General features: G+C 64.3%; 88 protein-coding genes and 3 tRNA genes (2 of these 91 running past the window's edge). 47 read left to right on the top strand and 44 right to left on the bottom strand.

Annotated features, from left to right (window positions below; all coding sequences use genetic code 11):
* The 3 genes in view from BN3560_RS07875 to BN3560_RS07865 are tightly spaced (each overlapping or abutting the next) and all read left to right on the top strand, a layout consistent with a single transcriptional unit that may run on beyond the window.
* Positions 1–672: the 3' portion of an acyl-CoA dehydratase activase-related protein gene (locus tag BN3560_RS07875; RefSeq protein WP_096227625.1), read on the top strand. 318 nt of this gene lie to the left of the window's left edge; the window shows 672 of its 990 coding nt (coding positions 319–990); the start codon falls outside the window, past its left edge; it ends in the stop codon at positions 670–672.
* Positions 665–2,014, top strand: coding sequence for a hypothetical protein (locus BN3560_RS07870; RefSeq protein ID WP_231897366.1), 1,350 nt, complete (start codon positions 665–667; stop codon positions 2,012–2,014). Before BN3560_RS07875 ends, BN3560_RS07870 begins: the two co-directional genes overlap by 8 nt.
* Positions 2,011–3,198, top strand: a complete 1,188-nt coding sequence (locus BN3560_RS07865) for an acyl-CoA dehydratase activase (protein ID WP_096227624.1) — start codon at positions 2,011–2,013, stop codon at positions 3,196–3,198. Before BN3560_RS07870 ends, BN3560_RS07865 begins: the two co-directional genes overlap by 4 nt.
* A gap of 126 nt (positions 3,199–3,324) precedes the next feature.
* Here the strand turns inward: BN3560_RS07865 and BN3560_RS07860 are convergent, their stop codons facing one another.
* From BN3560_RS07860 to BN3560_RS07850, 3 genes are all read right to left on the bottom strand, one after another.
* On the bottom strand, positions 3,325–3,831 hold the full coding sequence (locus BN3560_RS07860; protein ID WP_096227623.1) for a nitroreductase family protein: 507 nt from the start codon (positions 3,829–3,831) through the stop codon (positions 3,325–3,327).
* Between the two features lie 593 nt (positions 3,832–4,424).
* On the bottom strand, positions 4,425–6,350 hold the full coding sequence (gene htpG, locus BN3560_RS07855; RefSeq protein ID WP_096227622.1) for a molecular chaperone HtpG: 1,926 nt from the start codon (positions 6,348–6,350) through the stop codon (positions 4,425–4,427).
* 220 nt (positions 6,351–6,570) lie between these two features.
* Complete coding sequence (locus BN3560_RS07850) at positions 6,571–7,527, bottom strand: SGNH/GDSL hydrolase family protein (RefSeq protein ID WP_227115322.1); 957 nt, start codon at positions 7,525–7,527, stop codon at positions 6,571–6,573.
* Positions 7,528–7,777: 250 nt separating this feature from the next.
* On the opposite strand from BN3560_RS07850, the gene BN3560_RS07845 reads away from it, so the two are divergent.
* Positions 7,778–8,185 (top strand): DUF302 domain-containing protein, encoded by a 408-nt coding sequence (locus BN3560_RS07845; protein ID WP_197702179.1) that lies wholly within the window; start codon positions 7,778–7,780, stop codon positions 8,183–8,185.
* 252 nt (positions 8,186–8,437) lie between these two features.
* On the opposite strand, the gene BN3560_RS07840 is transcribed toward BN3560_RS07845, so the two are convergent.
* Complete coding sequence (locus BN3560_RS07840; protein ID WP_096227620.1) at positions 8,438–9,928, bottom strand: sodium-dependent transporter; 1,491 nt, start codon at positions 9,926–9,928, stop codon at positions 8,438–8,440.
* A gap of 175 nt (positions 9,929–10,103) precedes the next feature.
* Here BN3560_RS07840 and BN3560_RS07835 point away from each other — a divergent pair, with 175 nt between their 5' ends.
* Complete coding sequence (locus BN3560_RS07835) at positions 10,104–10,301, top strand: DUF4177 domain-containing protein (RefSeq protein WP_087191774.1); 198 nt, start codon at positions 10,104–10,106, stop codon at positions 10,299–10,301.
* 26 nt (positions 10,302–10,327) lie between these two features.
* Here BN3560_RS07835 and rarD read toward each other — a convergent pair whose 3' ends face one another.
* The gene (rarD, locus tag BN3560_RS07830; protein ID WP_096227619.1) at positions 10,328–11,395 is read right to left on the bottom strand and encodes an EamA family transporter RarD; all 1,068 of its coding nucleotides are present in this window, start codon (positions 11,393–11,395) and stop codon (positions 10,328–10,330) included.
* A gap of 322 nt (positions 11,396–11,717) precedes the next feature.
* Between rarD and BN3560_RS07825 the strand changes: the two genes are divergently transcribed.
* Entirely contained in the window at positions 11,718–12,557 is an 840-nt protein-coding gene (locus BN3560_RS07825) for a DNA-methyltransferase (RefSeq protein WP_227115323.1), read from the top strand.
* A 24-nt stretch (positions 12,558–12,581) separates the two neighbouring features.
* Entirely contained in the window at positions 12,582–15,326 is a 2,745-nt protein-coding gene (locus tag BN3560_RS07820; protein ID WP_096227617.1) for an Eco57I restriction-modification methylase domain-containing protein, read from the top strand.
* Positions 15,327–15,375: 49 nt separating this feature from the next.
* On the opposite strand, the gene BN3560_RS07815 is transcribed toward BN3560_RS07820, so the two are convergent.
* Entirely contained in the window at positions 15,376–16,470 is a 1,095-nt protein-coding gene (locus tag BN3560_RS07815; protein ID WP_096227616.1) for a mandelate racemase/muconate lactonizing enzyme family protein, read from the bottom strand.
* A gap of 171 nt (positions 16,471–16,641) precedes the next feature.
* Here BN3560_RS07815 and BN3560_RS07810 point away from each other — a divergent pair, with 171 nt between their 5' ends.
* Positions 16,642–19,509, top strand: a complete 2,868-nt coding sequence (locus tag BN3560_RS07810) for an AAA domain-containing protein (protein WP_096227615.1) — start codon at positions 16,642–16,644, stop codon at positions 19,507–19,509.
* 40 nt (positions 19,510–19,549) lie between these two features.
* On the opposite strand, the gene BN3560_RS07805 is transcribed toward BN3560_RS07810, so the two are convergent.
* A tRNA-Met gene (locus tag BN3560_RS07805) sits at positions 19,550–19,626 on the bottom strand.
* 562 nt (positions 19,627–20,188) lie between these two features.
* Between BN3560_RS07805 and BN3560_RS07800 the strand changes: the two genes are divergently transcribed.
* Positions 20,189–20,977 carry an amidohydrolase family protein gene (locus tag BN3560_RS07800; protein ID WP_096227614.1) on the top strand — a complete coding sequence of 263 codons (789 nt, stop codon included), beginning with the start codon at positions 20,189–20,191 and terminating at the stop codon, positions 20,975–20,977.
* Here the strand turns inward: BN3560_RS07800 and BN3560_RS07795 are convergent.
* The 6 genes from BN3560_RS07795 to menB form a co-directional block, all read right to left on the bottom strand.
* On the bottom strand, positions 20,974–22,305 hold the full coding sequence (locus BN3560_RS07795; protein ID WP_087192213.1) for a hemolysin family protein: 1,332 nt from the start codon (positions 22,303–22,305) through the stop codon (positions 20,974–20,976). The genes BN3560_RS07800 and BN3560_RS07795 overlap by 4 nt on opposite strands.
* A gap of 449 nt (positions 22,306–22,754) precedes the next feature.
* The gene (locus tag BN3560_RS07790) at positions 22,755–24,260 is read right to left on the bottom strand and encodes a uracil-xanthine permease family protein (protein WP_096227613.1); all 1,506 of its coding nucleotides are present in this window, start codon (positions 24,258–24,260) and stop codon (positions 22,755–22,757) included.
* Positions 24,257–24,835, bottom strand: coding sequence for a xanthine phosphoribosyltransferase (locus BN3560_RS07785; RefSeq protein ID WP_096227612.1), 579 nt, complete (start codon positions 24,833–24,835; stop codon positions 24,257–24,259). Before BN3560_RS07785 ends, BN3560_RS07790 begins: the two co-directional genes overlap by 4 nt.
* A 246-nt stretch (positions 24,836–25,081) precedes the next feature.
* Positions 25,082–26,602, bottom strand: coding sequence for a basic amino acid/polyamine antiporter (locus tag BN3560_RS07780; RefSeq protein ID WP_096227611.1), 1,521 nt, complete (start codon positions 26,600–26,602; stop codon positions 25,082–25,084).
* An 89-nt stretch (positions 26,603–26,691) separates the two neighbouring features.
* Complete coding sequence (menC, locus tag BN3560_RS07775) at positions 26,692–29,520, bottom strand: o-succinylbenzoate synthase (protein WP_096227610.1); 2,829 nt, start codon at positions 29,518–29,520, stop codon at positions 26,692–26,694.
* A gap of 98 nt (positions 29,521–29,618) precedes the next feature.
* Positions 29,619–30,458 (bottom strand): 1,4-dihydroxy-2-naphthoyl-CoA synthase, encoded by an 840-nt coding sequence (gene menB / locus BN3560_RS07770; protein WP_096227609.1) that lies wholly within the window; start codon positions 30,456–30,458, stop codon positions 29,619–29,621.
* Positions 30,459–30,777: 319 nt separating this feature from the next.
* On the opposite strand from menB, the gene BN3560_RS07765 reads away from it, so the two are divergent.
* A complete protein-coding gene (locus BN3560_RS07765) occupies positions 30,778–31,335 on the top strand; it encodes a TetR/AcrR family transcriptional regulator (RefSeq protein ID WP_096227608.1) in 558 nt (185 codons plus the stop codon).
* A 121-nt stretch (positions 31,336–31,456) separates the two neighbouring features.
* Here BN3560_RS07765 and BN3560_RS07760 read toward each other — a convergent pair whose 3' ends face one another.
* From BN3560_RS07760 to BN3560_RS07750, 3 genes are all read right to left on the bottom strand, one after another.
* Entirely contained in the window at positions 31,457–32,377 is a 921-nt protein-coding gene (locus BN3560_RS07760) for an alpha/beta fold hydrolase (RefSeq protein WP_096227607.1), read from the bottom strand.
* A gap of 258 nt (positions 32,378–32,635) precedes the next feature.
* Entirely contained in the window at positions 32,636–34,510 is a 1,875-nt protein-coding gene (gene menD, locus BN3560_RS07755; RefSeq protein ID WP_096227606.1) for a 2-succinyl-5-enolpyruvyl-6-hydroxy-3-cyclohexene-1-carboxylic-acid synthase, read from the bottom strand.
* Positions 34,507–35,766 carry an isochorismate synthase gene (locus BN3560_RS07750; protein ID WP_096227605.1) on the bottom strand — a complete coding sequence of 420 codons (1,260 nt, stop codon included), beginning with the start codon at positions 35,764–35,766 and terminating at the stop codon, positions 34,507–34,509. The genes menD and BN3560_RS07750 overlap by 4 nt, the downstream gene beginning before the upstream one ends.
* 280 nt (positions 35,767–36,046) lie before the next feature.
* Between BN3560_RS07750 and mscL the strand changes: the two genes are divergently transcribed.
* The gene (gene mscL, locus BN3560_RS07745) at positions 36,047–36,496 is read left to right on the top strand and encodes a large conductance mechanosensitive channel protein MscL (RefSeq protein WP_096227604.1); all 450 of its coding nucleotides are present in this window, start codon (positions 36,047–36,049) and stop codon (positions 36,494–36,496) included.
* A 34-nt stretch (positions 36,497–36,530) separates the two neighbouring features.
* Here mscL and BN3560_RS07740 read toward each other — a convergent pair whose 3' ends face one another.
* The gene (locus tag BN3560_RS07740; RefSeq protein WP_096227603.1) at positions 36,531–38,018 is read right to left on the bottom strand and encodes a helix-turn-helix transcriptional regulator; all 1,488 of its coding nucleotides are present in this window, start codon (positions 38,016–38,018) and stop codon (positions 36,531–36,533) included.
* Positions 38,019–38,412: 394 nt separating this feature from the next.
* Between BN3560_RS07740 and BN3560_RS07735 the strand changes: the two genes are divergently transcribed.
* A complete protein-coding gene (locus BN3560_RS07735) occupies positions 38,413–38,793 on the top strand; it encodes a response regulator transcription factor (protein WP_227115342.1) in 381 nt (126 codons plus the stop codon).
* 287 nt (positions 38,794–39,080) lie between these two features.
* Here BN3560_RS07735 and BN3560_RS07730 read toward each other — a convergent pair whose 3' ends face one another.
* Positions 39,081–40,319, bottom strand: a complete 1,239-nt coding sequence (locus BN3560_RS07730; RefSeq protein WP_041239612.1) for a hypothetical protein — start codon at positions 40,317–40,319, stop codon at positions 39,081–39,083.
* A gap of 354 nt (positions 40,320–40,673) precedes the next feature.
* Between BN3560_RS07730 and BN3560_RS07725 the strand changes: the two genes are divergently transcribed.
* Entirely contained in the window at positions 40,674–42,344 is a 1,671-nt protein-coding gene (locus BN3560_RS07725; protein ID WP_157780558.1) for an amidohydrolase, read from the top strand.
* Positions 42,345–42,501: 157 nt separating this feature from the next.
* Here BN3560_RS07725 and BN3560_RS07720 read toward each other — a convergent pair whose 3' ends face one another.
* From BN3560_RS07720 to BN3560_RS07700, 5 genes are all read right to left on the bottom strand, one after another.
* Positions 42,502–43,788, bottom strand: a complete 1,287-nt coding sequence (locus BN3560_RS07720; RefSeq protein WP_096227600.1) for an MFS transporter — start codon at positions 43,786–43,788, stop codon at positions 42,502–42,504.
* A gap of 89 nt (positions 43,789–43,877) precedes the next feature.
* Entirely contained in the window at positions 43,878–45,164 is a 1,287-nt protein-coding gene (locus BN3560_RS07715) for an MFS transporter (protein WP_096227599.1), read from the bottom strand.
* Positions 45,161–46,546 (bottom strand): MmgE/PrpD family protein, encoded by a 1,386-nt coding sequence (locus BN3560_RS07710; RefSeq protein ID WP_157780557.1) that lies wholly within the window; start codon positions 46,544–46,546, stop codon positions 45,161–45,163. The genes BN3560_RS07715 and BN3560_RS07710 overlap by 4 nt, the downstream gene beginning before the upstream one ends.
* 79 nt (positions 46,547–46,625) lie before the next feature.
* Positions 46,626–46,976 (bottom strand): 4Fe-4S dicluster domain-containing protein, encoded by a 351-nt coding sequence (locus BN3560_RS07705; RefSeq protein ID WP_041239613.1) that lies wholly within the window; start codon positions 46,974–46,976, stop codon positions 46,626–46,628.
* A 36-nt stretch (positions 46,977–47,012) separates the two neighbouring features.
* Entirely contained in the window at positions 47,013–49,544 is a 2,532-nt protein-coding gene (locus tag BN3560_RS07700; protein ID WP_096227597.1) for a molybdopterin-dependent oxidoreductase, read from the bottom strand.
* Positions 49,545–50,239: 695 nt separating this feature from the next.
* On the opposite strand from BN3560_RS07700, the gene BN3560_RS07695 reads away from it, so the two are divergent.
* The 4 genes from BN3560_RS07695 (at position 50,240) to BN3560_RS07680 (ending at position 53,828) form a co-directional block, all read left to right on the top strand.
* Positions 50,240–50,482, top strand: coding sequence for a hypothetical protein (locus tag BN3560_RS07695; protein WP_083809137.1), 243 nt, complete (start codon positions 50,240–50,242; stop codon positions 50,480–50,482).
* Positions 50,483–50,593: 111 nt separating this feature from the next.
* The gene (locus tag BN3560_RS07690; protein WP_096227596.1) at positions 50,594–52,921 is read left to right on the top strand and encodes a molybdopterin-dependent oxidoreductase; all 2,328 of its coding nucleotides are present in this window, start codon (positions 50,594–50,596) and stop codon (positions 52,919–52,921) included.
* Position 52,922: 1 nt separating this feature from the next.
* Positions 52,923–53,255 (top strand): hypothetical protein, encoded by a 333-nt coding sequence (locus tag BN3560_RS07685; RefSeq protein WP_041239615.1) that lies wholly within the window; start codon positions 52,923–52,925, stop codon positions 53,253–53,255.
* A gap of 153 nt (positions 53,256–53,408) precedes the next feature.
* On the top strand, positions 53,409–53,828 hold the full coding sequence (locus BN3560_RS07680) for a response regulator transcription factor (protein ID WP_015540115.1): 420 nt from the start codon (positions 53,409–53,411) through the stop codon (positions 53,826–53,828).
* A 51-nt stretch (positions 53,829–53,879) separates the two neighbouring features.
* On the opposite strand, the gene nhaA is transcribed toward BN3560_RS07680, so the two are convergent.
* Entirely contained in the window at positions 53,880–55,301 is a 1,422-nt protein-coding gene (nhaA, locus tag BN3560_RS07675; protein ID WP_096227595.1) for a Na+/H+ antiporter NhaA, read from the bottom strand.
* A gap of 426 nt (positions 55,302–55,727) precedes the next feature.
* Here nhaA and BN3560_RS07670 point away from each other — a divergent pair, with 426 nt between their 5' ends.
* The 4 genes from BN3560_RS07670 to BN3560_RS07655 all read left to right on the top strand — a co-directional run bounded on the left by BN3560_RS07670 (position 55,728) and on the right by BN3560_RS07655 (position 61,193).
* The gene (locus BN3560_RS07670; protein ID WP_096227594.1) at positions 55,728–58,358 is read left to right on the top strand and encodes a molybdopterin-dependent oxidoreductase; all 2,631 of its coding nucleotides are present in this window, start codon (positions 55,728–55,730) and stop codon (positions 58,356–58,358) included.
* Between the two features lie 8 nt (positions 58,359–58,366).
* Complete coding sequence (locus tag BN3560_RS07665) at positions 58,367–59,062, top strand: 4Fe-4S dicluster domain-containing protein (protein WP_227115324.1); 696 nt, start codon at positions 58,367–58,369, stop codon at positions 59,060–59,062.
* 4 nt (positions 59,063–59,066) lie between these two features.
* Positions 59,067–60,329 (top strand): NrfD/PsrC family molybdoenzyme membrane anchor subunit, encoded by a 1,263-nt coding sequence (gene nrfD, locus BN3560_RS07660; RefSeq protein ID WP_096227592.1) that lies wholly within the window; start codon positions 59,067–59,069, stop codon positions 60,327–60,329.
* 177 nt (positions 60,330–60,506) lie between these two features.
* On the top strand, positions 60,507–61,193 hold the full coding sequence (locus BN3560_RS07655; protein WP_096227591.1) for a Crp/Fnr family transcriptional regulator: 687 nt from the start codon (positions 60,507–60,509) through the stop codon (positions 61,191–61,193).
* Positions 61,194–61,304: 111 nt separating this feature from the next.
* On the opposite strand, the gene BN3560_RS07650 is transcribed toward BN3560_RS07655, so the two are convergent.
* The gene (locus BN3560_RS07650; RefSeq protein WP_096227590.1) at positions 61,305–61,529 is read right to left on the bottom strand and encodes a helix-turn-helix domain-containing protein; all 225 of its coding nucleotides are present in this window, start codon (positions 61,527–61,529) and stop codon (positions 61,305–61,307) included.
* A gap of 142 nt (positions 61,530–61,671) precedes the next feature.
* Here BN3560_RS07650 and BN3560_RS07645 point away from each other — a divergent pair, with 142 nt between their 5' ends.
* Entirely contained in the window at positions 61,672–61,884 is a 213-nt protein-coding gene (locus BN3560_RS07645) for a helix-turn-helix domain-containing protein (RefSeq protein ID WP_096227589.1), read from the top strand.
* An 87-nt stretch (positions 61,885–61,971) separates the two neighbouring features.
* Here BN3560_RS07645 and BN3560_RS07640 read toward each other — a convergent pair whose 3' ends face one another.
* The 4 genes from BN3560_RS07640 to BN3560_RS07625 all read right to left on the bottom strand — a co-directional run bounded on the left by BN3560_RS07640 (position 61,972) and on the right by BN3560_RS07625 (position 65,639).
* Entirely contained in the window at positions 61,972–62,241 is a 270-nt protein-coding gene (locus BN3560_RS07640; RefSeq protein WP_087192184.1) for an ACT domain-containing protein, read from the bottom strand.
* 127 nt (positions 62,242–62,368) lie between these two features.
* Positions 62,369–62,938 (bottom strand): GTP cyclohydrolase I FolE, encoded by a 570-nt coding sequence (folE, locus tag BN3560_RS07635; RefSeq protein ID WP_087192185.1) that lies wholly within the window; start codon positions 62,936–62,938, stop codon positions 62,369–62,371.
* A gap of 261 nt (positions 62,939–63,199) precedes the next feature.
* Complete coding sequence (locus BN3560_RS07630; RefSeq protein WP_167380493.1) at positions 63,200–63,862, bottom strand: cytochrome c3 family protein; 663 nt, start codon at positions 63,860–63,862, stop codon at positions 63,200–63,202.
* Between the two features lie 124 nt (positions 63,863–63,986).
* Positions 63,987–65,639: an FAD-dependent oxidoreductase gene (locus tag BN3560_RS07625; RefSeq protein ID WP_096227587.1), complete on the bottom strand. Its 1,653-nt coding sequence runs from the start codon at positions 65,637–65,639 to the stop codon at positions 63,987–63,989.
* Positions 65,640–66,022: 383 nt separating this feature from the next.
* On the opposite strand from BN3560_RS07625, the gene BN3560_RS07620 reads away from it, so the two are divergent.
* Positions 66,023–67,594 (top strand): helix-turn-helix transcriptional regulator, encoded by a 1,572-nt coding sequence (locus BN3560_RS07620; protein ID WP_157780556.1) that lies wholly within the window; start codon positions 66,023–66,025, stop codon positions 67,592–67,594.
* Positions 67,595–67,674: 80 nt separating this feature from the next.
* Here BN3560_RS07620 and BN3560_RS07615 read toward each other — a convergent pair whose 3' ends face one another.
* The 7 genes from BN3560_RS07615 to BN3560_RS07585 form a co-directional block, all read right to left on the bottom strand.
* On the bottom strand, positions 67,675–68,358 hold the full coding sequence (locus BN3560_RS07615; protein ID WP_096227585.1) for a peptidylprolyl isomerase: 684 nt from the start codon (positions 68,356–68,358) through the stop codon (positions 67,675–67,677).
* Positions 68,359–68,589: 231 nt separating this feature from the next.
* Complete coding sequence (locus BN3560_RS14490; RefSeq protein WP_147611931.1) at positions 68,590–68,769, bottom strand: hypothetical protein; 180 nt, start codon at positions 68,767–68,769, stop codon at positions 68,590–68,592.
* A 238-nt stretch (positions 68,770–69,007) separates the two neighbouring features.
* Positions 69,008–69,865 carry an exodeoxyribonuclease III gene (locus tag BN3560_RS07605; protein WP_096227583.1) on the bottom strand — a complete coding sequence of 286 codons (858 nt, stop codon included), beginning with the start codon at positions 69,863–69,865 and terminating at the stop codon, positions 69,008–69,010.
* Between the two features lie 171 nt (positions 69,866–70,036).
* The gene (rlmH, locus tag BN3560_RS07600) at positions 70,037–70,507 is read right to left on the bottom strand and encodes a 23S rRNA (pseudouridine(1915)-N(3))-methyltransferase RlmH (protein WP_096227582.1); all 471 of its coding nucleotides are present in this window, start codon (positions 70,505–70,507) and stop codon (positions 70,037–70,039) included.
* 251 nt (positions 70,508–70,758) lie between these two features.
* Positions 70,759–71,589 (bottom strand): arylamine N-acetyltransferase family protein, encoded by an 831-nt coding sequence (locus tag BN3560_RS07595; protein ID WP_096227581.1) that lies wholly within the window; start codon positions 71,587–71,589, stop codon positions 70,759–70,761.
* 158 nt (positions 71,590–71,747) lie between these two features.
* Positions 71,748–73,319, bottom strand: coding sequence for an LCP family protein (locus tag BN3560_RS07590; protein ID WP_154269967.1), 1,572 nt, complete (start codon positions 73,317–73,319; stop codon positions 71,748–71,750).
* Positions 73,320–73,452: 133 nt separating this feature from the next.
* Positions 73,453–75,735, bottom strand: coding sequence for a MurT ligase domain-containing protein (locus tag BN3560_RS07585; RefSeq protein ID WP_096227580.1), 2,283 nt, complete (start codon positions 75,733–75,735; stop codon positions 73,453–73,455).
* Positions 75,736–76,432: 697 nt separating this feature from the next.
* On the opposite strand from BN3560_RS07585, the gene BN3560_RS07580 reads away from it, so the two are divergent.
* The gene (locus tag BN3560_RS07580; protein ID WP_096227579.1) at positions 76,433–77,602 is read left to right on the top strand and encodes a polysaccharide deacetylase family protein; all 1,170 of its coding nucleotides are present in this window, start codon (positions 76,433–76,435) and stop codon (positions 77,600–77,602) included.
* 202 nt (positions 77,603–77,804) lie between these two features.
* On the top strand, positions 77,805–79,079 hold the full coding sequence (locus BN3560_RS07575) for an ArsB/NhaD family transporter (RefSeq protein WP_096227578.1): 1,275 nt from the start codon (positions 77,805–77,807) through the stop codon (positions 79,077–79,079).
* Between the two features lie 20 nt (positions 79,080–79,099).
* Here BN3560_RS07575 and BN3560_RS07570 read toward each other — a convergent pair whose 3' ends face one another.
* On the bottom strand, positions 79,100–79,789 hold the full coding sequence (locus tag BN3560_RS07570) for a metallophosphoesterase (protein ID WP_096227577.1): 690 nt from the start codon (positions 79,787–79,789) through the stop codon (positions 79,100–79,102).
* A complete protein-coding gene (locus BN3560_RS07565) occupies positions 79,786–80,805 on the bottom strand; it encodes an NADPH:quinone reductase (RefSeq protein WP_231897364.1) in 1,020 nt (339 codons plus the stop codon). The genes BN3560_RS07570 and BN3560_RS07565 overlap by 4 nt, the downstream gene beginning before the upstream one ends.
* Before the next feature lie 298 nt (positions 80,806–81,103).
* Between BN3560_RS07565 and BN3560_RS07560 the strand changes: the two genes are divergently transcribed.
* From BN3560_RS07560 to BN3560_RS07550, 3 genes are all read left to right on the top strand, one after another.
* Positions 81,104–81,179 (top strand) — tRNA-Thr (locus BN3560_RS07560).
* Positions 81,180–81,409: 230 nt separating this feature from the next.
* Positions 81,410–81,655 (top strand): helix-turn-helix domain-containing protein, encoded by a 246-nt coding sequence (locus BN3560_RS07555; RefSeq protein WP_096227576.1) that lies wholly within the window; start codon positions 81,410–81,412, stop codon positions 81,653–81,655.
* 8 nt (positions 81,656–81,663) lie between these two features.
* Positions 81,664–82,053, top strand: coding sequence for a CdiA C-terminal domain-containing protein (locus tag BN3560_RS07550; protein ID WP_123649849.1), 390 nt, complete (start codon positions 81,664–81,666; stop codon positions 82,051–82,053).
* A 1,186-nt stretch (positions 82,054–83,239) separates the two neighbouring features.
* Here the strand turns inward: BN3560_RS07550 and BN3560_RS07545 are convergent.
* Together BN3560_RS07545 and BN3560_RS07540 are read right to left on the bottom strand one after the other, a co-directional pair.
* A complete protein-coding gene (locus BN3560_RS07545) occupies positions 83,240–84,001 on the bottom strand; it encodes a class I SAM-dependent methyltransferase (RefSeq protein WP_096227574.1) in 762 nt (253 codons plus the stop codon).
* 189 nt (positions 84,002–84,190) lie between these two features.
* Positions 84,191–84,688: an HsmA family protein gene (locus BN3560_RS07540; RefSeq protein ID WP_096227573.1), complete on the bottom strand. Its 498-nt coding sequence runs from the start codon at positions 84,686–84,688 to the stop codon at positions 84,191–84,193.
* Between the two features lie 364 nt (positions 84,689–85,052).
* Here BN3560_RS07540 and BN3560_RS07535 point away from each other — a divergent pair, with 364 nt between their 5' ends.
* From BN3560_RS07535 to BN3560_RS07495, 9 genes are all read left to right on the top strand, one after another.
* Positions 85,053–85,889, top strand: coding sequence for a tocopherol cyclase family protein (locus BN3560_RS07535; protein WP_096227572.1), 837 nt, complete (start codon positions 85,053–85,055; stop codon positions 85,887–85,889).
* Between the two features lie 345 nt (positions 85,890–86,234).
* The gene (locus tag BN3560_RS07530; protein ID WP_096227571.1) at positions 86,235–87,203 is read left to right on the top strand and encodes a DUF368 domain-containing protein; all 969 of its coding nucleotides are present in this window, start codon (positions 86,235–86,237) and stop codon (positions 87,201–87,203) included.
* A gap of 55 nt (positions 87,204–87,258) precedes the next feature.
* On the top strand, positions 87,259–90,753 hold the full coding sequence (locus BN3560_RS07525; RefSeq protein WP_161959443.1) for a 5'-nucleotidase C-terminal domain-containing protein: 3,495 nt from the start codon (positions 87,259–87,261) through the stop codon (positions 90,751–90,753).
* Between the two features lie 65 nt (positions 90,754–90,818).
* Positions 90,819–91,304, top strand: a complete 486-nt coding sequence (locus BN3560_RS07520) for a universal stress protein (protein WP_096227569.1) — start codon at positions 90,819–90,821, stop codon at positions 91,302–91,304.
* 145 nt (positions 91,305–91,449) lie between these two features.
* Positions 91,450–92,142, top strand: coding sequence for a response regulator transcription factor (locus BN3560_RS07515; protein WP_087190748.1), 693 nt, complete (start codon positions 91,450–91,452; stop codon positions 92,140–92,142).
* Positions 92,139–93,932 (top strand): sensor histidine kinase, encoded by a 1,794-nt coding sequence (locus BN3560_RS07510; protein WP_227115328.1) that lies wholly within the window; start codon positions 92,139–92,141, stop codon positions 93,930–93,932. Before BN3560_RS07515 ends, BN3560_RS07510 begins: the two co-directional genes overlap by 4 nt.
* Before the next feature lie 57 nt (positions 93,933–93,989).
* A complete protein-coding gene (locus tag BN3560_RS07505; RefSeq protein ID WP_227115329.1) occupies positions 93,990–94,916 on the top strand; it encodes a TVP38/TMEM64 family protein in 927 nt (308 codons plus the stop codon).
* Positions 94,917–95,143: 227 nt separating this feature from the next.
* On the top strand, positions 95,144–95,518 hold the full coding sequence (locus BN3560_RS07500; RefSeq protein WP_087190747.1) for a demethoxyubiquinone hydroxylase family protein: 375 nt from the start codon (positions 95,144–95,146) through the stop codon (positions 95,516–95,518).
* A gap of 238 nt (positions 95,519–95,756) precedes the next feature.
* A complete protein-coding gene (locus BN3560_RS07495; protein WP_096227568.1) occupies positions 95,757–96,569 on the top strand; it encodes a family 1 encapsulin nanocompartment shell protein in 813 nt (270 codons plus the stop codon).
* A gap of 176 nt (positions 96,570–96,745) precedes the next feature.
* On the opposite strand, the gene BN3560_RS07490 is transcribed toward BN3560_RS07495, so the two are convergent.
* On the bottom strand, positions 96,746–98,479 hold the full coding sequence (locus BN3560_RS07490) for an ABC1 kinase family protein (protein ID WP_087190743.1): 1,734 nt from the start codon (positions 98,477–98,479) through the stop codon (positions 96,746–96,748).
* Between the two features lie 136 nt (positions 98,480–98,615).
* On the opposite strand from BN3560_RS07490, the gene BN3560_RS07485 reads away from it, so the two are divergent.
* Entirely contained in the window at positions 98,616–99,647 is a 1,032-nt protein-coding gene (locus tag BN3560_RS07485; protein WP_096227567.1) for a DMT family transporter, read from the top strand.
* 82 nt (positions 99,648–99,729) lie between these two features.
* Here the strand turns inward: BN3560_RS07485 and BN3560_RS07480 are convergent, their stop codons facing one another.
* Together BN3560_RS07480 and BN3560_RS07475 are read right to left on the bottom strand one after the other, a co-directional pair.
* Complete coding sequence (locus tag BN3560_RS07480) at positions 99,730–102,024, bottom strand: MFS transporter (RefSeq protein WP_096227566.1); 2,295 nt, start codon at positions 102,022–102,024, stop codon at positions 99,730–99,732.
* 57 nt (positions 102,025–102,081) lie between these two features.
* Positions 102,082–102,729, bottom strand: coding sequence for a hypothetical protein (locus BN3560_RS07475; protein WP_087190741.1), 648 nt, complete (start codon positions 102,727–102,729; stop codon positions 102,082–102,084).
* A gap of 168 nt (positions 102,730–102,897) precedes the next feature.
* Here BN3560_RS07475 and BN3560_RS07470 point away from each other — a divergent pair, with 168 nt between their 5' ends.
* The 9 genes from BN3560_RS07470 to BN3560_RS07430 all read left to right on the top strand — a co-directional run bounded on the left by BN3560_RS07470 (position 102,898) and on the right by BN3560_RS07430 (position 114,438).
* On the top strand, positions 102,898–103,500 hold the full coding sequence (locus BN3560_RS07470) for a TetR/AcrR family transcriptional regulator (RefSeq protein ID WP_087190740.1): 603 nt from the start codon (positions 102,898–102,900) through the stop codon (positions 103,498–103,500).
* Positions 103,501–104,038: 538 nt separating this feature from the next.
* Positions 104,039–105,415: an FhaA domain-containing protein gene (locus BN3560_RS07465; RefSeq protein WP_096227565.1), complete on the top strand. Its 1,377-nt coding sequence runs from the start codon at positions 104,039–104,041 to the stop codon at positions 105,413–105,415.
* A gap of 54 nt (positions 105,416–105,469) precedes the next feature.
* Positions 105,470–105,883, top strand: coding sequence for an FHA domain-containing protein (locus BN3560_RS07460; RefSeq protein ID WP_041239204.1), 414 nt, complete (start codon positions 105,470–105,472; stop codon positions 105,881–105,883).
* Positions 105,883–107,103 carry a Stp1/IreP family PP2C-type Ser/Thr phosphatase gene (locus BN3560_RS07455; protein ID WP_096227564.1) on the top strand — a complete coding sequence of 407 codons (1,221 nt, stop codon included), beginning with the start codon at positions 105,883–105,885 and terminating at the stop codon, positions 107,101–107,103. Before BN3560_RS07460 ends, BN3560_RS07455 begins: the two co-directional genes overlap by 1 nt.
* A complete protein-coding gene (locus BN3560_RS07450; protein WP_096227563.1) occupies positions 107,100–109,862 on the top strand; it encodes an FtsW/RodA/SpoVE family cell cycle protein in 2,763 nt (920 codons plus the stop codon). Before BN3560_RS07455 ends, BN3560_RS07450 begins: the two co-directional genes overlap by 4 nt.
* Positions 109,863–109,953: 91 nt before the next feature.
* Positions 109,954–111,942, top strand: coding sequence for a Stk1 family PASTA domain-containing Ser/Thr kinase (gene pknB, locus BN3560_RS07445; protein WP_087190770.1), 1,989 nt, complete (start codon positions 109,954–109,956; stop codon positions 111,940–111,942).
* 234 nt (positions 111,943–112,176) lie between these two features.
* Positions 112,177–112,875 carry a LemA family protein gene (locus BN3560_RS07440; protein ID WP_096227562.1) on the top strand — a complete coding sequence of 233 codons (699 nt, stop codon included), beginning with the start codon at positions 112,177–112,179 and terminating at the stop codon, positions 112,873–112,875.
* A 261-nt stretch (positions 112,876–113,136) separates the two neighbouring features.
* Positions 113,137–114,270 (top strand): C40 family peptidase, encoded by a 1,134-nt coding sequence (locus BN3560_RS07435; RefSeq protein WP_096227561.1) that lies wholly within the window; start codon positions 113,137–113,139, stop codon positions 114,268–114,270.
* A 92-nt stretch (positions 114,271–114,362) separates the two neighbouring features.
* Positions 114,363–114,438 (top strand) — tRNA-Arg (locus BN3560_RS07430).
* An 87-nt stretch (positions 114,439–114,525) separates the two neighbouring features.
* Here the strand turns inward: BN3560_RS07430 and BN3560_RS07425 are convergent.
* Positions 114,526–115,343: the 3' portion of a sensor histidine kinase gene (locus tag BN3560_RS07425; RefSeq protein WP_231897362.1), read on the bottom strand. It continues 589 nt past the right edge of the window; 818 of the gene's 1,407 nt are visible here — the last part of the coding sequence; its start codon lies off the right edge, out of view — the gene reads right to left on this strand; the stop codon is at positions 114,526–114,528.

Below are 115,343 nucleotides of genomic sequence, written 5' to 3'. Positions count from 1 at the left end.
GACCTGGTGGCGAACACCTTCCGCGACCGCGGCGTGCGCGTGGCTTCATGCCTGGCAGACGCACTGGAGGGGCGCTCGTCGCTGCGCGACGCGTTCCTCGAGCTGGGCGGGCGCTTCGGCGCCAGCCCGCGCGAAGCGAAGCGGGCCTGGAGGGCGGCATCGCACGCCCAGGAGCGCGCCGATCGCACGGCGGCGGGCGCGCAGGAGCGGCTGCTGGCCTCGCTGGAGGCCACGCAGGGCGCGGGGCGGCCGTTGGCCATCCTGCTGGTGGCACACCCCTACCTGGCGCACGACCCCTACCTGGGCGGCAGCGTGACGGATGCGCTCGAACGCCTGGGCGCCACGGTGCTCTACGCCGACGAGGCCGACCACGGGCGCGCGCTCAAGGCCAGCTTCGACTTCTCGGACACCATGCCCTGGGTGGTGAACCGCGAGCTTGTCGGCGCTATCCTGCTGCTGCACGAGCGCATCGACGGCATCGTGCTGGTGAGCGCATTCCCCTGCGGGCCCGACTCCATGACCGACGACGCCATCATGCGCTGCATCCAGGGCAAGCCCATCCTGAATCTCACCATCGACGCTCAGAGCGGCACCGCCGGCCTCGAGACCCGCATCGAGAGCTTCATGGACATCCTGCGCTACCAGAAGAAGGGGGGCTACGTGCATGGCTAACCTCGAGGGAAGCGCCCGGGACCGCGGCAGGTCGAACAGCGGCACGACAGGGGCCGGGGAAATCGCAGGGACCGAGGACGACGCGAGGTTTCGCGACGGCACGGCAGGCATTGCGGGAATCCCGGATGCGGAGGCCGGAAGCGCCCTGGAGATCGGCCGGGCGGACGGCTCGGACGACACGCTGCGCGCCCGCACCGCCGTGTTCTTCGAGCGCAAGCGCCCGCCGCGACTTGTGCTGCCTCATCCGCGCCGCCGCCCGAAGCGCGACCGCCACGCCCGAACGCGCGCGGCCTTCCTACGCTACAGCTACTACGACATCGTGTTCAAGTTCTTCGTGGAGCACGTGCTTGACGCCGACTACCTGCCCCTGCCCGAGCCCACCAAGCGCACGGTGGAGCTGGGCAGCCGCAACTCCGGCGATTCGGTATGCGCCCCCTTCAAGCACATCCTGGGCGACTACATCGAGGCCTTGGAGCTGGGCGCGGACGTGCTCGTGCAGTTCGCCGGCCCCTGCCGGCTGGGCTACTACGGCGAGCTGCAGGAGTCCATCCTACGCGACATGGGCTACGAGTTCGAGATGCTGAACTTCGCCACCGTCACGGGCAAGCCGCTCACGGACTACATCGAAGCGTGCAAGAAGAAGGTGAACCCGAACCTGTCGGTGCCGCACGGCGTTCGCGGGATGCTGGCCGCGTTCAAGATGATCGAGTTCCTGGACGAGGCGCAGGACTTCTACCTGGCGCATGCCGGGTTCGAGGTCGAGCACGGGTCGTTCGACCGGGCGCTGGCCGCCTACCACGCCGAGATGCGCGCCACGGCAAACGAGCGCGATATCGCCGAGGCGCAGCGCCGCGGGCTGGAGTCGCTGCGCGGGCTGCCGGTGTGCCGCCCGGCGCGCCCCGTGCGCGTGGGCGTGGTGGGCGAGTACTTCACCGCGGCCGACCCGCATTCCAACCTGGGACTGGAGCGCAAGCTGCTCGACCTGGGCGTGGAGGTGCACCGGCAGCTGAACATGACGAACCGCAACCTGCGCTACAACGAGAGGAACCTGCGCACGGGCATTTCCGACTACGTGCGCTACGACATGGGACCCACGTCCAGCATGACCATCGCCGCCGCGCTGAGGTACGCGCAGGAGGGCTTCGACGGCGTGGTGCACTTGAAGTCGTCGGGTTGCACGCCGGAGGTGGACTGCATCCCCGTGCTGCAGCAGGTCAGCCGCGACACGGGCCTGCCCATCCTGTACCTGAGCTACGACTCGCAGACCAGCGACACCGGGCTGGACACCCGGCTCGAGGCGTTCTACGACATGCTGGCCATGAAGAAGGAGAAGACGATATGACGGAGCAGGAAGAAACTGGCCTGACCACCGACGTCGGCGAGGTGCCCTCCGGCGCCGAAGATTGCCGTGAAAAGCAGACGAAGCGTGTTTCTGCACGTGAGGAGGGCTTGGAGCGGCAAGGTTCGGCGCCGGAGGGCACCGCAGCGTCGGGCATTCCGCTCGTCTCGCCAGGGCGAGCGGAATGCTTCCTGGGAATAGACATCGGGTCCATCTCCACGAAGGGCGTCATCGTGGACGCCGACCGCGCCATCGTGGCGCGGTCGTACCTGTGGACGGAGGGCAACCCGACGGATGCGGCGCGGCGGGTGGTGGCCGACCTGGGCGCGCAGATCGACCATGCGACCATGCGCGTGCGCGCCGTGGGCACCACCGGAAGCGCACGGCGCCTCGTGGGGGCCATGCTGGGCGCGGCCGTGGTGAAGAACGAGATCACCGCGCACGCCGTGGGCACGACGTACCTGCATCCGGACGTGCGCACCATCCTGGAGATAGGCGGGCAGGACTCGAAGATCATCTGCGTGGAGAACGGCATAGCCGTGGACTACGCCATGAACACGCTGTGCGCGGCCGGCACGGGCGCGTTCCTGTCGAGCCAGGCGGCGCGGCTTGGCGTGGAGGTGGAGGAGTTCGGGGAGATCGCGCTGGCATCGAAGCGGCCGGCCAACATCGCGGCGCGCTGCACCGTGTTCGCCGAGAGCGACCTGGTGCACAAGATACAGGTGGGCTACGCGCGCGAGGACATTATCGCGGGGCTCTGCCGCGCGGTAGCGTCGAACTACCTGAACAACGTGGGCAAGGGCAAGAAGATCGTCGCACCCGTGGTGTTCCAGGGCGGCGTGAGCAAGAACGTGGGCGTGGTGCGCGCGTTCGAGGACATGTTGGGGATGAGCGTGCTCGTGGACCCCGACGGCCACCTGATGGGCGCGTTCGGCGTGGCACTGCTGGCCGCCGAGGCGAGTGCGGCGGAGGCCGGCACGGGGTCGACGGGCGCGGGCGCATCCTCGCGCACCGCCGACTGCGAGGCGTTCGACTTCCAGGCCGTAGGAGACTTCGCGTTCAAGACGCGCGAGATCGAGTGCGCCAAGTGCGCGAACCACTGCGAGATCATCTGCGTCTACCGCGACGAGCAGCTCATCGACTCCTGGGGCAACCGCTGCGACCAAGGAGCCGTGCGGGCGGGATAGTGGATTTCGCAAATTCTGAAAGAAAATTTTCGAAATTTGCAAAGTTTCATCATCGATGCCGCCTCCGCAGGACATGGCATCCACGGCACGCACGGCACATGCCTTCGCCTGCCTACGCCGCCTCGTTTAGCTCAACCAGTGCACACGGTCCTCGGCATAGCGGTCCTTGCCCTTGGCGCGTGGCTCGGACTCCGGATAGCCCAACGCGATGACGGCAAACGGCTCCAGCCCCGCCGGCGCACCCACGATCTCGGACACGGCGGCCATGCGCTCCGGCTCAGGCGCGATGCCCATCCACACGGCGCCGAAGCCAAGGTCGACGGCCTCCAGCAGGATGTTCTCCACGCAGGCGCTCATGTCCTGCACGGCGATCTCGGGAAAGCGCAGGCCCTCCGTGCGCATGCACGGCACGATGGCGCAAGCAGCGCCGGCCGCCGGTTTCGCATAGGGGCTGGCCTCGGACAACAGCTGCAACGTGGCCCGGTCGCGGGCCACGTAGAACTCCCACGGCTGCTGGTTGCCACCCGAAGGTGCTGCCATGCCCGCACGCAGCAGGGCGCGCACCTCGTCATCGGTCATCGGATCGTCCGTGAACCTTCGCACGCTCGCCCGTTTGAAAATCACATCTGCCATGGGTCCTCCTAGCGCTCGGCTTCGTCATGCGCCGATGATAGCGCTTTCCGCACAGTAGCGCGCGGCACGTGCGAGAACGGGAAACAAGTCGATAACAAAGGAGGGCGAGGCGCGCCTTCCCTCGGATGTTTCACGTGAAACATCCGTTCGCGCGGAGCGCGAATACGGGTGCGCTCCGCAGGAGCCGCGCCCCTCGCGCGCCAGCGCGAGAACAACCGTGCAGGTGGCATGGGCGGGAAGCGCAGCTGCCCGCCCATGCGCCCGGAGGGCGCATAACTGCCGCGCAGGTTGCCCGTGCGGGCGCGCAGCGGCCACACGCTCATGCGCCAGCGCGAGAAGGAGCTCGCAGGTAGGAGCCGGAGCGTCCGCAGCCGGGGCGCCCGCAGGGCGCCCCTTCGCGCCGGAGGCGCGAAAATGGCCGTGCAGGTTGGCGTAGTAAGTCAGCGAGAAGCCCCCTGGTGCCCGAGATTGGCGGGATCGCGGAGGTGAAGCGTACTTCGGTACGCGAACCTCCGGGATCGCGGCAAGATCGGGTGCCAGGGGGCTTCGCAGCGTCGAGTCGTTCCGGCGGCCGGCAGGCCGTCGGAACCTGATTACATCAGCTTCGCGACGTTCTGGGCGAAAGCGACCGGATCGTCGATGGGCATGCCCTCAACCAGCAGCGCCTGGTTGTACAGCAGGTCGGCGTAGAGGCGCACCTTGTCGGCGTCACCGGCCTCGTGGGCGGCCTTCAGCGTGTCGAACACCGGGTGCTTGGCATTCAGCTCCAGCACGCGCTGCGACTTCACGCCGTCGGGGCCCTCGGGGCCCTTCGACAGCACGCGCTCCATCTCCAGCGACACGGGGCCCTCGGTGGTCACGCACGCAGGCGCGTCGGTGAGGCGCGCGGACACGGCCACCTTCGTCACCTCGTTGCCGAGCGCGTCCTTCAGCGCCTTGAACAGGTCCTCGTTCTCCTTCGTGGCCTCTTCGGCTTCCTTCTTCTCATCCTCGGTGGCGAAGTCGAGGTCGCCGGACGCCACGTTCTTGAGCTCCTTCGCGCCCTCGCCGTCCTCGTTCGCACCGTAGTCACGCATGGCGGTGAAGCAGAACTCGTCCACGTCCTGCGTGCACAGCAGCACGTCGTACCCCTTGCCCAGCACCGTCTTCACGATGGGCATCTTGTTCAGGCGCTCTACCGAATCGCCGGCGGCGTAGTAGATGGCCGGCTGGTCCTCGGGCATGGCCTCGAAGTACTCGGCCAGCGTGACCAGCTTGTCCTGCTTCGCGGAGTAGTACAGCAGCAAGTCGGCCAGCGTGTCCTTCTGCGAGCCGTAGCTGGCGTAGATGCCGTACTTCAGACCGCGGCCGAAGTTCTCGAAGAACGCCTCGTAGCCTTCGCGGTCGTTGTCGCGCATGTCCTCGAGGTCCGACGTGATCTTCTTCTCGATCTTCTTGGCGATGGCGCGCAGCTGGCTGTTGTGCTGCAGCGTCTCGCGGCTGATGTTCAGCTGCAGGTCCTGGCTGTCCACCACGCCGTGCACGAAGTTGTAGTAGTCGGGCAGCAGCTCCTCGCACTTCTCCATGATAAGCACGTTGGAGCTGTAGAGCGCGAGGCCCTTCTGGTAGTCGCGGCTGTACAGGTCGAACGGCGCGCGGCTCGGCACGAACAGCAGCGCGTCGTAGGACAGCGCGCCCTCCGCGTGCACGGAGATGGTGCGGGCCGGGTCGGCGAAGTCGTGGAAGTCGGCCTTGTAGAACTCGTTGTACTCCTCCTGGTCGACCTCGGACTTGCGGCGCTTCCAGATGGGGATCATGGAGTTCACCGTGTCGAGCTCCTGGTAGTTCTCGAACTGCGGCACGTAGTCGTCGCCGGCATCTTCGGGCTTGGGCAGCTCGCGCGACTTCGTCACCTCCATGCGGATGGGGTAGCGCACGTAGTTGCTGTAGCGCTTGACCAGGTCTTTTAGGCCGTACTCGGACAGGTAGCCGTCGTAGGAGTCCTCGTCGGTGTTGTCCTTGAGCGTGATGATGACGTCGGTGCCGTGCTCGGCGCGCTCGGCCGGCTCGATGGTGTAGCCCTCCACGCCGTCGCTCTCCCAGGCCCAGGCCTCGTCGCTGCCGTAGGCCTTCGACACCACGCGCACGCTCTTGCCCACCATGAACGAGGAGTAGAAGCCCACGCCGAACTGGCCGATGATGTCCACGTCGTCGCCCTGCACCTCGTCGTTCTCCATCTTGAACGCCATGGAGTCCGAGTGCGCGATGGTGCCCAGGTTGCGGTCGAGCTCGTCCTTCGTCATGCCGATGCCGCTGTCGCTCACGGTGACGGTGCGGGCGTCCTTGTCGAAGCTCACCTGGATGGCAAGCTCGTCCTTGGAGAGCTCGATGGACTTGTCGGTGAGGCTCTTGAAGTAGAGCTTGTCCACCGCGTCCGACGCGTTCGAGACGAGCTCGCGCAGGAATATCTCGCGGTTCGTGTAGATGGAGTTGATCATGAGGTCGAGCAGCTTCTTGCTCTCTGTTTTGAACTTGCGCATGGCGGCGTCGCTTCCTTTCGGGTACGTTCCTTCGTCAAGCGGTCGGACTGCCCTGTGTGCTAGCAGTCCAAGCCTTCGAGTGCTAAAACGAGATTTTAGTACGACGCGGGGCGATGTCAAGGAGGGTGGGCGGCAATTCCAAACAACGCCTAAGCGGCAGAGGAATACCGCCGAGAGACTGCTGATCCGCCCTGTGAAGCGCTCCGCAGGGCAAGCGCCCTCATATCCCCCGTTCGCAGACAAGCAGCCACTTGCCGCCGGTGGAGGCGGCATGGGGGCAGCCTATGCAGGAAGGCTCCGAGCAGCGCTCGGCCGAGGGCGGGGCGTCGTGGGCGGCGGCGCGCAGCGCGGCGACGCCGGGGAGCGCGACGACGCCCAACGCCGAGCTGCCGCCCAGCGCCGAGCCCGCGGCGTTGTCCGCAGCCTCCATCGCGCGCAACATCAACCCTGCGAATTGGCGCATGCCCCGTGCCGTGGGATGCGTGCCGTCCAAGGCCTCGTAGTCGCGACCGAGTGCGCGCACATCGGCCACGCGGCAGCCGTGTGCGCGGGCCGCGGCGCGGATGGCGTCGTTGTATGCGTCGAAGGGCACGCCGCGCAGGCGGTAGGCGAACGTGGAGCCGTCGCGGCCGACCACGCGACCGGGGCAGAGCGTGCAGCACCACACCTCGGCCTGCGGGTAGGCCGTGCGCAGGCGCGCGAGCATCGACCCGTACGCAGCTCCGAACCGCTCGACCGCATCGGAGGCGGCCAGACCGGGCTCGCGCTGCTCGCCGAGCGCGTCGACGTCCAGGCAGGCCGGCAGCGCGTTGCCCCGTCCGGCCGCCTGCGCGTCGGCGCCGCCCCAGCCGTAGTCGTTGATGCCCATGAACACGAGGACCGCATCGGGGGCCTGCCCGTCGCGCGCGAGGGCCGCGACGCGCTCCGCGCTGTCGCCGGCCGGGAAGCCCGCGCCCTCCACCATGCTGCCCGAGAACGACCCGTTCGCCAGAAGCTCGCCGCCCAGCGCGTCGACCACCTGCGCCCACCACGTGTCGCGCGCCTCGCGCACGCCCGTGGCAGCGCAGCGCTCGCCCTCGTAGAACACGCGGAAGCCCGTCGGGTTGCATCCCTCGAACGTGCTGATGGAATCGCCCAGAATGGAGAACCGTCGCTTTCCCGCCATCGCCTCGGCCATGATCTCGAACTCCCTCGTCCTCGGGCGCTGAGCGCCCGTCCAACAACCATCACGCATTATAAGGCTCTCGAGCCCGGCGCCCACGGTGCCCAGGCAACCGTTTCCGGACAAACTGCGCTAACCGGGCGCAAGCGCGCAGGAGCGCGCTATGGTGGAGCTGCACCGCCGCGCGATCGCCGAGGCAGCTGCGACCGACGCAACTGCCGCCGCCGCAACCGCGCCTCCAACCGCAGCCATCGAAGGAGTTTCCATGGGCCAACCGGAATCTCGCAACCTGCACCTGACCGTAGGGAGCCTGCCCGTAGACGAGACGGTCCGCCGCCTCACAGACGAGCTGGCGGCGCGGTCCATCCCCGTGTTCGCCACGTTCGACCACGCGCAGAACGCCGAAGGAGCGGGCCTCGACCTGCGACCCACCACGGTCGTGGTGTTCGGCTCGCCCCAAGTTGGCACCGCGCTCATGCAAGCCGACCAGCGCATAGCGATCGAGCTTCCCCTGCGCATCTCCATCTGGGAAGACGAGGCGGGCCGCACGCAGATCGCGTTCCCCCAGATGAAGGAGCTTGCCGCCCGCTATGGCCTGGGCGACCTGCCCGTCATCGCGAAGATGCAGCAGCTCCTGGAAACCTTGGCCGGCCAAGCCGCGAGCAACCGATAGGCCCGGTTGCGCCGACCGTGCCCACCGAGATTGCGGCGACGATGCTGCCTTGAGCCCGACGCGCACGCCAATCTGCACGCTTTTCACCGATTATTGCATCTTCGACACTGGCAATTCGCTCTTCGCATCCCGCCCGTGAAGACTTGCGAACATTTCCCCATGTCGCTGTTGCTCTGCTTCCGAAAAAAGAGCGCTCCGAAAGGCCCCGATGCAATAATCCGGTGATTACTGTGCAAAAACCGTCGTCTCGACCTACGCCATCCCCAGCCACACGGTGATCTTCGGCACGTAGCCCATCACGAAGATCACCAAGATGAGCGCGGGTATGCCGAACTTCAGCCACAGCTTCAACCAGCGCGGGAAGCGGATGCCCTTGCCGGTGTCGGCCTCGGCCAGGAAGTTATCCCAGCCCCAGCCGCCCTTCGTCACGCAGAACAGCACGTAGAACAGACTGCCCAGCGGCAGCAGGTTGTTCGACACGATGAAGTCCTCGATGGACTGGATGTCGCCGATAGCCGGAATCTGCACGCCAGCCAGCACGTTGAACCCGAGGGCGCACGGCAGGCTGAGCACCGTCACGATGATGGCCGTGCGCGCGACGGCGGTCTTGCGCGTCCAACCCCACTTGTCCATCGACCAGCTGATGAGATTCTCGAACACCGCGATGATGGTGGACAGCGCGGCAAAGCTCATGAACACGAAGAACAGCGCGCCCCACAGCTGCCCCATCGGCATCTGGTTGAACACACTGGGCAGCGTGACGAACACGAGCCCCGGGCCGCTGTCGGGCTGCACGGCGAACGCGAAGCACGCGGGGAAGATGATGAGGCCCGCCACGAGTGCCACGGCAGTGTCGAGGCCGCAGATGCGCAGCGCCTCGCCGGTGAGCGAGCGCTCCTTGCCGATGTAGCTGCCGAAGATCTCCATGGCCGAGATGCCCAGCGACAGCGTGAAGAACGCTTGGCCCATAGCCGCGTACACCGCGTCGCCGAACGTTGCCCATTGTTCGGCGGTCGTGGTGCCGGCGAACAGCTTGCCGAAGTCGGGGATAAGGTAGAACTTGAGGCCCTCGAGACCGCCCGGCAGCGTGACCGCACGCACCACGAGCACCGCCATGATGCCCAAGAGGCAGATCATCATCACCTTCGTGATGCGCTCGACGCCCTTCTGCAAGCCCAGGCTGCACACGAGGAAGCCCAGCACGATGACCACGAGCATCCAGCCGACCAGCTCGGTGGGGTTCGCCAGCATGTCGTTGAACACGGCGCCGACGCCCGCGCTGTCCAGGCCGTTGAACGCGCCCGTGCCCATCTTCACCACGAACGACAGCATCCAGCCGCCCACCGTGGTGTAGAACATCATGAGCACCATGCACCCGATGTAGCCCCACCATGAGAACCAGTGCCACTTCCGCGAAGGCTGCAGCGTGTCGAACGCCACCGCCGAGCTCTTCTGGCTGGCACGGCCCACGGCGAACTCCATGACCATGACGGGAAGGCCCAGGATGACGAGGAACACGAGGTACATGAGCACGAACGCCGCGCCGCCGTACTCGCCCGTGATATAGGGAAAGCGCCATACGTTGCCCAGGCCGATGGCGCATCCCGCGGATATCAGGATGAAGCCCAGACGCGAGCCGAACCGCTCGCGCTTGGCGACGTCTGATCCGAGCTCGGCCGCTCTACTCCCCCGCACGGCCCCGCTCGTCGCTCCGCCTCTGTTTGGTTGGTTGGCCTCGGCCATGCCACACCCCTCCGAAAAAGTCTTGTACGATATTGCCCCCACGGCAAAACGTTGCAATTGTACAGCAAACAGGTCGGCGGAGCGCGCACGTTGCCTGTCTTTTGCGCGTCCTTGCGGCTTAGCGCAGCAGGCTCTAAGATATGCCCCGAGGCGAGTCGACCGAAAGGGGTGCGCCGTGAGGGAGTACGAGTACGTGAGCGTCGACTACAAGAAGCGTGAAGTAATCATGGTTGGATTCGGCATCTCGGAACACCGCGAGATCATCGATGATTACGCGGCGCGCGGCTACCGCTACGTCGGCTCCATCATCACCGAAGTCGACAGCAACGCCCGTATACGCAAAATCGACCTGGTCTTCGAGAAAGACGCGTAGGGGAGGCGCGACCCCCGACAAGCCGGCTAGCGCTCGGCAGGGGGCGCGTCGGTGAACATGGCTGCGGACGACGGGTTCGGCGAGGACACGGCGGCGGGTACGGGCGGCGCGGCCTCTGCCGCTCGCTTCCGCCTGCCCGCCCATGCGGCTTCAACGCCAATAGCAGCGATACCCGCCCAGATGAGCGCGAAGCAGATGCCGTGCGCCATGGTGAACTGCTCGCCGAAGAAGGCCACCGCCAGCACAAGCGCGATGGTGGGGCTGACGTACTGGATGAAGCCGATCACCGTGAGCGAGATGCGGTTGGCCGCCGCCGAGAACAGCAGCAGCGGGATGGCCGTGAGCACGCCGCAACCGGCGAGCAGCGCCATGTCGGCCACCGGGCCGGTGACGGCCATCGGGTCGGGCGTGGCGGGCACGAGCTGCCAGATCCACGGAGCGGCCGCGCCCACGATCAGGGCCACCGCGCCGATAAGCCCCGTGAGCAGCGACTCGAACGCCATGCCGGGCAGCGCCGGGTAGCCGCCCTTCTTCTTCACCGCGCCGTACACGCTGAACGTGAGCGCCAGCGCGAAGGCAATCCAGATGTCGCCGCCGTTCGCCACGATGAAGTACCCCACGCCGAGCGCCGCCAGCACCGTGGCCACCGTCTGCATGGGCGTCAGCCGCTCCTTGAAGAACACCATCCCCAGCACGATAGTGAACAGCGGGCACAGGTAGTACCCAATGCTCGTCTGCAGCAGATGCCCGCTGTTGGCGGCCCAGATGTATACGCCCCAGTTGCACGAGACGATGAGCCCCGAAGCCAGAAACGTGCGCACCGCGCGCGGGTCGCGGAACAGGTAGAGAAAGCGCGTCCGCTTGACCAGCACGCACAGCGCCACCACCGCCGCGCACGACCACACCATGCGCCACGCCAGCACCTCGAACGCGGGAACCGCCGACAGCAGCTTCCAGTACACGGGCATGACGCCCCACAGAAGGTAGCATCCGAGACCCTGGAGGAACCCCGTGCGGTCGGTCCGCCGACCGTCCCCGTTCGCGCCTTCTCCTACGCCTTCGTCCAAACCTGCCGTAGCCACCTGCTCGCTCAAAACACGCTCCTTGCCCTCGATCGATCCGCAGCATTATACCCCCGCTCCTTCGCACCCGCCCACGCTTTTCAACCAGCGAGGACATTGGCAGGGCAGGATGCCCCTTGGTTGCGGAGGCGCGAGGATGCCGCTGCACTGCGAGGCCGCCGCGGAGCGGCTGCCGAGCTGCGGGGACGCTGCGGGGTGCTACAGCGTTGCGAGGCGCTGTGAAGCCGCAGCACCCCGCACTGGCAGGAGCTTGCACCTCTGATGTTTCCCTCCGATTAGGAGCACAACATCAGCCACGGGAGATATAATCGTGAGTCTACGAATGGAGGACTGCATGCGGATCGTTCAAGCAGAAGACACCCGCTCAATTGAGCCGCTTCTCAACACCATCATCGAAGGCGACTGCCTTGAGAAGATCAAGGCCATCCCCGACGAATCGATAGACATGGTGCTCTGCGATCTGCCCTACGGGACCACCCAGAACAAATGGGACTCCATCATCAACCTCGATGTCCTCTTCACCGAATACCGCAGGGTGATAAAGCCGCGCGGCGTGATAGCCCTGACGAGCAGCGGCCTTTTCACCGCCAAGCTCATGCTCCATGCAGCCGACCTGTACAAGTACAAGTTGGTCTGGATCAAGTCGAAGGCGACCAATTTCCTCAACGCGAAGAAGCAGCCTCTAAGGAAGTACGAGGATATCTGCATCTTCTACCAATCGCAGCCGACCTACCATCCCCAGATGTCCCAAGGCGAATCGTACGACAAAGGGGTCCGCAAGAACCAGCTGACCGGAAGCTACGGCGACTTCGATCCCAAGCATGTGCAGAGCGACGGCAGCCGCTACCCAACGGACATCGTCTACTTCAAGACCGCCGAATCGGAAGGCCCCGTGTACCACCCCACGCAGAAGCCGGTTGAGCTGGGGAGGTACCTGATACGCACCTATACCGACCCGGGGGACGTCGTGCTGGACAACGCCTGCGGAAGCGGCTCTTTCTGCGTTGCCGCCTGCCTTGAGGGGCGCCGCTATATCGGCATAGAGAAGAACGAGGGCGTCGCCCGCTTCAAAAACGAGCCCATCGACTATATCGAAGTCTGCCGTCGGCGCCTCGAAGAAGCACGGTCCCGCATGGACGAGGAAAACGCGATCGCCTGCCCGGCCTCGTCATAAGCAACGAGGGACGAGGTTGAGCCTATGAGCGCCCAGAGCGTCCATGACAACGAACGGTCATACGCCATCGAGCTTATCAGCGCCATCAACGACCACCTCCACGGCAAGGACATGCACATCAAGCGGGCCGGCGGGGAGTCGACCATCAACGAGCACGGCCGCGTCAAGTTCCCCGACGTCCTGCTCTTCTCAGATCGGCAACGCTCGACCATCCTCCAGGGCTGGGAGATAAAGTGCCCCGACGTCAAGATAGACGACGAGGAGTTCGTCGCCGACGCCCACCGCAAGGCGGACCTGCTGGGATGCAATTCATGCATCCTGTGGAACTTCCAGCACGCCGAGCTTCATGCGAAGACGAAAGGGGGCTCCTTCGAGATTCTCGAATCGTGGACCATCTCGGAGCACATTACCGACAGGGCGTCGATCAACGCGTTCCAAGGCGAATGGATGGCGTTCCTCCACTCCCTCGTCGACAAGATAGAGCTCTTCATAGCGTCGGGAAAAATCAAGCAGCGGGAACTGGGCGAGGTCATCACCGACTCCATCATGCCCAAGATCATCAACGAAAACAAAGATGCCGTGGCCAGCGCACTCAAGAGAAGGGCCGCAGTCGATGCCTTGGTAGACATCGATATCGGATCTTGGTGGCGCACCGTGGCGAAGGAGTACACCCTCGACGAGGTGGACGCCTATCGCGCCTATGCGAAAATGCTCCTGATCGGCTGGCTGAACAAACTCCTCTTCGCGAACCTCATCAAGATCTACTACCAGGACGCACGCGAGGTCGAAAGCATTACGGAGGGATGCACGGTTGAAGATGCCGCGCGATGCTTCGCCCTCATTGCAAGCCGCTGCGGGTTCTACCACATCTTCAGCAGTCCCCCGTACTGCGACTCGCTGCCCGACGCCACCCTGTCCGACCTCGTGCAGTTCAACGGCCTGCTTCAGATGTGCGACCTTGAGCAGCTTGACAGCCGTTATCGGCACCGGCTGCTTGAAGAGAGCATCTCCTCGGCCAAGCGGCAGATCTCCGGCCAGTACCCCACCCCCGAGCCCCTCGCCAAGCTCATGGCCGAGCTTGGCGTGAGAAACGCCACCGGCCACGCATGGGACTGCTGCTGCGGAACGGGAACGATTGGCAAGGCCCTCTGGGAAAGGAAGATGAAGCTGACCGAGCCGGTGATGGACGATGCAGCCGACCGGGCTTACCGCACAACCTGGTTGTCGGACATCCACGATTTTCCCCTTCAGGTGGCCACGCTCGCCCTTTCCCCGCGCGAGCATGTCGATTCCCCTCTTCTGGTCTTCCAGAAAAACGCGTTCGAAATCGAACCGGGGTCCATGGTCGAGTTCATCGACCCTTCCACGGGAGAAGAAGTCGGCAAAGCCGTGCCCCGCTTCGACACCATTGCGAGCAACCTCCCCTACGTCGACTTCAACACCAAGGAGATCGGACGGTATTCCCAGATCAGGGACGAGCTCAAACAGGAGGCGCAGGCTGCGGGCATCAAGCTTCATGACCGCAACGACCTGTACTGCTATTTCTGCCTCTACCTTGAGCGCTTGCTCAACGACGGAGGCGCGGCATGCCTGCTTACCTCGAACACGTGGCTCTTCTCGCAAGCGGGGGTCAGCTTCTTCGAGATGCTTGCACTGAAGTACCAGATCGAAGGGATATTCGTTAACGGGCAGGCGCGCTGGTTCCACAAGACGAAAGTCATGAACGCGCTGTTGGTGCTCAGGAAGAAGAAGCCGGGCGACGTCACCGGAAACGTGCGTATGGGGGTTGTCCACGCGAGCATTGGCGACCTCGACGACCCGGCGAAACGATCCGCGATCGTGGCGAGCATCCTTTCAGGCGGCGACCGCAGCGCCTTCGTAGCGCAGCATCGCTACTCCCTGGAGGACATCCGGCGCTTCCACGCATGGGGGATAACGCTGTACGCGCTCTGCTTCGGGATATCGTCCCTGTCCCCGCTCACCGGGAAGCTTGTCCCCATCGGCTCTTTGTTCGAGGTTTTCCGCGGCGTCAAATCGGGGTACGACGGCGCCCTCTATTCGGACGACCCCTGCTTCGTCGACCCTCCCTTCTGCTTTCCGCTGGTCAAGAACCTGCGCGGCACGCATTCGTACACCCTCGAACCGAACCAGTACGTGCTCATCTGCGACAAGTCGAAAGACGAGCTTGCGAGGGAGGGCTATCTCAAGACCCTCGAACATATAAGAAGGCACGAAGCGGGCGTGACGAAATCGGCGAAGTCGAATGCCCCCTATTGGTACTCTCTGCCGGCGGGCAAGAGCTTCCATTTCGCAACCATGATGAACCCGGGCGACCGCCTGTTCTTCGCGCAGGCGGGGGGAGACACCTGCTTCGCGAACCAGCGGCTCATCTGCCTTCGGGCCCTCTCCGACCATGTCGACCTTCCGCTCGCCCACGCCCTGCTCAACTCATGTACAGGCCTGCTGATGCTGGAGTCTTCCGGAGGGCCTATGGGGGACGGAGCCCTGGACAACCGGAAGGAGAGCCTGGCCGGCCTCTCGATGCTCGACCCCTCCCTAGTAGCTGCCGAATCGAGGCAGGCGATCCTCGACGCTTTCGAGCCCCTGAAGAGAAGGGCCGTGAAGCCCCTTCAAGAAGAGCTTTACGAAGCCGACCGGGAGGCGTTCGACAAGGCAGTTCTCCAGGCATTCGAGCTGGAGGACCTGCACGACCAGATCAGGGACGCCCTGTCGACGATGGTCAAGGTGAGAACCGAGGGGTTATCCTGACGATACGGCCACAACGAGGGCGCGAAGGCGTGAGGGCGCGCGGCCGCCCTCACCCCCGCACCGTGTAGCGCTCCACCGCGTCCTCGTCGAGCGTGAGGCCCAGGCCGGGGCCCTCGGGCGGGTAGACGCGGCCGTTCTCCATGCGGATGCGCTCGTTGACCAGGCTCGGAGCGGCGGGGTCGTCGAAGTCCATGAATTCGCAGGGGTAGCTGATGGTTTTCAGCGCACAGCCTATGTGGACGAGGGTGGCCATCCCCAGGCTGCTCTCGGATTGGCTGCCGATCATCATGGGCCGGTGGTACGCCTCGCACAGCGCCGCGATCTTGCGGCCGTAGGTGAAGCCGCTGCGGGGGATCTTGATCATCATGATGGACAGCGCGTCGATGTCTATCTGGTGAGCTATGTCGTGCAGCGTGAAGTTGCTCTCGTCGCCGGCGATGGGGATGTCGATGGCGTGGGCCAGGCGCACGCGGTCCTTCTCGTTCGTGGCGGCGATGGGCTCCTCGAAGTAGTCCAGCTCGCCGCGCAACGCATCGTGCACCTTCTTCGCGCCGAAGTACGTGTAGCTCTGGTTGCCGTCGATGTAGAGCCTCGTGTCGGACGTGACCGCGCGGCGCAACGCATGCACGCGGCGGATGTCGGCATCGGGGTCCAGCCCGCCCTTCACCTTGAAAGCCCGGTAGCCCTTCGCGTTCAGCTCGCGCGCCTGGTCCACCATGACCTCGTCGCTCGTGAGCCAGAGTATCCGGCTCGGCTCGATGCTATCGCGGTAGCCTCCCAGCAGCTTGTGGCAGGGCAGGCCGCACGACTTGCCCATGATGTCCCAGAGCGCCACGTCGATGCCGCCCTTTGCGGCCAGGTTCCCCTTAATGAAGGCCATGGCCTCGTGCACCTTCTCCACATCGAACGGGTCGAGGCCCGCAACCAGCGGCGCCAGCAGGTCGTTGATCACGTGCACCATGCCCACCTGCGTCTCGCCGTAGATGTTCTCGCGCGGGATGGCCTCAGCGATGCCTTCGACGCCCTCGTCCGTCATGATGCGCATCAGCACATGCGCCTGGCTGGTCATGCGACCGGTGGCCCACTCCATCGGATGGGGCAGGGGCAGGTCGACGGGGATAGCGCGCACGTTCGCAATCTTCATGGTCGGTCATCGCCTTTCGCTTCGTTCTCGCAGAGCAACGCAATACGGTATCAGATTGTAGCACCGGCCATAGGGGAGCCATTCTGGCGATCCCCCCGCAGCAGTCTGGCGTTACCGGTATATAATCTTCGCAATCGTCAATAGCAGAAGAGCCGTCCGAAAGGATCCGGTATGGCCGATCGGTTGTTCATCCGCAATAAGGGCAAGGATTTCAGGGATCGAACAAACGACGCGCATATCGGGGGATGCGACCATCGCGGCAAATATATCATTTCGTTTGGCCCATACAGCGAACCCCTCTATTACAATCCGGAAAACGTCGCAATCGTATCGAGCGAGAACGTTCCCTTCGAGGGTACTGCCCTCTTCGCAAAAGGGGTGCGCCAATACTACGCAATCAAGCTCAATCGACTTAGCTCGCAAAACCCGGCATTCGGCACCCGCTTCGAAATCATCTCGAAGGCTAGCAGCGGGAGAATCTACGCCAAACTGTACTGTCCCTCGGAAATCGAACAAAAAGAACTGGCATCGTCTAGCAGCTTGTTCCGCTACCTCCAGTCGGTGGCCGAGGCCATAAAGCCCGATGTTGAGGACGTTGACAAGCGCGAATACCTTCCTCGGCAGTTCAAGCGGCTCCAAATACTCGAAGGAACGCCCGCAGACCGCATGGCACACCCGGAAAAGGCTGCCCCCCTCCGCGTTCCACCCGAAACAATCATCTATCCGTTTGGATCCAACCTTAGTCAGATGGAGGCCGTCGAGAACGCCTTGTCTAATCAACTAAGCCTTATCGAAGGCCCACCGGGAACCGGAAAGACCCAGACCATCCTCAATATTATCGCTAACCTGCTTATGCAGGACAAAACCGTTCTCGTAACCTCCCCTAACAACGAGGCGACGAAGAACGTAGTTGATAAACTGGACGAAGAAGGTTTCGGGTTCATCGCTGCTTTTCTCGGCCGCCGAGACAACGTCACGGCATTCGTCGACAACCAGAAGTCAGCGTACCCACCTGCGCTCGAAACATGGTCGCTCTCAAAAAAGAAGCAGGAAGCACTCTCTGGCTCGATTCGCAAGAACATCGTTATCGCCCGAGACATCTACCTTCGAAAACAAGACATGGCCAAGCAAGAAGCGCGACTCCAGGACCTGGAACTGGAATACGAACGGTTCAGAGAGGGAAACGCTACCGAAGAGCTCAAGGTAAGGAGGAGACCAAATTCCGCGCGCCTCCGAGCCGTCCGCGACCTCGTAGGGTACTTATCCTCTAAAGAAGGGAAGATGACGTTCGCCCAGAGGGCGAGAATTGTCTGGATGTGGGGAATTGGGAGCTGGCATGATTTCGACCATATCACGGTCGATAGGGAAATCAGTCTCAATCGCATGGTATTCGAAGCTCAGATCCAGGAGTGCAAGAACGCCATCAAAAGCCACGAAGTATATCTCAAAATGCACCGAGGCGAAGGTTGCCTCGAAGACATCGAGAAGAAGTCAAGGCGTCTTCTCGAAGCAAAACTTCACGAACACTACGCTGACAAGCTTCGGAAGGGTAGGCGCCTATTCGACGATCCCTGGAGCGAGCCTTCCGGGTTTCGCGCGGAATATCCCGTCATCACCAGCACCACGAATGCTGCAAGAAACCAAAGAGGGAAGCAGGGAAAGCTTTTCGATTACATCATCATCGACGAAAGTTCTCAGGCGAGTCTCGTCACGGGCTTCCTCGCTCTCGCCACAGCGGAGAACGCCGTGGTCGTCGGAGACACGAAGCAGCTGCCTTGCGTCCTAGACACTGCCGACAAGCGCAAAGCGCGGCCCCTTTTCGCTCCGACCGGCTTGCCTCAACGATATAACTTCGTCGACAACAACCTTCTTGATTGCCTCAACGCATGTATAGACCAAGCGGAGCTTCATGCTCCCCGCACGCTCCTCCGGGAGCACTACCGTTGTCACCCAGACATTATCGGTTTCTGCAACCAACAGTTCTACAACGGCGAGCTCATCATCATGTCAGACAGCAGAGGACGAGGAGTCGCAAGCGCACTTTCATGCAACATCAGCAAAGACTTGAACTACGACCGCCGGGCCGACTTCAATCGCGTGCAGGCAGGAGCGTTCGAGCAGGAAGTGCTCCCCGTTTTGAAGAAGCAGTTCGAAACGCATGAGATAGGGGTTGTGAGCCCTTACCGCAACCAAGTCGAAGGGATGAAACAGGGACAGAAAGAGAGGCCCGATGGCGTCACCGTTGCCACCGCCCATAAGTTCCAAGGACGCGAAAAACCCGCTATCGTTTTCGTCACTCGATCCAATGCGCCTAATCGATTCATGGACAACCCGAATTTGGTCAATGTGGCCGTATCGCGCGCGAAAGACTTCTTCTGCCTCATAGCAGCACCCAAAGTTGTCGAAGCTGTCGGCAATATTGCTGATCTCAAGCGCTACATCGAATATCGCGGTGGAGAAATTCGGCAGTCCGCCATATGCTCTGCGTTCGATTTGGTGTACCCCTGCATGGAAGAAGAGCGCAGAGCCTACTTGCTCGAGCACGGATCCGACGAACACGACGAGTATTCGGAAGTGCGAACCAGCGAGTTTATCGACGACGCGCTCGAGAGCATGGACGCCACATCGCAGATAGGCTACCTCCGCAACTACCCGCTCAAACAGATATTCACGAACCTCGAGCCTTTCAATGTCGAGGAACTTCGCTTTATGAGCACCGTCGCCCATGCCGACTTTATCTTCTATCGCACCATAGACAAGAGTTTCGTATTGGAAATCGAAGTCAACGGTTCACACCACGATAGGGAAGAACAGATCCGTCGGGACAAAACAAAAAGCCGCATCCTTCAAAAAGCGAGTATTCCCCAAGTAGTCATTCGGACGAACGAAGAACTGGAGAGGGCAAAGTCCATGATTCGCGAAGCTCTCGAAAACGCGTTGAAGGCAGACCAGGACTCGAAACGATGCCTCGCAGACCGAGAAGCGCTGTCAGTCGCAATCAAGACTCGAGAAGAACCATGGAGTCTGTCCCCTGAATAGAGAAAAGGCCGGAAGCGTTGCTTCCGGCCTGCTAGTTTCATGGTCGCGGGGGCAGGATTTGAACCTACGACCTCCGGGTTATGAGCCCGGCGAGCTACCAGACTGCTCCACCCCGCAACGTTGGCGCCTGCCCCTCCTGTCCGGTATACTGCAAACAGGAAAAGCGGCAAGATTGAATATTACTCATGTTTCATACAGAGGGCAAGCCTTATCTTTACCTCCACAGAATACACGCAAATCAAGGAGTGAACTCAGCTAAGGAAACGCTGATTAATTGCGCTTCCCAAGCGTCCGGCAGAAGAGACAGCAGAAGGGGCAGGACGAAATCGGAGGCTGTGGCATGATTTCAACGGCGAACTCCGGGGGCGGCTTTTCGCCACCAGGGGTTTCTCGGTTTCGTGCCGGCAAAAACTCGTTCGAGCATGCCATAGCCTCTGATTTCGTCCATGACTTAATCAGTCATGTTAAAAGGGTCGTGTGCGGACGCTGTAAGCCTAGCGCAATCAAGAAGAGTATCGTTGCGTTAATCAGTGCTTCCCTAAGCGGATTTCATTGCGAAGCCCAGCGGTTCGGCCAGACTGATTGGCGCGGGCGCTGCGGGGATGCAGTACAATCGACAGCGAAACCATACGCGCGGTTCGTGACGAGCCGCCTACCCAAGCGAGCAAGGAGCCCAGCCATGACCGCCATCGACGTGCACGCCCATATCTATCCCGAGAAGATCGCCGAGCGGGCGGTCGGCGCCGTGGGCGAGTTCTATCTCGTGGACATGTACGGGCAGGGCACGGCATCGCACCTGCTGGCCGCAAAGGATCGGGCGCCCCTCACGCACTTCGTCGTGCACTCGGTGGCCACCAAGCCCAGCGCCGTGGCCAGCATCAACGACTTCATCGCCGAGCAGTGCCGCCTCCACCCCGAGCTCATCGGCTTCATGGCCATGCACCAGGACCTCGAGGACCCCGAGGTGGAGATAGAGCGCGCCGTCGGCCTGGGCCTGCGCGGCATGAAGCTGCATCCCGACACCCAGAAGGTGAACATGGACGACCCGCGCCTCATGAGCATCTACGAGATGATCGCAGGACGCCTGCCGCTCATCGTGCACACGGGCGACTACCGCACGGACTTCTCGCATCCGCGCCGGCTCAAGAACATCCTGCACACGTTCCCCGACCTCGTGGTGGACGCCGCCCACTTCGGCGGCTGGTCCGTCCCCGAGATCGGCTACGACGTGCTGCACGACGAGAACGTGTTCATCGACGTGTCCAGCTCTATGGCCTTCCTCGGCAACCGGCGCACCCGCGAGCTCGTGAACCTGTGGGGCGCCGACCGCGTGATGTTCGGCTCGGACTTCCCCATGTGGGACCCGGCGCACGAGTACGACACGTTCACGTCGCTCGGCTTCTCCGACGGAGACTTGGAGAAAATGCTCTGGAAGAACGCCGAGCGATTCACGGGCGTGAGGGTTTAGCGGTCCTTTTCCGAACCTTCGACCTCGGGCTTTTGCTCCAACACTACGCGCACCTTGTCGATGCGGTGACGGTCCATGTCCACCACGGTGAACGTGGCCTTGAGGCCGTCATGCTCGATGGTCACGGAATCGCCCTCTTCGGGGATGCGGTCGAACAGCGACAGCAGCAGGCCCCCTGTCGTCTCGCATTCGGAGGCCTCCTCGGGCTCGAAGCCAATGAGCTCCTCCACCTCGTCGATGGCCATGGCGCCGTCCACGAGGTAGCTGCCGTCGTCGAGGCGCACCGCGGCGTCCGAGCCGCCGTGCGCGTACTCGTCGTCGATGCGGCCGACGATCTGCTCCATGATGTCGCTCATGGTGACGATGCCCGACGTGCCGCCGTGCTCGTCGATGACCACGGCTATCTTCGTGTGCTTCGCCTGCAGTATCTGCAGCAGCTTCGCGATGGGAATACCCTCGGGAACGGCCTGGATCGTGCGGATGCGCAGGTCTTCCATCGTGCTGTCGGGCGGCAGCGTGTAGAGGTCCTTCACGTGCACGAAGCCGACGATGCGGTCCTTGTTGCCGCGGCACACGGGATAGCGCGTGTACTTGTACTGCATGATGAGCGCCAGGTTCTCCTCGAGCGAATCCTCGAGGTCGAGGCAGATGACGTTGGTACGCGGCGTCATGATAGCCTCGGCGTCCTTGTCGCCCAGGTCGAAGATGTTGTCCACGTACTCGTTCTGCTCGGGGTCGATGAGGCCGCTCTCGGTGCTCTCGTCGATGAGCAGTTTGATCTCCTCGTCGGTGTACACCTCGTGCTCGTTGGCAATGTCATGGCCGAGCAGCTTCATGACGCCGTTCGTGATGCTGTTGAACAGCCACATGATAGGGTACGTGATGCGGTAGAACCACACGAGCGGCGTGGCCGTGAACAGGGCGTAGCGTTCGGTGGAGAAGATGGCCAAAGACTTCGGTATCAGCTCGCCCACTACGATGTGCAACGCGGTGATGACGATGAAGCCGACGGCGATGGCGATGCCGTGGATGGCCGCCTCGGGCAGGCCGATCGCCAGCAGCGGGCCCTCGATAAGCTGGGAGACGGCAGGCTCGCCCAGCCAGCCAAGGGCGAGCGAGGCCAGCGTGATTCCTAGCTGGCAAGCGGAAAGGTACGCGTTTACGTTGTCGGCCACGAGCTTGGTGTACTTGGCGCCGGAGCGGCCCTCGTCGACGAGGATTTCCACTTGGGATTTGCGCACGCGCACGAGCGAGAACTCGGCGGCGACGAAGAAAGCGTTCATGAGCAGGAAGAAAAGGACAAGAAAAAGGCTTAACGCAACAGGCATTAAAGCAGGTCTCCTTAGTTCGGTTTTCAATGTCTGCTGGGTGCGGCTTGCCTAACCGCATGCTCGAACAGCAGATTTTTGACTGTCCTCGTAATTTGTACCATCCCCCACGCCCGTCGCAGGGAAAAACTACACTCTATACAGAAGTTGACACTGTCCTGCAACGTTCTCACGGACGGCCCGTCCGCCAACATGACGAGAACGTAAGCGAAAGCACAGGCATGTGCAAGGTTGCCGCAAGGTGGGGCCGGTATCGTGGGAGGCGAAGATGGCCCTTACGAGAAGGAGCATGGCATGAAGAGAGTCCTCGTCACTTTGGCAACGCTGGCCGCTATGGGAGGCCTGTTCGTCTACGTGGCGCTGCAGACGCCCCGGCTGGAGAAGATCCGCTAGGCGGGCGGCCATGGGTTAGCGGACGACTCGGCGCAGGCAGCCGCCCTGAACGCAGGTTACGCGGGCGCCAAGTCGCCCTCCTCTGTATCAGGCGCGGAAGAAGGGGTTGGAACCCGGTCGGGAGCCGTTGCCGGTGCGGCCGAGGGCGTGAGCGCACCTGTCGGCCCGCCCGCTGGAGCAGCCGCCACAACTGGAGAGCCCTCCGCCGCATCACCGCGCTCGCCCGCCGCGACATCCATCGCATCCGCCTCATCCGCCGCCTGCGCGTCCCGCGGCAGCACGAGGTTCGCCACCACGGCCACCAGAAACACCACGGCCACGCAGTTCTGCGCGAACACGCTCTGCACGATCTCGGGGAACACCGCGAACAGCGCCGACGCTTGCGTGAAGCCGATCCCCACGGCCAGCGACAACGCGGCGATGGTGATGTTGCGCTGCGTGAAGCCGGCACGCGCGATCATCTGGAAGCCGCTCACGATGATGTTGCCGAACATCATGATGGTGCAGCCGCCCAGCACCGCCTCGGGCAGAGACGAGAACACCACGCTGATCACCGGCAGGAACGCGGCCAGCACCATGATGACGGCGCCGGTGGCGATGGCGCGCCGGTTCACCACCTTCGTCATGGCCACCAGGCCCACGTTCTGCGAGAATGACGTGATGGGCAGGCAGCCGAAACACGCCGACAGCGAGCTCACGAAGCCGTCGCACGCGATGGAGCCGGTAAGCTCCTTCTCCTTCACCTCGCGGTTCAGGCCCACCATCGTCAAGGCCGATGTGTCGCCGATGGTCTCGGTGGCCGACACGAGGAAGATGAGCGTGACCGACACGATGGCGCCCAGGTTGAACTCCGGGGTGAACGGCATGAGCTGGGGCAGCGCGAACAACTGCATGCCCGCGAACCCGCTGAAGTCCACCGCCCCCATGAACAGCGCCACCACATACCCTATCACCAGGCCGAACAGCACGGATAGCTGCTTGGCCTTCCCCTTCGCCAGCACTTGGAACACCAGGCACGACACGAGGGAGACGGTGCCCAACGCCAGGTTCTGCGGCGACCCGAAGTCCGGCACGCCGCTGCCACCGCCGAACGACGTGGCACCCACGCCCAGCAGCGAGAACCCGATGGACGTTACCACCACGGCCGCCACGATGGGCGAGATGATGCGCCGCCAATACTTCGCAAACAGGCCCAGCACGCCCTCGATGATACCGCCCACCATGATGGCACCGATGGCCGTGCTGTAACCGTACGTGGCCACGATGCCGCAGAGCACGGTAACGAACGTGAAGCTGATGCCCATGACGATGGGCAGCCCCGAGCCGATGCGCCCCAGAGGGAACAGCTGGATGAGCGTGCCGATGCCGGCGATGAGCATGGCGCTCTGGATGAGCGAACCCGTCTGGTCGGTGCCGAGGCCTGCTGCGCCCGCCACGATGACGATGGGCGCGAGGTTGGCCACGAACATGGCCAGGATGTGCTGCACGCCGTAGGGCACGGCGCGCAAAAGCGGGATGTCGCCGTCGAGCTTGAACAGCTCCTCGGTTGCGAACGGCTTCATCGGCGGAACTCGATCTCACCGGTCGCCGGGTCCATGGCGTCCACGATGGCGAGCGACTCCAAGCGGTAGCCGCGCTCGCGCAGGCCGTCGCCGCCGGGCTGGAAGCCCTTCTCGATGGCGATGCCGATGCCCTCCACCGTGGCGCCCGCCTCGTCCACCAGCTCGATGAGCCCGTTGAGCGCGCAGCCGTTCGCCAGGAAGTCGTCGATGATGAGCACGTGGTCGTCCGGCCCCAGGAACTTCTTCGACACGATGACGTCGTAGACGCGCCCGTGCGTGAACGACTGGATGCGCGTGGTGTGCATGTCGCCGTCCAGGTTGATGGACTGCGCCTTCTTCGCGAACACCACGGGCACGCCGAAGTGCCGCGCTGCCACGCAGGCAATGCCGATGCCCGACGCCTCTATCGTGAGGATCTTCGTGACGGGCGCATCGGCGAACAGGCGCTTGAACTCGGCCCCCATGGCGTCGAACAGCTCGATGTCCAACTGGTGGTTCAGGAAGCTGTCCACCTTCAGGACGCCCTCCGACTTCACCACCCCGTCGCGCCTGATGCGCTCCTCCAACTGCTCCACGTGCCGCCTCCGTCGTCCGCTTTCTCCGTCTCCCGAGCCGCCGTGCGCACCCCCGCGCGCACGGGCGAAACCTCTGCTGGACAGTGTAAAGGACACGCCCGCAGTTGGGAACGGGTCATTTGCCCGAGCAGCCGGAAAGCGATACGGAAGCGGACGGAGTGCGGGCGCGGCAAGCAGCTGGTACGATGCGAACGGCAAAGTTTCAACCGGTAGGCTGCAAAGCCGCGCACCGCGCTCGTTCCGGCCCTACAGCACGACTTGGCCGGTGACTACCAGGACGATGGATGCCACAGCGGCGGCCAGGATGATGAACACCACCACCTTGTCCAGCGTGCTGCGCAGGTACGGCTCGCCCCGCTCCTTCTTCCCCTTGATGTACATGAGGATGCCCGGCGCGTACAGAAGCGACATGATGGTGAGCCCTACCGCGCCGCTCGCGAACGCCAGGAAGAAGCTGTAGATAACGCCCACGATGCCGAAGATGCGCCAGAACACCAGGCTGCCGCCCACCTTGCCCTTGAATGCCTGCGGCTCCGTGAACGTGAGCTTGGCGAAGTACGCTGCCGACAGCAGGTACGGCAGCAGGATCATGCCGGCGGATATGGTGTAGAAGAACTGGTACGTGCTGTCCGAGAACAGCATGATCACGAGGAACGCCTCGATGATGATGTTCGTGACCACGAGCGTGACGATAGGGGCGCCCTTCTTGTTCGTCTTGGCGAACGCCTTGATGAACACGCCCTGCTCGGCCGCCTCGTAGGGCGATTCGCTCGAGAGCACGGTGTAACCCAGCATGGCGCCCACGAGCGACAGCACCACGCCGCAGTTGATGAGGACGGCGCCCCACTGCCCCACGGCCACCTCCATGACGCCCGCGAGCGCCGGGTTCTCCAGCAACGCCAGGTCGGACAACGGCATGACCCCCATGCTCAAAACGCTTACCAGCAGGTAGATGGTCAGCACGCACACGAACGCGATGATGGTGGCCTTGCCCACGTCGCGCTCCTTCTTCGCGCGCCCGGAGATGGCCACCGCACCCTCGATGCCCACGAACACCCAGATGGTCACCATCATGGTGCCGCTCACCTGCTCCCAGAACGGCAGGCTGGGATCGGCTCCCGTCGCAAGGTTCGCCATGAAGATGCCCAGGTCGAACTTCTGCAGGAAGATGATGGCCGTGATGGCCACGAAGATGGGCACGACCTTGGAAATGGTGATGACGGCGTTCACGCCGGTGACTTCCTTGATGCCGCGCGACACGAGGAACACGTAGAACCAGATGAGGCAACTCGCGCCGACGATGGACGCCAGGTTGTTGCCCTCCCCGAAAATGGGGAAGAAGTACGACAGCGCGCCGAACAAGAGCGCCGAGAAGCTCACCGTGCAGAGAAGCGCGCTGATCCAATAGCCCCACGCGCTGTTGAAACCGAGGAAATCGCCGAAACCGGCGCTTGCGTAGCTGTAAATGCCGCCCTTGAGCTGCGGCTTGATGCGCGAGAGCGCGAAGAACGTCAGCACGAGGCACAGTACGCCCACCGCCGAGATGCCCCACGCCGTGAGGATTGCCGCGCCGCTGGCGCCGTTAGCCGCCTGGTCGCCCGCCAGCGAGAACACACCGCCGCCCAAGATGAGCGTGATGACGGTGGTGACGAGCCGGAAGATGCCGAGGCCTCCCTGCGGGCGGGGGATGTCGGCAGATGCAGCTGGCACGACCGCCGAGGCGGCCTCGATCGTCGATGCGGATTGGTGCGATGCGGAAGCGCTCATGGGACCACCGTTCCTCGTCGGGTTGACCGCATCATGATACTCCACCGCCCTGCATTACGTCAGAGCGTTATGCATTATTTTGAATGCCGTTAACGAAGGGGACGGCGCTGCCGCTCGATGACCGTGCGGTCCACGAGAACGTCGGCCAAGGAGGAGCGGTTGAGGTCGCAGCCCAGGCCGTTCGGATGGCCGGTGCGGTTGAGCGTCACCCGGCCGCGCTCGGCCGTGTACGGCGGATCGGTGACATCCACGGCAAAGTAGCGTGCAGTGGCGCCGACGTCACCGGGCGCGTCGATGCCGGGCAGCGTTTCGAACGCGGCGTGCAAGCGCTTGGACACGCCGGTGTCGTACATGCCGCCCATCCACACGCCAAGGCCGCGCACCTGCGCCAGCCGCAGGAAGTCGAGCGCGGGCTGCACGCCGCCCATCTTGGCAATCTTGAGCGCATAGCATCCCAGTTCAGGATGCTGCAACGCCCGCGCCAGATCGGCCGGGCGGGCGATGGACTCGTCCAGGCAGATGGGCGTATGCAGGCTGCGCTGCAGGCGCGCCAGCCGGTCGAACAGGTCGGTCGGCCCGACGCCGGGAAGGCGGTGCGGGTCGAGCGGCTCCTCGATCCAGGCAGGGCCGCACGCGTCGAGGGCGCGCAGCTCCTCCAGGTCGTGCTCCGCGAAGCTCTGGTTCGCATCCAGCGTGATCATGAGCCGGGGATACGCTTCGCGCACCGCCTGCACGGACGACAGCGAGCCCCCGGGGGCAACCTTCAGCTTCACCCGGCGATAGCCCGCCTCGACGCAACGGCGCACCGCAGCCACCGTGTCGGCAGCCGCCCCCATGCCCACCACGGCGCCCGCCGGCACAGACGCCTGGCCCGCCGCAGCTCCCCCGTGGGGCACTGCGCCGCCGATCAGCTGCCACAGCGGCTTGCCGACGATCTTGCCGTACAGATCCCACAGCGCCGGCTCGAGCGCACCTTGCGCCAGCGGGAACGCGGCCGCCTCCGCGCAGGCGGCGAACGACGCGCTGGCCTCGGAGGGATGCAGGTACGCCTCGTTCAGCACCAGGGGGGCCAGCACCTCCTTGAGCACGCGCACGTCCTGGTCGAGCGTCTCGGGCAGGTACCAGTCCGTGGGGAACGCCACGCATTCTCCCAGGCCCGTGCGCCCGGCATGATCCTCCACCTCCACTATGACGGACTCGCGGTCGCGCAGAACGCCCTTCGCCGTCTTAAACGGCTGCAGGAACGGCAGGCGAATGCGGTGCAGCGTCACGCGCACCACCTCGATGCGCTGCTCGTAGCGTGCCTGGAGCGCCGCACGGTCGATCTTGCCGATGCCGGTGCGGGGGAACTCGTCGAGCACGAAGAGGCAGCGCGGCTGGTAGAGCTTCGACAGACGCGTGCTCAGGCTGGCCCGCACGGTGGCGGCGAACTGCTGCGGCGCAACCGGCTCCGTGCGCTGCGGGGCGGCGGGACGCTCGCGCTCCACGAACGCGATGGGACGGCGGCCCCAGACGGCGTCGGGCGCGCCGAACACGTAGGCTTCGGCGACGCCGGGCACGCGCACGAGCTTGTCGCGGATCTCGGCCGGGTAGACGTTCTCGCCGCCCGACACGAACATATCGGTGGTGCGCTCCTTCACGTACAGCCGTCCGGCCGCCAGCGCCGCCGTGTCACCCGTGAGGAAGAACCCGTCCACCGTGTGCGCCGCCCGCGCGTTGAGGTAGCCCTCGAACACGCCGGGGCCCTTGACCGCCAGGCGGCCGAAGCCCTGCGCGTCGGGGTCGACGATGCGCGCCTCGTAGCCCGGCAGCAGCCGCAACCCCCCGTCGAACGAAGGCGTGACCTGCGCATGGGCAATCTGGCTGGACGTTTCCGTCATGCCATAGCTCGCGTATACGCGAGCACCGGCCGCGGTGGCGCGACCAAGCGTATGCGGGTTCGACGCAGCGCCGCCCAGCAGAATGCACCGGTAGCCCTTCAGCGTGTCCGCCTCGTCCTCGTTCAGCAGGTCCTGCAGCATCTTGTCCACCACCGACACGTGGGTGACGTGGGAGCGCGCCGCATCGGCCAGCAGACGCTTGGCGTCGAAGCGGCGGTAGAGGATGAAGGGCACCTGCCCCAGCAGGCTGCGCACGACCACTTGGAAGCCGCCGATGTGGTACAGCGGCAGCGCCGCCTGCCACATGCCCACGCCGGGGCTGTTGAGGGCGGCGTTCGAAGCCTCGGCGGCGCGGCACACCTGGCACCAGGCCAGCGGCACGGCCTTCGGCTTGCCGGTCGTGCCCGAGGTGAACATGATGAGCGCCCGCGCCTTCGCGTCGAACACGTGGGCAGAGCGCTCGGCGAAGTGGATGATCTCCTCGAGCGCGTCCTGCCGCTGCGTCTCGTCGCGCCGCCGGCGCGCCGCACGGTTGGAAGTCGCCCGGCCCAGGCCGCGCGTGGAGCGCGGCGCCGCCGTGGCGGCCGAGGTCCGCGCCGTGAAGCTCGGACGCGCAGGGCGGACGGCGGCTGGATCGGAGCGCTCCTCGCCCGCGAGCAGGGCGGCTGCGTGGTCGAACAGGCCCGCCGCGTTCTCTTCGTCCACACGGAACGCCACGCGTTCACCCAGGCAGCGCTCCAGCTCCAACAGGCGGGCCAGCTTCTCGCCCGGGGCCAGCCGGTTGTTCACGGTCACGATGGTGAAGCTGCCGTAGGCGGCTGCCAGGACCAGCATCACGTACAGGGGGCAGTTCGGCAGGTCGACCGCGATGCAACCGCCGCGCTGCACGCCCTTCGACTGCAGGTAGCGGGCGAGGGCAGCCGCGAGCATGCGCACCTCGCGGTACGAATACGGCGCCTCCTGACCCGCCTCGTCGACGTACGTGAAGCACGTCCGCTGCGGGTATCGGCGAACCATGCTCTCGAATGCGCTGATCATCGCCTACCCGTTCCTGATTCCTGCCTCGCATCCTGTCTTGCTCCCGGGAAGCCGCCCCGCCGAGCTGCACGACGCTTCCCTGACGACTCTGCCCGACCCTACGGAAATTTCGGGAACTGCGTGAAGTCGGGCGCGCGCTTCTCCTTGAACGCGTCGCGACCCTCCTTCGCCTCGTCGGTGGTGTAGTACAGAAGCGTCGCGTCGCCGGCGAGCTGCTGGATACCGGCCAGGCCGTCGGTGGCCGCGTTGAACGACGCCTTCATGAAGCGCAGCGCCGTGGGCGACAGGGCCAGCATCTCGCGCGCCCAGCTCACGCACTCCGCCTCCAGCTGGTCGAACGGCACCACCTTGTTCACCAGGCCCATCTCCAGCGCCTCCGCGGCCGTGTACTGGCGGCAGAGGTACCAGATCTCGCGCGCCTTCTTCTGGCCCACGATGTTGGCCAGATAGCCCGCGCCGTAGCCCGCGTCGAAGCTGCCCACTTTGGGGCCGGTCTGGCCGAACTTGGCCGTGTCGGCCGCGAGCGACAAGTCGCACAGGATGTGCAGCACATGGCCGCCGCCGATGGCGTAGCCGTTCACCATGGCGATGACGGGCTTGGGCACCACGCGGATGAGGCGCTGGAGGTCCAGCACGTTGAGGCGCGGGATGTTGTCCTCGCCCACATAGCCGCCGTTGCCGCGGATCTTCTGGTCGCCGCCGGAGCAGAACGCCTGGTCCTCGGAGCGCCCCTCGTGGTTGGCGCCGGTGAGGATGATCACGCCGATGGCCGCGTCGTCGCGCGCCACGGTAAACGCGTCGTAGAGCTCGTTCACCGTGAGCGGCGTGAAGGCGTTGCGGCGCTCGGGCCGGTTGATGGTGATCTTGGCGATGCCATCGCAGGTTTCGTAGATGATCTCGCGGTATGCCTTGCCCGCCTGCCACGCGGTATCGCCCATGGCCGTCCTTTCGTTGCGCGCCCCGATCGTCCGAGCACGTCTGTTAGGGAAAAATGTTCGGTAAGATGAGCATATACTAACGCGCCCCGAAGCCTGAAACAGCCGAACGCAGAATAATTCCGAAAAAGAACGGTGGCCGTCAACGAAAACCTGAAGACGGAGCAGGCGCTCCTTCCCCCGGCACGTCTTTGCAGGACCGCACCAGCCAACGTACGGGAGGACGGCGAATCTCGCAGCGGCAGGCGGAGGCGAAAAAAGCCCGGTCCGGTCGTACTATAATGGTGCCCGCACCCGCCGAAAGCCCGAGCGAGGAGGTCCGATGTACGTCGAACCGAAGGATTCCCGACAACGCTGTACCAAAGAGCGCCTGTTCGCGTCGTTCGAGCGGGCGCTGCAGAGCAAGGCCGTGTCGGACATCACGGTAAGCGAGGTCTGCGGCGACGCGGGCATTTCGCGCAAGACGTTCTACAAGTACTACTCGGATCCGTTCGCGTTGTTGCTGGCCATGCAGGACGATCTGTTCGCCGGCTTGGGGCAGCGCTTGGCTAAGCTACCGCCCGACGTGTACGCCATCTCTTCGGATATTATCGACTTCGTGGCCGAGCATCGCGTGGTGGCGAAGGCGGTGTTCGAGAACCGTGGCGAGGGAAACCTCATCGATCGCGTGCTCGCCCACCTGCATGCCACCTATCACGAAAGCTGGGAGCAGGCGAACCCCGACATGTCCGAGCAGGCGGTGGAATTCCTGTTCCACTACGTTACCTCGGGCTGGGTGGGCATCGTCAGGCTCTGGCTCTTCCAGCACCCCGATCTAGAAGTAGGAGAGGTCAAGGCGCAGGCCGAGAGCCTGTTGAAGCTGACGACGCCCCGCGCTTGAGGAACACCGTGGGTCCCGGGAGCGGAATGGCACGGTGCGCAGAGGCCCTTGCGCCATCCCACTCCCGCCGCCGTTCGTACCCGCGCCCCTTCGCCGGGCGCGCGGGCTAAGGGGCGCGGCGCTATCCGGGGAATCCCTCGAGGGCACGCAGGTAGGCCGCAGGCGCCTCGAGGTGGACGTTGTGGCCCGCTCCGGCCACGATGCGCACCTCGCACAGCCCTTCATCCTCCAAGCCCTCGGCAAGCGTGCGGTACTTCACGTCGAGCGCTCCAGCGATATACCGCACCGGCGCGCCGCTGGCGCGCAGCGAGGCGAGCGCAGCAAGGACGTCCACGCGCGCGGGCATGGCGTGCTGGCCAGCATGCTCGAACGTGCGGGCGAGGGCTTCGGCATCGTTCGCCAGACGACTGGCACGCATGCGTTCGCGGGCCGAGGCAGGCAGGTCGCGCTGGGTGGCGAACAGGTCCAGGCGCTCCCAGGCATCCATGAACGCCGAGAGCCCGTCGCGGCGCAGGGCTGCGGCGTTGCGCGCATCGCGCTCGGCAGCGTCTTCGCGCTCGCGCTCGTCAACCGGGCCCAGCCCGGCGCTTTCCAGCACGAGGCCCCCAGCAAAACGGGCGAACGTTTCCGGCTGACTGCTGGCGGCGGCAAGCGCGACACGCCCTCCCATCGAGTAGCCCACCACCAAGGGTTTCCGAGAGCCCTGCGCAGCCGATGCGGAACCTCCGTTTGACCTTCCTGGCGCGGCGAGGGCAGCAACGCCAACCGGAGATGCGAGGTACGCCAGCAGCATCTCGCCCTGCGCCCCGAGCGCATAGGCATCAGCACCCTCTGGCCGGTCGCTGCCGCCGTGGCCAACGAGATCGAGCGCCACGACGGAGCGCGTGCGGCCCAAGAGCTCGGCTATGCCATCCCAGCTTGCGGCGCTCTGGGCAAAGCCATGCAGCAGCACGACAGGCGCGGCTTCGGCAGCCTCGCTTTCCCAGACGGCGAAGCGGTAGCGCGCGCCATCATGCTGGAAGAACCCCTCTCGTTTCGCCATGGTGCGGCCTCTTTCCCTGCGGTGCCGATACGGACAGAAGATAGTGGACAGAATTCAAGGCTATGGTCGAAAATCGGGCCGCACAAGCGAGACCTCGACGTTGGAGACTTGGCAGCCAAGCAATACGCAAGGTCAGATGCTTGCTTTCTTCGGCCTCGCTCGCGCTGTCCAAACGACCCTTGCCATAGCCTTGCATTTTGTCCATGACTCTTTTGGTTATTTATAGCGCCACTCACTTGGAAAGCGTCGCCGTGCCTTCTACCAGTACGGGGCATAGCGATCCTTCAACCCCGAAAGCGGCACGCGAACCTCGACGAGCGAGATGCCGGGGGTGCCGAGCAGCGCGCGGTAGGCTTCGTCGAACGCCGGCACGGTGTCGGCGCGGCGGTACGGCACGCCGAACGCCTGCGCAGCCGCCCGGAAATCCACGTCCTGCGGGGTGAGGAACAGCCGCTCGAAATACGGGTCCTCCGATTTCTGGGGCAGCATATCGAAGATGCCGCCGCCGTTGTTGTTCAGCAGCACGATGACGATGCTCGGAACCGCGCCGGGCGCGACGTTGTCGAATGCCGCATCGGTCGCATGGCCGGGCGTTACGGCGCTGGCCGCCTCGCTGGACGCCGCGTCGAGCGAGGCGGAGACGCACGCCGCTGCCTCCCGCTGCAAGCGCAGCTCGCGCTGCAGCGCAAGGGCGTTCAGGTCGTGCAGCAGGGTGAGATCGCCCGTGACCAGCGTGGTCTGGGCGAAGTGCTGCGCCGCGCCCAGCGCCGTGGACACCGTGCCGTCAATGCCGTTGAGGCCCCGGTTGCACAGGATGGCGAGGCGCTTGGCACTTTTCAGGTAGAACGTGTCGAGCGCCCGCACGCTCATGGAGTTGGCTGCGAACAGGCACGATCCCTCCGGCGCAAGCTCCACGACCCGCCGGACGAACGCGCCCTCGAAGCCGGCCTCCGCATCGTCCACCGAAGCGATGCGCTTGCGCGCGGCGTCGTTCGCGTCGATCCACGCGCGCGCGAAGGCCCGCTGCGCGTCGTCGGGATCGCAATCGATCGTCTGCACGTCGTACGCGAACCCGAGCGACCCCGCCAGCTCCGATGGCCTGCAGCGCACGAACACGTCGGTGGCCGCGTTGCAGTCGCGCGTCTCCAGCGGGTCGACCACGATCTGCACCGGACGCGCCGCGGCAACCAGCTGCGTCGCCTTCTTCGACACCGGATAGCGCCCGAACCGCACGACCACCTCGGGCGCAAGGCCATCGGGAACCGTACCGCCCGGGCCGAGCACGGAGTCGTAGTTGTCGATGACTAGGGGGTCGTCCGAAGACCGCAGACCGGACAACGGATCCGCGAGCAATGGCAAGCGGAAAGCTCGCGCCCAGCTGAGCACCTTGCCGGCTTCGAGCTCGCCTGTGCAGGTACCCTCGCCCGCGTACACGAGCGCACGTTTTCCCGCGAACAGCGCGGCCAGATGCTCGGCGTCGCCGAGCGCGAGCTGTCTCGCAACAGGAACAGATGTTTCACGTGAAACATTCGCGCGCTGCGCCGATTCGAACAGCCCCTCCACGCCGAAATCGGGCTTGAGCGGCTCGTCGAACGGGAAGTTCAAGTGCACGGGCCCGCCGAAGCACCCCTCGCCCGCCGCGATGACCGCCTCGCGCGCGGCCTGGCGGGCGAACGCGAGCGCCGCATCGTCGCCCGAGGGAAGCGGCATCTGCCGGAACGCCCGCACGTGGTTGCCATAGGCGTTCAGCTGGTCGCATGTCTGCGGCGCGCCGAGGCCCTGCAGCCTCGGCGGCCGGTCGCCCGTGAGCACCACGAGCGGCACGCGCGACGACTCCGCCTCCATGACCGCCGGATAGTAGTTCGCCACCGCCGAGCCCGACGTGCACACGAGCGCCGCCGGACGCCCGCTCGCCTTCGCCAGCCCGAGCGCGAAGAAGGCCGCGCCGCGCTCGTCCACGTCCACGAACAGGCGCATCCGCTCCGGCGCGCGCCGCGACAACTCGAACGCCGTCATGGACAGCGGCGTGGAGCGCGACCCGGGGCTCACCACCACGTCACGCACGCCCCAGCGCGCCAGCTCGTCGAAGAACGCGCCCAGGAACAGCGCCGTCGCCTGCGGGTCGGCCGTCATCGCGCCTCGCCCCCGTCGAATGCCGAGAGCACCGTCTTCAGCTTCATGCCTATCTCGTCGTACTCGTCGTCGGCCACGCTGCCCTCCACGATGCCGCAACCGGCGTACACCCAGCCGATCTCGCCGTCGAACACGCCAGTGCGCAGCGCCACCGAGAACTCGCCGTCGCCGGCGCCGTCCACGTAGCCGCACGCGCCCGCGAAGAAGCCGCGGTTGTACGCCTCCACCTCGCGCAGCAGCATCTTCGCCTCGCCCACCGGCGTGCCGGCCACGGCCGGCGTGGGATGCAGGTCCTCCATCATCGACCACAGGTCCACGCCCTCCAAAAGGCGCGCCCGCGCCGGCGTGCACAGGTGCTGTACGTGCGTGAGCGGCAGGATGCCCGGCTCGGCAGGCACGTCAACGCCGTAGCACGTGCGCCGGAACACCTCGCGGATGAACCGCACCACGTAGTCGTGCTCGGCGCGGTTCTTCGGGTCGTCCATGAGCTCGGCGGCCAGCCGTGCGCGCTCATCCTCGGAGCCGCCGGCCGGGCAGGTGCCCGCCAAGCACATGCTCTCCAGCTCGGCGCCGCGCTTGCGCACCAGCAGCTCGGGCGTGCACCCGCAGAAGAACACGTCAGCGTAGCGGTACAGGAGCACCGTGCCGCGCGCCGGCCCGTCTATCAGGTTCACCAGCAGGTCCTTCGATGAGAACGGCCGCTCGGCCACCAGGCGCTGCCGCCTCGACAGCACCACCTTGTCCACGCGTCCCGTCTCGATGGCCGCCAAACCGGCGCCCACGGCCGCGCGCCATGCCTCGCGTGAGTCGGGCTCCAGCCGGTACGGCACCGTCATGCGACGGCGCGGCGGCGCGGCCAGCGCCTGGCGCGCGAACCGCTCGATGCGCCCCGCGTACACCGGTCCTAACGAGTTCACCTGCAGAAGCGTGCCCCGCTCGTTCTCAATAAGCACGATCTCCGGCAGCATGAACTTCAGCCGCGGGAACGCCTCGAACAGCTCGTCGGCAGGGGCCGGGTTCTCCGCATCGAAGCGGTTGAACGAGAAGTACACGGGCGGCTGTTCCACCGGCCCCTCCAGCTCGCTCTCGGCCTCGTCGAGCGTCGGCAGCGCAATGCAGCGCCCGAGCCCCATATAACGGCACGCCCGCTGCTTGTCGTAGTACACGAACTGGTCGGTGAACCCTTTCTGCATCAGGCAGAACGCATCGACGATATCAGCCTCGATCGGCAGGGTATGCGAGTGGATCTTGGTCATGACGCTCCTTACCGCGCCGGCTCGCAGCCGAGCGCCGTCTTCACCATGGTCTTCACTTTGTTCACGAGGTCCTCCGATCGTCCGGGAGCAGCAACGCGCGAGATTGCACAGCCCCATAGTATACCCGTCCGAGCGCCGGGTTCCCGATCGCGGCCGCGAGGGGTTGCCGGCGTGCGCCGGTCAACGATTCCATGAACTTCTCGTTTGCACACGGGTCGCATTCTATACTGAAATGAATTTCCGAGGACGAAGCGTCACGATCTACAACGAAAGGGCCTCCATGAAGAAGTTTCTCCAAGAATTCAAGGATTTCATCAATCAGGGCAACGTGATGGACCTGGCCGTGGCCGTGGTCATCGGCGCGGCGTTCACCGCCATCGTCAACTCGGCCGTGAGCGACCTCATCATGCCGATCGTGGGCGCGTTCACCGGCGGCGTGAACTTCTCGAACTTGAAGCTGTATCTGCCGCTGGGAGCGGGCGATTCCGCCATCGCCTACGGAAGCTTCATCAACGCCGTCATTCAGTTCGTCATCATCGCGTTCGTGGTGTTCCTCATGGTGAAGGCCCTGAACAAGGCCCGCTCGCTGGCGAAGCACGGCAAGCAAGCCGAGGAGGAGAGGGCCCCGCACTGCCCGTACTGTCTCGAAGAGGTAACCAAGGGCGCCACGCGCTGCCCCCACTGCACGGCCGAGCTGCCCGAGCCCGCCGGCCTCACTGCCAAGGCGTAGGACGTCCACCTGTCGAGCGTTGCCGCACCCGCCCTCATACCTGCTCGGGCGGCAGGGGCACGGCATCCTCTTCGGTGGAGAACATCCGCTCGCGTTTCGCCACAAACGCCTTCAAGTCGCTCTCGGAGTGGATGTCGAGCTTGCCGTACAGGTTGTGCAGGTGCGTCTTGATGGTGTTCGAGGTGATGTACAGATCCTCGGCTATCTCCTTGCGCGACTTTCCCTCTATCAGGCTGTACATGATCTCCAATTCGCGCTGCGTCAGCCCGAAGTCCTGCGCGACCACCTCGCAGGTGCGATAGCTGTCCGTGGGCTCGTCGGGATCGCCGGGACGCACGAACCCCCAACCTGTGCGCATGTTCGCATTGTTCGTCAGCAGCAACGCCATCATCAGCACCAAGAAGGCCAGAGCGCAGAAGAACACCACGACTTGCTCGGAGCCCGCCAGCACCTGCAGGGCCACGCTGCCCACCACGATGCCCAGCGCGCGCCCCGTCATGAGCGCCGTGCTGGGACAAGAGGCAACCCAGGTGGCCGGCTGGTCGCAGTTTTTGATGAGATACGATCCCAAACCCCATAGCACCAGGTCGAGGTACAGGAAGCCCGTCACCTGCAGCACGCCTGCCATAACCGACGTCGGCCCCAGCACGCCCACCGCCAGCAAACCCGCCCCCGCAAGCGGAAACCCTATCTGGTAGATGGAACGGTTGAAGTCCATCTGCAGCACCAGCACCGCCAGCAAGGCGAGCGATGCCGCGAAGAAGTACCCAACAGAGTCGAGCATCTGCGAGAGAAAGCCCGAGAAGCTCAAGAAGCCCAGCGGTATGCCCAGCGCCAAACCCTGCGTGACGGACGTGGCCATGAAGCGGTAGGGAATAAGCAGGTCGTTCGTAGACTCGCGGTACAGCACCTTCTGGTCGGGGAACGCCTTGCCCTTCGCACAGTAGAACAGCAGCACGACGAAAGCCGGTAAAACGAAGGCGATAACCCACCGCAGCAGCGGGTCGAGCAGCGCGATGCCCAGCGACAGCACCCCCGTGGCAAGTGCCGAGGCAATGCCGAACGTCAGCGTGGGCGTCATTCCCAGCATGCCGAAGATGCGCCCCAGCTCAATATGGATGCCCATGGTTCCCACGGCCAGCAGCACCATGCCCAGCGCCAGCGTCGCGAAACGAAATGCATCGTCCGCGATGCCCGCATGCGTTTCCATGAAGAGGAAGAACACGCCCAGCACCATGCTGCCCACGAGAAACCAGAGGTACGCATCCTTGTCGAACACCTTGATCTTCTTGAAGCGGAACGCGAAGAACAGGCATACGCCCGCGCAGATGAACAGAAACGGCACGATGGTGGAGAGCTCGAAACCGGCCACCTGGAACGTGCCGGGAAAGAAGAAGCCGTCCAGGAACAGCAGGACGGCGAACGTCTTATAGGCGGTGAAGCCCACGAAAAGCGTCGGCTGCTCCCGCACGTCGTGGACAACTTTGCGCATGCCGCAAGAGCGGGCGCCCTCAGCCTCCATATGGTTCCCCCCGATACCAATCGACTTCTCGATCAAGCGCACAACCCCACGTCAAACCGGCTGCATAGCCCTCTCTCACGTCCATGGCGAGTATACCTAAACCTGATCTAAAAACATCTAATACTTATGGGGTGAGATGCCTAGGAGGCGTAAACCACCTCTGGCGGAGGATGGCGCCGGTCAAGCCAAAACCTCATTATTTTATCCAGCACGTGCGCCTTGCCCGGCATTTCCGAGGAAGGAATACCGCAAGGAGGTGAAACAGGGGGACGGGCACGAGCGCGACAGACTACTGAAGTTTCGCGAGAAAGCGGAAACCAAGTATCACCCCCTGCTCCCCTTCCGGGTCGCTCCCGGAAGGGGAGCGTCAAAATGAAGGGAGGCGTTGTTCGCCATGACCGCCCGAACACCGGCCCAAGGCTCCGAACGCTACCTGGATTTCACGAACGCCCAAGGACTCTGCTTCCGCATGCAGGTCGAGGACGATCCCTTCGACGCCTGCGCATTCACCGTCCGCGTCACCCCGCTGCAAGGCCACGGGGAGTCCAACGCGAGCCAACCTGCCTTTTCGCAGCACGCGCTGCTCTCCGCCCTCACGTCGCGCGAGCGCGACGTTGCAATGCTCATTGCCGAGGGCTTCACGAACGACCAGATCGCCCTCCGGCTTTGCATCAGCCTCTCCACCGTCAAATCCCACATCCAGAACATCTTCGCCAAAGCCCACGTGCCCAACCGCACGGCGCTCGTCGCCCTACTGCACGACGCGGCACGCTAGCCTCTGCGCAGCGCCGCACCAAGCAGAACACAGAAGGCGCGAAGTCGAGGGATATCGTCAAGAAGCCAGCCACCCCCCCCCCGGAGCGAAGGACCCGAGGAGCGCTCCTCGGCAGCCGAAGCACCTTAGCTAAAGCCTTTTCGCAGAAGGCGCCTCTTCGGACGTCCTCCCCCGCCGCGCCTTAACCGCACAGCGCAAAAGCCCCCCGCCGCGGGGACTGAATGCGGCGAGGGGCTCGAGGAATAAGATGTCGAGCGCGCCTGTCGGTGCGCGCTGCGACCGGGTAGTTAAGCCAGCATCGGCATGATCAGGTACATGACGGCGAACGACCATGCGGTGCATACCGTGAAGATAGCAACCTGGATCAGGCAGATGGGATGGTAGGTTCCCTTGAAGCGGAACACCTTCAGCACCCACTCGACCAGCGGCGCGAACACCACGGCGCCGATGAGGATGGTGGGGATGACGATGGCCCAGCTGGGAGGATAGGTGCTCACGACGGCGGACGCGAACACGATGCCCGCGAACGTGAAGGCCATGCCCGTCTTCTTCCACTTGGGGTACCAGATGAGGATGGCCAGAGCGCCCGTGACCACCTGCACCATGATGAGCAGGGGGAAGTTGCCGGAGCCGTATGCGGGATGCAGCGGGTTCATGACCCACGAGATGATGCCGCCCACGTACATGCCGATCGTGGCCCACGAGCTGCCCCAGATGGTCAGCTGGCCGATGTCGCCGAAGATCTGGTGCACGAAGAACTTGCTCTTGTTCTGGTCCGTGGGGTTCGCGCCCTCGGCCGGCGCCGGGATGGTCATCCACGGCATGAGGCGGAAGATGAGCGAGCACACCGGCACCACGATGGCCACGCCGGCGGACACGGCGATGAACAGCGGCAGCCCCAGCGGGGACACGATGCCGTACAGCAGGGCGTAGCACACCGGGCAGGTGACGATAGTGCCCAGGATGAGCGACGTTGCCACCTTCTTCAGGTCGGACCCGTAGAAGATCACGAACACCTGCACGGTGAGCACGGTGGCGAACGTGGGAATCCAGCCGCTGGCGAACAGGCCGCCGTAGAGCAGCTGGCCCAGGATGAGCGACAGGCAGGTCGTCACGAACATGGTGGTGAAGATGTGGCCGTTGCCCGCCACGCCGGTGCCGGCGTGGGCCGACTTCTTGCGCTCGAGCGCGGCGGCCACGAAGCCCATGATGATCATGCCGATGGAGGCCGGGAGCGCCGCGATGAACGAGCCCTCGGTCAGGTCGGCGAAGAACCAGGCCACGCGGTAGAGGGGCGAACCCTCGATGCAGCCGGTCATCATGGTGCCGAAGTCGTAGATGAAGTTGTTGTTCATGAGCAGGGGCTGCACGTAGCTCATGAGCGCGTACAGCGCGATGGCGGCTACGACGGTGATGCAGAACGCCGGCAGGATCTCCTTGCGGGACACGGCCGTCGCGGGTGCTTTCGATGATGCGGGTGCGTCTGCGACGATGGTCGCATCGTCGTCGATGATCGTGTTCTCCACGATGACACCTTCTCTCGTTTCCGATTGGTATTGCCACAAAACCCCTGGCGAGCAGGCAGATGGCCGCCCTTGTCGCCCTTTGCAGCACGTTATGGATTTTTCCGAGGAAGGATTACGTTGCGGCCCATCCTACCCCACGCCCCCGCCGGAAGGGAATCGGCCGAAAGTACGATCATACCCGCGATATTGTCCTTACGGCCGGTGGCAGGAAGGACGAGTTTTACTCTATGCTGTGCAGCGGGGATGATTCATGGTTTCACGATAACGCCGACCGGTGCGGCCGCATTGCCGCATGCAGGCAAAGGCGCTCTTCCGCTTTTCCGCGATAGTATCGAAGGAAAAGGAGAACCTGTTATGAGCACTTGGTATCCCGAGGCAGACCTGGTCATCCAGCATCCGAAGATCTACACCGTCGCCATCACGTGCGACGAGGTGAAGGAAGGCAAGACGGACTTCCCCATCATCGAGGACGGCGGCGTGGCCGCCAAGGACGGCAAGGTCATCGCCGTGGGCACGGCCACCGACGTCCAGCAGTTCATCGGCGAGCACACCGAGGTCATCGACGCCTCCGGCAAGATCCTCACGCCCGGCTTCGTCGAATGCCACATGCACTGCAAGTGGACCGGCGAGCAGATGCTCAACCTCGATTTCAACGGCGTGACCAGCCGCCAGGCCATCCTCGACGCCCTGAAGGAGAAGGTCGCCAGCACTCCTGCGGGCGAATGGATCGAGGGCGACGGCTGGAACGAGCTCATCTGGGAGGACAGCCAGGAGGTCATCACGCGCCGCGAGCTCGACGAGGTCGCGCCCGACAACCCGCTCATCCTTCTGCACATGTCGGCCCATACGGTGGCCGCGAACTCGCGCGCCCTCGAAGAAGTCGGCTATACGAAGGACACCCCGCAGCCCGAAGGCGGCGAGATCGGCCACTACGACGACGGCGAGCTCGACGGCATGCTGTACGAGAACGCAGCCCTCATGCCAATGTTTGCGGCCAAGCCCCCGCTGACTGAAGAGCAGCACCTCCAGAGCCTCGAACTCATAGGGCAGCGCCTGAACTCCTTCGGCATCACCAGCGCCATCGACGCGAACCTCAACTACAAGCAGATGCGCGCGTACAACGAAGCAAGGAAACAGAACAGGCTCACCTACCGCGCGAACCTCATGTTCTACCTGGACCCGCAGTTCGGCTCCTTCGAGGACAACCTGCGCCGCCTGGAGGAGATGGACTGCGTCACCGGCTTCGGCGACGAGATGCTGAAGCTCAACGGCTGCAAGGTCACGCTCGACGGCATCACGGCCGCGTTCACCGCCGCCATGAGCCGCCGCGAGTACCGCCAGCGCCCCGGCTTCTACGGCGACACCATCTACACGCAGGAGGAGATCGACGCGCTGGTGTGCAAGGCGACCGAGCTCGGCTGGCAGTTCGGCATCCACACCATCGGCGACGCGAGCGAGGACCGCGCGCTGCACGCCTTCCAGGAGGCCAACAAGATCCGCCCGGTGAAGGAGCTGCGCCACTACCTGATCCACTACCAGCTGCCCTACGAGGACCAGTGGCCCATCATGAAGGAGCTGGGCGTGGGCGTGTGCCTGCAGCCCACCCTCGTGTCCCAGATGGGCGAGGAGCCGCTGTTCTGGCCCGAGCAGGTCGAGCGCTTCCAGTCGCCGGGCCTCATGTTCTCAAACGGCATCATCGCCGGCGGCAGCTCGGATTGCCCCGTCGTGACGCCCGACCCTCTGCTGGGCATGTACTACGCCATTACCCGAGTCGACGAGACCACGGGCAAGACGCTCTCCAAGGGCGACGAGTCGAAGGTCACGCCCATCCAGGCCCTCATCATGTGGACGAAGAACGCGGCCTTCTTCAGCCACGACGACGACAAGATGGGCTCGGTGGAGGTGGGCAACTTCGCCGATATGTGCCTGTTCGACAACGACTTCATCGCCGGCAACGTGGAGGATTACCGCACTACCAAGGTGGCGACGACCATCCTGGGCGGCGAAGTGGTGTACGAGCGGTAGACGCCCCTGGCGTCAGCTTGTGGCCGTCATAACAATCGCACAAGAGGCGTCCGCCGCAAGCGAGCGATCTACAAGGGGCCCGGCCGCAAGCAGCCGGGCCCCCTTGACTCTGTCCAGCACTATGAAAGCTTTCTGCAATCGGGAAAGAGCAATCCTCTTACTTCTTGGCGTCTCCATCCGATACGCAGCCCGTCGCTTCCCAAACCAATCCCTTGCTTGTTCGGTAGGCAACGCGGATGCAGGCCATGGCCAAAAAGCAGATGACCATCAATCCCAGAAAAGCGGGGACAAAGGTGCCTGCGAAATCATATGCCGCACCGACGACAATGCCCGAAAACGATCCGAACACCCCCACGCCGGTGCGTATCCACGCGTGGATCTGCGTGTAGTTCTTAGAACCGAATATCTCTCGAATGAGCAGAGGAAGGCTCACCGACATAAGCGAATCCTGCACGCCGAACAAAACAGCGGACACGATGAGGAAAACCGGGTTGTGCAGCAGAACGAACCCTAAAATGCCCAGCACGATGAGCACAAGCTCGATGATGGTGGTTCGCTGCACCCCCAGCTTGTCGTTCAGCCAGCCCATGACCAGTTTGTCGACCACCGATCCGACGGACTGGGCCGATACCACAGCTGCGGCGAATGACGAGGTGAACCCGACAGACTCGACGTAACCGGGAAGATGCTGCTCGATGCCTCCATGAATGAACGACGCAATACCGGCGAACACGAACAAGCACCAAAACGCCAAGGAGACCACGGCTACCTTCACCGCAACACCTCGTACAACTGACGCTTTTCCAACTCCCTCATTGGGCATGAGCCCATAGGGGACGGCACCCACGTCGGACGGATTCCTTCTCAGCAGCAGGGCACAGGGAAAGATCACGCAAAACGAGGCGACACCGACGAACAAATAAGCCTCTCGCCATCCGTCGGCCACTATGATGCCGTGCAGAACCTGCGAGAACACTGCCGCCGATACGCTCGAACAAGCCATGACAATGCCGTATACCATACCGCGCCGTTTGACAAACCAGTTCCCCACCAACGTCGCGGAAGGCAGCACGAATATGCACGAACCAGCCGCCCCGACGAGAAACCCTGATGCCTGCCACTGCCATATCGCCGTGTAGGTTGACATGACACCGACGGAGAACGAGAGCACCACGATGGCCAATGCCATGACAACGCGTATGTCATACCGTGAGAGAAGCTTTCCGGCCAAGGGCGTTACCAGCGTCGTTCCGACGAAATAGCCCGTCATGTACGTGGCAATCTCCGATCTAAGAAACCCCATATCCTCGCAGACAGGAACATAGAACAGACTTCCACAGTTCAAGATAAGGCCCATGCCAAACGCCTGGAGAAGGCAGCAACACCCCACGATCACGAATGCATACGGTACTCTCCCTAGAAGCTTGCCATCGCGAACTAGCATGCGATCCCCCTTCGGCAGAAGAGGCCGGCGGGCGCCGGCCCCGATCACTCGAATCCAGTACAACCATCTTTTACGTGCCGTTCCCCCAACTAGACGGTTTTCTCGATATCGGCTTGCTTACCCGGTTCTTTCAGGCCGGCGATCAACTCGGGATGCTTCGCTTTAGTGATAACGATGATAACGGCCACAAGCACGGCCATAGCTGTCGCAAGCGGCCATGCCACGTTCCAACCGGCAAATTGGCCCGTAGCCGCCACGCCCATGAGACCGGCGAAGAACGCAAGCACGTAAGCGGAGAAGTACTGGCACAGATTCTGTGCCGCAGCCAAAAGCGAGAGCCCCAACGTGGCACCTTCCTTGGGCAGAACCTTCACGATCTGCAGGATGAGGGCAGGGTTGAACATGCCGAACGCGAGCCCGTATACAATGGCACCTGCGTAGTAGCCCGGCACCGAGACGATGTGCGTGAGAATCCAGAAGCCCACGGCCTCGCCGAGTAGAGCGATGGGCAGGTCGAATCCCCGAAGGCGACCCTTAAGAAACGCACCGTAGCAGATGGCGCCCACCGCGGCGGCAAGCGTCTGCGTGGAGCTGATGATGCCAGCGAAGCCCGTGTCGCCCAAACCCGCCTCCTTGATGCACAAGGAGATGTTGGTGAAGTACGAGAACTGGAAAAAGTTCCACACGCCTGCCAAGAGGATGACGATCCATGCGGCCACCGTGATGGATTTGAGCGCGTTACCACGCTTGCCGTCGGCCGTCATCCCTGCCGGCTTTACGTCGGGCTCCGGAAGCCAGAGCACAATCATCGCCACGATGGGGATGATGAACAGGTAGCCGATGAAGGAATAGCGCCACGACATGACGGCCAGGAAACCGCCGATCAGCTGGAACACCGAACCCGAGAGACCTCCCACTGCCGTTTTGAAACTCATGAGGCGGTCGCGCTGCCTGCCCTCGAACAAGTCGGCTATGAACGATGACGCCATAGGGAATATCATGCCGCGGCCGAAACCCAGCACCACGCGGCACGCCAATATGCCGTAGAAGCCCTCGATGGTCTCCGGCATGAGACCAGCAACCACCCCACCGACGAGGGTGCATGCCATGGCAATGATAAGCATGGTCTTCTTTTTCATATAGCGCTCGAGGATGCCCACGGCGAACGCGCCTACAATAGCCATGAGCGAGGGCAGCCCTTCGATGTTCTTAAGCATGAGCGAATCGACGCCCGCAGGGGCGTATGCCGCTCCAATGGCCGACATGGCCGGCGTCGAGAACGACTTCGCATACTGCAGCGTGATAACGAGCAGCGCGGCTATCTGGACCGTGATGCCGAGCGCCTTCTTCGCGGTAGCTTTCTGTTCTGCGGTCATTTCATTCTCCTCTCTTCCATGAACGCCACGAGCTCCCCGATGTCGTCCAGCTCTTCAAGATGCGTAACCATCTCAACCACCTGTGCGGCAGCCTCGTGCGGCAGCGTGCGAGAAAACTCGATGTTCCGGTAGAATTTGTCGAGAACCTCCCCTTCGGTCAGGGGGCTGCGGTAGATATCGCCTTTGGGCACGTCGCAGCGTGCGTGGTAAGACGTGCCGCCCCGCATGACCACGTCTACCTCCGCCGTCTGGTACTCGTCGGGCGGCAAGGAGGGATCGATGGCGATCTTCGCTATCATGCTTTTCAGCGCGGGATCCTCCATGGCCTCCCGGTTCATGTGCTCGGGGCGCACAGCCTTTTCCACAAGGGCGACTGCCGCCGTGTAGATGATGCTGAAAGCTCCGCTCACCTGGGGCTCTTCGCCTACCTCGAACGGCTGCCCCACGAACCCTTGAGCTGTGCGGGGCGTGGTATGAATGGTTACGCTCTCCACTTGCGTTGGATCGAATTCGTGCGCTTCGACGATCTTCATGCAGGCATCGATCGAGGGGTGCGTGGCGCGGCAGGCCGACCACGGCTTGATGACCACATCGCCGTAGAAAACGCGTCCCAAGTCCTTGCACAGCAGCTCCGGCTGCTGCTTCTCGCCGCAGAACAGGAAGAAATACCCTTTCTTGCCCCCGATGGCGTCGTGGGTGGCCGTCATGCCACGGGCGGCAAAGTCGGCCGAGAAGATGGCGTTGCGGGCAGCAAGCGCCATGGGGAGCTTGAACGCGAGCGTCTTGTAGTTGATGTTGTCCATCGACCCGCCCAGCATGTTCAGGCTCAGGCCGAGCGCGTTGTTGAGCTCCTGCTCGTTGAGGCCGCCCAACTTGCCGGCGACAACAGTAGCGCCCAACCCGTTGATGGTGTTGGTGTTATCCCAGCCTCCATACACATCGAAGCCAGATGCCGCCCCCAGACGCGCGGCAACGTCATCGCCCACCACCAAAGCCGTGAGGAACTCCCTGCCGCTCGCATGTACGCGCTCTGCGGCGGCGAAGGCGGTGGGCACCGTCGTACCGCTGATGTGAGCGGCACTGCTCTTGCGATTCTCGTTCTCGGCCTCGATGGCCTCGAAATCGTAGGATCTCATGGCGAAGCTGTTCACCATGGCAGCTTGCGGAGCGCCCATAAGCTCGCCGCGAAAAAACGCCGTGCTTTGAGGCGCTGTTCCATAGCTTTTGAGCAGGTTGAACAAATCGTCGCAACGAGGCGCGTGCACCCCGGCAGCTATGACGCCCACCGCGTCGAGCACACGGGTCTTGACTCGCCCGACGGTGAAATCGTCGAGTATCGCGTAGTCTGCGGCCGCGACGTGCGCGCAAACTTCGTCGGTCATGTTCATGGAACCCCCTTTTCAATGGTTTCCGGGCGACTTCGCGCATGGTTCCCCTCTCGGTCTAAGCCGCCCGGCCCCCTTACTCCTTGGTGGTCGAAAGCGTCCAACGGGTCTTGCCGTCCATTTTCTTGACCAGGTCCTCCGCCTCACCGTAGTACAGACACCATGCCTGGCAATGCTGCACGCACATGGGCATCTTGCCCTCCTTCGTACGGTCGGCGCACAGATTGCATGCCTGCGTCAGGACGGGCATATACGTCCATTCCCATACGCCCTTCAGCCCCTGGTCCCTGCTGTACTGGAACGGCCCCACCTCGCACACCTTGATGCCGAACTCGCCTTTCGGCAGGCCACGCTCCTTTTTGCAGGCCACCTCGCATGAGTGGCAGCCCGTGCAGTAGTCGTAGTTGACGAGAATCGCCTTAGTCACGGTCGTTCGCCTCCTTTTCTTGGGTCGTTTGGGCGGTCAGGCATCCTGCAGGCCGTCGGCGTGCTCTTTCGCGTAGATGAGCGCGTTGCGGCCCTGCATGTCGGCGTCCTCTACCTTCATCTCCTTGGCGCGCCGAGCGGCCTCGATCTGGGCGAGCAAGGCGCTGTTGCCCTCGGCAGCCTGCCTCTCTGCCGATTCTTTGTCACCCGCCATAACGCCGGGCAGGTAGTCGCCCCAGCCGCCCTCGCGGGTGACCTTCTCGCCGGGCATCTGGTCTCCCTCGACGTAGGGGTAGATCTTTGCCAAGAAGCTCTTGATACCGGAACCGATGCCGCCTTGCCCCGTTTCGAAGTTGAGCGCCATGTTATTGATGTTTGAGTCGAACGTGCCGTACAGGCTGGGCTCTGCGGCTTCTTGCTCGGGGAACCACCAAGCGTGCTCCATATGAATGGTGTCCTTCTTGATGCCGGGGAAGAGGAACGCCTTCTGGCGGCATCGGCCATGGGTGGTCTCGATCCACACCCAGTCGCCATCCTCGATGCCGTATTCAGCCGCGGCCTCGGGATGAATGGTCACAAGCGGCCAAGGATGGAACTCGCGCATGGTTTCCAGTTGACGGTGCTCGGAGTGGAAGAACTCGTAGGACCTTCCACCCGACGTGGCGATGAACGGGTACTCTGCCAGCTTCTCGGGCGTGGATACTGGGCTATCCTTCGGCTCAATGTGGTAGGGCATCGGATCGACTCCCCAATGGTTGTACCCCCAGCTCCAGAACTCGAAACGACCCGTTGCCGTGTCGAAGCCCGGCTGGCCGTCGGGACGACACATGCCCTTCTGGTACTTGTAGTACTCGGCATCCCACGGATCGTACTTGTAGCCGCCGCGCTCCTGCAGCTCCTCGAAGTCACCCTCGTAGCGCGTGCCGCCCTCGGCGTACTGGTCGGTGAGGTACCACGTGGCCAACTCCCTGTCGTCTTTCCAGGGCCAGTTCTCGGGCTTCAGCCGGCGACCCAGATCGAGGATGATCTGCTCATCGGACTTTGCTTCGTAGTAGCTCGCGCACTTGGAGATGGACCGGGCGGGCGTCCACCAGGTGCGCACGGAGTTGCGCTCGCAGCTCATGGCAACCGGCAGCACGATATCGGCATGAGCCACGGCGGTCGGCGTCATATAGGGGTCGGCCACCACGCAGTAGGGTATCTTGTTCATGGCCTCGTACATGCGCGGTGCGTCCATGCCCGAGCAGGAGAGCGGGTTGGCACTTTGCAGCCAGATAATCTGGGGCATGAAGGGCTCGCCTGTCTCCACGGCGTGCAGTAGGGCATCTGAGGACGCACAGGCCACGATATCGGATGATTCGATGCCCGCCGACAAAGTAAGCTTGCCTGCATAGTTTTCGCGCGGGATTTTGAAGTCACCCAAACCGTAGCGCTTCTCGATATCGAACGCGCACTTGATGAGCAGGTTCCCTCCGGGATTGTCGATGTTGCCGGTAACACCCATGAGATCGCACGCCGCCGCGGTGACGCCCAACGCGGACAGTTGCTGCTCGAACGCGAGGCCCCACTGGATGGACGCGCTTTCCGCCGTAGCGTATAAGCGGGCTGCGCCGCGTATGTCGTCCGCCGGTACGCCGCATATCTCGGCGGCCCAATCAGCATCCTTGCCCTGCACCGATTCGACGAGCTGCTCGTAGCCGTAACACCAGCTGTCGATGAACTCATGGTCGACCATATCCTCGTTGATGACGGTGTTCAGCATCGCTATGCCCAGCGCGCCGTCGGTTCCGGGGCGCACCTGCAACCAGTACGCGGCTTTAGCTCCGAGCCAGGTTAGGCGCGGGTCGATGGAGATGATCTGGGTACCCATCTGCATGCATTCGACGATCCAGTGGCCAAGGAAGCCGTCGGCATTGGCCTTAAGAGGCTCGTTACCCCAAACCATGATCACATCGGGGCGGCGGAAGGATGGGTCGGCATAGCGCATCTCATGCGTTTCAGACACGTCGGCGATGGTCATCTCTCCCATTTTCGCCGATGCGCCGATCATACGCGGAAGGTAACAGGCAAAGCCAGTGAACCCGAAGTTGCAGACGTTGGGCGTCTCGAGGGCAGTGGATGCGAACAGCGGCAGCTGCCAGCCGATGTTGCGTCCCGTGCCATGCACGAACAGGATGGTGTGGGAGCCGAAGTCTCGCTTGACGGTGTTCACGCGCTCCACGATCTCATCGTAGGCCTCGTCCCACGTGATGCGCTCCCATCTGTTCTCGCCGCGCTTGCCGGCCCGACGCAAAGGGTACTTCAACCGGTCGGGATGGTTTACGGCCTCCACCATGTCGAGGCAGCGCATGCAAAGCTTGCCGTTGTTGAAGGGCGACAGCGGGTCGCCCTCGATGCGGGCAAGCCTGCCCTCTTGGTCGACGTAGAGCAGCACGCCGCACCCGTTATGGCAGCCAGGGGGCGACCAATGATTGGTGCGGGTGACGGTGTACTCGCCCTCCTGCCACCGCCATTCCCCCTCGTGGTAGGCCTCGCGGTCGACCGAATCGAGGAACTCTTGGTAATCCATTCCTCCTCCTTTTCTTGGCGATTCATCGATCTGGGTTTTCGGCAGCCGGCCAACGCTCAAACCTCGGGCGGGCAGAGCGTTGGCCGGAAGCTTACAGAAACGGGACTGTTGCCTACGCGCAACGCTCATGGGTGCGGAACACGGGGCGCTGATGGAGACGCAGGCGGAGCCGGGGCCCCGGGCGGAACGGGCACACCGGGGGCACCGGGCATGCCGGGCATGGCCGGCACCTTGGGGAGCGCCGCTCCGCATTGCGGGCAATGCTCGAGATTGAGCGCGCATTCGCCTCCGCACTGCGGACACTTGTTGGACATTTCGACCGCCGCAGGCCTAAAACACATACGATCCTCCTTTAACTAACCACTTTTGGCTTAGGTCAATTTGGTTTAGTTTGTGACATCAAAATAATATTATTTAGTATTAGTTATCAAGGTGTCTATTTATACTATTTTTTGGATAAATAAACTGGTGTGTTTATATTTAACAGATATTTTACCTGCATATTAGGCTTTTTTCGAACTAAGTGTTCCTTTAAAATCCTGTAACATATTCTTAAAATAGAATAGTACATAGTCTTTTTAGTACTATTCATTTAACCCCTTTCGTATTATTTTATTGAAAGGCGATGGCAAAGAATTAATACTATTTCGGTTTAGTCATCGCACGTCGAGAGCATTGAGAGAAAGAGGTTCGCCATGTGCTTCAGACCAGCCGAGACCGAACTGCCCCCCGCCACCTGCCCGTCTTGCGGCAAGCGCATCAACCGCGTAGCGGGGCAGCTGCCCAAGAAATGCCCCTTCTGCAAGTCGCCGACCGAAGGCGCCGAGGACGACGCGCCCGCACCGGCTTCCCCGGCAGTCGTACCCGCACCAACGGCTCATGGGATGCCCAACGCCCCCTCTGCCCCGAAGGCGCCGGGAGCGCCCATCAGCAAGTAGGCCCGTGGCTCCGGCACTTTCCGGCATTTAGAGGTCGCCTTTCTCAGCGAAATCATCCTTGAAACCGGAAAAGTGCCACCACGCGATAAACAGCACGAGAGAGGAGAGGTTATGTCAGAGCGGATAATCGAATGCGGTGACGGCGTGGTCAAGTGCCGCACCTGCGCCTGGTCGCCGCCGGGCGACCACCCGGTGGGGTGCGGCATGTACCTGACCGTTAAAGACGGCAAGGTGGTGGACGTAGAGGGAGATCCGGACCACCCCATCACCCAAGGGCGCCTGTGCGTGCGCTGCCTCACGCTTCCCGAGTATATGTACAGCGAGAAGCGCGTCCTGAGCCCTTTGAAGCGCGCACGCGAAGATCGCGGGAAGGACGCCTGGGAGCCCATCACCTGGGACGAGGCGCTCGACATCATCGAAGAGCGGGTGAGCTACGTCAAGGAGAACTGGGGCGCCGAGTCCATCGTGGCCTTCCAGGGCACGGGCCGCGAGGCCACACTCTACAAAACACCGCTCGCCTATGCCGCCCTCGGCACACCGAACTCGTGCTTCCCCATGAGCGGCGACTCGTGCTATGGGCCACGCTGCTCGGTGGCCGACTTCATACTCGGGGCGGGCTATCCCGAGCTCGACTACGCAGCCTTCTTCCCCGACCGCTACGACGACCCGCGCTACGAGGTGCCGAAGTACATCGTGTTATGGGGAAAGGATCCCCTGTTCTCGAACCCCGACGGGTTCTTCGGCCATACGCTCATCGACCTCATGAAGCGCGGATCGCGCTACGTGGTGGTAGACCCGCGTGTCACATGGATGGCTGCTCATGCCGATTTCCACCTGCAGCTCCGTCCCGGCACCGATGCCGCACTCGGCCTGGGTATGATCAACTATCTGATACAGGAAGATCTCTACGACCACGACTTCGTTGAGAACTGGTGCTACGGCTTCGATGAGCTCAAGGAGCGTGCTGCCGAGTACCCGCTGGATAAGGTGGAGGAGATCACCTGGGTTCCGGCCGCCACCATCGCCGCCGCCTCACGCGCCATCGCAGAGAACCATCCTTCATCGTTCATGTGGGGGCTCGCCATAGACACGAACGCAAATGGGGTGCAGGCCGGCCACACCGTGCTCATCCTCGCGGCCATCCTCGGCGATCTGGACGTGCCAGGAGGGGTGACACTGGCCGTGCCAGCGAGCTTCATGGGGAAGTGGCGATACGAATGCGCCCAGCAGCTCCCGCCGGGCATGCTCGAAAAGCAGATTACCGACCCCCGTTACCAGGGATTTCGCGCCGCACACCTCATAGCACATCCCGACTGCATCCTCGACACACTGGAAACCGACGAGCCTTATCCGCTCAAGATGGCGTGGTTCTACGCCACCAACGGCATAGCGAACACCACCAACGCGCAAGGCAAACGCTGGTTCAAGGCGCTCGAGAAGATGGAGTTCAACGTCTGCCAAGACGTCTTCATGACTCCTACGGCCATGGGCCTGTGCGACCTGTTCCTGCCAGTGACCACGTTCGCCGAGCACGACGGCGTGGTGCTTCCCCACTTCGGGCGCAACACGCACATGGTCATGGCCATGAACAAGTGCGTCGAGGTGGGAGATTGCCACTCCGACCTCGAAATAGATTTCATGGTGGGCAAGCGGCTCAATCCGAAGGCATGGCCATGGGACAACGTGGCCGATTTCTTCACCGAGCAGATCAAGCCCCAGCTCGGTATCACCTTCGAGGAGCTGCAGGAGCTGGGCTGGGTGCAGCAGGAATTCGAGTACCGCAAGTACGAGAAGGGCCTGCTGCGACCAGATGGCGAGCCGGGCTTCAACACCCCCACAGGCTTGGTCGAACTATGCTCGAGCCTTTATGAGGATTGGGGTGAGGATCCCCTTCCCTACTTCGAAGAGAATGCACTCACGCCGTTCAGCCGTCCCGAACTTGCCAACGAATACCCGCTCATTATGACCACGGGTGGACGCGAAACCACTTCCTTCCACTCCGAGCACCGACAAGTGCCGTCCTTGCGCGCCCTCATGCCGTACCCTCTTGTGCAGATCAACCCCGAAACGGCAGCACTATACGGCATCGAGGAGGGCGATTGGGTGTGCATCGAGAACCCGCTCGGCAAAGCTATCGAGAAAGCGCACGTCACCCCTATTATCGATCCGCGAGTCATACACGCCCAGCACGGATGGTGGTTCCCCGAACAGGATCCAGAAGCACCCAATCTCAGCGGTGTGTGGAAGTCCAACATCAACAGTCTCGTGCCACATCGTGCTATAGGCCGCATTGGCTTCGGTGCTCCATTCAAAAACGTCCTATGCAAGATATACAAGGTGGACGGGCTCGACGCACTCGGCACCTTGAGCCCCGACACCGAGCAGGGCGCGATCGGCATTGATCCAGCAAGCCCCGTTGCCACGAGGAAGGAGGCCTAACATGAGCGAATATGCACTGCTGATAGATTATAAATACTGCACAGGCTGTCATGTGTGCGAAGTCTCATGCCGAAAAGAGCATGATCTCCCGCTTGACGAGTGGGGCATCAAGGTCAACGAACTGGGTCCTGCGAAGATGAAAGGCTCTTGGCTCTGGGATTACGTGCCTGTTCCCTCAGATCTTTGCGATCTGTGCGAAGACCGTGTGAAAGCCGGGAAAAAGCCTGCCTGCATTCATCATTGCCTAGCCCAATGCATAGAGCTCGTCGCGCTCGATGATCTGTCCACGGCGATGGCCGATCACGGTAGGAAAGTAACGTGCTTCATCCCCTAGGCAGAAGCAAGCCAGCACTAAACTGTTATGTTCCGGGGCCCTTTTCAAAGGGCCCTTTTGTCGGCAAAAGATTCTTTATCGTTGATCAATCTACTTTGATTACACTATGGATATAATACCCAATAGTATTACTATCAAGGGAAGTGCGGTGTTATGGACGAAAACGAAACGAAGGTGCTCGAAGCGGCAGCCCTGCTTTATAATGCCATTCCCGGCTATCTCGCCGAAACGCAAAGCAAGCAGCAGCTTGGACACCTTCTTGTAGATCTGATCGATGCTTTAGATACCATAGAGTTCACCCGGTCGGGAACGCCTTTGTTCGATATTATCGGCGGGAACATTCCCGGCAGGAGAAAGAAAGCCATTCTGGCACTTGAACGGGAATACGGGCTGACCGAACGCGAGGGACATATCCTCCGCTACCTTGCGAACGAGCGAAACCCCACGTATATCTCCAACGCGCTGGGTATTTCCCCGTCTACCGCCAAAGCACACAAGTACTCAATTTACAGGAAGCTGGGCATACATAGCTCATCGGAGCTGAAGAAGCTGCTTGAGCAGAATCAGCAGTGACGTAGTAGTCCTTCATCTTTCTTTCGCGATTTCACCGTCATCGGCAGCCCCTTATTCCTCTTCCTCGTCGGTCACGCGGCGCAGCACGAGGAAGCCGGCGACGCCGGCCACGAGCGAAGCCGCCAGAATAGCCGCCTTCGCCATGGCGATGGTGCTCGCATCGACGAATGCCAGGTTCGTCACGAAGATGGCCATGGTGAAGCCCACGCCGCCCAGCACGGACACGCCTGCGATATGGCCCCAGCTCACGCCAGCGGGGAGATCGCTTAAGCGCAGCTTCACCGTGAGCCAGGTGGCCAGGAAGATGCCGAGCGGCTTGCCGAACAAAAGGCCGCAGAACACGCCGATGGTCACGGGGTTCGCGATGACGGCGAGGGGGTCCATACCCGTCAGCACCACGCTGGCGTTCGAGAACGCGAACAGCGGCAGGATGAAAAAGTACACGGGGATGTGCAGACGGTAGTCCAACCGCGTGATGGGCGGAATGGCCATGCGCGACACGCGGCCGATCTCGTCGAGTTCGCCCAGGTACTCCTTCTGCACGATGTCGGGCTCGCCGGGGTCGTAGCGCTCGTCGGCTTTGCGCGCCCGCGCCTCGAACCAACCCGGCGCCCGATCCAGCTTTACCTGCGACTTCGCCGGAATGGCCAGCGCCAGCAGCACGCCCGCAATGGTGGCGTGCACGCCCGAGAGCAGGAAGCACACCCACATGGCCAACCCAATGAGCACGTACGGCCACAGGTCGTACACATGCAGCCGGTTGATGACGAGCGCACCGGCGAACAACGCCAGGCCGCCTGCCAGCCAGGCGATATCGAGGTCGGCCGTGTAAAACACCGCGATCACCAGAATGGCGATCATGTCGTCGGCTATGGTGAGCGTGGACAAGAACGAGCGCAGCCCCGCCGGTATGCGGCTGCCCAGCAGCGCTAAGATACCCAGGCAGAACGCGATGTCGTTCGCCATGGGAACGCCCCAGCCCTGCTCGAAGCCGCTGCCCATGTTCACCACCGTGTACACGACGGCCGGCACCACGGCACCGCCGGCCGCGCCCAAGATGGGCAGCAGGGCCTTGCGCGGGTTGCGCAGCTCGCCCGCCGTGAGCTCGAACTTTATCTCCAAGCCCACCAGCAGGAAGAATATGGCCATGAGGAAGTCGTTGATGAAATGCTCGAGCGTGAGGTGCGGCGCGAACGACCCCAGCGAGAAGCCAAGCTCGAACGTGTGCCAGAACTCCGCAAAATACGGAAGCACCGGCGTGTTCTCGATGACAAGGGCCGCCACGGCCGCCGCGAGCATGAGCATAGTCGCCCGGGTGGACGAGTGCGTGAACTCCAGGAGCTTGCGCCTACGCCGATGATGGTGCCGCACCTCCGGCTCCAAGATGCGCTCCGTAGGCGAGCAAGCCGGATCGCCGCTCAAGCAAGCCGGCCCCAGCTCGTCGCGCCCCACCTTGTCGTTCCCTGATGTCATAGGTTCCAGTATATGAAACAAACTCGCAAGGCCAGCAACCACGAGGTAACGGACGAGAAAAGAACGCGACTTTTTGAAAAAAAGCGAAGCGTCGGGGGCTTGGGAGGCGTTCACTCAATTGGGCATAGGTATATTGTATTTAAAACTGAAAACTCGCGCTTGTCGGCCATGAATGCAGCAAAAATCAAAAAAGTTATGTTGTTTATTTGTAGATTTTGTCAATTCAAACTTTCTCGCTTGCGCTTCTTGCGCCATCGAACTAGCCCGCATATACTCGCCCGCAAGGGGGCTGGTAATTCTGTATACAACCAAAAGCGCGCGCTGATTGCCACGGCATTCCCGTGCCCACGCTACGATCCATCAGGATATATTGCCTGATGGAAGGGTGGGTCATGCAAATGTCACCGAAAGGAAGGTGCGATCAGCATGAAGGAGCACAACGCACGCGCTCACGGGCCAAGTGGCCCGCAGCAAACACGGAGGGGATTTCTAAAAACCACAGCGGCAGCCGGCGTCGTCGCCTGCACCGCCGGAAGCGTGGCGCCACTCGCGCAAGCGCTCGCCGACGATATGACGGGCGACGGTATGATGGACGAAACAGACGGCATGGGCCTCACCCACGTCCGATCAACCTGCTCGCCCAACTGCACCGGCGCTTGCGGCATGGTGGCCGCAACGTACGACGGACAGGTAAAGACGCTCATCCAAGCGGCCGACTACGAGAACGACGGCTACAATCCGCGCGGCTGCCTGAAAGGCACCACATTCAACACCATGATGTATGGCGACGACCGCCTGCTACATCCCATGATTCGCGAGACGCCCTACAAAGACGGCGGCCAACTGCGTGAATGCACGTGGGACGAGGCACTCAACTTCGCCGCCAAGCGCATCCGCGAGATAACCGAGCACTACGGTGCGGACTCGATAGCCGTCGACTACCAGGTGCCGCCGCTCAACTACATCAATAAGGGAACGTTCATCCGCCTGGTAAACATGAGCGGTTGGACGAACTTTCCCGGCTACGAGATGAACGGCGACCTGCCCATGTTCTTCCCTGAAACGTTCGGCTGCCAATGCGAAGAGCTGGAAAGCTATGCGTGGGAGGACTCTCGCCTCACCCTGAACTTCGGCTCGAACATCATGACCACCCGTCTTCCCGACTCGCACTTTCTCACAAGGTCGCAGGAGGCCGGCGGCAAGGTGATCTACTTCGACCCGAACTACACGGTCACGGCGGCGAAGGCCGACGAATGGGTGCGGCTTGCGCCCGGCAGCGACACAGCCGTTGCGCTCGCCATGGCGAAGGTCATTATCGACGAGGAACTCTACGACGCAGATTTCATCAAAACATACACTGACCAGCCGCTGCTCGTGAACACAGCCACGGGCAAGCGCGTCCTTGCGGCCGACGTGCAGGGGCTTGAACGCCCGCAGGAAACGCCCGAGAAGCGCGAGGTCTACGTGGCCATTGTGGACGGAGCGCCCACTGCTATCAGCCCTACCCGGCTGGAAATGCCATCCACAGCTGCGCTTGAGGGCACGTTCTCCCTCACGCTCGAAGACGGTTCCACCGTGGAGGCGAAGCCCGCGTTCCAGCTACTCAAAGAGTTGCTCGAGCGCGATTACACGCCCGCGAAGGCGCAGAACATAAGCGACGTGCCCGCCGAGACCATCGAGCGGCTGGCCCGACTGACGGCCACCGTCAAGCCAGCCCACATCATCCTCGGCGGCTCCGCCCATCAGTACCATCACGGCGACCTCAAGGGTCGTGCGCTCACCCTGCTGGCGGCACTCACCGGCAACATTGGCAAGCTGGGCGGCGGCATTTCCGACTACATCGGCCAATACAAGGTGCGCTTCAAGCCGGCCTCGTGGTTCATGCCGCCGAACGCGAACGCAACCGCAACGCCCTACCACTACTTCGTGAACGGCCCCACCGAGACGATGTCGGCACCCTACCCGAAGAACGGCTTCCACGCCCTGCTCACCGGCTGGGCGAACCCCTTCGACCAGCACGCCGTCTGCGACGCGCTACGCAAACGCGTGGAGAGCGGCGAGCTCGAGTTTGTCATGACCTGCGACTTCCTGCACACCACCACGGTCGAGTACGCCGACGTCGTGCTGCCCGGCTGCGCCTGGTACGAGAAGACCGACGTGTGCACCACGCCGCTGCACCCCTACATCCAACTGCAGCAGAAGGCGGCGGACCCGCCAGGCGAGGCGCGCCCCGAGATCTGGATATTCTCCGAGCTGGCCCGGCGCATCGACCCGGCCTGGGGAGAGCAGTTCCCCAACTTCCCGCCGGAAGACTCCGAGAAGCAGATCGAAGCCGTACTCGAGAAGTTCCTCGCAACCGGCGGCGAGAAGGTGGCCGGCATCACGGTGGAAGACCTGCGGCGCGGTCCCGTGAAGATGAATCATGCGAACCCGGAGGACAAGATGATTCCCTTCTGGGATCAGATCCACAACCGCACGCCGTTCCCGCCCCCATCGCTGCCGAACGCGCCGGGTTCGACCGACCACTTCGTGCCGAGCGGGCGCATGGAGTTCTACAAAGACCACGACGTGTTCCTGGCGCAGGGCGAGCAGCTACCCGTGTGGAAGCCTCTGTTCGAAGACACCGAGTACGCCCTCGACCCGTCGGCCCGTGAGAAGTACCCCTTCAACTACCTCACGCGCAACAGCCTGTATCGCGTCCACTCCAACTATTCGAGCAACCCCATGATGCTCGAGCTGCAAGACGGGCTGCCCCGCGTGTGGATGAACCCCGATGACGCGATGGCGAAGGGCCTGGCCGAAGGCGACGAGGTGGATGTGTTCAACGACCGAGGCCACGTGAAGGGCAAGCTCGTGCTAGAGCCCGGCCTCTATCCGAAGCAATGTATCTTCGAGATGGGCTGGTGGGCCCGCTATACCGGCGGGTCGTCGTACAACACGCTCATCTACCCGTTCATCAATCCCATCCATGAGATCTACTTCATCGGCGCCACGTGGTCGACGAACATGGCATGGAACGAATGCCTCTGCGATGTGAGGAAGGCAGGTGCGCAATGAAACTAGGGATGGCAATCGACCTCGACCGGTGCATAGGCTGCCGCACGTGCATGGTCGTGTGCAAGAACCACAATGCCCAACCCGAGGGCATCTGGTGGAACCGCGTGTTCACCGTGGGCAGCGACGAGCACCAGGTTGCCACCGAAACGCGAGGAGGCGGCTTTGAGATGGCGTTTCTGCCCGTGTCGTGCCAGCACTGCGAGAACGCCTCGTGCGTGAAGGTGTGCCCGACGGGCGCGAGCTACCAAGCCGCCGACGGCACGGTGCTCATCGACTACGAGCGCTGCATCGGCTGTCGCTACTGCCTGGCCGCCTGCCCTTACGGCGTGCGGCAGTTCAACTGGGAGGATCCAGCCAAGACGAAGGGTGTGGAAGAGGACCGCTACTGCTACGGTTACCCGCTCGACAGCCATGACGAGGGGCGCTTGGTCTACACGCGCGATCGGCCACAGGGCGTCGCCGAGAAGTGCACGTTCTGCCAGCAATACCGCGCCGAGGGCGAGAAGCCCGCGTGCGTGCGGGGTTGCCCCGCGAACGCGCGCATCTTCGGTGACTTGGACGACCCGGCCTCGGACGTGAGCCGCTTCCTCGACGGCCGGCCCGCCGTGAGGCTGCAGGAGGAGCTCGGCAACGACCCCAAGGTGTTCTACGTGCAGGCGGGAACGAAGGAAAAGCCGGCGCTCGTCTACGGAGAGGGGATGTGATCCCATGAAACGGATTCCGCTCATCATCGGGCTCGCGGCCGTCGTGATAGGCGCCGCCGCCTGGATATACCAGCTTATCGGAGGCTTGGCGGTCACGAACATGTCCAACCTGTTCAGCTGGGGCTTCTATATCGGCTGCTTCGTGTTCCTCGTGGGCGTGGCGGCCGGCGGCATGATCATCTCGTCATCCATCTACCTGTTCGACGTGGAACGGCTGAAGCCGTTCGGCAAGATAGCCTCGCTTACGGCGTTCGCCTGTATCCTGGCGGCCGGGTGCATGGTCATCGTGGACTTGGGCCGCTTTCAGAACATCGGTCAGATGCTCATCCATCCGAACTTCGCTTCGCCGCTCGTGTGGGATATCGTCGTTATCACGCTGTATCTGATTCTCACGTTCCTGAGCGTGTACTTCCAACTGCTTCCCGGCTGCAAGCGCTCGGGCAAGCGTTTCCTGAACGGCTGGATCGCGAGGCGCACCGAGGACGAGGTCGACGCTATCTCCGCCCGTTGGTCGCGCATCGTGGCGCTCGTGGCGCTGCCGGTGGCCGTTCTCATCCACACCATCACCGCGCTCATCTTCGCCACGCAAAACGGACATCCATGGTGGCACACCGCCATGCTGCCCGCCGACTTCATCGCCATGGCCGTGGCGTCGGGCGGCGCACTGGTGCTGATCATCGCGCTGGCCGTTGTCGGGCGTGCCCACTGGAGCGAGTACGCCAACGGACTCGCCACCATCGCGCGCATTGTTGCCGTGGCTCTAGTCGTACACTTCTTCTTCGTCGCGGTTGAGCTCGTGCTGCTTGCGTGGACGGGAGGCGGCGAATCGGCAGCACTGCTCGAAGCGATCACCAGCACGTACGGCTTGCTCTATCTGCTGGAGATCGTGCTGACGGCCGGCGCCATGGTGCTGTTCTTCACCAAGGCGGGTTCGCGGCAATCGGGGCTGCTCATTGCCGGCAGCATCGCCGTGCTCGCAGGCACGCTTGTGCATCGCCTTATGCTGCTGTATCCCGAATTCGCCACCTCGCGGTTCTCGCTCGTCACATCGATGGGCGTGGAATGGCTCTACCCGCTTTCCACGGGACGCTACCTCGCTACCGGGCAGGCGTTCGCCTCGACTTACGCCTATGCTCCGAACGCCATCGAAGTCGGCGTGGCGCTGCTGCCCTTTGGCCTTCTGCTCGTGGTGCTGGCCTTCGTCGCAAACCGCTACCGCATGATAGGGAGCGAGCCCGCCTCGCAAGCAAGCGCACCCGAGCAATAGCGTTTCCCACCACCGGGCGGTAACGCCCTGGCAAACACGATTGGCCCGGTGCCCTCCCTCGCCGGGCCAATCGGATAGGATGGACGCGGGACGCGGTGTCCGGTTTCCCGGATCGCCCGCAGCCTATCGCTTCCGAACCCGATTCGCCGCGCTCGTCCCCTCGCGAAAGGACGACCGATGAAATACGCCGACTTGCAGCTCATGGCGAAAACACCGCTGTTCAAGAACTTGACTCTCGAACAAATAGAGAACTTAGTCGAACGCAACCGCGGCTACACGCGCTCCTTCAAGCGGGGCGACATCCTGTTGGTGGCCGGCGACCCCATCGAGGTGTGCGGCCTCTTGCTCAAGGGCAAGGTGAAGATCATGACCGAGAGCTTCCAGGGCAACCAGTCCATCATCGCCGATATCGGGCCCGGCGAGCTCTACGGTGAGCCGTTCAACTGGCTTTCCTACCCACGCGTCCCCATCACCGTGCAGGCGAGCGTCAACACCACCGTGCTCTTCATCGACCTGCGCACGTTCATCCGTCCCACCGGGGGCGCTGATCCGGAAATCGACCAGATCGTGCTTAGCAACATCGTCACCTCTTTTGCCGAGAAGATCATCCTCTTTCGAAACAAGGTGGAAGTGCTCAGCCAGCGGGGCTTACGGGCGAAAATACTCATGACCGTGCGGAAGTTCGCCGAGAAGCAGGGTACGGACACCCCCGTCATCCCTTTTTCTCGCAAGGAGTTCGCCGAGTACCTTTGCGTGAACCGCAACTCGCTAACCCGCCAGCTCAAGGAGATGGAGCTAGCCGGCGACATCGAGGTCATGGGCAAGCGCATTCGCTTCTGCCACCGCGAGGAACTGCTGCTGTGAGGCAATCCATCCAAAGGGTTCCGAGGGTTTCCGACCTGCCTCAGGATCGCTCTGCCGAACAGTCGCATCGCACTCGAGAACAAGCGGCGGGAAGCTGAAGCTACGAGAAGATCAACCGCGTTCCCGCAAAACTTCCATCAACTCGGCGACGCTTATATCGAAGCCATCGGCAATACGTTTGATGTTGTCCAAGCTGATATTCCGAGACCCACGCTCCACATCGGCAAGGTAGGAGGGGCTCATACCGATCTTTTCGGCAAAGCCACGCTGGGAAAGACCGCGCTCTTCGCGCAGATCCTTGATTCGCCAGCCGAATTGTACCCGTAAAGTGGACATTCACCCATGCTCGCGCACCACTTGACGATAAGTGCATCACTTTGAGTGAGCATTTGACTTGGCAACATGCTACTGTTCACGACAGGTTATCCCAATTTCCTCAGTGCAAAACTGCAACCGGGCGAGCAAAAGAGTGACGGTCATGACCATTATATCCAAGCTAGATTGCGTTATGGCTGCCCGGGGCGTGGGCACGACCGAGCTCGCGCGCAAGGTTGGCATTACCTCCACCAACCTTTCCCGATTCAAGAAAGGAAAAGTCAAGTGCGTACGATTCACTACCTTAAACGCCCTTTGCCGAGAGCTCAAGTGCCAGCCGATGGATCTTTTAAGCTACCTTCCTGATGAAGACTGACTGGGAGGATCATTTCGGAGCAGCCAGACGCCCGTTCAACCTTGCTCTAAGCGTTCTATTCAAGATAACTGCTTCTTGGCAATCATCTTAAATCTTGTACATGTACTGGAAAACGTCCTCGCGCTGGATGATGATCTGCATGCCCAAGTCGTCGCTGATCTTGGCGAGGCGTTCCTGCACGGTGTTGAAGTCGGCCTTCTCCGTGTCGAGGGTGGTGAGCATCGTCATGGAGAAGATGTCGTCCAGGATGGTCTGGCTGATGTCGTCGATGTTCGCGCCGCAGTCGGCCAGCGCGGTGGCAATGGCAGCCACGATGCCGCTGCGATCCTTGCCCAGAACGGAGATGACGCATTTCATAGGTTGGTTCCTTTCCTCGTGGCGCGAATCGGCCTCGCACCTCGTAACGAACGTATGTTTCACGTGAAACATTTCGGCGGTTCGGCGGCTTTGCCGCTCGGCCACGCCGCCAAGTGCGGTGGAGCCCCTAGTCTCGTCGCGCGAAGATGAGCGACAGGGCCTCCGCACGGGTGGCCTGGCTGCGCTCGAACGCGCCGCGGACGGCACTTGTGGTGGTCTTCGCGCCGGCCTTCTTCACGCCGCGCATGCTCATGCACAGATGCTCGGCCTCCAACACCACGATGACGCCCTGGGGGTGCAGCTGCTCGATGAGCGTGTCGGCGATCTGCGAGGTCAGGCGTTCCTGCACCTGCGGGCGCTTCGCGAACACGTCCACGAGGCGCGCGAGCTTCGACAACCCGCAGATGCGCCCGTCGGCCGCCGGGATGTAGGCCACGTGCGCCTTGCCGAAAAACGGCACCAGATGGTGCTCGCACATAGAGTAGAACGGGATGTCGCGCACCAGCACCATTTCCTCGTGGTGCTCGTCGAACGTGGTGGCGAAGTGCTCCGCCGGGTCCTGCTCCAGGCCCGCGAACACCTCCTCGTACATGCGTGCCACGCGTGCCGGCGTCTCGCTCAGGCCCTCGCGCTCGGGATCCTCCCCCACCCCTTCCAAGATGAGCCGCACCCCTGCTTCGATTTTCGCAGCGTCCATAACCGTCTTTCCTCGTCGTTGGTCGAATGCATGATAGCACGGATGCGCGCCGGCGCCCGCCCGGGCGCCGCGGGGGCCACGGAAAAGGAAGAAGACCCGGCGGGGAGGGAGGGTTGCCGGGTCTTCTAAGGAGGCTCGCCGCCGCAAGGCAGCCAGCCGGAGGCGGCCGCAGGGTCGCAACCGCCTCGAGGCCGCCGAGGGCGCGGCCGCTTCGCCGGAGCCGCAGGATAGCGCGGCCCGGGGGAAGGCGAGGTTCAAGCGCTAGGCCACTTCGCGTTCGCGCAGCTCATGGCAGGTCCCGCATTGGAACACGCCCTTGTGATGGCACTGGGCGCACCACATCATGGCATCCTTCTGCAGGTTCTTGCTATGGATCTTATGGCAGTCGGTGCAGGTGGGCGGGTTCGCGTCATGCTGCTCGTTGCTCACGTACTCGTGCGGGTTCTGGACCTTGCCCTTCTCGTCCTTGAACTCCGTGTTGTCGGCGGTCTGCACCGCCATGTCGGCCATCGTGCCGTGGCATGCCGGATCTTGGCAGGTGGCCGCATCCACCGTGACCACCGTGGCCTTAGAGGCGGGCTTGTCGGCATAGGTCACACCCTCGTGCGCCTCCTTGAGGGGAGCTTCCAGGGTATGGCATTGGTTGCAGGCCAGGTCGCCATGCTCGGACGCCTGCGGACACTGCGCGTCGGCCAAGGTCTCCGTCTCGGTCGTATGGCAGGTCTTGCAATCGATATCCATGGTCCAGTCTACCTGCTGGGTGGCCATGGGATCTTCCTTCGGAGCCTTAGCGGGGCCTTCGCCCTCGCCCGCCTGCTTAGGCGCGCAGCCCGCGGCCGTGCCCAGCGCCACGGACAAGGCCACCACGGCAACGGCCAAGGCCATGAGGCCCTTGCGGGCGGTATTCGTCGTTTCGTTCGTCATAGCCAGCTTTCCTATCATGGTTGCGGCCCGGCCGGCCGCAAACGGCCGACCGGGCCCGGTCGCAAGTGCGCTCGCGCGCCGCAGGGAGGGAGGGCGCGGCGCGCGGCGTCGTCAGGTTGCGGGACTACTTCTTGTCCCAAGGCTCCAAGCCGGCGCAGTGACGGCCGGCGATGCGGCCCCACACCATGTTCTCGGAGTTGTTGCCGCCGGTAATGCCGTAGCTGTGTGCCTGGAAGTTGCCGAAGCTGCCCGCGGCGTACAGGCGCGGAATCACGTTGCCGGCCGGGTCGAGCACCTCGGCGTTCACGTTCTTCTTCGGGCCGCCCAGCGTAGAGCAGGACCCGGGGTAGATGGAGATGGCGTAGTACGGGCCGCTCTCGGAGAGCTTGTTCTCCTCGGCCGTGAGCTCGCGGTCGAAGCGCGCGTCCTTGCCGGCGTCGCAGAAGGCCTGGTACTCGGCGAACGTCTCCTTGAGCGTGTCGATGTCCATCCAGTGGTCGAAGTCCTTGATCTTCTGGCCCAGCTCCTCGAGCGTATCGCCCTTGAGCACCCAGCCGCGTTCGATCTCGACCTGGTTGTCATCGGACCAGCCGTCCCACGCGCGGATCTCGTCGGGCAGGTCGGTGGTGTAGTTGCCGCACTCGAACCAGCCGCCCTGCTGCGTGCCCATGGGGCCGCCGTCGATGCCCTTCTGGTCGAAGATCTGCCACGACGGGATGCGGTCGTAGTCGTCGATCTTGTCGCTGAACGACATGAGGGTGTGCCAGCCGTTGTGCGCCGTGCCGCCCGTCTTGGCCTCGTTCTGGTACCGCTTGCCCAGGCGGTTCACCGTGAAGAACGCGTCGGACTGCGGGCTGGCGAAGATGGCGAAGTCGTAGTCGGGGTCGCGCGTCCACATGGCCGTGGTGGAGATGACCATGTTCATGTGCCAGAGCTTGGCGCCCACTTCCTCCACCATGCGGATGCCGTCGCCGGTGTTGTACTGCCAGCCCTCGAACTTGAAGGGATAGATGCTCAGGTAGGTGTTCTTGAGCTCCTCGTTGAACTCGAAGCCGCCCGTGCACAGCACGACGCCCTTGCGGGCCTTGATGGTCTTCTCGGTGCCGTCCTCGAGGAAGCGCACGCCCACGATCTCCTTGGTGTCGGGATTCTGGACGAGGTGCTCCTCGGTGCACTTGAACTTGATCTCGATGGGCAGGCCCAGCTCGGCGCGCTTGGCCTCCAGCTCATGGAACGTGGTCATGCCGAAGCCCTCGACGTTGGACACGCCGATGCAGCCCGCGTACTTTCCATCGTCCAGGAACCAGTACTCGGGGATGGTGCCGGCGAGCGCCTTCTCGGCCACCTCGTAGGTCATGCCGTACTTGTCGGCGTAGTCGGTGTGCTTCGTAGCCTCGCCGATGTAGGCGTCGATCATGTCCTCTTCGATAAGGCCGTGGCCGAACGCCACGCAGTAGTCGCGGAACAGCTTCTCGTCCTTGATGACCGTCCATTCGCCGTTGTTGATACGGCTGTTGCCGCCGCCCTCGACCGGCGCCTTCTCCAGGATGACGACCTCGGAGCCGCCCTCGTCGGCCGCGACGAGCGACGACCACATGCCCGCTCCGCCGTAGCCCACCACGACGACGTCCGTCTCGTAGTCCCACGACTTCGGCATCCAGTCGCCCGAGGCGGCCGATCCGCCCGACGAGCAGCCCGCGAGCGCGGCGGAGCCGGCCACGGCGGCACCGGCAACAGCGGCACCCTTCAGGAAGTTGCGACGTGAAATCTCGCTCATGGTTCCTCCTTGCGAACCGGACGGGCTCCTGTGATCGACGCTCCCCGCATCGACCGTCCCCCTCCTCGGTGACGGCCCGTCCGTCAACAGGCGCATTCTAGGCGCGTTTTCCCGCGAGCACACCAGATGATCGGTGTGATTGTCATGTTTAACCAATTATCAACTTTTGATCAGGCGTGATGTGCCCCTCTCACATTATCGATCCGATTGATGCCGAAGGGCTTCGCCCGTATGATGGAAAGCGGTTCCCGTATCCCACAGACGCGCCGCTCGTTCGATGCGTGCTCGGGGGTGGGATTTTGCGAGAGCGGCATGGGGCCAGGGGTAAGGGGAGGCGCGCGGCACGACGGCCCTGTCGTGCGCGGCATGGCGAGGGGAAGCCCATGAAAAGCAAGACGTCCGCAGCCGATGCGACGCCGGACGGGCAGCGCGCTCCAAGCGCGTCACCCGTCCGGTTCTCGCTCGACTACCTTATTGTCATCGCGGGGTTCGGCTTGTGCCGGGCCTGGATCGTGTTCAGTCTCTCGGCGTCGGTCTCGAGCTTCGAGGCGCGCGCCGATTGGGTGTTCCTCGTGGCCGGCGCCGTGGCCGCGGCGCTCGCAGCCTTGGTCATGACGCGCTTCGTGGGCAGCTTGCCGCGCATGCACGAGCGGCTCACCGACATCATGCTGGGCCTTGCGGCGTCGTCGGCACTGTGCATCCCAGCGGCAACCTGCCTTGACTCGGCGTCGCTGCTCATGCTCGGACTCATAACGGGAGGTGCGGCGGCAGGCCTTCTGCAGGTCATGTGGGGAGAGCGCTTCGCCGCGCAGGACCTGTACTTCTCGCTCGCCTGCGCCCCGGCAGCCGCTGTGGTCACGGGTCTCGTGCTGGCCATGTCCTCCGACGGAAATCTCATCGCCTTCATCGCGTTGCCTGCCGCGTCGATCGTCCTGTTGGCTTTGGAATGCCGCCGTTGCGGCATCGTGTGGAAGACGGGGCTGCCAGAAGGCCAGATGGAGGACGATCCGGAGGAAAGCGAAGCCGCCACCGAGCGAGAAGGCGGAGGAACCTCCTTCTCGCGAGCCCGCGCATCGCACGGATACCTTCGCCTCGACGCGCCCTCAACGAAGCTCATGGTTTCCATCATGGTGTTCTCGTTCCTCGTCCGCATGCTGGACGCCTTCCCCATCGCCGGCGACGACCCCTTCGACCTGTTGGGAGGGATCGGATCGTTCAGCCTCGTTGTAGTGGGAGCCGTGTTCCTCGTGCTGGTGTTCTTCATCAAGGACCGCATGAACATCTCGCTCGTCTACCGCCTGTCGCTACCGGTGATGATAGGAGGGCTGATAGCACTCGCCCTCGTGTTCGGCGAGCGCGCCCCGCTGGCCGTGCTGCTCATCGCCACGGGCTACGAGCTGTTCGACATCCTGGCCTGGGTGTTGTTCGGCGAGATCGCGCGGCGCATGGGCCCGGGCGCCGCGCCGTACGTGTTCGGCGTAGGCGTGGCCTACATGTTCCTGGGGATGGCTGCGGGATACGTGGCGAGCGCCGTGATGATCCCCCTGGTGCACGAGGGCGTGCTGCAGCTGAGCGCCGTTGCGCTGGTTGCCGTGCTTTGCCTGGTGATCATCGCGTTCCTCGTGCTGCCCGAAAGCGTGGTATCCTCGATCCCCCTCATCAAGGGTGCCGGTCGCCGCGCAGAGAAGCCGACCGACGAGCAGGAGGAGCGTCCCGACCCACAGCTCACGCTGGAGCAGAAATGCGCAGGTGTGGCCGAGGCGTGCGGTCTGACGCCGCGCGAGCGCGAAGTGCTGCAGTTCCTGGCCCGGGGTCGCACGCTGTCCATCGTGGCGCGCGACCTGCACATCGCGAAGAACACCGCGCGCACCCACATAGAGAAGATCTACCAGAAAACCGACATCCACAAGCAGCAGGACCTCATCGATTTCGTGGAAAGCTGGGAGGAAAACTGACGCGTCCCCGATGTGTGCGAGCCGCTCTACCGCTCGCACACATCGGGGACGCGACGAATGCGCGTGCCCGGGCGCCTGGGCTACACCACGGCCTTGCGCTCCAGCAGGTGCGCGAGCGCCTGCATGGCCTGGTAGGCAGGGTTCGGCACCTCCTGTGGACCATCCTCGCCGTCGACGACGATGGTTTCAGGCAGGTCCTCGTCGCTCGGAAGAGGGGCGGCACCCTCCACGCGCACACTCTCGATGTCGTCCCCGATGCGCAGGCGGTGCATCACGTCGAGACCTTCCTCCACCTGACCGAACACAGTGAAGCGGTCGTCGTATTCCGGATGGTCCGCCAGCGAGAAGAAGAACTGGGAGCTGCCGGTGTTCGCATCCTTCTTGTGCGCGAGCGACAGCGACCCCTCCACGTGGCGGTTGCGCTGGTTCGCCTCCCACTCGTCGGCAATGACGTAACCGGCGTCGCCGATGCCCGGGTGCACGCCGCGCAGCTGCTCGCGCACGGCCATGCGCACCTGCTGCGGACGAAGCGGGCGCGTGACGGGGCAGCCGCCCACCACCACGTCGCCTTCCACACGACCGTGGAAGTTCTGATGGTCGTAGAAGCCCTTCTGCGCCAGCTCCACGAAGTTGCCCACCGTGACGGGGGCGTCCTTCCCGAACAGCCGCGCGCGTATCGTTCCCTTGCTTGTCTCGAACACGGCCACCTCGTTGCCGGTCGGCACGTAGCGCGGCGTGTACAGCGGCTTGACGATCATTCCCATGGCCCTCCCCTTTCCCTCCGTTCTCACGTTCGGGGCAACTCTACTCCCCGCGCGCCGCTGCGGCATCGGATGGAGAATCGTATTTTGCCTTCAGCCCCGATCGTCGTCGGATCGCCTGATCGCAAAGCCTTCGGCTCTGGCGCCTCAATCAAGCAGCCAGCTCCAAGCCGGCACAATGTGGATGGTTCCCACCGCGGTCTCGATCGTCTCGGTTTCGTCCAATGTGATGATCTACGACTCGTTCACATCGTACAACGGCATGGCGGCCTCCAGGGCGCGCACTTCGCGACGGCGCGTTCTCGCATCCGCCAAGCTGCACGACACCTGCACGAGCTGCCACGCCTCTTGCAGCAGCGCATCGCCGACGACGAAATCAGCCTCGTGCCTGGACGAGCCCTTCTCGAACGACAAGCGGGCGATGCCTCCCTGCCGAACCGGGTTCGTCTGACGTCGAAGCCTGTTGAACACCGCCGTTTCAAGCTTTTGCCCTTCGTCGCGCGTCGGAGAGGGCGAGAACGCCGAGAACATGGCCGGATCAACCGCGTATACTTTCGCGCTTGAACGCGCGTTTTCGGAAACCGCCCTCGAGAACTCTTTTACGGCAAGATTGTTGTCGGATCGTCAATCTGTCGGAGGAAGCGAGTTCTGCTTACAGCTCCAACTCCAAACCAACGGGGCAGTGGTCGCTGCCGTAGACTTCGTCGTAGATGCAGGCGCTCGCCACCTTCGGGGCCAGCGATTCGCTGACCAGGAAGTAGTCGATGCGCCATCCGGCGTTGTTCTGCCGCGCCTTGAAGCGGTAGCTCCACCACGAGTACGCGCCCGTCACGTCGGGGTGCAGGCGGCGGAAGGTGTCGGCGAAACCGGCTTCCAGCAGGTCGGTGAACTTGCCGCGCTCCTCGTCGGAGAAGCCGGCTTTACCGCGGTTCGGGCCGGGGTTCTTCAGGTCGATCTCCTGGTGAGCCACGTTGAAGTCGCCGCACATGACCACCGGCTTCGGCGAGGTCGTCTCGCCCGGCTCGGTGCGCGGCAGCTCGCTGATGCACACGTGGCCCTCGCCGGGCGCCGGGCGCTGCACCGGCACGCCGGCGGGCAGCACGCCCTCCTCGAGCCCCTTGCAGAAGTCGCGGAACGCGTCGTCCCACTCCATGCGGTGCGCAATGCGCGCGAGCTCGTTCTGGGCGTTCGGCGTGTACACGTCCACGAACCAGAACTGCGGGAACTCGAGCGCCACGATGCGCCCCTCGGCATCCAGGTAATCGCTGCCCAAACCGTGCAGCACCTGCAGCGGCTGCTCCTTGGTGAACACGGCAGTGCCGGAGTAGCCCTTCTTCTCGGCGTAGCTCCAATACTCACGGTACTGAGGAAGATCGAGCGTGGCCTGGCCCTCCTGCAGCTTCGTTTCCTGCAAGGCCACGATATCGGCATCGAGCTCGCACACGATGTCCTCGAAACCCTTTTTCTGCACGGCACGCAGGCCGTTCACGTTCCACGAGATGAAGCGCATGGTGGTGCCTTTCCTCGTTGGTCGACTTGGTCGTTCTGCGGTTACATTTCCCCGTTCCGCTGCTCCGGCATGTCGCCCCCGCCTACGATTTCTCGGTTTCGCTATTATAGCGCTCCCGACAGGGCAAGCTCCGCCCAATGCGAGCGCGCTGAAAGCAACCCCGCCTTTCCCTTACTTGTGGTACGGCTCGCCGCGCGAGATCTTCTGCGCGCGGTAGAGCTGTTCGAGCAGCACGACGCGCGCGAGGTTGTGCGGCAGCGTGACGGGCCCGAAGGACAGCGTCTCGTCCGCGCGGGCTCGCACAGCCTCGCTCACGCCGTCGGAACCGCCGATGACGAACGCGATGTCACTCGCGCCGTTCAGCTTGAGCGCGTCGATGCGCCGCGAGAAGCCCTCGCTCGAACGCTGTTTTCCGTCGATGGCCAACAGCACCACGTGCGACGACGGCGAAAGCGCCCCCACGATGGCCGCACCCTCGCGGTCGCGCGCCGCGTCCACGCCCCCGGCACGGCCGGGATCGACGTCGGCTATCTCGCGCACCTCGGTTTTCGCGTAAGGCTGCAGGCGCTTGAGGTACTCGGCGCACGCGTCCGTCCAGAACCGCTCCTTCAGCTTCCCCACCGCAACCACTGTGAACTTCATGCGCCTCGCCTCCCGAACGGCCCTTCCTTCAAGGAGAGATGATAGCGCACTTCCATGCCGAGCGACCGGCATGCTCAACTTGCTCCAGGGGAGTCCGCCCTGGCATGAAGGCGCCGGCCAACCCCATCAAAAAGGCCGGGGCCTCGCAAGCGAAGCTCCCGGCCAAACGTTTACCGTGCTTGAAGGACCCGCCCAGCATGTCGGCCGCCTGCGCAAAGGGGGTCGGGGATTGGCCCCGGCGGCCGCAGAGACTAAGCGGGCAGCACGATACCGAAAAATTCCTCCAACAGCGCGCGGTACTCATCCTCCGACGTGACCGTCCTCGTTTCCTTGCCCTCCGGAGCCACACGCACGAACTGGTCTTTCGTAATGGACACGTTCCCGTCTTCCGTGCGGCGGTTCACCATCCTCCATTGCGTGAACACGGAGTCGGGGTGCGTCGAGCAGTAATACGAGAGCGGTATGCAGTCGGTCAGCGCCGCCGGGGCGTCCAGCAGGGCGAACACCGGTGTAGGGGCCACGGTCTCGCCACGTTCTTGCGCAGCGGCGAGCTTTGCGGCGGTCCCGCAGTAGATGACATGCCACCAACCCCCATCGTGCAGCTCCACGCGGAACACCTGCCCGCGCGACTCGAGCTCCGCACCGTCGACCAAGGGAATGGCGCACGCCGGCGTCGGGCCGCCGTACCCCACCTCGGCGATGTAGCGCCCATCGCCCAGCGTGACGATGATGCCGCGGTGCAGTATAGGGTAGACGTAACCGCGATCCTTCAGGCTGCGGCCAAGGCACGGCATGGTCTTGACGCCCGCGTCCTGCAGCAGCGCATCGAGCAGAGCGTTGAGCTCGAAGCAGTAGCCTCCGCGGTTGCCGACGATGATCTTCTCGAACAGGTCGGGGATGCCGAGCTTGATGGGACGGTGGAAATCGCACACGTCAAGGTTCTCGAAGGGAATGCGGCACTGGTGCGCGAAGATGATGCGATCCAGATCGTCCTTGGCAAGCGGTGCCTCGGGACGGGACAGGCCCAGCTTCTCCCAGTACCGATTCGCATCCGGAAGCTTCTCGTACAGTTCCTCGTACATGGCATTCACCCCTCAAGTAAGCGCCGCTCAGCCACCCGCGTCGCTGCGGCGGTCCCCTCATCGCGTGATGCTATTCTAAGGCAGGGGTGTTGGGAGACGCTTCCTTCCCCAGGGTCGAATGATCCCGGGGATTCGTCCCCGTAGGCTGATTTTGGGGTTTACCAGTCCGCGCCGAGCACCACGAGGAAGTCGCCGTCGAACACGTACTCGCCGGTGTTCTGCTGGGCCTTGCCCACACCGATGGCGTTGGCAATCTCGCGCGCCTCCGTGGCCTGGTCGCCGCGCTCGTAGATGACGATGGTCTGCGTGTAGTCGAAGCTGTCGGCGTTGCCCGTCTCAACGGTGTAGCCACGGGCCTCCAGCTTCTCGGCGGCCTCGGCACCCGCGCCTGCAAGGCCGTTGCCGTTCTTCACTACCACGGTGCTGGACTTCTTGTCGTTCGAGGAGGGCGGCGCGCTCTTCTTCTCCTCGTTCGCCTCGCCGGAGCCGGTGGTGGCGAGCACGGTGCCGGACGTCTCGTCGACCTCGTCCTCCTCGGTGGGAGGCAGGCCCTGGTCGACGCGCGACATCATGGTCTTCCACGCCTTGGCATCAAGGTACTCGTACCAACCCCCGTTGATGTAGGCCGAGGTCGTGGGTTCCATGGCCGTGTAGATGTCCTTCTCGGGATCCAACCCGCGCATGCTCTGGGCAATGGACAGGATGTCGGTGATCTCGAGGTCGGTGGTCACGTACTGGGAAAGCGCTTGCACGGAGCCCACCATGGTGGCGGCATCGGATGTGAGGATCTTCTTCGCGATGGCCGACAGCACGAGGCGCTGGTTGGCCGCACGGTAGCGGTCGCCGTCGCCGAACTCGTCGTAGGCGTGCCGTGCGCGGCACAGGATGAGCGCCTGGTCGCCGTTGAGCGTCTGCAGGCCCTCGTCCACATGGCCGCCGGCATCCTCGTCGTCGATGGTCATGGGCACGTCCACCTCCACGCCGCCGAGCGCATCCACGATGTCCTTGAAACCGTCGAAGTTGATCTCGGCATAGTGGGTGATGGGCACGCCTGCCAGCTTCGACACCGTCTCCACCGTGTACGATGCGCCGCCGATGGAGTGCGCCGCGTTGAGCTTCTGCTGGCCGTACTCGCCCATGTCCACGAGCGTGTCGCGGTGGAGCGACACGAGCGCTACCTTCTTGCCCTGCGGGTCGATGCGCGTGACCATCATGCTGTCCGAGCGGAACTGGTCGCCCGCGTACTCTGCGGACGCCTCGCGGTCGGATGATCCGTCCGTTCCCATGAGCAGCATGTAGAAGGGACCGCCCTCGTAGGGGTGGGCCGCCTCGGCGGCTGCGAGCGTGCGGGCCAGATCGTCGTCGATGCCCTGGTGAAGGTTGTTCGACACCGTCTGGTAGTAGGCGAACGCCGCGCCGGCCCCACCCAGGCACAGCACCAGCACCACGGCCACCGCGACGAGCGCGATGCGCTTGCGCTTGGCACGCTTGCGGCGCTGGGTGTACTCGACTTGGGAAACGCGACGGGTGTAGGGATTGTCGTCGTCGCGCGTCGAGCGCGGGGAAGGGGTGCGCGAGGAATCAGAAGAGCGTCCGTACGCCGACGGATCGAACGAATCGCGGCGCGTATACGCACCGTCGCGGGAAGCCCTGTCAGAGCGGCCGTCGAATCCCGTGGAGTTGGACGGTCGGCGAGCGGGGCGGCGCTGATTGCTTCTTCTGCTGCTCATGAGGAACTATTTTGACGGGCGAAGCGCACGAGGGCAAGGGCTGGCCAGCGTCTCTAGGAAAAAGCCATAGGGCTCGGCGGAAGGCACGGCACGGCGACGGGAGCAGAGGGCCGGAGCACGGTGCCGCCCTTCCCTAGCCCGCGTTCAGGCGGTTGCGCACGTACTCGTTCGCCGCGTTCTCCACGGCGTCGTCCAGCGGGGCGAGCTCCGGGACGGGCACGCCGGCCCGTCGTGCGCGACGTTCGAGCGCGCGGGCGAGCAGGGCGTCGGCCACCTGGGGGTTCTTCGGCAGCAGCGGACCGTGCAGGTAGGTGCCCACCACGTTCCTGTAGCGCACGCCGTCGCGCTTGTCGCTGTCGTTGTTGCCGTGGCCCGTCGATGATGCCACGTCGCCGAAAGCCTCCACGCCGACGCCGAGGCGCGTGCGGCCCGCGTGGTTCTCGTAACCCACCACAACCCGTTCGGCCAACGGCGAGCGCAGTGCGATGTTGCCTATGAGCCGGTTGCCCGAGCCGCCGGGTGCGCGCTCGGTGGTCATGTCCACCAACCCCAGGCCGCGCACCACTTCCTCGCCCAGCAGCCACTCGCGCCCGAGTATCTGGAAGCCGCCGCAGATGGCCAGCAGCACGCCGTCGTCCTCCACGTAGGCATGCAGGTCGTCGCGCATGCGTATGAGGTCCTCGGACGCCAGCCGCTGCTCGCGGTCCGGGCCGCCGCCCAGGAACACCAGGTCGACGTCCGCCAGGTCCACGTGCTCGCCGTGGTTCACGCGGCGCACCTCCACGGGAATGCCGCGCTCGCGCGCCCGGCGCTCGAGCACCTTGACGTTCCCGCCGTCGCCGTAAAGGTTGAGCAGGTCGGGGAAGAGGTGCGCGATCATGAGCGGGGCGGGATCGGCGCCGGCGGCTGGGACGTTCTCGTTTTGCGCCGGGGAGGAAGGGCCGACCGGAGCGCGGTCGCCCTCCGTCACCTGGCTGGCGAGGCGGATCGGGGCGGCGGCGCCATCCGTTGCCTGGGCGGCTCCCGACCCGGAAGGATCCCCGGGCGACTTAGGGGAGGAAGAAGCCCCTCCCGCAGCATCGGGCGCTTCGCCTGCGAGCCTTCCCAACTCTGCGTGCACGGGCGGGAGCGCGGTGTAGTTCGCTATCACGTAGGCGCGGGCGTCGGACGGCAGGGCGTCCATCTGAGCGAACATCGCCGACGCGTCGTCGACGAGCGCGGCATCAAGGCCGGCGTACTTCAGGCGCACCTGCACGTCGTTCTTGCGGATGCCGCCCGCGAACACGCGCAGGCCGGGCTGGCCTGCCAGCTCCTCGAAGTCGATGTCCCACAGCCACGACACGTCGCGGCCGTCGCCCTCCTTGTCGTTCACGAAGAAGGCCACCGCCTTCGGCCCCTCGTCCTGCAGGATGATCTTGATGTTCTGGTTGAACCCGGTGGGGTTCTTCGCCAGGTTCAGCAGCGTGCGCCGCCCCGCCACCGAGAACTCCTGCAGGCGGCCGTTGCGCGGGTCGAACGCGTCGATGGCACGCTGCAGCGCCTCGGCCGGCACGCTCACGAGATCGGCTGCCGCCCAGGTGGCAAGCAGGTTGTATACCATGTACGCGCCGCTGAACGGTGCCTCGAGCGCGGCATCACCCCGCGGCCCGCGCGCGGCAAACGACAGACCGTCGGCGCCCAAGCGCACGTCCCGGGCGGCACAGTCCAGCGCAGGGCGCGCGAACCCGCAGGTGGGACAGCGGTAGGCCCCCAGCTGCCCGTACTGGCGGTACGCGTATTCCAGCATGGTGGAGCAGCGCTGGCACATCTGCGCGTCGGCCACCGTGTTCTGCGGCAGGTGCAGGTCCTCGTCAACGCCGAAGGCGACCGTGGGGTTGCCCACGCGCTCGGCGATGGCGGCGCACAGCGGGTCGTCGGCATTGAACACGAGCGTGGACTTCGGCGACGCTGCGAGCGCGCCCGCGATGCTCTCCTGGATGCGGTCGATCTCGCCCACGCGGTCCAGCTGGTCGCGGAACAGGTTCAGCAGCAGCACGTAGTCTGCCTGAAGGTGCGGCAGGATCTTCGCCAGCCACAGCTCGTCGCACTCGAACACGCCCCAGTCGGCCTCGCGGGCATGCAGCAGCGCCGTGGCCACGCCGGAGTCCAGGTTCGCGCCCGTGCGGTTGCACACCACGCGCTGACCGGCGGTTTCCAGCGCGTCGGCCAGGAGGTTCGTCACCGTGGTCTTGCCGTTCGTGCCCACCACGCACACTGAGCCCTTCTGCAGGCGCGGGGCGAGGTCGGCGATGACGCGCGGGTCGACGTAGAGGGCAACCTTTCCCGGGAAGTTTGCGGCGGGACGATGGAACACGTGCTTCAAGCCCCACGTGGACACGGCGCTGACGGCGCGCGCGGCGGCGAACTGCAAGCCCATGGGCAATCCTTTCGGTTCGAGACGCGCCCCAGTATAACCCTTATCGCCGACGGGTCCGCAGGCACCGCGGCCTGCCGTCGTGTTCCCTCCATACAAATTTCAGTAGAAAGGCTTGCCGACCTTCCGCGGCAAAGGTTTGAACGTGCTATGGTGTTAAATTGGATCATACGGGCGGTTCGTCGGTGACGAACCGTGCTTTGCGCGCTCGCCGAGCGCATGTTTCGGGTAGAATGAAGCGGACGACGACAACGACGACTAAGCACGGCGTTCGATCGCCATGGGGGCAGAGATGTACGACGAATTCGGAGAACACCCCTCGCACAACGCGGATAGCAGGCGCATGCCGCGGCCGAACGGCCGCGAGCGCACCGATGCCGCCCACCGCCACATCCCCGAAGGCTCCCCAGCGCATCAAGCACGCGCCGGCGTTGCACGCACGCACGTTTCCGCGCGGGAAGACGATGCCGCGCCGAGCCAACGCGCTGCAGGACGCCCCGTATCCCATCCCTCGTCGCGCGCGGGAGGACGTCCCTCCCACTCAGGGCGCATTCCCCCGCAAAACCGCACCGGTCAGCGCTACAGCCCATCGGCAAGTGCAGGGGCGCGGCCGCGTCGGGCGAGCGACGCCTCCCGCGGCAAGGGGCGCGGTGCGCAAGTCGACGCCGCCTCGGCCCCCTACCAAGATCACGACCGCTATATGCGCATCGCGCAGAAGCCCGAGCGCCCACGCCGGCGACTTGCGAGCGTGCTCGCCGGCGTGGGCTTGGTGGCCGCCGTCATCATCGGCGTGGTGCTGTTCGTGCAGAGCCTGCCCGCCAACATCACGCTGAACGGGGCGAGCGTCGAAGTGCACGGCGGCAAGACGCTCGGCGACGCCCTGTCCGCCAGCGGCGTCAAGCCCCAGCCGGGCGACCTGCTGGCCGTGGACGGCAGCGTGCTGGAGGCAGGCAAGGGGGAGCCGTTCCACGCCACGGTGAACGGCGAGAAGGTCACCGAGCTTGACACGAAGCTGGGGTCGGGAGACGTAGTGGAGATCGGCGACGGCGGCCCGATCGAGGAGCCGTCCGACTCCGTGGAAACGGCCATTCCCTGGACGGTCGCACAGGAAGGCAACGGCGCCATCCACCTGGTGGAGGGCGAGGGCAAGGACGGCGTAAAGGCCACGAAGACCGGCAAGACGTCCGGCATCACGGCCGAGCAGGTCAAGCAGGAGCCCAGCAACATCGTGCGCCGCAACGTATCGCCCGACGTGGGCGACGACAAGGTGATCGCGCTCACGTTCGACGACGGCCCCTGGGGCGACCAGACCGGCCGGGTGCTCGACGTGCTGGCCGAACACGGCGCAAAGGCCACGTTCTTCACCGTGGGCAACCGCATAGAACAGGACAACGGCGACGCGTTCGTGAAGCGCGCAGTCTCCGAGGGCCATCAGGTGTGCACGCACTCCTACGACCACGCCGCCGGCAGCGGCCAGGGCGTGAACCTGGGCTTCATGTCGCCCGAGGAGCAGAAAGCCGAGGTAGAGAAAGGGCGCGCCGCCATCGAGGCCGTCACCGGCGCCGAGGCGAGCCGTATCTTCCGCACCCCCGGGGGCAATTTCGGCGACGACGTGGTGAAGAACATCGGCCCGCTTATCAAGGCGGAGATCGGCTGGAACATCGATTCGAGCGACTGGCGCAGACCGGGAGCGGACGCCATCGCCAAGCAGATCGAGGATGCTTGGCCGGGGGCCATCGTCCTCATGCACGACGGCGGCGGCGATCGCTCGCAGACCATCGAGGCGCTCAAGAAGGCGCTCCCCCGCCTGAAGGACCAGGGCTACCGCTTCATCACCATCGACGAGCTCCTCCAGTACCCCTTGTCGTAGCCGCAGGGGCAGAGCTCGCCCACCGCACCTCCAGCCGGGTGTCGCCGACAGCACGTCGCGGACGCCGTCATGCACAGGGCGATTTCGCCCTGTCGCTTGCTCCCCGATATTGGTATAGTGAGGTGATCTGGCCGCTTGACTGCTTCGAGCAGGCGGGGGGCGGGGTGGACATCGTACAGCCCGGTTCGCAGGGGGAGCTCGCATGGACGTAAGCCAAATCGTATCGATCGCGGTGTTCGTCATCGTCATGGTGGCCATCATGACGGAGAAGCTGCACCGCTCGCTTGCCGCCATCGTGGGCGCCATGCTGGTGCTGGCGCTGCACGTGCTGCCGTTCGACGCGGCCATGGAGCACATAGACTTCAACACGCTCGGCGTGCTCCTGGGCATGATGCTGTTCGTTTCGGTGGTGAAGCTGTCCGGCATGTTCGAGTTCCTGGCCATCAAGGCCGCGCGGCTCGCAAAAGGCGAGCCTTGGAAGGTCATGCTGCTGTTCGTGCTGCTCACCGCCGTGCTATCGGCGTTCTTGGACAACGTGACCACCGTGCTTCTCATCGGCCCCATGACGCTCACCGTGTGCAAGCTGCTCGACGTGAACCCCATACCGTTCTTCATGACCGAGATCCTCGCGTCCAACATCGGCGGCACCGCCACGCTCATCGGCGATCCGCCCAACATCATGATCGGCTCGGCCGCCGGATTCACGTTCTTCGATTTCATCCTGTACGACGCGCCGGCCGTCGTGGTCATCCTGGCTGCAGTGCTGGTGGTGTTCTATTTCCTGTACGGCCGGAAGATGCACGTGAACGAGGAGCATCGTGCACGCATCATGGAGCTGGACGAGCACGCCATGATCAAGAACAAGCGTCTGCTGAAGCAGAGCTACGTCATGATAGGCCTCGTGGTGGTGGGCTTCATGGCGCACGGGGCGCTGGGGCTGGAGTCGAGCGTCATCGCGCTCGGCGCGGCCGGCATCATCATGCTCATCTCGGGCGAGAGCATCGAGGAGGCGCTCGCGAACGTGGAGTGGACCACGCTCGCGTTCTTCGCCGGCCTGTTCGTCATCGTGGGCGCCATGGCCGAGACGGGCGTCATCGAGATGCTGGCGCATGCGCTCATCGACGCCACGGGCGGCAACGTGTTCGTCACCATGCTCGTGCTGCTGGTGGGCTCGGCCGTCATCTCCAGCTTCCTGGACAACATCCCGTTCGTGGCCACCATGATCCCCATCCTGCTGGCCATGGAGTCCACCGGCATGGACGTCACGCCGCTGTGGTGGGCCGTGTCGCTGGGCGCCTGCCTCGGCGGCAACGGCACCCTCATCGGCGCCAGCGCCAACGTGGTGCTGTCCGACATCAGCAAGAAGAACGGCCACGAGATCACGTTCGTGCAGTTCCTGAAGACCGGCTTCCCCATCATGCTGCTCACCGTGGTTATTGCGGGGCTGTACCTGGTGGTGAGGTTCCCGCCGGCGTAGGGCGGGCGCGAGGGGGCCGCCTAGAGCGGCACGATGTCCTTGTGGAGGAAGCGGAGGCGGCCGACCTGCTTCTCGATGTGGAAGTGGCCGCAGTACCAGCGGCGGTAGTCGAGGCGCTGCTCGATGCGCTGCAGCCAATCCTCCATGGAGGTATCAACCGTGGACTGGTCGATGGATGGCAGCAGGGCCTCCTGCGGGACGAACGCGGCGGGGCAGGTGTGGGAGAGCACGGTGTCGATGCGCCAGCGGCGGCGGTCGAGGGCCTGCTCGACGTGCCGCTTCTCGGCTTCGGTGAGCTGCTCGTCGGGGAACCAGAGATGGCCGTTCGCCAGCCGGTGCTGCTTGTCCACGCTGTAGGCGCCGCCGATGGCGATGGCAAGGCGGCCCTCGAGGTCGAACACGCTGCCGTCGCGGGCGAACAGGATTCGGGGATATGCCTCGTCGACGTACGCCTCGCCGCCGTGCCACGGTTGCAGGTGGTAGCCGGAGAGCGCCGCCGGGTTGCGGTCGTGGTTGCCGCGGATGCAGAGGAAGGTGACGCCCGCCAGGGAGGCGCGAACCTTCACGGCGTCGTCGCGCTCGTCGCCGAAGTAGTCGAACCCGGTGTCGCCCAGGCACACGATCACGTCGTCGGGGCCCAGGCTGTGCTCGCGCGCGAAAGCGCGAACGTGCCGGTAGCTGCCATGGGTGTCGCCCGTGACGTAGATCATGTGCAACCACCAGGCATGACGAGCACGATCTTCCCGTCCTTGCCGCGCTCGGCGACGGCGCGATGGGCGTCGGCAGCCTCCTCCAAGGGGAACGAACGCGCGACGATCACCCGCATCCCGCCCTGCAGCGCGGCGGACAGCGCGTGCATCACCAAATCGAGCTCGTCGGGATGCAGGTTGTTCACGCCCATGCCGCGCACGTCGAGGTCGGCCTTCATGAGCGCACGGGGATCGAAGTCGAGCGAGCCGCGGCTGCCGACGATCACGATGCGCCCGCGCACGGCGGCCACCTTCGCATCCTTCATGAGGTTGGCTTGCGCGGCCATGTCGATCACGACATCGACGCCGCGACCCTGGGTGACCGCGAGAATCTCATCCAAGTAACCCTCGGCGTGGTGGTCGAAGGCGCGCCGGGCACCGAGGCGCTCCACGAGCTGCCGACCTCGGGCGTCGCCGGCCGTGCCGTACACGACGGCCCCGATGCGATGCGCAAGCTGCACCGCGAGGATTCCCACCCCGCCGCTTGCACCGTGGACGAGCACCGTTTCGCCGGGACGCACCCGCGCGCGCACGAACAACGCGTCGGCCGCCGCCAGTCCGGGAGTGCCGAGGCCCGCGCCCTGCTCGAACGGAACGGCGTCGGGAAGCGGGGCCACGGCGGAGGCGTCGCAGACGACGAACTCGGCATAGGTGCCGGTGCAGCGGCGGGCACGCGCCGCCGCCACGAACACGCGCTCCCCCACGTGCGGAGCGCCCGAGGGAAGGTTCGCCCCGCACGCGTCGACGATGCCGGCGCCGTCGTTGCCTGGAACGTAGGGCAGCTCGGGGAGCTGGGCGTACTGGCCCGCCCGCAGATAGGTTTCCACCGGGTTGACACCGGCTGCGCACAGGCGCACGCGCACCTCGCCTGCATGCGGCTCGGGCAGGGGAACGCGCTGCTCCACCAACACATCTGGCCCGCCGAACGCGTTTACCACGATCGCCTGCATGTCTGGCTCTGTGCTCGATTTCACCATCGGACCGCTCCTTCCGCCTTCGTTAAAACCTCTTTGCCGTTCGCAGCCCGATCGTAGCGCGGCACGCGCGCGCTTCTCCGCGTCGTGCGGCCGGCTTGCGAAGGTCGTTACCGGCCTGGCAGCGAGCCGGAACGCCTCGACCGCGCCCTCTCGAACCGCGCCCCCGTATTAGCGTCCAGATGCGCACGGAGGCAAACGACGTTCCAAGATAAATTTGAGGATTGCTCGCAACGGCCTATTGCAGGTCGGAGCACCTTTCGGTATACTGCGTATTCGCGCTTCGCAAAGAAGCCGTGACGCCAACGTGGCTCAGCTGGTAGAGCAACGCACTCGTAATGCGTAGGTCAGCGGTTCGAATCCGCTCGTTGGCTCCAGAAAAAGTGCAGGTCAGCTTGGGAAACTTGGCTGGCCTGTTTCTTTGTTCCCATCTTTCAATCTACTCGCGGGGAAAACTGCGGGAAAATTATTTTTGTCCATCGTCATAATACGATCACTATCTTGCTATCATTTCCGAAAGAAGCGCTCCGAGTCCATCACTATTGAGGCCACTTTTCGTCTTCGTCGCGTATTCCCACGAACCCTTCTTTTCCTGCAGAAGCTCGTTATGCGAATACGACGATTCCGCTTGGAACAGGAAATGGCGCAGGATAAACTCGCTTTCATGATAGGCAGCTCAAAAGGAAAAGCGTATATATCACGCATCGAGCTTGACAAGCTCCATATCAGCATCAGCGCGATTCACCGTATCGCCATGGCTCTCGACGTCGAAGTTCGCGACCTGATAAGTTTCTCGGGCAAGAAGCCTACGGCGTGCAAGTTGAAGCCTTCAGCAACCTTAGCAGTCGTATAATGATCGTTATGAAACAACCTAGGGGAAAGATCATCATTGCACCAGACCTCAACGTCTGGCCGCACGAATACGAGACGGCCAAGTCGCTCGCGATGGCAGGCATGACCGTAGAGTTCATCCGCCGCAGCGAGGAGTACCGAACTACGTCAGCTGACGTGATCATTGACGGCGCAGCATGGGAGATCAAGGCTCCTAAAGCTATCAATCCAAAGGCGATTGAGCGCAACCTTCGCAAGGCAAGCCACCAAGCAGCGAACATCATCTTCGATTCCCGGCGCATGAAGGGTGCTTCCGATGGGATCATAGAACGCGAGCTGAGGAACGGCTGCGCGAAGGTCAAAGCGATCAAGCGTCTGATTTATGTGAACCGTAGCGGAACCGTGATTGACATTAGGTGATTCCGCTGTAATATGTACTTAGCAAAGCGCCCGAACGGTGAGTTATCACCTACCTCCGGCGCTTTCTTCGTTTCTTGGCTACGTCTATTTCTACGATAGCGCGTTCCGAAACGCTTCGCTTACAATGCGGTCGTTTTCCTTCTCAAAATGCGTGTAGATGTTCATCGTCGTGTCGAAGTTCAAGTGGCCTAACTGCCTTGAGTCGTTTTCGCATCCACCACCTGCGTGCATAGGATAGCTGCCTGGCCGCGCCTCGGCATGTGGGGCTTGAGGCACCGATAGTCCTTGCCCCGCTGATGTTCGACGCCCAGCGAATCAGTGAAGGTTTTCATCACGGTTCCGTGCTCTCCGGGGCCGTGATCTACTGAGAACATCTTGAACCATCGATCAGAGTTAGCGGGGTCGTACAGCCCCAGCGACAAATCGAACACGTTGTTTAGATTAAGCCGGGAACTTGTTCAGAGTCGCCCGGCTTTCTCTTTCATTTCCACTGTTCACCGAGCAAAACAAAGGAACGGCCGACGCGGGAGGTGCCCCGACGTGGCCCGGACAGCCTCAGGCGCGACATGCCCCCCCCCGAGCATCAGGTTGGTGCACGCCGTTTCGACGGCGGCTTTCTAAGCTTTCCGTAGGCGGAGAGTTTCTCGCCACGTCCCGCAACCTGTAGAAGGGCGGAAAGCCGCCCGTAGCTGGCATTACTAAAAATGACTAGCAGAAGCTATCTTCCCGCCAATGCTCAAATTGCAATGAAAGGCATCATTCTCTATACGGCGCATTTTGATTGAGCTAATACCAACTCTTACACTCCCGGCTGAAGCGTGTCCGTTTTAGATCAATCGGTGTGGATATCAGTGATCGCATATAAAGGAAACCGAGTTGCTTCATATCGTGGACGGATATGGATGCTCAATCTCGAAAAGAACTTCTCGGGTCGCGAATAAGAAAATGCGAAGCCGAGAACATCACCCAAGAACGCTTTGCCGACATAGTCGGCAAAGCTCGGTCGTACTTGTGAGCGGTATCGAGGCGGGACGCGTCAACGTGGGATTCGACTTGCTGTGTCGCATTGCCGAGGTCTCGATATGTCGCCCGGCGCTTTGGGCTATAGAGACCCGGAAAGATGGCAGGAACGCGCTAAGTCGAAGTAGCCGATCCGGCGAGCATGGCCCGCCGGATCATTATCCCGTTACCTCTTTCTGCCGAGATAGAACACGTAGCCGTAGTGTTGCTTGTACTCCAGGTAGAGCTCGACCTCGTGGCGGTTGTCGGCGACGAAGGCCTCCACGATCTCGTTGCCGGGGTATTTCCGCAGCAGGCCTTCGAGCGCCGCCTCGCGCGGGGTGAAGTACTCGTCCGTCCAGCACGTCTCCGACAGGGCGAACGCGGCGACGAACTGGTAGCCGCATCGCTGGAGCGCCTCGATGTTGTAGGCCACCGAATCCAACCTACTTCCGGCATCGGCCCAGAACCGCTCGATGACGGCAGGATGCTCGTCCGTGAGCCAGGAGGGGCAGGTAACCGCGACATAACCTCCCTGTTTGAGGAAGCCGTGCCAATACGCCAGACCCCTCTCGAAACCTATGTTGTCGATAGCACCTTCCGACCAGATCAGGTCAAGCGACTCCCTCTGGAATGGCAGGTCATCCATCGAGCCGACGACGCCCCGCACCCGGTGGGCAACGCCTTGCTCGCGTGCCTGCCCATTCAGGACGTCGACGAAGGCTGGAAACAAGTCCAGGCCGACAACCGATCCCTTCAGGTGCTGCGCGAGCAGCAGCGTCTGGGCCCCGGTTCCGCAGCCCAAGTCAGCCGCGTTCGCAATAAGGTCGAGATCGCCGAGGAAGGCGAGAGCCCTACCTGTCTCCTTAGCGCAGCCGGGGCCCTGCCTCTCCAGCCCGGCGTGCGCTTCCACCAGAAGGTCGATCGGGGACGGTTGCTTGCTCTCCATGTTGAACGCCTTTCCTCACGCCGGGAACAAATTGACTGCCGGCCGGCTTTCGCCCGCCGGCAGCATGCTCGTCGAAAGCGGCGACCTCAGAACCTGCCGCCGCGACCCACCTTACCACACCGGCATTCCTTGCGGCGTATCCCGCAGCGAGGGCCACCCCTTCCGTAACCTGCCTGCGTGCAAGCTGCGCTACCTCCGATGATCGTGATGGTGCTTGCGGGAACGCAGCGTGCTCACGGCAATGACCGCGGCGGCAACGGACACGACCGCGAGGGAGCCGATGCCTGCCTGCAAGTTCGCCAGATGAAGAGCGGGCACTCCCTGCAGAATGCCCAGCGTGTAGGGCATGAGCCAGAACAGCCAGACCACGATGCTGAACGTGTGGAACCGCTGCTTTGCGCGCTCGCTGCCGCGCAGATAGGTGAAGGTAGCCCAGGTGGCATGGGCCGCCATGAGCACGATGGCCAGCACGCCGGAGACGGCGTGCATTCCCAACGCGGCGTTTCCGCCGCTTTGGGCCATGAGCGTCATGATGGTAGTGCCGGTGGCGTCGAAGACGAAACCCGTCCAGAACAGCACGAGGTTGCGCTTCGTCAGCGAGTGGCGGCGCTCGTCGAAAACACCGATGGTGTAGAACACGAGGGCGAGGCTGATAGTGGTTGTCGCCAAGATAAGTTGTAATGACATGGCACGCTCCGTTTCTCCAAAATGAACATTGTTCATATTTCTGAACGGCGTTCATTATAGACATGATAACGGAAAGCGCAAGTATTTGTGAACGTTGTTCACTATTGCCACTGTCCGACGCCTCCCCGTCTGGGCGACCGCGCTCAACCTCTTCCTTCGAAGCCTCGATCACGCCCCCCCCCAACAATCCTGTGCGTTTTTAGCGCACCGTGAAGAACCGCTCCTCGGCCTGTTCGTCCCAGAGCTCGCCCAGCGCGGCATTCTATTCGGTCATCGCTTCGCGAACGGGGACTTGACGGCTTCGCGACTGCGGCGGAGGCGATGCTATCATCGTCGCTCACCGATGCCGATGCGAGGAGCGCGCATGAGACCGTACTACGAAGGCTGGTACATGAAGCAGCAGCAGGGCGGCGACATCCTGGCCGTCATACCCGGCCGCGCCCAGGACGAGGCCTTCATCCAAGTGGTCACGGCGGACGGCGCCCATTACCTCCCCTTCCCACTGGAGGACTTCCGCCAAACGGGAACCCGCAGCATGCGCGTGGGCCGCAGCCTGTTCTCGCCCATCGGCATGATGCTGGACGTGCAGGCGCCCGACCTGGAGCTGGTCGGCCGCCTGCGCTACCGCGAGCTCACGCCGCTGCGCTCCGACATCATGGGGCCGTTCGCCTACCTGCCCCTGGAGACGAAGCACACGGTGTTCAGCATGCGCCACCGCGTGGATGGCGAGGTGGAGCTGAACGGCCGCACGCTGCGCTTCGAGAATGCCAAAGGCTACATGGAAGGCGACCGCGGGCACAGCTTTCCCCGCGGCTACACCTGGATACAGAGCACCGACTTCGGCTGCGCGGCATCCGTCATGCTCGCCCTGGCCGAGATCCCGCTCGCCGGCCTGCGCTTCACCGGCTGCATCGGCGTGGTGTGGATAGCGGGCGTGGAGCACCGCTTCGCCACGTACCGCGGGGTGCGCATCCGCGAGGCCAGCGACAGGGCCGTGGAGGTGCGCCAAGGCGACATGACGCTGCGGGTGGAGCTGCCGGAGGCGGGCGGTCACCGTCTGCAGGCGCCCGCGCAAGGATCTATGGCGCGCCCGATCCGCGAGAGCCCTGCCGTGCCTGCGCGCTTCCGCTTCGTGAAAGGCGGTCGCACGCTCCTGGACAGCCCCGACGCCTGCACGAGCTTCGAGCTCGTGGCGCCGTAGCCGCAAGCCCGCCCGCTCCTGCGCACCACCTGTCCCGTCAGGCAGGCGTAAAAGCCGGACTGCCCAACCCGAACCGCCACTCCGCATCTTGCTCCGCCGGACTGCGCCGTTGCCGCAAGCCCGCGTCAAGTGCCCGATCGGCTCGAGCCCGCCCGAAGCCCGGAGGCGCCGGCCCGGCGAAGTTGTGGGCAGCTTGTGTCGAGTGCGGCCCCGTCCCCCTTCCCTTTGTAAGATTCTCGCAAAATCCCCCGGTCTTTCGCCCTCCGCCCGTTATCCTGCACCAGACGCAGCGATCGCGTTGCGCCGCCACGCCGCGGCGCCCACGACACGGCGCGAAAGGCCCCCATGCGCAAGGCGAAAGAGCTTCTCATCAACTTCATCCGCGGATTCTGCATGGCGCTGGCCGACAGCGTGCCCGGCGTGTCGGGCGGCACCATCGCATTCCTGCTGGGATTCTACGACCGCTTCATCGGCTCGCTGGACGACCTGTTCCACGGCAAGGGGCCGGCAAGGGTCGCGGCGCTCTCCTTCCTGGTGAAGCTTGCGTTCGGCTGGATCGTCGGGTTCGGCCTGTCGGCGGCGGCCCTGACCAGCTTCTTCGACTCGCACATCTACGAGGTCAGCTCGCTGTTCATGGGATTCATCGTGTTCGCCATCCCCATTGTGGCGCTGGAGGAGAAGCGCGTGCTGAAGGGACGTGCGCGCAATCTTGCGTTCGCGGTGCTGGGCGCGGCGTTCGTCGTGGCCGTCACGCTGCTGAACCCCACGGCGGGCAGCGGCATGAGCGTGGCGGTAGAGCATCTTGACCTGAGACTCGCCGTTTACGTGTTCTTCGCGGCCATGGTGGCCATCACCGCCATGGTGCTGCCGGGAATCTCCGGCTCCACGCTGCTGCTGATATTCGGCCTGTACGTTCCCGTCATGGGGGCGGTGCGCGCCGTGATGAGCCTCGATATGGCGTACCTGCCCGTACTTGTGGTGTTCGCCGCGGGCGTTGCAACCGGCGTGCTGGTGTTCGTGCGGCTCATCCGGCGCTGCCTGGAGCGGTTCCGCTCGCAGACCGTGTACGCCGTCCTCGGCATGATGGCGGGCTCGCTGTATTCCATCGCACAGGGCCCTCTCACGCTGGCGGTGCCGCAGCCGGCCATGGAGCTGGCGACGTTCAGCCCGCTCTACTTCGTGGCGGGCGGCCTGGTGGTGGGCGGGCTGCAACTGATGCGAAGGCGGCTGGAGGACCCGGCCGATGCCGCGGGCGCGGCGCCGGAAACGAAGTCGCCCGCATGCGAGCCGAACCGCCAGCCCGACCTTCCTTAAGGCGGGTTTGCCGTGTAGGATAGGGGCAACGCTCTCCCTTCGGGAAGGAATGCCCATGATCACGCCGCCGAAAAGCCTGCTCGCCCGCCTTGGCCGCATCGGGCGAGCGGCCCTTGCCCTCGCGTTCGCCTGTGCGCTCATGCCGCTCATAGCCCATGCGGAACCCGCCGCATCCGCGAAGCACCCTGCTGGCTCCGTGGTGCAGACGGAGCGGGGGCCGGCGTTCGTTCCGTTCGATGGCGCGACATACAACCCGAACGCGGGCGTCGCGACGTTTGCCGCGCTGCCGGAGAGGTTCGACCTGCGCAACGTGAACGGCGCCTCGCTCGTCACGAGCGTGAAGGACCAGGGAGTCTACAGCGACTGCTGGGCGTTCGGCACGTTGTCGTCGCTTGAGTCGAACCTGCTCAAAACGGGAAAGGCCGCCAACGTCGACCTTTCCGAACGCCATCTTGCCTGGTTTGCGTACAACGGCGCGGACGACAGTGACGACGCAAGCCTGTGGGCGGCCGGCGATTCCTTCGTCACCGGCAACGGCAACGACGCCTATACGCAGAGCGGCACGCGGGACAAGGCGGCGGCCACGCTCATGCGCGGGTACGGCGCCGTCGACGAGGCGGCCGCCCCGCATCAGGCAGAAGCAGGCATGGGAGGCGTCGACGACGGCTTGCGCACGCGCTCGGACGTGCGGGCCCAAAACGTGAACTACCTGCCGGAGGTCAACGTCTTCGCCTACAACGAGGCCGATGACCGCTACGACTACACGCGCGACGCATCCGCCGTAGACGCCGTCAAGGCCACCCTCATGGAGCGCGGAGCCGTGGATGCGGCGTACCGCTCCTCCGGCCAAGGAGACGAGTCGAGCCTCCACTGGAACCACGAGGAGAGCGCCTACTATTGCGCGTACGAGTACGACCCGTACGAAACGGCCGCGCAGGTGTCGAACCATCAAGTGGCCATCGTCGGCTGGGACGACTCCTTCGAGAAGGAGAAGTTCCCGACGTCCTACGCCCCCTTCCCCTCCTATCCGTCGTTCATCCTCTCCCAAGATCCCCCCGAAGGCGACGGCGCGTGGATCGTCAAGAACAGCTGGGGCGAGGACTGGGGCGACGGAGGCTACTTCTACCTCTCCTACTACGACACCACCTTGTGCGACTTCACGTCCTACGTGGCGGAGGATGCGACGTATGCCGCCGAGAGCACCGAGCACGTCTACGACGGCATCTACCAGTACGACGGCGCGGGCATGGGCGACGGATGGTGGTACAGCAGCACGCCCATGCAGTTCGCCAACGTGTTCGAAGCGCGCGGCTTTGAAACGGTGAGCGCGGTGAGCGCCCTCGTGAACGAGGCCGGCAGCACGATCGACCTGGCCGTGTACAAGAACCCCTCCACCATCGTCTCCGAGACGGGAAGGCTCGACCCCGCAAGCGGCGAGCTCATGTGGAGCACGTTCCAGACCCTGGACTACGCCGGGTATCGCACCTTCGAGCTGGGCGATGCGGCATTCGAGGTGGAGCCCGGCGACACGTTCTCGGTCGTGTCCTCCATACGTTTTTCCGATGGGGCGTACCAGATATCCGCCGAGTGCGACGACGGCTCGTACGAAGTCGCCAAAACGGAGTGCGCGCCCGGCCAGAGCTACTACACCGACGAGCCCACCGGCATCGACAACTGGTTCGACCTCGCCCTTGACGACATGGGCGGAGAGGGCGCGAGCGATGATTTCTGGTTCAACAACGCCACGCTGAAGGCCTACACCGTGCAGACACCCGAGCGCGCCTTCGCCATCCTGCACACCAACGACGTGCACTGCGGCGTGGACGAGACCTTCGACAAGGAAGGCAACGCCACGAGCATCGGCTACGCGGGCCTCTCGACGATCAAGAAGGAGGCCGAGGCCGCGTTCGGTGCGGGCAACGTCGCGCTCGTGGACGCGGGCGACGCCGTGCAGGGCAAGCCCATTGGCACGCTCTCCGAAGGGTCGTATCTGGTGGACATCATGAACCAGGTGGGCTACGACGTGGCCGTGCCCGGAAACCACGAGTTCGACTACGGCATGGACCGGCTGCGCTACCTCGTCAACCGGTCGAACGCGGCGTACACGTCGTGCAACTTCGACAACCTGTCAGCCGGCAAAACCGAGTTCGCTCCGTATGTGATGGAAGCCTACGGCCCCACGAAGGTTGCCTACGTGGGCATCACCACGCCCGAGACGCTCACCGCATCGAATCCCGCCCACTTCAAGGACGCCGACGGAAACCTGGCCTACGGATTCTGCCAGGATGAAACGGGACAGGAGCTCTACGACCGCGTGCAGCAGACCGTCGACGACGCGCGCGCCGCCGGGGCCGACTACGTGGTGGCGCTCGCGCACCTGGGCGAGAGGGGCGTCGCCGCGCAGTGGCGCGCAAGCACGGTGATCGCGAACACTTCCGGCATCGACGTCGTGATCGACGGCCATTCCCATGAGCAGTACGAGAGGCGCGTTGCGAACGAGGACGGCGAGGAGGTGGTGCTCGCACAGACCGGCACGCAGCTGCAAACCTGCGGGAAGATCGTCATCGACCCCGCCACCGACACGATCTCGGCCGAGCTCGCGAAGCCGCCCGTGACGCAGGACGCCGGAACCGCCGCCTTCATCAAGGGCATCGAGGACGAGCTGGGCAAAACGCTCGATGCGGTAGTGGCCCGTTCCGAGGTGAAGCTGCGGGCATACGAGGACGACGGCTTCACTTGGGCCGTTCGCACGCGCGAGACGAACCTGGGCGACCTCGTGGCCGACGCGTTCCGCGCCGAGCTCGGCGCCGACATAGGGCTCGCGAACGGCGGCGGCATCCGCTCGGACGTGGCGCCGGGCGAGGTCACCTACGGCGACGCCATCGCGGTGCTGCCGTTCGCCAACGCGCTCTGCATGGTGGAGGCCACGGGCCAGGCCATCGTCGACGCGCTGGAAATGGGCGTGCGCAACCTGCCCGAGCCGAGCGGCTCCTTCCTGCAAACCTCGGGGCTCTCCTTCGAGGTGCGCACCGACGTCCCCTCGCCCGTGAAGCTGGATGCCGAAGGCGCCTTCGCGGGCGCGGACGGCCCGCGCCGCGTGCAGAACGTGCGGGTGAACGGCCAGCCCATCGACCTGGGCGCCACGTACACCGTCGCGTCCATCACCTACCTGCTGCGCGACGGCGGCGACGGGTTCTCCATGTTCGAGGACGCGAACGTGCTGGTGGCGGAACAGGGACTCGATTACGAGGCGCTCATCTCGTTCATCCAGAACGACCTGGGCGGCGTGGTGGCCGCAGACTCCGCCTACGCGAACGAGAACGGCGCCGGTCGCATCACGGTGAAGGGCGGGGCGGATCCTGCTCCCCTGCCCGCGCCCAAGCCCGGCGACGCGCAAAAGCTCGCCCCCACAGGCGACGCCGCCGCAACTACAGCGGTTCTCTGCGCCGCGGCCCTTTCGGCCCTCGCCTGCGTTTGCGGATCGGGCCTTGCGGCGCGACGTCGCGAACGCGTGGAAAACCCGGCACGGCTGCGGGAGAACCTGCGATAGCCGCCCTGCTATACTGGAGCCAACGTGATCGCGCCCACGACGGGCGCCCGGCGAGAGGAGCGGCCATGCTCTACGACAACATCATGGTTCCCTACGACGGATCGGAATCGGCGCGGGCCGCGCTGGCCGAGGCCGTGCGCTACGCCCGCGAGGACCCGGGAGCCGCGTTGCGCATCGTGCAGATAGTCGACACGGAGCAGTTGGTCATAGAGAAACTGGAGAAGGAAGGCCGCAACACCACCGACGAGCTGTCGTCCGTGCTGCTGCACGCCCACTACGACGAGGCGCTCGCCGAAGCGGACGCGGCGCTTCACCGACAGATCGACGGCCTGTTGAAGGGCCTGATGAACGAGATAACGGTCGAGCTTCTGGACGAGACGGTGCCCGGCGAGCAGATCGTGACCTACGCCGACGAGCATGCCTGCGACCTCATCGTCATGGGCTCGCGCGGCCTGGGCGCCCTGCGCGGCATCTTGGGCAGCGTGAGCAGCCACGTGCTGCGCGAGGCCGCCGTGCCCGTGCTCATCGTGAAGCAGCGCGCAGATCGGTAGGGCCTTCGCCCGAATTGCGCGAAGCGGGGTGCGGAACGATGGAGGAAGCACGGCCGTTGATGGTTTGTCGACATTCTCGTGCTATGCTCGGCCTTCGAGCGCTCCAACGTGAGCGGCCGACCGACATCCCGAAGGAGAACCTGCCATGACCGAGTGCGAGCGCCAGGCAACGTTGCTGGTCGCCGACGACGAGCCCGAGATAGTGGAGATGCTGCAGGAATACTTCGTCGGCCGGGGCTTCCGCGTGCTCACGGCCGGAAGCGGCCAGGAAGCGCTCGAGCAGGCCGCGCACGGACCCGACCTCGTGCTGCTGGACGTGGGCATGCCGCGCCTGGACGGGTTCGAGGTGTGCCGCCGCCTGCGAGAGCACCTGACCTGCCCCATCCTGTTCCTCACGGCGCGCGTGGAGGACGTGGACGCGCTCGAGGGCTTCGCCTGCGGGGCCGACGACTACGTGCTGAAGCCGTTCTCGCTCGCCGTGCTGGGCGCGCGGGTGGACGCCCACCTCGCGCGCGACCAGCGCCAGCAGGTGAAGACGGAGGTACGCTTCGACGGCGACCTTGCCGTGGACTACCGGACCCGCACGGTAGCGGTGGCGGGAGCTCCCGTCGAGCTCACCCGGCGCGAGTTCGACATCGTGGCGTTCCTGTCGAAGCATCCCGGGCAGGTGTTCGACCGCGACCGCATCCACGAGCGCGTGGGCGGTTGGGAGAGCGAGAGCGATTCGCAGGTGGTCACGGAGCACATCCGGCGCATCCGCAAGAAGCTGGCTGCGGCCGGCGCCGAGCACGATCCCGTGGAGACGGTATGGGGCATGGGTTACCGATGGCGCGCATGAGGAAGCGGCGCGCCAGAGGAGGAAGGCAGAGCGCGGAGACGGCCGGCGGCGCCCCGGTCGCCAACATGCCGACGCATCCGGGCGGACCGTCGGGTGCGGCCGCCCCGGCACGTTCCGGACGCATCGCCCGCCTGCGCGAGCGGTGGCGCAACGCATCGCTCAAGACCTCGTTCATGGGCTACATGCTGGTGTTCCTGGTGGCGGCCCTCGTCCTTTCCTCCGTCACCGCATCGGTGTTCGCCGCGCTGCAGAACGAAGTGACCGCCGACGCTTACGAGACGTCGGGGCTCTACCTGTACGACACCGGGACGAACGCGCTCGTGCCCGCTCGCTCGCTTGCCATCGACCAGGAGGGCAACGAGCTGTTCGTGCAGCGTGCCGATGACGGGCGTGAGCCGTTGCCCATCGACAACCCTCCGGCAAGCCTGCTGGTGGAAAGCGCCCAGAGCTACCCGTATGCGTACCGGGTGGAAACCGGCGAGGGGGGCGATCTCGTTCTCGAAGGGTACCTTGCGGACAGCAGCGAGCTTTCCGCCTTCGAGGGCGAGGAGGGCATCGCGGTGCAGGACGTTCCCGCCTACGACGCACGCGCCCGCAAGCTGTTCGACGAATGGGCGGCCAAAAACCCCGATAACCCGTACCGTGCGTTCCTCGACACGGAGACAGGGAGCGATGCGTCGGAGTCATCGCAGTTCGGCGACCTGCTCGTATCGCCCATAGGCTACTACGCGCACACGGTACCCTCGGAGGATGCACGGGCGCTTTCCACGCTGTTCGGACTGCTGACGTTCCTCATGTTCCCGCTGTGGTTCGGCGCATGCATCTTCGCGGCGGCGCGGCGGTTCTACCGCATGCGGCTGGCGCCGGGCTTCTCCACGCTCGATGCGGCGGCGGCGAAGATCGCCGACCAGGACCTCGACTTCTCCGTGTCATACGGACGCTCCGACGAATTGGGCAGGCTGGCAGCATCGTTCGAGGCGATGCGCACCTCGCTGGCCGCATCGCAGCGGGCCTTGTGGCGCACAGCCGAGGAGCGCAAGCGCTTGAACGCCGCGTTCGCGCACGACCTGCGCACGCCGCTCACCATCCTGAAGGGAAAGGTGGAGCTGCTGGAGGCACACCTGCAGGCCGGCGATGCGTCCCCCGAGCAGCTGGCATCCTCTGCAGCCTCGCTCGCCGCGCAGGTGGAGCGCCTGGAGCGTTACGTAGCCGCCATGAGCGGATTGCAAAAGCTGGAGGATCGCGCCGTGCGGCCGGATGCGCAGCCGTTCGATGCCGTGGCGGACGCCGTGGAAGACATCGGCCGGTCGCTCTGCGCGCAAGCCGGCGGGACCCGGGCGACCGTGGAGGCGGGCAAGGCGCCAGCCGGGAACCGTAGCACGGGCCCGCACGTCGCATTCGCGCTCTCCATCAGCGCGCGCTGCAACGTCGAGCGCCCCGTACTCGGCGTCGATCGTTCCCTGGTGGAGGAAGTGGCCGAGAACCTCGTCGGCAACGCCGCCCGCTTCGCCGACGGCCGCGTTGATGCGCGGCTGGACGTGCGCGATGGGCTCCTCGTGCTCGCGGTAGAGGACGACGGGCCCGGCTTCTCGCCCGCGGCGCTGGAGCGGGGATGCGCGCCGTTCTTCAGCGAGACGCCGTCGAAGGACCACTTCGGTCTGGGCCTGAACATTGCCGCGCTGCTCTGCGACAAGCATGGCGGCGACTTGGCGTTGGAGAACCGCGCCGAGGGCGGCGCGCGGGCGACGGCGCGCTTTGCCTTGATTTTTCCCGCCGTTGACAGCCAGTAGATATTTGCCCCGTAGCATCGGAGGCGTACCGAACGCACCCGAGAAACGGAGCATCCCATGGAAGACACCGCGACCCCTTTGGCCCCCGCCGTCCCGCGCCCGACACCCGGCGACGCCGCAGGGCGCCGGGCGCACCGGGTCGCTGAGGCGGACGCGACGGCGGGCAACGTGCCAAGGCGGGCAGGCGAAACGCACGGGCCAGTCGCGACGACTAGGTCGCGCAAGCCCGCCGTCGCAGGCGAGGCGCGCAACGACGCCTCGACGGAAGCGGTTTCGCAGAAAAGCTCCGTCGGGCACCGGGCGATCGTACGGAAGCGCATCGCCGTCGTCGCCGGCCTGCTGTGCCTCACCGCCGCCCTCGCGGCGCTCTGCGTGCGCTTCGGACCGGAGCTGCTGGCGTTCGTGGGCGACGCCCCGCGGTTCCGCGCGTGGGTCGATGACGCCGGGGCGCTAGGGCGCATTCTGTTTGTTGTGGCCAACATGGCGCAGGTGGTGCTCGCGTTCCTTCCGGGCGAGCCGCTTGAGCTGGGCGCGGGCTACGCATTCGGCTTCTGGGAGGGCACGCTGTGGTGCCTCGTGGCCAGCGCATTGGGTACCGCCCTGGTCATGGTGCTGGTGCGCACCTTCGGCATGCGCCTCGTAGGGCTGTTCTTTCCACCCGATAAGATAGCGTCGGTGCGGTGGCTGCGTGACGCGCGCCGCTTCGAGCTGCTGCTGTTCCTGGTATTCCTGATCCCCGGCACACCGAAGGACCTGCTCACCTACGTGGCCGGGCTTGGAACGAGCCCCATCTGGCGCATCGTGGCCCTCACCACTATAGGCCGCATCCCCTCCATCGTCTCGTCCACGCTGGCTGCCGGTGCGTTGGGTGACGGCAACTACGCCGTGGCCGCCGTCACCGTCGTGCTCACCCTCGCGCTCGTGGCGGCAGGCTTGGTGGCCTACCGTCGTCTGGCCGCCCGGCAGGCTACGGAGCAGGAATAGCCGCACAGCACGCGTGCCGGCTTTCTTCGAGCTGCCGAATTGTGCTTATTGAGAGAAGTTCTCAATAAGGAAGATTATTTATCGAGACTTTTGCTGACATCCGCAGTACCATATCCCCCAAGGTAAGAGAGACAACCGCCGCTCGGCGGATCGCCTGCTCGTCCGAGTGCTTCGTGCTTCGGACAGTCGGCCGCACCGCCGCGGCACAGCGAAAGAGAGGGACCATCATGCCCAACTTCCCGAACCCGTTCTCCGGCAACGTCGACCGCAAGATGACGAACGCGGAGCTCATGCAGGCCCTGCGCATCGACATCGCAGGCGAGCTCGAGGCCATCTTCCTGTACGAGGCGCACTACCTGGCCACGGATGACCCGGCGGCCAAGGCCGTGCTGGCCGACATCCGCGACGAGGAGAAGGCCCACATGGGCGAGCTCATCACGCTCATGCGCCATCTGGACCCCAAGGAAACGGAGTTCTTCCTGGAGGGCGAGGGAGAGGTGCAGGAGCAGCTGGCGGAGCTCGGCATCGTGACGGACGGCGAGATTGCCCCGGCGCCCGAGACGCCCGCAGCCGCTCCCACCGTAGGCGACCTGTCAGAGTAGCGAACGCCTGCCTCGAACGAGCGTTTCACATGAAACACTCGTTCGAACCTGGGGGCGCGCCCTCCCACCGGACGCTCGCTTCGGCACCTTTTCCCGACGACCGCCCGCCTGACGGCTACCGAATGTTTCACGTGAAACATTTGTTTGCTACGAGGTGGCCGCGCGGCAAGCTGCTCGACCGCCCGGCGCAAGCCATCTGCTCCGCGTATCGTTTTCCCATGAGCGAAAGGACCGCATTATGGACTACTTGGCACGAGAATCAGCCGACCTGTCGGCAGAGCTCTGGAACCGCATCGACGACACCGTCATCGGCACGGCGCGCAAGCAGCTTGCCTGCCGCCGCTTCCTGAAGGTGTTCGGGCCGCTGGGCCCCGGCACCACCACCGTCGCGGTTGACGGCGTGGGCAAGGAAGAGATCTTGGAAGACGGCATCGGCCGCATCGTCGGACGCACGCAGCTGGAGCTGCCGCTGTTCTACGAGGACTTCACCCTGCTCGGACGCGACTTGGAGCTCGCCGCGCAAACCGGCCTGCCCATCGACCTGTCCGCCGCCGTCGCCGCCGCCAAGAAGGCCGCGCGCCGCGAGGACGACCTCGTCCTGAACGGTAGCAAGGCCCTCGGCGCTGACGGCTTGCTCACCGTGAAGGGCTCGGCGAAAGTGAAGAAGGGCGATTGGAAGGCCGGCGAGAACGGCTTCTCCGACGTGGCCGCCGCCGTTTCGCAGCTGGCCAAGACCGGCTACCTGGGCCGCTATGCGCTGGTGGTTGCACCCGATTTGTTCCTGGACCTGCAGCGCCTGCAGCCGAGCACCGGCATGCTGGAGATCGACCGCATCCAGAAGCTCATCGGCGACAACGTGTTCATGACGAGCGCCCTCGCCCCCGGCAAGGCCGCGCTCGTGTGCGCCGAGCCCGAGTATATGGACCTGGCCGTGGGCCTGGACCTCTCGGTTGGCTACCTGGAGCTCGCCGACTTCAACCACACGTTCCGCATCATGGAGACGGCCGCCCTGCGCGTGAAGGACCCCGCCGCCATCGTCGTGTTCGGGTAAAAACGCACAGGTTGGCGCAGTAAGTCAGCGAGAAGGGCCGTGGTGCCCGAGATTCGCGGGATCGCGAAAGCGAAGCGTACTTCGGAACGTGAGCTTTTGGGATCCCGCGAAGATCGGGCGCCACGGCCTTTCGCAGCGTCGGCAGGTTCCGACGGCCGTCAGGCCGGCGGAACCCCCTACTCCACTTTCTCGTCGTTGCGCTGCTGGTGGCGGGTCAGCAGGACGCGCCAGATGACGTAGACGCCCAGCACGAACGCGCCCAGGTACCCGAGGATGCCCAGCAGGGGCACGCCCAGCAGCTGGGGCTGCATGGCCGTCTGGGCGATGAGGCTCGAGCCCACGAAGAGGCCGGCCGAGATCAGCGCCATGGCCACGGTACCGCTCACCGCGTAGAGCGCCGCCGTGAAGTCCGCCGGCACGTGCAGGTCGGCGCCCACCTTCACCTGGCCGCGATCGAGCATGTCCAGCGTGTGCGACACCTGCGTAGGAAGCCGCGTCGCCGCCTCGGCGGAAGCGGCCGAGGCCATGAGCAGGCTCTTCGCCTTCGATTCCAAGGAATCGAAGCTGAGCGCCTGCCGCTTCACGTGGTCGGAGATGATCTCCACCACGCTCGTTTCCGGCGCGATGTCCACCAGCACGCCCTCGATGGTCACCATGCCGCGCGCGAGCATGGTGAGCGAAGGCGGCAGCGTGAGGTTCTGCGTGCGCATGACCTCTATGACGTCGAGCAGCGCCGTGCCCACGTTGATGTCCGCCAGGTCGATCGACGCATACGAATCCAGCAGCGCGCTTATCTGGCCAAGCAGCAGGCCGTGGTCCACCGGGCCATGCGCCTTCGCCAACGCCAGCAACGCGTCCTTCAGGGCGTACGGGTCGTTCTTCGCCACGGAAGCGAACAGCCGGCCCACAATGGCGCGCTCGGAAGCGGAGAGCGTGCCCGTCATGCCCAGGTCGATCCACACGATGTCCTCGCCGCGCACGAGGATGTTGCCCGGATGCGGGTCGGCATGGAAGAAGCCGTCATCGATGACCTGCGTCACGTAGCTCTCCGCCAGCCGGCGCCCGAGTGCGGCCGGGTCGTCGCCCTGGGCGCGCAGCGCGGGCAGGTCGTTGATGTGCGCGCCCTCCACGTACTCCATGACCAGCACCTCATCGGTGCTGAACTCAGGGTACGGGCGGGGGCTCTCCACATGGGGTTGGCTCGCCAGCTCGGCGCCGAAGCGCTCCAGGTTTCCCAGCTCCACGGTGAAATCCAGCTCCTCGGCCGTCGTGCGCGCCAGCTCGTCCACCAAATCGCCCAGCGTGAGCATGATGCCGTCGGTCATGTGCGTGAGGTCGGCCAGCGCCAGCACGTGCCGGATGAGCGTGATGTCCTCGGCCATCTGCTCCACCACGTTCGGGCGGCGCACCTTCACGGCCACCACCGGCCCCTGCGCCGTTACGGCGCCGCCTCCTGCCGCGTTCGTCGTGGGCCGCTCCTCTTGTGCGCCCGCCGCCACCGGGTCGCCCGGCCCTTGCGCCAGCCGGGCACGGTGCACCTGCGCTACCGAGGCCGAGCCCAGGGGCTTCTCCTCGATGTCGGCGAACGTCTCGCGCCATGGGTGCCCGAGCGATTCCTCGATCGTCTGCACGATCACCTCGAACGGCACGGGCGCCACGTTGGCGCGCAGCTGCTTGAACGCATCGGCATAGGCTTTGGGAATGACATCGCTGCGATTCGAAGCGATCTGCCCCATCTTCACGAATGTGGGTCCCAGATCCTCGAGAATGGCCGTGGCCTTCTCGGGCGTCAGGCCGGAGAACGCGTGATGGGCGCGGAGTATCTTCTCTATCTCATGCATGCGGCGACCGGACGTGTTGTCTTTGATGGTGATCTCGGCCGCACGCAGCACCTCGCGGAACGTGGGCATGTTTCGCCTCCTCGTCATGGTAACCGCCCCATCGTAGCATGCGCCGTTCGGGCAAGGCTTCTGATGCCCTCTTTCAACAGCAAGCTGAAACCTGGACGCCGCCCTGTCGGAACAGCCGTGGTATGATGCAGCGACCATGGCCCGCATCCTGAAAACACCCGCTTCGCTGCCGCTCTGGACGTACAAGGCGTTCTTGCTGGTGGCTGCCGCCATCTGGGGGCTGGGAACCGTCGTCATCAAGTCGACGGTGGATGCGTTCCCGCCCGCTTGGATCGTGGGCGTGCGCTTCACGGCCGCGGGCATCATCCTGGGCGTGGTCATGCTGCCCCGCTTCAGGAAGCGCATCGACGCCGAGCACCTGTGCAAGGGCTCCGTGCTGGGCGTGATGGTGTTCCTGGCCTACTGGAGCAACTCCACCGGGCTCACCGACACCACGGCGTCGAACAGCTCGTTCCTCACGTCGCTGTACTGCGTGATCATCCCGTTCCTCGGCTGGGCGCTGCACGGGCCGCGGCCCACGCGCTTCAACCTCGCTGCCGCCGTGGTGTGCGTGGCGGGCGTGGGATGCGTGTCGTTCGCGGGCGCGGCCGGGTTCTCGTTGCGTTTCGGCGACCTGATCACGCTGCTGTCCGCCCTATTTTTGAGCTTCCATGTGGTGTACACGGCGAAGTTCGCGCCCGGGTGCGATATGACGCTGCTTACCGTTATCCAGTTCTTGGTGGCGGGCCTGCTGGGCCTCGCGGCCGGACTGGCGCTCGAGCCGATGCCGAACTTCGCAGCGCTCGGCGCCGACACGTGGACGAGTCTGGCCTACCTGGCCGTATTCGCCTCCTGCGTCGCGCTGCTGCTGCAGAACGTGGCGGTGGCCCACGTGGACCCGGCGCCCGCCTCGCTGTTCCTGGCCACGGAGTCGGTGTTCGGCGTGCTGTTCTCGGTGCTGTTCCTAGGCGAGCTGCTCTCGGCACCGCTGTTCGCCGGCTTCGCCCTCATCTTCGCCGGCATCGTGGTGAGCGAGTACCTGCCGCAGCGTGCCGCGCGGAAGGCGGACGCGAGGACAAATGCGCAAGTAGGGTCACAGGCGGAATCGGACAAAACGCAGCTCGAAGCGCAGGCTGCACCGGCAACCGAGCGGCTCTTACCGGACGATTCGAACCCTCTGTCCGATTAGCCGGGTGTCCTACAAAGCAATGGCGGCCCTCCCGAATAGGAGGGCCGCCTTGCTCAAGCCGAAGAGGAGGGAGGGAAGGCTCCTACGACGGCTGCACCGGGGTGTTGGCGTGGCTTCTGCACGCGACGATCTGCAGGTCGTCGCCGTCCATGCGGTACACCAGCAGGTGGTCGTCGGCTATGCGGCGTGTCCAGAGCGACGTCTCGCCTGCCTTCAGCGGCCGGGGATCGCCGATCCCCGCACCCGCTCCGTCGGACTCGATGCTCGTGACGAGCGTCTTGACCAAGCGGTGGACATCCTCGTCCTGGCTCTTCCACGAGCGGTAGTCCGCCCATGCCTCGGGGGCCCACGTCCTCATCCGGTCGTCCGACTCGTGCATTACCCCGCGTCCCTCGTCGAGGGCCTCCACGTTGCGTTCGATGCGAGCCAGATCCTCGGCGCCGCACCCCGCGTCGGCGGGCAGGCCGAGCGGGAGCCGGCCTTCCTCCACCGCCTTCTTGGCGAGCACGATGAACGCCGTGGTCACGTCGATCCCCAGGTCGTTGCACATCTCCCCCATCCGATCCAAGGTGGCGATGTCGAGAGGCACGTTCACCACGCCTATCCCCGCATCCTCAATGATCTTGGCAATCGCCGCAGACTGCGCCAGGGCGCCTCCCTCGCGGGACAGGGTCGCGACAGGCACGGGGAAGGCCCCGGGCAGCATCTTCACGTCGTCCAGGTTCGCGGCGGATGCGTTCCCGGCAGGCTCAGGCTGGGCGGCACCGACATCGCCGCCGTCAACCGACGGGCCTTCGCCCGATGCGGGCAGCGAGCGATCGTCCGATGGGACTTCCGCATCGCTTTCCTCGGTGATCTTCAACCCCTTAGGGATGAGCCTCCACACGAGAACAGCCGCCACCAGGATGATAACGCCGCCCGCGAGGCACGTCACGACCAGGGACTGGTTGAACGCGTCCGCACCTCGTTGGATCAGCTCGGGCAGTCCGAGCATGTTGCCGATCTCGGTGGTCGCCGCGAACGACTGCTTCGCGGCGTTGATCAGCTGCCCGTCCAGGCCCATGGCGCGCAGGGCACCGGTGCCGAGCTCCGAGCGGTAGATGATGGAGGCGAGGCTTCCCAGGATGGCCACACCCAGCACGTTGCCCAGGTCGTAGGATATCTCCTGGAGGCTGCCCGCACTCGACGCCTTCTCGACGGGCGTCTCGGCCATGATGAGCGATGCGCCGATTGCCAGGGCGCCGGTTCCCAGCCCCACCAGGCAGGTGGACACGATGACGACGGTGAGGGAGAGGTCATCCTGGAAGAAGAACATCATGAGCATGGCCACCGAAGCGAGCCCCAGGCCGGCCGCCACCACGTGCCGCGCCTGATAGCGCATGGCAAGGGCGGCCGCGCCCAAGCTCGAGATCAGCGTGGCCACCGACATGGGAATGAGGTGGATGCCCGATTCGAGCGTGCCGTCGCCGTTGACCAGCTGCAGCCACTGGGCCAGCATGTACAAGAGCACGGCCAGGGCGAACGTGCACGCCATGGTGGCGATGACGCCGGCCGAGAACGTCCGGCTGCGGAACAGGGAAAGATCGACGATGGGATGCGGCGATTTCAGGCATCGGAAGACGAACAGGGCCATGAGCGCCAGGCCGCCGAGGGTTGCCGCCGCGCCGGGAACGTCGAACGCGAGTTCGGCCGCAAGGTGCTTGATGCCCCACAGAAGCGCTACCATGCCGGCGAGGGCAAGCACCGATCCCAGAACGTCGAAGCGCCCGGGGTTCTTGAGCTTCACTTCCGGCATGGCGAACATGCCGAGCAGGAAGGCGACGCCCACGATGGGCACGTTCACAAGGAACGCCGAGTGCCAATTGAAGTGCTCCAGCAGAAAGCCGCCGATGAGCGGGCCGGCCGCCATGCCGATGGCGCTGATGGCCGACCAGGCGGCCACAGCTATCGCGCGCTCCTTCGAATCCGTGAAGATGCTTCGGATCATGGATATGGTGATGGGCATGATCATCGCACCGCCGATACCCAAGAAGGCCCGGATGGCAATGAGCTGGCTTGCGTCGTTTATGAATATGACCAGCACCGAGCCGATGCCGAATATCAGGAAGCCCGCGAGGAGCATCTTCTTCCTGCCGAACCTATCCGAAAGCGAGCTGGTGGCAACGAGGAAGCCCGCCAAGACGAGCGAGTAGACGTCGACCACCCAGAGAAGCTGGTCTGACGAGGGACTGAGGTCCCGAGTGAGCTCGGGCAGCGCGATGTTGAGAACGGTGAGGTCGATGGCGACCACGAACTGTCCCAACAATATCGCGATGAGAGCTGTCCACAAACGGCCCTTCGAGAGCGTTTGCGGCTTGATAACAATAGAATCATCCATAATGGGTGTACCTTCCTACCGGTGTTCTCTCAGATACGTTGCTCTCCTTCTCGACGCTTACAGCTCGATGCTGTCCACGACGCCGTTGATGTCCGCCTTGTCGCCCACGACCGCGATCTCGTAGAGCGTGTCGGTAGTGACGACATAGGCCGTCTTGCTCTCGTACTTACGCTTCTGACCCTCAATGTCCTTGACGAAGCTGTACTCGTACACCGTAACCTGGGCACCGTCGATCACCTTGGACTTCTCCTTGTCGATGCTCCACGCGGTAATTCCATACTTCTTCTCCAGATCGGCCTGCTTGGCCGCGATGGCCTCGGCTGCCGTGCGGGCAACGGGCTTGGCGCTTTCGGCCTTCTCAGCCGGCTTGGCACCCTCTTCCTCGATGACCTCGCCCTCTTGCTCGGCGGCCCCGACCTGTTCCTCGACAACGGCGGCCGTCGGCGCACCAAGCTTCTCGTAGCTGATAGTCAGGCTGTTGCCCGTCTCGTCCTCATCCAAGTCCTCGTTGTCCTCCGTGAACACGACCGCTCCGCTCGAGCCGTTGCCGCCCGGGCTTTCCAGCCACGTTTTCGGGACCTTGAACGTTATGTCCTGCACGGTCACTTCGCGGTCCAGACTCGCTCCGCAGCCGGCGAGCGCGCAGGCGGCAAACGCGGTCAAGGCGAAAGCGGCTGCCAGGGTGCCTATCCTCTTCATGTTCATCGACCTCTTCTCCCTTCGAAAACCCTTGGAACTTAGTTAATGTACTTATGTACACTACAAAGCATAGCAGCTGGAAAGTTAATGTTCAAGTGTACATTAAGAAAAATTTCGACTAGAATAGGATCACGGAGACAGCAGTAAGACAGCGGACGGCACAGGAGGTTGCCCGTGGAAGAAGACACGACGAAGACAGAGAGGTCCGGGAAGAAGCCGAAGAAGCGCGCGCCGCGAGACCCTGCCGGTCGACGGCAGGCCATCATCGACGCCGCTGCCAACCTCATAGCACGTGAGGGAAGCAGCAAAATCACCAACAGGCGGGTGGCGGAAGAGGCCAGCGTGCCCTTGGGCTCGACCACCCAGTATTTCAAGAGCATCGACGAGCTGCGCCGCGAGGGCTTAGCCGAGGTCGCCCGCAGGATCGAGCACGAGTACGACGAGGCGTTCCGCGTCACCGAGCAGGGAATCCAGAACGCGACGGCGCTTGCCGACTTCATCAACGAGTATCTCTCGGACCAGCAGCGGGTGCACGCCGACGCCGCCCTCTATGCTGCGGCCATCGAGGATCCGGACGTCGAAGACATCACGAGGAGCGCCTTCGAGTCGTTTTTGCGAAGGTGCGCGCCATTCATGGACGAGCAGCGCGCGAAGATCCTCTGCGCTTTCATGGAAGGCGCCATCATCAACTCCTGCTTCATGGGAGTTCCCTACGACCGCGAAACCATCCAGAAAGCCGTGAGCCTCATTCTGGAAGAGGACGACGCAGCCAAGTAAAGCGCTTGGCCCGGCCGGATCACCGCGCGGTCGGGCCATGCTCGCACACCCACTGGCCGCCACACGTAGCGACGGCCGCTCATCCTGCGCAGTACGCTGCACTTGACATGCCCCTCCCTTCGTAGCGTGGCACACGATTTTCAGGAAACTCCCGGCGCGAGCACACCGAGTCCTGGCGAGCATCTCAAGATCTGGAAGGCGAAGCGGCGCGGTCGGAAGCCACTGCCAAAGCAGTTTGGCGAAAACCCGGACAGGAGAGGTTCAAGGAGAGGCTCCATCGAAGATTCCGGAAAGAGATTCGGGAGAGATTCCTGCTCTTCAGAATAATGACGATTGCGTAAAGGATGCCGAGAAGGCAACGGGTTTATGGCAAGATGGAGCATTGCATAGTCATATGCAGGGACACACGGCAACCAGGGTCGCGCAGGCGCGAACCGTTGATGCGCACACAATGCCCGCCCCGCGCACGATGCGACGCTCGGCGCCGCCCCCGCGAGGCAGCCCTCCCGGGCCGGGCGCGTGCTATAAAGGAGACGCAATGGGCTTTCTTTCGAGGTTCGAGGGCAAGATGGAGGACACGTTCGAGGGCGCGGCCGACCGCATGGCCAACGCGCCCATCTCGCCCGTGCAGATTGCCAAGAAGGCCGAGAAGCAGATGCGCCGCGAGAAGATGGTGGGCGCCGGCAAGCAGTACGCCCCCACGCTCTACACGGTGCTGGTGAACCCCGACGACGACCAGCGCCTGTTCGGCTACTACCCCACGTTGGCCGGCGAGACGGAGACGTATCTGGCGGCGAAGGCCGCGGACGAGGGCCTGGTCATGGACGGCCAGCCGCTCGTGCGTTTCATCGTGGACGACGGGCTGAAGCACGGCAAGTTCGACGTCATCGCCGAACCGGTGGCGGCGCCCATCATCGCCCAGCTGCGCGCCGAGGAGATGCAGCGCTACGGCATCGGCGGCGGTCAGGCCCCGGCCGGATACGGCGCCCCAGCGCCCGCGCCCGGCTACGGCGCCGCGCCCGCACAGCCCTACGGCTACGGCCAGCCCGCCCCCGCATCCCCCGCCGGCGGCTACGGCGCCCCGGCGCCCGCCTATGCAGTTGACGCCTACGATGATGCCGCCTACCCCGGCTTTCCCGGGGCGGTCGAGCAGGGCTATGCCCCGGCCGCACAGCCGGCGCCGGAATATCCCGCCCCGAATGCCGCAGGCTACCCCAACGCTGCAGCGGCGCCCGCCCACCCGCAGCCCCAGCCTTACCAGGACCTCGACGCCGGTTTCGATGAGTTCGGCGCACAAGATGCCTACGGCGACTTCGACCCGAACGGCAAGCCGCCGCTGCCCTATGTGCCCGAGGACGAGATCGACTACTCCATCGACTACGGCGAGTACACGTTCGACAGCCAGGATTTCGACGACTACCGCCAGAACGGCCGCTCGCAGGGTGCGCCCGTCTCCGGTGCGGCCGGCGCCGCCATGGGGGCCGCCGCAGCTGGCATGGCAGGCGCCGCCGCCTCCTACGCTGCCCAGCCCGGCGCAGCCGTACCCGCCGGCGCTCCCGTCGCCGCCGACACGGTGGTGTTCGCAGGCGGCGCGGCGCAGGCGAGCCCCGTGCCGAACCAGGCAGCCGTGCGCGCCAGCCTCATCGACACCACGAACAACCGCACCTACTCGCTGGCTTCGGCGCGCCTGCTCATGGGCCGCGAGTCGAAGAACGACATCGTCGTCCACGACATCAACGCCAGCCGCACCCATGCCGAGCTGCGCTTCGAACCCCAGGGCGTCTGGACCATCACCGACCTGGGCTCCACGAACGGCACGCTCGTCAACGGCGCGGAGATCGCCACGCACCCGCTGCGCGAGGGCGACCGTATCACCATCGGCATGACGAACTATGTGTTCACCCAGGCCCAATAACGCGAAAGGCGCATGCGTGAAAGTTGTTAACCGCACAGAGCGAGGGGTGTACTCGTGATCGACGTCGTACTGCTGATCGGACGCCTGCTGTTCGTCGCGCTGCTCTACCTGTTCCTGTTCGCCCTCATGAAGACGGGGATAGGCCTCGTGCGCGGCCAACGTAAAAAGGAGCGCACCTGGAACCTGTCGGTAGAGCGCGGGCCGAAGGAGCTGCGCGGCGTGTCCATCGTCGTGCGCGGGCCCGTCATCGTGGGCCGCAGCCCCGGCGCCGACATCGTGGTGGGCGCGGGTTACGTGTCCGGCCGCCACGCGCGCTTCTCCCTCATGGGGCAGAACCTGTTCGTGGAAGACCTGGGATCGACGAACGGCACTGCCGTGAACGGCCAGGTCATCGGCGAACCGGTAGCGCTCAAGAACGGCGACGTGGTCAACGTGGGCGACGTGGCCATCCGCGTGAGGTTTGCCTGATGGCCGCCGAGCGCCCGTACAAGTCCACGCCACACACGCGCAAGGGCGCCACCACCACGTTCGGGAGCCGCACGGACATCGGCTGCCTGCGCGACCACAACGAGGACAGCCTCGTGGTGGCACCCCCCCTGTTCGCCGTCGCCGACGGCATGGGCGGGCACGCAGCCGGCGAGGTGGCTTCGGAAATCGCCGTGAACGTGCTGGCCGAGCGCGCGCCCGCGCATCCCGACCCCGAGGCGCTGGGACGCGCCGTGGAGGAGGCGAACCGCGCCATCATCGTCGCTGCCCACGAGGGGCGGGGCCGCGAGGGCATGGGCACCACCATGACCGCTGCCATGCTGGAGGGCGAACGGCTCATCATCGCCCAGGTGGGCGACTCGCGTGCCTACCTGCTGCACCAGGGCAAGCTCCAACAGCTCACGCGCGACCACAGCCTGATGGCCGACATGATAGAGGCGGGGCAGCTCACGCCCGAGGAGGCGCGCACGCACCCGAACCGCTCCGTCATCACGCGGGCGCTGGGGAGCGACCCGCATACGCAGCCCGATCTGTACGAGATCAACGTGGAGACGGGCGACCGCCTGCTCATCTGCTCCGACGGCCTGTCGGGCATGGTGTGCGACAACGACATAGAATCGACGCTCGCCCGTGTGCGCGACCCACAGCGCTGCGCATCGCAGCTGGTGAACGAGGCTATCGCCAACGGCGGCCACGACAACGTCACCGTCATCGTGGCGGACGTCACCGGCTTCGCCGAGGTGCGCCGCAAGAAGATGGCGCGCAAGACGAAGCTCTCCATCGCGCTCGTGCTCGTGCTGTTCGCCGCCATCGTGGGCGGCACGGCCTGGGGCACGAACGAGTACCTGCACAACGCCGCCTACCTCGCAAACGACAATGGCAAGGTGGCCATCTACCGCGGCGTGCCGGGCAACGTGTTCGGCCTCGGCTACTCCGAGCTGGTGAAGACCACCGACGTGTCAGTGAGCGATCTGCAGCCCGGGTTCCAGGAACGGCTGAAGGAAGGCTGGCGCGTCGACAGCGTGGAGGCCGCCGAGTCGCTGGTCAAGGAGTACCAAGAGGACATCGACGCCAAGAGCAAGCCAACCGGGGACGATGCGGCGGATGCCGGCGCTCCCGCAACCGACGCAGCCGGCAGCACCGGCGGCACGCACGACGCGGACCCGCCGGAGCCTGCCAACTCGCAAGGCGGTGCCGCATGACGCGCCGCAACATCGAGCTCGTCCTGCTGTGCGTGGCGGCGCCCATCGTGGTGCTGCTGTTCGCCATGCTGGCCGTGAACCAGGGGCTCGCCCTCAACGCCACCACGCTGGGGGTGCCTATCGGCATCTTCGTGGCGTTCATCATCGCGCACCTGGCCACGCGCAAGTTCGCGCCCAAGGCCGACCCGGCCATCCTGCCCATCGTGTTCGCGCTGTCGGGCATCGGCATATGCTTCGTGGAACGCCTGGCACCCAACCTAGCAATGAACCAGGTCATGTGGCTGTTCCTGGGCGTAGCGTTCATGGTGCTGGTCATGGCGCTCGTGCGCAACCTCGACAAGGTGGCCAACTACAAGTATACGCTCATGATCGTGGGCTTCCTGCTGCTGCTCTCGCCGTTGGTGCCGGGACTCGGCCAGGAGATCTACGGAAGCCGCATTTGGCTGGGCATCGGCAAGTTCTCGTTCCAGCCGGGCGAGATCGCGAAGATCGCCATCGTGCTGTTCCTGGCCGGTTACCTCGCGCAGAACCGAGAGATGCTCTCCGTGTTCACGTGGCGCGTGGGTCCCTTCAACCTGCCGGACATCCGTACGTTGCTGCCACTGCTGCTCATGTGGCTGGTGGCGTTGGTCATCGTCGTGTGCGAGAAGGACCTGGGCAGCGCGCTCGTGTTCTTCTTCCTGTTCCTGGTCATGTTGTACGTGGCCACGGGCAAGAAGTTCTACCTGGTGGTGGGCTTGGGCCTCATTGCCATCGGCGGCGTGGGAGCCTACCTGGCCTTCGGTCACGTGCAGGTGCGCGTGGACAACTGGCTGGACCCGTTCGCGGACGCCCAGAACACCGGCTACCAGCTGGTGCAGGGCATCTACTCCATCGCCGATGGCGACCTGTTCGGCGTGGGCGTCGGGCGCGGCCTGGCCGAGCAGATCCCCGTCGTGGAGAGCGACTACATCTTCGCCGCCATCGCCGAGGAGATCGGGCTTTTGGGCGCGGCGGGCGTGCTGCTGCTGTTCCTGTGCCTGGCCATCCGCGGCTTCGTGACGGCGGCGCGCGCGAAGAGCGACGTCAGCTCTTTCGTGACCGTGGGCCTCACCACCATGATCGTGCTCCAGGCGTTCATCATCGTGGGCGGCGTGACGCGGCTCATCCCGCTCACGGGCCTCACGCTCCCCTTCATCAGCCAAGGCGGCTCGTCGCTCCTGGCCAGCTTCATAGCGGTGGGTTTCCTCATGCGCTGCGGCGACGAGGGCACGGGCGTAGGCTCCGAGGTGGCCAGCGCCACCAGCTCGCTGCATGCGAACAGCGTGCTCGGGCGCGTGTCGCTGGGCAAGCGGCTCACGCACGCCATGATCATCCTTTCCACCCTTTTCGCGCTTCTCGTGGCCAACCTCACGCTCATCATGGTGGTGCAGGCGAACTACTACCAGAACATGCCCGGCAACAACCACACGCTGGCGAAGGAATCGCGCACCGAGCGCGGCACCATCTCCACCTACGACGGCGTGATCCTCGCGCAGAGCGTGCAGCAGGAGGACGGCACCTACGAGCGCGTCTACCCGGCCGGCAACCTGGCCACCCACGTGGTGGGCTACGCGTCCACTCAGTTCGGCACGTCCGGCATCGAGGCCGCCGAGAACGACACGCTGAAGGGCCAGCAGAACTACGCCAGCTGGACCGACGTGCTGAACTCGCTGGCCGGCATCGGCGGCGTGGGCAACGACGTCACGCTCACGCTGAACTCGAAGATACAGCAGGCGGCCCAAGACGCGCTCTCGGGCTACGCCGGCGCGTGCGTGGTCATGGACCCCGAGACGGGAGCCGTGCTGGGCATGGCGTCGTCGCCCACCTACGACGCGGCCAACTTCGCCGCCGAGATAGAGAAGGCCAACGCCAACCCCGACGGCGAGAGCACGCTGCTGAACCGCGCGATACAGACGCTCTACGCCCCCGGCTCCACGTTCAAGATCGTCACGCTGGCAACGGCGCTCGAGGACGGCGTGGCCAGCGAGGACACCGTGTTCTCGTCGCCGGGCACCATGGACATCGGCAACGCGCCCGTCACGAACTTCAACAAGAACTCCTACGGCGACATCACGCTCGCCCGCGCCACCGAACTGTCCAGCAACACCGTGTTCGGCCAGCTGGGCGTGGAAATGGGCGCGGAGAAGCTCGTGGAGGGCGCCGACAAGTTCGGTTTCAACCGCAAGATCGACTTCACGCTGAACACCGCCACCTCGCTCATGGCCGAGCCCGACGAGATGACGAAGTGGGAGCTGGCCTGGTCGGCCGCCGGCGAGCCGGTGAACCCCCAGAACCACCCCAGCCCCGCCGGACCCCAGGCCACCGTGCTGGAGATGGCCCTGGTGGGCTGCGCCATAGCCAACGACGGCGCTATCATGAACCCCTACCTGGTAGAGGGCGTCTACAATGCCAACGGCGAGCGCAGCTTCACGGCCTCGCCGAACAAGTTCCTGCAGGCCGTGAGCAAGGAAACGGCCAACCGCGTGAAGGACGTGCTCAAGGGCGTCGTCACGGACGGCACGGGCACGGCCGCCGCCCTCCCCGGCGTGGAGGTGGCCGGCAAGACCGGCACGGCCGAGAAGGAGAACGGCAACGACAGCTGGTTCGTGGGAATGGCGCCCGCCGACAACCCGCGCGTCGTGGTGGCCATCAACCTTGAGCTTGCCGACGAGGGCATGGGCACCGAGCGGGCGCAGAATGTGTTGAGAACGGCCCTGCAGGTGCAAGGGCTTTTGTAAATAAGGTATGCTGGTGGCAATCGTATCAACATCGACACGCAGTACCGCCACGGGGCATGTGACCTAAAGGAGCAGAAACGTGACCGGAAACATGACAGGCAGGGTGTTCAACAACCGCTACCAGATAACCGAGCGCATCGGTATCGGCGGCATGGCCGAGGTGTACCGCGCGCAGGACAACGTGCTCGGACGCCTGGTTGCGGTGAAGGTCATGCTGCCCCAGTACGCCGCCGATCCCAACTTCACCAAGCGCTTCAAGCAGGAGGCCGCCGCTGCGGCCAACCTGCAGAGCCCCTACATCGTGAACGTGTACGACTGGGGCCAGGACGACGGCACGTACTACATCGTCATGGAGTTCGTGCGCGGCAGCGACCTGAAGACAGCCATCAACGAGCGCGGCGCCATCAACCAGCGCAAGGTGGCCGAGATCGGCTCGCAGGTGTGCCAGGCCCTTTCGGTGGCGCACAACCTGGACATCATCCACCGCGACATCAAGCCGCAGAACATCATGGTGCAGCCCGACGGCAACGTGAAGGTCATGGACTTCGGCATCGCGCGCGCCAAGAACTCGGTCATGACGCAGACGTCGTCCGTGCTGGGCACGGCGCACTATATCTCGCCGGAACAGGCGCAGGGCAAGGAGCTCACCGCCGCCAGCGACATCTACTCGCTCGGCATCGTGCTGTACGAGGCCGCCACGGGCAAGCTGCCCTTCGACGGCCCCGATGCCGTGAGCGTGGCCATGAAGCAGGTGAACGACCTGCCGGCCCCGCCGCGAGAGATCAACCCCGATATCGACCCCGCGCTCGAAGCCATCATCATGCGCGCCATGGCGAAGAACCCCGCCGAGCGCTTCGCCACCGCGCAGGACATGCGCTACGCGCTGAACGACTACCTGGCCGGACGCCCTGTGAACGTGGGCGGCGGCTTCACCAGCGCCGAGACGGCCGTCATGGGCGGCGTCGTTCCTCCCATGGGCATGGCAGACGGCACCGCCGTCATGCCCGCCGGCATGGGCGCGGGCGGCACGAAGCCCGCGGGAACCCCCGGCGGCACGAAGAACTACCGTTCCGACGACGGCAAGAAGAAGAACAACAAGAAGACCATCGGCATCGTGGTGGGTATCGTTGCCGCGCTGGCCATCGTGGGCCTTGCGGCATTCGCCCTCATGGGCGGCTTCGCCACGGGCGACCCCGTGCCCGACGTGACGGGCAAGACCGTCGAGGAGGCCACGGCCATCTTGAAGGAGGCCGGCTTCGAGCTGGGCACCACCGACCAGAAGTACGACGACAAGGTTCCGGCCGGGCAGATAGTCGGCCAGGACCCGAAGGCCGGCGACAAGCGCGAGAAGGGCTCGAAAGTCAACGTTACCGTATCGCAGGGCGTGGCTCAGATCACCGTGCCCGACGTGAAAGGCCTCGACGCGGAAAAGGCGAAGCAGGCGATCAAGGACAAGGGGCTCGTGCCGAGCGCGGGAACGCCAGCCTATTCCGACACAGTTGAAAAGGGCCTGGTCATTAGCACCAATCCTGAAAGCGGCACCAAGGTTGAGAAGAACTCGACCGTGGAGTACATCGTGTCGCTCGGCTCCGAGGGCGTTGAGGTGCCCAACGTGGTGGGCCAGCGCGAGGGCGCCGCGGTCGCAACGCTGAACGATGCGGGCTTCTCCGTGACGACCGACTACGCCAACAGCGACACCGTGGCCGAGGGCCTGGTCATCAGCCAAAGCCCCTCCGCCGGCGAAAAGGGCAAAGAGGGCGGCACGGTGAACATCGTGGTGAGCAACGGCAAGGCGAAGCCCACTAAGTTCACGGTATCCGCCTCGGTCTCGGGCGAGGGCGGCTACGTGTCGCCATCGTCCATGGAGGTGGACGAGGGCGGTAGCATCACCTTCCAGGTAACGCCTAACAGTGGCTACACGGTGTCCTCCGTCACCGACACGAACGGCAACAGCTACAGCGTGTCGCCAAGCGGCGGCAGCTTCACCGTCAGCAACGTGAAGAACAGCATCGCCGTCACCGTGGTGTTCGCCAAGCAGTCGACGCCCGACCCGACGCCGACGCCTAACCCGACGAACTAGCCGCCACTTTTCGTGCCGTGCGCGCACGTTCGGGGCTTCACGCTCGGATCTCTAGGAGGATCGCCTCGGGCGGTCCTCCTTTCTTTCCGTCTCATTCCCCTGTCTCGCGCCTGTATCGCGCCTGTTTGACGACAACGCTTCGCCGTCAAGCCGCCAACGAGCAAGGCCCCTCCTCGTCCTGCATGCGAGCTAGCCCTACAATGGGCGGATCACACGTGTGAAAGGACCGCCAGGATGAACCTCTCCCTCATTGCCATCGTCCTCGTGGGCCTTGTCGCCGCGCTCTGCGGGCTCGTCGTAGCCAACTTGAAGGCGCAGCAGCGAGACGTGCAGGCTGCCTGGAACCGCTTGGACGGATTGCGTCGCCGCGGCATGGAGGCGGTGCCGGCGTTCGTCGCCGCCGTCTCTCAGGACGAGGCTGCCGCGCAGCGCGTAGCCAGCAGTCCCTCGGTCGTACACCGCGCCCTGGACGACGTTGCCGCGGCCTCGCGCGCCTCCGCCTCTGCGGAGGACCCGCATGCGGCCGCAGCAGCAGACGACCGGCTCGTACAGGCCATCGAGCGCGTCTACGCGGCGGCCGAAGTCGAACCGGAATTCGTGGCAAGCCCTGCCAGCCGCAAGGCCAGCGCGCAGCTCGATGCGGCCATGGAAGCCCTCGCCCACGAGCAGCAGATCTACAACAACGTGGCCACCATCGCCACGGACGCGCAGCGCTCCTTCCCCGCCCTCCTGTTCGCCAAGCGACTGGGGCTGTCCGAACCGCAGCGCTACGAGTCGGAAGCGGCCGCCCGGCGCGCCGCGCTCGACTGGACGCGCGGGAGCCTCCCCTCGCTCGCCGACGCCTCTCCGCATGTCATGAACCCCCAGATGCTCTGGGCCTCCGCCATGGCCGACGCCGCCATAGACGATCGCACCGACGAGCGGCGCCGTTAAGGAGCCAGCCGCACCTGCCGCCGAGCCCAGCCCGCCCGTCTCGCATGACTGCCGTGCAGCTGGCCGGGAACAGCGGGTACACCTCGCCCTTTTCGCCTCTCCGCTCGCGCCGCGCCGCCCTTCCCCTCGCTACCTCGCCTTCCCGCAAACCCTCCCTCGTATCTGGATAATTGACGGGTATTTTCGTCATGCATGGGTTGCGTGGTAAGATAGAGGGTACATTCGCTCGGACATGCTCCAGGCCCATCAAGGAGGTACCGCATGCAAGAGCCCTCACCCGCCCTTTCGCGGCGCACGTTCGTCGGCGGAGCAACCGCCCTCGCCGCCGCGTCCCTCGCCTTCCCCCAGGCCGCGTTCGCCGTGACCGCCGCCGAGAAGCAGGCAGAGGCCGACGCCGTCCGCAACCAGCTGGTCGGTCTGAACGCCGACCTGGAGGCCGCCGCCGAGCGCTACTACGGCGCGCTGGACGAGCAGAACGCCGCACGCACGGCCATGGAGGCCGAGCAGGTCAAGATCGACGAGGCCACGGCCCAGATCGCCGACCTGCAGGATCACCTGGGCACCCGCGCCCGCAGCATGTACCGCTCGGGCTCCGCCACGTTCCTGGACTTCCTCATGGGTGCCACCTCGTTCGCCGAGTTCACCCAGAACTGGGATATCCTGAACGGCTTGAACGAGAACGACTCCCAGATGGTCGCCGAGACCAAGGAGCTGCGCGAGAGCGTGGAGGCCTCGAAGGCCGAGTACGCCAAGCAGGAGAAGATTGCCGCCGACAAAGCAGCCGAGGCGAAGGCCATCAAGGAAGAGGTCGAGGCGAAGATCGCCCAGGCCGATGCGCTCATGAACTCGCTCGATGCCGAGGCGCGCGTCCTGCTCGAGGAAGAGCAACGCGCCGCCGCCGAGGCGGCCGCCGCGCAGAAGCAGGCCGAGATGGAAGCCGAGGCAGCGCGAGAGGCCGCGAACAACGGCAATACGGGCGGTGGCGGAGGCGGGGGTACCGGCGGCGGCAACCCGCCGAGCGGAGGCGGCGGCAACGGCGCGGACATCCCATCGCAGGGTTCCGTGGTCGATTACGCCATGAGCCGTATCGGCTGCCCCTACGAATGGGGCGCGGAGGGTCCGAACTCGTTCGACTGCTCCGGCCTGGTGACGTGGGCGTACCGCCAGATCGGCATGTACGTTCCGCATCAGAGCGAATCTCAGTACAACGCAGCCCGTCAACGCGTTCCGGTCTCCGAAGCCCGCCCCGGTGACGTGCTGTGGCGCTACGGCCACGTGGGCATCGCCGTCAGCAACGGCGGCACCCACTACGTCCATGCGCCCGACAGGGGCCTGCTCGTGCGCGATACCGACCCGCTCTCCTGGTCGAAGTTCACCTGCGCCCTGCGCTTCTAGCACCGTCGACAGGAGAACGGCTCGACGCCCGCCAGCGGACTCGGCCATTTCTCTGGGATAAGCGCTGTCGGGAATGCTACAATAGCTGCCGCGCCTCCGTAGCTCAGGGGACAGAGCACCGCTCTCCTAAAGCGGGTGCCGCGCGTTCGAATCGCGCCGGGGGCACCATCGATTTCTCGCGACGCCGCCTTGAGCGGCGTCGTTCTTTCTTCGATGCCCGAACGCAACCGTAGACAGCGGCAGCAACGAACGATGTCAATGCGCCCGCGCCTTCGGCAGAGTGACCGTAATACGGGTTCCCCGCGGCTCGTTGGTCTCGACGACAATGGTACCGCGGGCACGCTCGACAAGAGCACGGGCAATGGAGAGCCCAAGGCCGCTGCCAGGCGTGGTGCGCGCTGCATCGGCGCGGTAGAAGCGCTCGAACACGCGCTCGCGATCCGCCGGGCAGATGCCGCATCCGGTATCTGTCACCGAAAGCACCACCCGGCCGCCTCGCTCTTCGCAGCTCACGATCACGGCATCGCCCTCTTCCGTGTATTTGAGCGCATTATCCAGCAGGATGCCCAACACCTGCCGCAGGGCGTCCGCCTCGATGTGCGCTTCTCCCGCAGGCAGCGCGGCAACCGTGAGCATCTTGCCGGCAACCTCCGCCACGTCGGCATACAGGCTGCCCACGTCCTCTACCAGACCGCTCACCTCGACGGGCGCCGCCTCGCACTCGTCTTCGGCGCTCGCATCGACCGACGTCAGCGTCATGAGGTCGTCCACGAGGCGCGCGAGGCGCTTCGTCTCGTCTACCACCGCGCCCACGTCCTCGAAACGGTCAACGATGCGGGCGCCCGGCTCCGCCAGCAACCGCTCCTGCGCGGCAAGGATGATGGCCAGCGGCGTGCGCAGCTCGTGCGAGGCGTTCTGCACGAACTCGGTCTGGCGATTCATGCTGGCCACGATGGGCTTGACGGTCCTGTGCGACAGCAGGAAGCTCACCGCCGCCGCCACGGCCACAGCCACGGCCAGGTAAACAACGAGCACCTGCGTGAAGTGCTCGAGCAACGCTATCTCGGAATCCA

The organism is Gordonibacter urolithinfaciens, from assembly GCF_900199375.1.
Classification (GTDB): Bacteria; Actinomycetota; Coriobacteriia; order Coriobacteriales; family Eggerthellaceae; genus Gordonibacter; species Gordonibacter urolithinfaciens.
Note: the sequence above shows the minus strand (reverse complement) of the source record. Positions and strands in the feature narration are given on the sequence as shown.

Bases quoted from the DNA above. Each gene is read 5' to 3' on its own strand.
- BN3560_RS07870 (WP_231897366.1), top strand. From the start codon at position 665: ATGGCTAACCTCGAGGGAAGCGCCCGGGACCGCGGCAGGTCGAACAGC.
- BN3560_RS07865 (WP_096227624.1), top strand. From the start codon at position 2,011: ATGACGGAGCAGGAAGAAACTGGCCTGACCACCGACGTCGGCGAGGTG.
- BN3560_RS07860 (WP_096227623.1), bottom strand. From the start codon at position 3,831: ATGGCAGATGTGATTTTCAAACGGGCGAGCGTGCGAAGGTTCACGGAC.
- htpG (WP_096227622.1), bottom strand. From the start codon at position 6,350: ATGCGCAAGTTCAAAACAGAGAGCAAGAAGCTGCTCGACCTCATGATC.
- BN3560_RS07850 (WP_227115322.1), bottom strand. From the start codon at position 7,527: ATGGCCGAGGCGATGGCGGGAAAGCGACGGTTCTCCATTCTGGGCGAT.
- BN3560_RS07845 (WP_197702179.1), top strand. From the start codon at position 7,778: ATGGGCCAACCGGAATCTCGCAACCTGCACCTGACCGTAGGGAGCCTG.
- BN3560_RS07840 (WP_096227620.1), bottom strand. From the start codon at position 9,928: ATGGCCGAGGCCAACCAACCAAACAGAGGCGGAGCGACGAGCGGGGCC.
- BN3560_RS07825 (WP_227115323.1), top strand. From the start codon at position 11,718: ATGCGGATCGTTCAAGCAGAAGACACCCGCTCAATTGAGCCGCTTCTC.
- BN3560_RS07820 (WP_096227617.1), top strand. From the start codon at position 12,582: ATGAGCGCCCAGAGCGTCCATGACAACGAACGGTCATACGCCATCGAG.
- BN3560_RS07815 (WP_096227616.1), bottom strand. From the start codon at position 16,470: ATGAAGATTGCGAACGTGCGCGCTATCCCCGTCGACCTGCCCCTGCCC.
- BN3560_RS07810 (WP_096227615.1), top strand. From the start codon at position 16,642: ATGGCCGATCGGTTGTTCATCCGCAATAAGGGCAAGGATTTCAGGGAT.
- BN3560_RS07800 (WP_096227614.1), top strand. From the start codon at position 20,189: ATGACCGCCATCGACGTGCACGCCCATATCTATCCCGAGAAGATCGCC.
- BN3560_RS07795 (WP_087192213.1), bottom strand. From the start codon at position 22,305: ATGCCTGTTGCGTTAAGCCTTTTTCTTGTCCTTTTCTTCCTGCTCATG.
- BN3560_RS07790 (WP_096227613.1), bottom strand. From the start codon at position 24,260: ATGAAGCCGTTCGCAACCGAGGAGCTGTTCAAGCTCGACGGCGACATC.
- BN3560_RS07780 (WP_096227611.1), bottom strand. From the start codon at position 26,602: ATGAGCGCTTCCGCATCGCACCAATCCGCATCGACGATCGAGGCCGCC.
- menC (WP_096227610.1), bottom strand. From the start codon at position 29,520: ATGATCAGCGCATTCGAGAGCATGGTTCGCCGATACCCGCAGCGGACG.
- menB (WP_096227609.1), bottom strand. From the start codon at position 30,458: ATGGGCGATACCGCGTGGCAGGCGGGCAAGGCATACCGCGAGATCATC.
- BN3560_RS07765 (WP_096227608.1), top strand. From the start codon at position 30,778: ATGTACGTCGAACCGAAGGATTCCCGACAACGCTGTACCAAAGAGCGC.
- BN3560_RS07760 (WP_096227607.1), bottom strand. From the start codon at position 32,377: ATGGCGAAACGAGAGGGGTTCTTCCAGCATGATGGCGCGCGCTACCGC.
- menD (WP_096227606.1), bottom strand. From the start codon at position 34,510: ATGACGGCCGACCCGCAGGCGACGGCGCTGTTCCTGGGCGCGTTCTTC.
- BN3560_RS07750 (WP_096227605.1), bottom strand. From the start codon at position 35,766: ATGACCAAGATCCACTCGCATACCCTGCCGATCGAGGCTGATATCGTC.
- mscL (WP_096227604.1), top strand. From the start codon at position 36,047: ATGAAGAAGTTTCTCCAAGAATTCAAGGATTTCATCAATCAGGGCAAC.
- BN3560_RS07740 (WP_096227603.1), bottom strand. From the start codon at position 38,018: ATGGAGGCTGAGGGCGCCCGCTCTTGCGGCATGCGCAAAGTTGTCCAC.
- BN3560_RS07735 (WP_227115342.1), top strand. From the start codon at position 38,413: ATGACCGCCCGAACACCGGCCCAAGGCTCCGAACGCTACCTGGATTTC.
- BN3560_RS07725 (WP_157780558.1), top strand. From the start codon at position 40,674: ATGAGCACTTGGTATCCCGAGGCAGACCTGGTCATCCAGCATCCGAAG.
- BN3560_RS07720 (WP_096227600.1), bottom strand. From the start codon at position 43,788: ATGCTAGTTCGCGATGGCAAGCTTCTAGGGAGAGTACCGTATGCATTC.
- BN3560_RS07715 (WP_096227599.1), bottom strand. From the start codon at position 45,164: ATGACCGCAGAACAGAAAGCTACCGCGAAGAAGGCGCTCGGCATCACG.
- BN3560_RS07710 (WP_157780557.1), bottom strand. From the start codon at position 46,546: ATGACCGACGAAGTTTGCGCGCACGTCGCGGCCGCAGACTACGCGATA.
- BN3560_RS07700 (WP_096227597.1), bottom strand. From the start codon at position 49,544: ATGGATTACCAAGAGTTCCTCGATTCGGTCGACCGCGAGGCCTACCAC.
- BN3560_RS07695 (WP_083809137.1), top strand. From the start codon at position 50,240: ATGTGCTTCAGACCAGCCGAGACCGAACTGCCCCCCGCCACCTGCCCG.
- BN3560_RS07690 (WP_096227596.1), top strand. From the start codon at position 50,594: ATGTCAGAGCGGATAATCGAATGCGGTGACGGCGTGGTCAAGTGCCGC.
- BN3560_RS07685 (WP_041239615.1), top strand. From the start codon at position 52,923: ATGAGCGAATATGCACTGCTGATAGATTATAAATACTGCACAGGCTGT.
- BN3560_RS07680 (WP_015540115.1), top strand. From the start codon at position 53,409: ATGGACGAAAACGAAACGAAGGTGCTCGAAGCGGCAGCCCTGCTTTAT.
- nhaA (WP_096227595.1), bottom strand. From the start codon at position 55,301: ATGACATCAGGGAACGACAAGGTGGGGCGCGACGAGCTGGGGCCGGCT.
- BN3560_RS07670 (WP_096227594.1), top strand. From the start codon at position 55,728: ATGAAGGAGCACAACGCACGCGCTCACGGGCCAAGTGGCCCGCAGCAA.
- BN3560_RS07665 (WP_227115324.1), top strand. From the start codon at position 58,367: ATGGCAATCGACCTCGACCGGTGCATAGGCTGCCGCACGTGCATGGTC.
- nrfD (WP_096227592.1), top strand. From the start codon at position 59,067: ATGAAACGGATTCCGCTCATCATCGGGCTCGCGGCCGTCGTGATAGGC.
- BN3560_RS07655 (WP_096227591.1), top strand. From the start codon at position 60,507: ATGAAATACGCCGACTTGCAGCTCATGGCGAAAACACCGCTGTTCAAG.
- BN3560_RS07650 (WP_096227590.1), bottom strand. From the start codon at position 61,529: ATGTCCACTTTACGGGTACAATTCGGCTGGCGAATCAAGGATCTGCGC.
- BN3560_RS07645 (WP_096227589.1), top strand. From the start codon at position 61,672: ATGACCATTATATCCAAGCTAGATTGCGTTATGGCTGCCCGGGGCGTG.
- BN3560_RS07640 (WP_087192184.1), bottom strand. From the start codon at position 62,241: ATGAAATGCGTCATCTCCGTTCTGGGCAAGGATCGCAGCGGCATCGTG.
- folE (WP_087192185.1), bottom strand. From the start codon at position 62,938: ATGGACGCTGCGAAAATCGAAGCAGGGGTGCGGCTCATCTTGGAAGGG.
- BN3560_RS07630 (WP_167380493.1), bottom strand. From the start codon at position 63,862: ATGACGAACGAAACGACGAATACCGCCCGCAAGGGCCTCATGGCCTTG.
- BN3560_RS07625 (WP_096227587.1), bottom strand. From the start codon at position 65,639: ATGAGCGAGATTTCACGTCGCAACTTCCTGAAGGGTGCCGCTGTTGCC.
- BN3560_RS07620 (WP_157780556.1), top strand. From the start codon at position 66,023: ATGAAAAGCAAGACGTCCGCAGCCGATGCGACGCCGGACGGGCAGCGC.
- BN3560_RS07615 (WP_096227585.1), bottom strand. From the start codon at position 68,358: ATGGGAATGATCGTCAAGCCGCTGTACACGCCGCGCTACGTGCCGACC.
- BN3560_RS07605 (WP_096227583.1), bottom strand. From the start codon at position 69,865: ATGCGCTTCATCTCGTGGAACGTGAACGGCCTGCGTGCCGTGCAGAAA.
- rlmH (WP_096227582.1), bottom strand. From the start codon at position 70,507: ATGAAGTTCACAGTGGTTGCGGTGGGGAAGCTGAAGGAGCGGTTCTGG.
- BN3560_RS07595 (WP_096227581.1), bottom strand. From the start codon at position 71,589: ATGTACGAGGAACTGTACGAGAAGCTTCCGGATGCGAATCGGTACTGG.
- BN3560_RS07590 (WP_154269967.1), bottom strand. From the start codon at position 73,319: ATGAGCAGCAGAAGAAGCAATCAGCGCCGCCCCGCTCGCCGACCGTCC.
- BN3560_RS07585 (WP_096227580.1), bottom strand. From the start codon at position 75,735: ATGGGCTTGCAGTTCGCCGCCGCGCGCGCCGTCAGCGCCGTGTCCACG.
- BN3560_RS07580 (WP_096227579.1), top strand. From the start codon at position 76,433: ATGCGCATCGCGCAGAAGCCCGAGCGCCCACGCCGGCGACTTGCGAGC.
- BN3560_RS07575 (WP_096227578.1), top strand. From the start codon at position 77,805: ATGGACGTAAGCCAAATCGTATCGATCGCGGTGTTCGTCATCGTCATG.
- BN3560_RS07570 (WP_096227577.1), bottom strand. From the start codon at position 79,789: ATGATCTACGTCACGGGCGACACCCATGGCAGCTACCGGCACGTTCGC.
- BN3560_RS07565 (WP_231897364.1), bottom strand. From the start codon at position 80,805: ATGGTGAAATCGAGCACAGAGCCAGACATGCAGGCGATCGTGGTAAAC.
- BN3560_RS07555 (WP_096227576.1), top strand. From the start codon at position 81,410: ATGCGAATACGACGATTCCGCTTGGAACAGGAAATGGCGCAGGATAAA.
- BN3560_RS07550 (WP_123649849.1), top strand. From the start codon at position 81,664: ATGAAACAACCTAGGGGAAAGATCATCATTGCACCAGACCTCAACGTC.
- BN3560_RS07545 (WP_096227574.1), bottom strand. From the start codon at position 84,001: ATGGAGAGCAAGCAACCGTCCCCGATCGACCTTCTGGTGGAAGCGCAC.
- BN3560_RS07540 (WP_096227573.1), bottom strand. From the start codon at position 84,688: ATGTCATTACAACTTATCTTGGCGACAACCACTATCAGCCTCGCCCTC.
- BN3560_RS07535 (WP_096227572.1), top strand. From the start codon at position 85,053: ATGAGACCGTACTACGAAGGCTGGTACATGAAGCAGCAGCAGGGCGGC.
- BN3560_RS07530 (WP_096227571.1), top strand. From the start codon at position 86,235: ATGCGCAAGGCGAAAGAGCTTCTCATCAACTTCATCCGCGGATTCTGC.
- BN3560_RS07525 (WP_161959443.1), top strand. From the start codon at position 87,259: ATGATCACGCCGCCGAAAAGCCTGCTCGCCCGCCTTGGCCGCATCGGG.
- BN3560_RS07520 (WP_096227569.1), top strand. From the start codon at position 90,819: ATGCTCTACGACAACATCATGGTTCCCTACGACGGATCGGAATCGGCG.
- BN3560_RS07515 (WP_087190748.1), top strand. From the start codon at position 91,450: ATGACCGAGTGCGAGCGCCAGGCAACGTTGCTGGTCGCCGACGACGAG.
- BN3560_RS07510 (WP_227115328.1), top strand. From the start codon at position 92,139: ATGAGGAAGCGGCGCGCCAGAGGAGGAAGGCAGAGCGCGGAGACGGCC.
- BN3560_RS07505 (WP_227115329.1), top strand. From the start codon at position 93,990: ATGGAAGACACCGCGACCCCTTTGGCCCCCGCCGTCCCGCGCCCGACA.
- BN3560_RS07500 (WP_087190747.1), top strand. From the start codon at position 95,144: ATGCCCAACTTCCCGAACCCGTTCTCCGGCAACGTCGACCGCAAGATG.
- BN3560_RS07495 (WP_096227568.1), top strand. From the start codon at position 95,757: ATGGACTACTTGGCACGAGAATCAGCCGACCTGTCGGCAGAGCTCTGG.
- BN3560_RS07490 (WP_087190743.1), bottom strand. From the start codon at position 98,479: ATGCCCACGTTCCGCGAGGTGCTGCGTGCGGCCGAGATCACCATCAAA.
- BN3560_RS07485 (WP_096227567.1), top strand. From the start codon at position 98,616: ATGGCCCGCATCCTGAAAACACCCGCTTCGCTGCCGCTCTGGACGTAC.
- BN3560_RS07480 (WP_096227566.1), bottom strand. From the start codon at position 102,024: ATGGATGATTCTATTGTTATCAAGCCGCAAACGCTCTCGAAGGGCCGT.
- BN3560_RS07475 (WP_087190741.1), bottom strand. From the start codon at position 102,729: ATGAACATGAAGAGGATAGGCACCCTGGCAGCCGCTTTCGCCTTGACC.
- BN3560_RS07465 (WP_096227565.1), top strand. From the start codon at position 104,039: ATGGGCTTTCTTTCGAGGTTCGAGGGCAAGATGGAGGACACGTTCGAG.
- BN3560_RS07455 (WP_096227564.1), top strand. From the start codon at position 105,883: ATGGCCGCCGAGCGCCCGTACAAGTCCACGCCACACACGCGCAAGGGC.
- BN3560_RS07450 (WP_096227563.1), top strand. From the start codon at position 107,100: ATGACGCGCCGCAACATCGAGCTCGTCCTGCTGTGCGTGGCGGCGCCC.
- pknB (WP_087190770.1), top strand. From the start codon at position 109,954: ATGACAGGCAGGGTGTTCAACAACCGCTACCAGATAACCGAGCGCATC.
- BN3560_RS07440 (WP_096227562.1), top strand. From the start codon at position 112,177: ATGAACCTCTCCCTCATTGCCATCGTCCTCGTGGGCCTTGTCGCCGCG.
- BN3560_RS07435 (WP_096227561.1), top strand. From the start codon at position 113,137: ATGCAAGAGCCCTCACCCGCCCTTTCGCGGCGCACGTTCGTCGGCGGA.